102 protein-coding genes, 4 tRNA genes and 1 other RNA gene (2 of these 107 running past the window's edge) are annotated in these 113,767 nt (G+C 72.7%); 37 read left to right on the top strand and 70 right to left on the bottom strand.

The window, feature by feature from the left end; all coding sequences use genetic code 11:
* The 3 genes from K6T13_RS01385 to K6T13_RS01375 form a co-directional block, all read right to left on the bottom strand.
* On the bottom strand, positions 1–923 hold the 5' portion of the coding sequence (locus K6T13_RS01385; protein WP_222896302.1) for a YibE/F family protein. 253 nt of this gene lie to the left of the window's left edge; the window shows 923 of its 1,176 coding nt (coding positions 1–923); it begins with the start codon at positions 921–923; the stop codon falls past the left edge of the window.
* 68 nt (positions 924–991) lie between these two features.
* A tRNA-Thr gene (locus K6T13_RS01380) sits at positions 992–1,064 on the bottom strand.
* An 89-nt stretch (positions 1,065–1,153) separates the two neighbouring features.
* On the bottom strand, positions 1,154–1,333 hold the full coding sequence (locus K6T13_RS01375) for a hypothetical protein (protein ID WP_222896301.1): 180 nt from the start codon (positions 1,331–1,333) through the stop codon (positions 1,154–1,156).
* 101 nt (positions 1,334–1,434) lie between these two features.
* Between K6T13_RS01375 and K6T13_RS01370 the strand changes: the two genes are divergently transcribed.
* A complete protein-coding gene (locus tag K6T13_RS01370) occupies positions 1,435–2,361 on the top strand; it encodes a LysR family transcriptional regulator (RefSeq protein WP_222896300.1) in 927 nt (308 codons plus the stop codon).
* 47 nt (positions 2,362–2,408) lie between these two features.
* Here K6T13_RS01370 and K6T13_RS01365 read toward each other — a convergent pair whose 3' ends face one another.
* From K6T13_RS01365 to K6T13_RS01335, 7 genes are all read right to left on the bottom strand, one after another.
* Entirely contained in the window at positions 2,409–3,950 is a 1,542-nt protein-coding gene (locus K6T13_RS01365) for an alpha/beta hydrolase (RefSeq protein ID WP_222896299.1), read from the bottom strand.
* Positions 3,947–5,110: a DNA polymerase III subunit delta' gene (locus K6T13_RS01360; RefSeq protein WP_222896298.1), complete on the bottom strand. Its 1,164-nt coding sequence runs from the start codon at positions 5,108–5,110 to the stop codon at positions 3,947–3,949. The genes K6T13_RS01365 and K6T13_RS01360 overlap by 4 nt, the downstream gene beginning before the upstream one ends.
* 5 nt (positions 5,111–5,115) lie before the next feature.
* Positions 5,116–5,760 (bottom strand): dTMP kinase, encoded by a 645-nt coding sequence (gene tmk, locus K6T13_RS01355; protein WP_222896297.1) that lies wholly within the window; start codon positions 5,758–5,760, stop codon positions 5,116–5,118.
* 69 nt (positions 5,761–5,829) lie between these two features.
* Positions 5,830–8,505, bottom strand: coding sequence for a type I DNA topoisomerase (topA, locus tag K6T13_RS01350; protein WP_222896296.1), 2,676 nt, complete (start codon positions 8,503–8,505; stop codon positions 5,830–5,832).
* A 59-nt stretch (positions 8,506–8,564) separates the two neighbouring features.
* The gene (locus K6T13_RS01345; protein WP_222896295.1) at positions 8,565–10,049 is read right to left on the bottom strand and encodes a DUF7059 domain-containing protein; all 1,485 of its coding nucleotides are present in this window, start codon (positions 10,047–10,049) and stop codon (positions 8,565–8,567) included.
* Positions 10,050–10,123: 74 nt separating this feature from the next.
* Positions 10,124–12,490, bottom strand: coding sequence for a sodium-translocating pyrophosphatase (locus K6T13_RS01340; RefSeq protein ID WP_222896294.1), 2,367 nt, complete (start codon positions 12,488–12,490; stop codon positions 10,124–10,126).
* 123 nt (positions 12,491–12,613) lie between these two features.
* Entirely contained in the window at positions 12,614–12,952 is a 339-nt protein-coding gene (locus K6T13_RS01335) for an STAS domain-containing protein (protein WP_222896293.1), read from the bottom strand.
* Between the two features lie 195 nt (positions 12,953–13,147).
* Between K6T13_RS01335 and K6T13_RS01330 the strand changes: the two genes are divergently transcribed.
* A complete protein-coding gene (locus K6T13_RS01330) occupies positions 13,148–15,499 on the top strand; it encodes a DEAD/DEAH box helicase (RefSeq protein ID WP_222898090.1) in 2,352 nt (783 codons plus the stop codon).
* Here the strand turns inward: K6T13_RS01330 and K6T13_RS01325 are convergent.
* The 7 genes from K6T13_RS01325 to ssd form a co-directional block, all read right to left on the bottom strand.
* Positions 15,475–15,840, bottom strand: coding sequence for an Rv3654c family TadE-like protein (locus tag K6T13_RS01325; RefSeq protein WP_222896270.1), 366 nt, complete (start codon positions 15,838–15,840; stop codon positions 15,475–15,477). The genes K6T13_RS01330 and K6T13_RS01325 overlap by 25 nt on opposite strands.
* Positions 15,837–16,193 (bottom strand): TadE family type IV pilus minor pilin, encoded by a 357-nt coding sequence (locus tag K6T13_RS01320; RefSeq protein ID WP_222896259.1) that lies wholly within the window; start codon positions 16,191–16,193, stop codon positions 15,837–15,839. The genes K6T13_RS01325 and K6T13_RS01320 overlap by 4 nt, the downstream gene beginning before the upstream one ends.
* Positions 16,190–16,372 (bottom strand): DUF4244 domain-containing protein, encoded by a 183-nt coding sequence (locus tag K6T13_RS01315; RefSeq protein ID WP_222896246.1) that lies wholly within the window; start codon positions 16,370–16,372, stop codon positions 16,190–16,192. Before K6T13_RS01315 ends, K6T13_RS01320 begins: the two co-directional genes overlap by 4 nt.
* A gap of 158 nt (positions 16,373–16,530) precedes the next feature.
* Complete coding sequence (locus tag K6T13_RS01310) at positions 16,531–17,253, bottom strand: type II secretion system F family protein (protein WP_222896242.1); 723 nt, start codon at positions 17,251–17,253, stop codon at positions 16,531–16,533.
* Complete coding sequence (locus K6T13_RS01305; protein ID WP_222896241.1) at positions 17,250–18,005, bottom strand: type II secretion system F family protein; 756 nt, start codon at positions 18,003–18,005, stop codon at positions 17,250–17,252. The genes K6T13_RS01310 and K6T13_RS01305 overlap by 4 nt, the downstream gene beginning before the upstream one ends.
* On the bottom strand, positions 18,002–19,156 hold the full coding sequence (locus K6T13_RS01300) for a TadA family conjugal transfer-associated ATPase (RefSeq protein ID WP_222896240.1): 1,155 nt from the start codon (positions 19,154–19,156) through the stop codon (positions 18,002–18,004). The genes K6T13_RS01305 and K6T13_RS01300 overlap by 4 nt, the downstream gene beginning before the upstream one ends.
* Positions 19,153–20,196, bottom strand: a complete 1,044-nt coding sequence (ssd, locus tag K6T13_RS01295; RefSeq protein WP_222896239.1) for a septum site-determining protein Ssd — start codon at positions 20,194–20,196, stop codon at positions 19,153–19,155. Before ssd ends, K6T13_RS01300 begins: the two co-directional genes overlap by 4 nt.
* Positions 20,197–20,330: 134 nt before the next feature.
* Here ssd and K6T13_RS01290 point away from each other — a divergent pair, with 134 nt between their 5' ends.
* A complete protein-coding gene (locus K6T13_RS01290) occupies positions 20,331–21,128 on the top strand; it encodes an HAD family hydrolase (RefSeq protein ID WP_222896238.1) in 798 nt (265 codons plus the stop codon).
* 259 nt (positions 21,129–21,387) lie between these two features.
* Here the strand turns inward: K6T13_RS01290 and K6T13_RS01285 are convergent, their stop codons facing one another.
* On the bottom strand, positions 21,388–22,101 hold the full coding sequence (locus K6T13_RS01285) for a Fic family protein (protein WP_222896237.1): 714 nt from the start codon (positions 22,099–22,101) through the stop codon (positions 21,388–21,390).
* 54 nt (positions 22,102–22,155) lie between these two features.
* On the opposite strand from K6T13_RS01285, the gene K6T13_RS01280 reads away from it, so the two are divergent.
* The 5 genes from K6T13_RS01280 (at position 22,156) to K6T13_RS01260 (ending at position 27,016) form a co-directional block, all read left to right on the top strand.
* Positions 22,156–23,037 carry a class I SAM-dependent methyltransferase gene (locus K6T13_RS01280; RefSeq protein WP_222896236.1) on the top strand — a complete coding sequence of 294 codons (882 nt, stop codon included), beginning with the start codon at positions 22,156–22,158 and terminating at the stop codon, positions 23,035–23,037.
* 205 nt (positions 23,038–23,242) lie between these two features.
* The gene (locus tag K6T13_RS01275) at positions 23,243–24,361 is read left to right on the top strand and encodes a sensor histidine kinase (RefSeq protein ID WP_222896235.1); all 1,119 of its coding nucleotides are present in this window, start codon (positions 23,243–23,245) and stop codon (positions 24,359–24,361) included.
* The gene (locus tag K6T13_RS01270) at positions 24,358–25,086 is read left to right on the top strand and encodes a LytR/AlgR family response regulator transcription factor (protein WP_222896234.1); all 729 of its coding nucleotides are present in this window, start codon (positions 24,358–24,360) and stop codon (positions 25,084–25,086) included. The genes K6T13_RS01275 and K6T13_RS01270 overlap by 4 nt, the downstream gene beginning before the upstream one ends.
* Positions 25,083–25,463 (top strand): hypothetical protein, encoded by a 381-nt coding sequence (locus K6T13_RS01265; RefSeq protein ID WP_222896233.1) that lies wholly within the window; start codon positions 25,083–25,085, stop codon positions 25,461–25,463. Before K6T13_RS01270 ends, K6T13_RS01265 begins: the two co-directional genes overlap by 4 nt.
* Positions 25,460–27,016 (top strand): sodium/solute symporter, encoded by a 1,557-nt coding sequence (locus K6T13_RS01260; RefSeq protein WP_222896232.1) that lies wholly within the window; start codon positions 25,460–25,462, stop codon positions 27,014–27,016. The genes K6T13_RS01265 and K6T13_RS01260 overlap by 4 nt, the downstream gene beginning before the upstream one ends.
* Here the strand turns inward: K6T13_RS01260 and K6T13_RS01255 are convergent.
* On the bottom strand, positions 26,991–27,428 hold the full coding sequence (locus K6T13_RS01255) for a hypothetical protein (RefSeq protein ID WP_222896220.1): 438 nt from the start codon (positions 27,426–27,428) through the stop codon (positions 26,991–26,993). The genes K6T13_RS01260 and K6T13_RS01255 overlap by 26 nt on opposite strands.
* Before the next feature lie 276 nt (positions 27,429–27,704).
* Between K6T13_RS01255 and K6T13_RS01250 the strand changes: the two genes are divergently transcribed.
* The 3 genes from K6T13_RS01250 (at position 27,705) to acs (ending at position 31,781) form a co-directional block, all read left to right on the top strand.
* On the top strand, positions 27,705–27,983 hold the full coding sequence (locus K6T13_RS01250) for a DUF4212 domain-containing protein (protein ID WP_222896184.1): 279 nt from the start codon (positions 27,705–27,707) through the stop codon (positions 27,981–27,983).
* The gene (locus tag K6T13_RS01245; RefSeq protein WP_222896183.1) at positions 27,980–29,662 is read left to right on the top strand and encodes a sodium:solute symporter family protein; all 1,683 of its coding nucleotides are present in this window, start codon (positions 27,980–27,982) and stop codon (positions 29,660–29,662) included. The genes K6T13_RS01250 and K6T13_RS01245 overlap by 4 nt, the downstream gene beginning before the upstream one ends.
* Positions 29,663–29,780: 118 nt before the next feature.
* Entirely contained in the window at positions 29,781–31,781 is a 2,001-nt protein-coding gene (gene acs / locus K6T13_RS01240; protein WP_222896182.1) for an acetate--CoA ligase, read from the top strand.
* Here the strand turns inward: acs and nhaA are convergent.
* Entirely contained in the window at positions 31,778–33,235 is a 1,458-nt protein-coding gene (gene nhaA, locus K6T13_RS01235; protein WP_222896181.1) for a Na+/H+ antiporter NhaA, read from the bottom strand. The two genes, acs and nhaA, sit on opposite strands and share 4 nt — an antisense overlap.
* A 152-nt stretch (positions 33,236–33,387) precedes the next feature.
* On the opposite strand from nhaA, the gene K6T13_RS01230 reads away from it, so the two are divergent.
* On the top strand, positions 33,388–33,792 hold the full coding sequence (locus tag K6T13_RS01230; RefSeq protein WP_222896180.1) for a phage holin family protein: 405 nt from the start codon (positions 33,388–33,390) through the stop codon (positions 33,790–33,792).
* 19 nt (positions 33,793–33,811) lie between these two features.
* Here K6T13_RS01230 and K6T13_RS01225 read toward each other — a convergent pair whose 3' ends face one another.
* The 4 genes from K6T13_RS01225 to nth are packed head-to-tail and all read right to left on the bottom strand — an operon-like array spanning position 33,812 to position 37,009.
* Positions 33,812–34,987: a MarP family serine protease gene (locus K6T13_RS01225; protein ID WP_222896179.1), complete on the bottom strand. Its 1,176-nt coding sequence runs from the start codon at positions 34,985–34,987 to the stop codon at positions 33,812–33,814.
* On the bottom strand, positions 34,984–35,679 hold the full coding sequence (locus K6T13_RS01220) for an NUDIX hydrolase (protein WP_249423881.1): 696 nt from the start codon (positions 35,677–35,679) through the stop codon (positions 34,984–34,986). Before K6T13_RS01220 ends, K6T13_RS01225 begins: the two co-directional genes overlap by 4 nt.
* Complete coding sequence (locus tag K6T13_RS01215; protein ID WP_222896178.1) at positions 35,676–36,284, bottom strand: TlpA family protein disulfide reductase; 609 nt, start codon at positions 36,282–36,284, stop codon at positions 35,676–35,678. Before K6T13_RS01215 ends, K6T13_RS01220 begins: the two co-directional genes overlap by 4 nt.
* Complete coding sequence (gene nth, locus K6T13_RS01210; protein ID WP_222896177.1) at positions 36,281–37,009, bottom strand: endonuclease III; 729 nt, start codon at positions 37,007–37,009, stop codon at positions 36,281–36,283. Before nth ends, K6T13_RS01215 begins: the two co-directional genes overlap by 4 nt.
* Positions 37,010–37,135: 126 nt before the next feature.
* Here nth and K6T13_RS01205 point away from each other — a divergent pair, with 126 nt between their 5' ends.
* A complete protein-coding gene (locus K6T13_RS01205; protein WP_222896176.1) occupies positions 37,136–37,813 on the top strand; it encodes a Crp/Fnr family transcriptional regulator in 678 nt (225 codons plus the stop codon).
* Between the two features lie 69 nt (positions 37,814–37,882).
* Here K6T13_RS01205 and K6T13_RS01200 read toward each other — a convergent pair whose 3' ends face one another.
* The 5 genes from K6T13_RS01200 to sp36 all read right to left on the bottom strand — a co-directional run bounded on the left by K6T13_RS01200 (position 37,883) and on the right by sp36 (position 41,976).
* A complete protein-coding gene (locus K6T13_RS01200) occupies positions 37,883–39,571 on the bottom strand; it encodes a BCCT family transporter (RefSeq protein ID WP_222896175.1) in 1,689 nt (562 codons plus the stop codon).
* A 126-nt stretch (positions 39,572–39,697) separates the two neighbouring features.
* Positions 39,698–40,501 carry an MBL fold metallo-hydrolase gene (locus tag K6T13_RS01195; RefSeq protein ID WP_222896174.1) on the bottom strand — a complete coding sequence of 268 codons (804 nt, stop codon included), beginning with the start codon at positions 40,499–40,501 and terminating at the stop codon, positions 39,698–39,700.
* Entirely contained in the window at positions 40,498–41,343 is an 846-nt protein-coding gene (locus tag K6T13_RS01190) for an NUDIX hydrolase (protein ID WP_222896173.1), read from the bottom strand. The genes K6T13_RS01195 and K6T13_RS01190 overlap by 4 nt, the downstream gene beginning before the upstream one ends.
* Positions 41,344–41,352: 9 nt before the next feature.
* Entirely contained in the window at positions 41,353–41,817 is a 465-nt protein-coding gene (locus K6T13_RS01185; RefSeq protein WP_222896172.1) for a RidA family protein, read from the bottom strand.
* 3 nt (positions 41,818–41,820) lie between these two features.
* Positions 41,821–41,976 carry a Sp36 family protein gene (sp36, locus tag K6T13_RS01180; RefSeq protein WP_222896171.1) on the bottom strand — a complete coding sequence of 52 codons (156 nt, stop codon included), beginning with the start codon at positions 41,974–41,976 and terminating at the stop codon, positions 41,821–41,823.
* 74 nt (positions 41,977–42,050) lie between these two features.
* On the opposite strand from sp36, the gene K6T13_RS01175 reads away from it, so the two are divergent.
* A complete protein-coding gene (locus K6T13_RS01175) occupies positions 42,051–42,449 on the top strand; it encodes a low affinity iron permease family protein (protein WP_222896170.1) in 399 nt (132 codons plus the stop codon).
* A 73-nt stretch (positions 42,450–42,522) separates the two neighbouring features.
* Entirely contained in the window at positions 42,523–43,902 is a 1,380-nt protein-coding gene (locus K6T13_RS01170) for an MFS transporter (protein ID WP_249424016.1), read from the top strand.
* Here K6T13_RS01170 and K6T13_RS01165 read toward each other — a convergent pair.
* From K6T13_RS01165 to K6T13_RS01155, 3 genes are read right to left on the bottom strand one after another with little or no spacing between them, the layout of a single operon-like run.
* Positions 43,872–45,146, bottom strand: coding sequence for an MFS transporter (locus K6T13_RS01165; protein ID WP_222896168.1), 1,275 nt, complete (start codon positions 45,144–45,146; stop codon positions 43,872–43,874). The two genes, K6T13_RS01170 and K6T13_RS01165, sit on opposite strands and share 31 nt — an antisense overlap.
* A gap of 42 nt (positions 45,147–45,188) precedes the next feature.
* Positions 45,189–45,815, bottom strand: a complete 627-nt coding sequence (locus tag K6T13_RS01160; RefSeq protein WP_222896167.1) for a CoA transferase subunit B — start codon at positions 45,813–45,815, stop codon at positions 45,189–45,191.
* The gene (locus K6T13_RS01155; protein WP_222898088.1) at positions 45,815–46,615 is read right to left on the bottom strand and encodes a CoA transferase subunit A; all 801 of its coding nucleotides are present in this window, start codon (positions 46,613–46,615) and stop codon (positions 45,815–45,817) included. Before K6T13_RS01155 ends, K6T13_RS01160 begins: the two co-directional genes overlap by 1 nt.
* A gap of 117 nt (positions 46,616–46,732) precedes the next feature.
* On the opposite strand from K6T13_RS01155, the gene bagA reads away from it, so the two are divergent.
* Together bagA and bagB are read left to right on the top strand one after the other, a co-directional pair.
* Positions 46,733–47,737, top strand: coding sequence for an ATPase BagA (bagA, locus tag K6T13_RS01150; RefSeq protein ID WP_222896166.1), 1,005 nt, complete (start codon positions 46,733–46,735; stop codon positions 47,735–47,737).
* On the top strand, positions 47,734–48,909 hold the full coding sequence (gene bagB / locus K6T13_RS01145; protein WP_222896165.1) for an ArsA family ATPase: 1,176 nt from the start codon (positions 47,734–47,736) through the stop codon (positions 48,907–48,909). Before bagA ends, bagB begins: the two co-directional genes overlap by 4 nt.
* Positions 48,910–48,912: 3 nt before the next feature.
* Here the strand turns inward: bagB and K6T13_RS01140 are convergent, their stop codons facing one another.
* Positions 48,913–49,200 carry a WhiB family transcriptional regulator gene (locus K6T13_RS01140; RefSeq protein ID WP_222896164.1) on the bottom strand — a complete coding sequence of 96 codons (288 nt, stop codon included), beginning with the start codon at positions 49,198–49,200 and terminating at the stop codon, positions 48,913–48,915.
* Positions 49,201–49,388: 188 nt separating this feature from the next.
* Here K6T13_RS01140 and K6T13_RS01135 point away from each other — a divergent pair, with 188 nt between their 5' ends.
* Positions 49,389–51,794 (top strand): penicillin-binding protein, encoded by a 2,406-nt coding sequence (locus tag K6T13_RS01135; protein WP_222896163.1) that lies wholly within the window; start codon positions 49,389–49,391, stop codon positions 51,792–51,794.
* 15 nt (positions 51,795–51,809) lie between these two features.
* Here K6T13_RS01135 and K6T13_RS01130 read toward each other — a convergent pair whose 3' ends face one another.
* Positions 51,810–52,274, bottom strand: a complete 465-nt coding sequence (locus K6T13_RS01130) for a GatB/YqeY domain-containing protein (protein WP_222896162.1) — start codon at positions 52,272–52,274, stop codon at positions 51,810–51,812.
* 26 nt (positions 52,275–52,300) lie between these two features.
* On the opposite strand from K6T13_RS01130, the gene K6T13_RS01125 reads away from it, so the two are divergent.
* The gene (locus K6T13_RS01125; RefSeq protein WP_222896161.1) at positions 52,301–53,218 is read left to right on the top strand and encodes a metallophosphoesterase; all 918 of its coding nucleotides are present in this window, start codon (positions 52,301–52,303) and stop codon (positions 53,216–53,218) included.
* A 10-nt stretch (positions 53,219–53,228) separates the two neighbouring features.
* On the opposite strand, the gene K6T13_RS01120 is transcribed toward K6T13_RS01125, so the two are convergent.
* Positions 53,229–53,852 (bottom strand): maleylpyruvate isomerase family mycothiol-dependent enzyme, encoded by a 624-nt coding sequence (locus K6T13_RS01120; protein ID WP_249423880.1) that lies wholly within the window; start codon positions 53,850–53,852, stop codon positions 53,229–53,231.
* A gap of 141 nt (positions 53,853–53,993) precedes the next feature.
* On the opposite strand from K6T13_RS01120, the gene K6T13_RS01115 reads away from it, so the two are divergent.
* Together K6T13_RS01115 and K6T13_RS01110 are read left to right on the top strand one after the other, a co-directional pair.
* A tRNA-Pro gene (locus K6T13_RS01115) sits at positions 53,994–54,067 on the top strand.
* 80 nt (positions 54,068–54,147) lie between these two features.
* Positions 54,148–54,867: a hypothetical protein gene (locus K6T13_RS01110; protein WP_222896160.1), complete on the top strand. Its 720-nt coding sequence runs from the start codon at positions 54,148–54,150 to the stop codon at positions 54,865–54,867.
* Between the two features lie 18 nt (positions 54,868–54,885).
* On the opposite strand, the gene K6T13_RS01105 is transcribed toward K6T13_RS01110, so the two are convergent.
* The 7 genes from K6T13_RS01105 to ffs form a co-directional block, all read right to left on the bottom strand.
* Positions 54,886–55,923: an aspartate-semialdehyde dehydrogenase gene (locus tag K6T13_RS01105; RefSeq protein ID WP_222896159.1), complete on the bottom strand. Its 1,038-nt coding sequence runs from the start codon at positions 55,921–55,923 to the stop codon at positions 54,886–54,888.
* The gene (locus K6T13_RS01100) at positions 55,920–57,197 is read right to left on the bottom strand and encodes an aspartate kinase (RefSeq protein ID WP_222896158.1); all 1,278 of its coding nucleotides are present in this window, start codon (positions 57,195–57,197) and stop codon (positions 55,920–55,922) included. The genes K6T13_RS01105 and K6T13_RS01100 overlap by 4 nt, the downstream gene beginning before the upstream one ends.
* A 50-nt stretch (positions 57,198–57,247) precedes the next feature.
* The gene (locus K6T13_RS01095) at positions 57,248–57,841 is read right to left on the bottom strand and encodes a DUF5063 domain-containing protein (protein ID WP_222896157.1); all 594 of its coding nucleotides are present in this window, start codon (positions 57,839–57,841) and stop codon (positions 57,248–57,250) included.
* The gene (gene recR, locus K6T13_RS01090; RefSeq protein ID WP_222896156.1) at positions 57,834–58,433 is read right to left on the bottom strand and encodes a recombination mediator RecR; all 600 of its coding nucleotides are present in this window, start codon (positions 58,431–58,433) and stop codon (positions 57,834–57,836) included. Before recR ends, K6T13_RS01095 begins: the two co-directional genes overlap by 8 nt.
* A gap of 7 nt (positions 58,434–58,440) precedes the next feature.
* A complete protein-coding gene (locus K6T13_RS01085) occupies positions 58,441–58,815 on the bottom strand; it encodes a YbaB/EbfC family nucleoid-associated protein (protein WP_222896155.1) in 375 nt (124 codons plus the stop codon).
* A 45-nt stretch (positions 58,816–58,860) separates the two neighbouring features.
* Complete coding sequence (locus K6T13_RS01080) at positions 58,861–60,798, bottom strand: DNA polymerase III subunit gamma and tau (protein WP_222896154.1); 1,938 nt, start codon at positions 60,796–60,798, stop codon at positions 58,861–58,863.
* 66 nt (positions 60,799–60,864) lie between these two features.
* Positions 60,865–60,954: signal recognition particle sRNA small type (ffs, locus tag K6T13_RS01075), an RNA gene on the bottom strand.
* Between the two features lie 117 nt (positions 60,955–61,071).
* Between ffs and K6T13_RS01070 the strand changes: the two genes are divergently transcribed.
* Positions 61,072–61,160: transfer RNA gene (locus tag K6T13_RS01070), tRNA-Ser, on the top strand.
* Positions 61,161–61,226: 66 nt separating this feature from the next.
* On the opposite strand, the gene K6T13_RS01065 is transcribed toward K6T13_RS01070, so the two are convergent.
* The 7 genes from K6T13_RS01065 to K6T13_RS01035 all read right to left on the bottom strand — a co-directional run bounded on the left by K6T13_RS01065 (position 61,227) and on the right by K6T13_RS01035 (position 68,672).
* Positions 61,227–62,414 (bottom strand): acyl-CoA dehydrogenase family protein, encoded by a 1,188-nt coding sequence (locus K6T13_RS01065; protein ID WP_222896153.1) that lies wholly within the window; start codon positions 62,412–62,414, stop codon positions 61,227–61,229.
* A gap of 51 nt (positions 62,415–62,465) precedes the next feature.
* Positions 62,466–63,689 carry a S8 family serine peptidase gene (locus K6T13_RS01060; protein ID WP_222896152.1) on the bottom strand — a complete coding sequence of 408 codons (1,224 nt, stop codon included), beginning with the start codon at positions 63,687–63,689 and terminating at the stop codon, positions 62,466–62,468.
* Positions 63,683–65,071, bottom strand: coding sequence for a type VII secretion protein EccB (eccB, locus tag K6T13_RS01055; RefSeq protein ID WP_222896151.1), 1,389 nt, complete (start codon positions 65,069–65,071; stop codon positions 63,683–63,685). The genes K6T13_RS01060 and eccB overlap by 7 nt, the downstream gene beginning before the upstream one ends.
* A 3-nt stretch (positions 65,072–65,074) precedes the next feature.
* Positions 65,075–66,424, bottom strand: a complete 1,350-nt coding sequence (eccD, locus tag K6T13_RS01050) for a type VII secretion integral membrane protein EccD (RefSeq protein ID WP_222896150.1) — start codon at positions 66,422–66,424, stop codon at positions 65,075–65,077.
* A 139-nt stretch (positions 66,425–66,563) separates the two neighbouring features.
* A complete protein-coding gene (locus K6T13_RS01045; protein WP_222896149.1) occupies positions 66,564–66,860 on the bottom strand; it encodes a WXG100 family type VII secretion target in 297 nt (98 codons plus the stop codon).
* A gap of 18 nt (positions 66,861–66,878) precedes the next feature.
* Positions 66,879–67,196 (bottom strand): WXG100 family type VII secretion target, encoded by a 318-nt coding sequence (locus tag K6T13_RS01040; protein ID WP_222896148.1) that lies wholly within the window; start codon positions 67,194–67,196, stop codon positions 66,879–66,881.
* 129 nt (positions 67,197–67,325) lie between these two features.
* The gene (locus tag K6T13_RS01035; RefSeq protein WP_222896060.1) at positions 67,326–68,672 is read right to left on the bottom strand and encodes a hypothetical protein; all 1,347 of its coding nucleotides are present in this window, start codon (positions 68,670–68,672) and stop codon (positions 67,326–67,328) included.
* Positions 68,673–68,782: 110 nt separating this feature from the next.
* On the opposite strand from K6T13_RS01035, the gene eccCa reads away from it, so the two are divergent.
* The gene (gene eccCa / locus K6T13_RS01030) at positions 68,783–72,778 is read left to right on the top strand and encodes a type VII secretion protein EccCa (protein ID WP_249423879.1); all 3,996 of its coding nucleotides are present in this window, start codon (positions 68,783–68,785) and stop codon (positions 72,776–72,778) included.
* A gap of 21 nt (positions 72,779–72,799) precedes the next feature.
* Here eccCa and K6T13_RS01025 read toward each other — a convergent pair whose 3' ends face one another.
* Positions 72,800–74,341 (bottom strand): helicase HerA-like domain-containing protein, encoded by a 1,542-nt coding sequence (locus K6T13_RS01025; protein WP_222896044.1) that lies wholly within the window; start codon positions 74,339–74,341, stop codon positions 72,800–72,802.
* 33 nt (positions 74,342–74,374) lie between these two features.
* On the opposite strand from K6T13_RS01025, the gene K6T13_RS01020 reads away from it, so the two are divergent.
* Together K6T13_RS01020 and K6T13_RS01015 are read left to right on the top strand one after the other, a co-directional pair.
* Positions 74,375–74,671, top strand: a complete 297-nt coding sequence (locus K6T13_RS01020) for a type II toxin-antitoxin system VapB family antitoxin (protein WP_222896033.1) — start codon at positions 74,375–74,377, stop codon at positions 74,669–74,671.
* A 25-nt stretch (positions 74,672–74,696) separates the two neighbouring features.
* Positions 74,697–75,188, top strand: a complete 492-nt coding sequence (locus tag K6T13_RS01015; RefSeq protein WP_222896032.1) for a LytR C-terminal domain-containing protein — start codon at positions 74,697–74,699, stop codon at positions 75,186–75,188.
* Between the two features lies 1 nt (position 75,189).
* Here K6T13_RS01015 and K6T13_RS01010 read toward each other — a convergent pair whose 3' ends face one another.
* The 4 genes from K6T13_RS01010 to K6T13_RS00995 form a co-directional block, all read right to left on the bottom strand.
* Complete coding sequence (locus tag K6T13_RS01010) at positions 75,190–76,701, bottom strand: potassium/proton antiporter (protein WP_222896031.1); 1,512 nt, start codon at positions 76,699–76,701, stop codon at positions 75,190–75,192.
* Between the two features lie 93 nt (positions 76,702–76,794).
* A complete protein-coding gene (locus tag K6T13_RS01005; protein ID WP_222896030.1) occupies positions 76,795–78,087 on the bottom strand; it encodes a YncE family protein in 1,293 nt (430 codons plus the stop codon).
* Between the two features lie 73 nt (positions 78,088–78,160).
* Complete coding sequence (locus K6T13_RS01000) at positions 78,161–79,567, bottom strand: VWA domain-containing protein (RefSeq protein ID WP_222896028.1); 1,407 nt, start codon at positions 79,565–79,567, stop codon at positions 78,161–78,163.
* Positions 79,564–80,427 carry an AAA family ATPase gene (locus K6T13_RS00995; RefSeq protein WP_222896026.1) on the bottom strand — a complete coding sequence of 288 codons (864 nt, stop codon included), beginning with the start codon at positions 80,425–80,427 and terminating at the stop codon, positions 79,564–79,566. Before K6T13_RS00995 ends, K6T13_RS01000 begins: the two co-directional genes overlap by 4 nt.
* A gap of 89 nt (positions 80,428–80,516) precedes the next feature.
* Here K6T13_RS00995 and K6T13_RS00990 point away from each other — a divergent pair, with 89 nt between their 5' ends.
* Together K6T13_RS00990 and K6T13_RS00985 are read left to right on the top strand one after the other, a co-directional pair.
* The gene (locus tag K6T13_RS00990) at positions 80,517–80,936 is read left to right on the top strand and encodes a pyridoxamine 5'-phosphate oxidase family protein (RefSeq protein WP_222896024.1); all 420 of its coding nucleotides are present in this window, start codon (positions 80,517–80,519) and stop codon (positions 80,934–80,936) included.
* Positions 80,933–82,540 carry a GAF domain-containing sensor histidine kinase gene (locus tag K6T13_RS00985; protein ID WP_222896022.1) on the top strand — a complete coding sequence of 536 codons (1,608 nt, stop codon included), beginning with the start codon at positions 80,933–80,935 and terminating at the stop codon, positions 82,538–82,540. The genes K6T13_RS00990 and K6T13_RS00985 overlap by 4 nt, the downstream gene beginning before the upstream one ends.
* Positions 82,541–82,551: 11 nt before the next feature.
* On the opposite strand, the gene K6T13_RS00980 is transcribed toward K6T13_RS00985, so the two are convergent.
* Both K6T13_RS00980 and K6T13_RS00975 read right to left on the bottom strand, forming a co-directional pair.
* Positions 82,552–83,181 (bottom strand): response regulator, encoded by a 630-nt coding sequence (locus K6T13_RS00980; RefSeq protein WP_222896021.1) that lies wholly within the window; start codon positions 83,179–83,181, stop codon positions 82,552–82,554.
* Between the two features lie 7 nt (positions 83,182–83,188).
* Positions 83,189–83,956: a crotonase/enoyl-CoA hydratase family protein gene (locus K6T13_RS00975; protein ID WP_222896019.1), complete on the bottom strand. Its 768-nt coding sequence runs from the start codon at positions 83,954–83,956 to the stop codon at positions 83,189–83,191.
* A gap of 171 nt (positions 83,957–84,127) precedes the next feature.
* Here K6T13_RS00975 and K6T13_RS00970 point away from each other — a divergent pair, with 171 nt between their 5' ends.
* A complete protein-coding gene (locus K6T13_RS00970) occupies positions 84,128–85,222 on the top strand; it encodes a HupE/UreJ family protein (protein ID WP_222896017.1) in 1,095 nt (364 codons plus the stop codon).
* A 138-nt stretch (positions 85,223–85,360) separates the two neighbouring features.
* Here the strand turns inward: K6T13_RS00970 and K6T13_RS00965 are convergent.
* The 3 genes from K6T13_RS00965 to K6T13_RS00955 form a co-directional block, all read right to left on the bottom strand.
* Positions 85,361–85,450 (bottom strand) — tRNA-Ser (locus K6T13_RS00965).
* Between the two features lie 59 nt (positions 85,451–85,509).
* Positions 85,510–85,941, bottom strand: a complete 432-nt coding sequence (tadA, locus tag K6T13_RS00960; RefSeq protein WP_222898085.1) for a tRNA adenosine(34) deaminase TadA — start codon at positions 85,939–85,941, stop codon at positions 85,510–85,512.
* 31 nt (positions 85,942–85,972) lie between these two features.
* Positions 85,973–86,458, bottom strand: a complete 486-nt coding sequence (locus tag K6T13_RS00955) for a tRNA adenosine deaminase-associated protein (RefSeq protein WP_222896015.1) — start codon at positions 86,456–86,458, stop codon at positions 85,973–85,975.
* Positions 86,459–86,586: 128 nt separating this feature from the next.
* Here K6T13_RS00955 and upp point away from each other — a divergent pair, with 128 nt between their 5' ends.
* From upp to pntB, 3 genes are all read left to right on the top strand, one after another.
* On the top strand, positions 86,587–87,228 hold the full coding sequence (gene upp / locus K6T13_RS00950; RefSeq protein ID WP_222896013.1) for a uracil phosphoribosyltransferase: 642 nt from the start codon (positions 86,587–86,589) through the stop codon (positions 87,226–87,228).
* A 118-nt stretch (positions 87,229–87,346) separates the two neighbouring features.
* On the top strand, positions 87,347–88,891 hold the full coding sequence (locus tag K6T13_RS00945; RefSeq protein ID WP_222896011.1) for a Re/Si-specific NAD(P)(+) transhydrogenase subunit alpha: 1,545 nt from the start codon (positions 87,347–87,349) through the stop codon (positions 88,889–88,891).
* Positions 88,888–90,318 carry a Re/Si-specific NAD(P)(+) transhydrogenase subunit beta gene (gene pntB, locus K6T13_RS00940; protein WP_249423878.1) on the top strand — a complete coding sequence of 477 codons (1,431 nt, stop codon included), beginning with the start codon at positions 88,888–88,890 and terminating at the stop codon, positions 90,316–90,318. Before K6T13_RS00945 ends, pntB begins: the two co-directional genes overlap by 4 nt.
* Here the strand turns inward: pntB and thpR are convergent.
* From thpR to K6T13_RS00925, 3 genes are all read right to left on the bottom strand, one after another.
* Positions 90,290–90,901 (bottom strand): RNA 2',3'-cyclic phosphodiesterase, encoded by a 612-nt coding sequence (thpR, locus tag K6T13_RS00935; protein WP_222896009.1) that lies wholly within the window; start codon positions 90,899–90,901, stop codon positions 90,290–90,292. The genes pntB and thpR overlap by 29 nt on opposite strands.
* A 23-nt stretch (positions 90,902–90,924) precedes the next feature.
* Positions 90,925–91,668, bottom strand: a complete 744-nt coding sequence (locus tag K6T13_RS00930; protein WP_222896007.1) for a VIT1/CCC1 transporter family protein — start codon at positions 91,666–91,668, stop codon at positions 90,925–90,927.
* 81 nt (positions 91,669–91,749) lie between these two features.
* Positions 91,750–92,895, bottom strand: coding sequence for an acyl-CoA dehydrogenase family protein (locus K6T13_RS00925; RefSeq protein ID WP_222896005.1), 1,146 nt, complete (start codon positions 92,893–92,895; stop codon positions 91,750–91,752).
* A 106-nt stretch (positions 92,896–93,001) separates the two neighbouring features.
* Here K6T13_RS00925 and K6T13_RS00920 point away from each other — a divergent pair, with 106 nt between their 5' ends.
* The 4 genes from K6T13_RS00920 (at position 93,002) to treY (ending at position 102,114) form a co-directional block, all read left to right on the top strand.
* Positions 93,002–94,789: a sensor histidine kinase gene (locus K6T13_RS00920; protein WP_222896003.1), complete on the top strand. Its 1,788-nt coding sequence runs from the start codon at positions 93,002–93,004 to the stop codon at positions 94,787–94,789.
* Positions 94,790–94,813: 24 nt separating this feature from the next.
* Positions 94,814–95,755, top strand: coding sequence for a M15 family metallopeptidase (locus tag K6T13_RS00915; protein ID WP_249423877.1), 942 nt, complete (start codon positions 94,814–94,816; stop codon positions 95,753–95,755).
* A gap of 43 nt (positions 95,756–95,798) precedes the next feature.
* On the top strand, positions 95,799–97,964 hold the full coding sequence (glgX, locus tag K6T13_RS00910) for a glycogen debranching protein GlgX (protein ID WP_222896002.1): 2,166 nt from the start codon (positions 95,799–95,801) through the stop codon (positions 97,962–97,964).
* Between the two features lie 85 nt (positions 97,965–98,049).
* Positions 98,050–102,114 (top strand): malto-oligosyltrehalose synthase, encoded by a 4,065-nt coding sequence (gene treY / locus K6T13_RS17365; RefSeq protein ID WP_249423876.1) that lies wholly within the window; start codon positions 98,050–98,052, stop codon positions 102,112–102,114.
* Positions 102,115–102,249: 135 nt separating this feature from the next.
* Here the strand turns inward: treY and K6T13_RS00895 are convergent, their stop codons facing one another.
* On the bottom strand, positions 102,250–104,439 hold the full coding sequence (locus tag K6T13_RS00895; protein WP_222896001.1) for an MMPL family transporter: 2,190 nt from the start codon (positions 104,437–104,439) through the stop codon (positions 102,250–102,252).
* 105 nt (positions 104,440–104,544) lie between these two features.
* Between K6T13_RS00895 and K6T13_RS00890 the strand changes: the two genes are divergently transcribed.
* On the top strand, positions 104,545–105,300 hold the full coding sequence (locus K6T13_RS00890; protein ID WP_222896000.1) for a TetR/AcrR family transcriptional regulator: 756 nt from the start codon (positions 104,545–104,547) through the stop codon (positions 105,298–105,300).
* On the opposite strand, the gene K6T13_RS00885 is transcribed toward K6T13_RS00890, so the two are convergent.
* Together K6T13_RS00885 and K6T13_RS00880 are read right to left on the bottom strand one after the other, a co-directional pair.
* Positions 105,268–105,975 carry an NAD-dependent deacylase gene (locus tag K6T13_RS00885; protein ID WP_222895999.1) on the bottom strand — a complete coding sequence of 236 codons (708 nt, stop codon included), beginning with the start codon at positions 105,973–105,975 and terminating at the stop codon, positions 105,268–105,270. The genes K6T13_RS00890 and K6T13_RS00885 overlap by 33 nt on opposite strands.
* A gap of 4 nt (positions 105,976–105,979) precedes the next feature.
* Positions 105,980–106,921 (bottom strand): 1,4-dihydroxy-2-naphthoyl-CoA synthase, encoded by a 942-nt coding sequence (locus K6T13_RS00880; protein WP_222895998.1) that lies wholly within the window; start codon positions 106,919–106,921, stop codon positions 105,980–105,982.
* A 215-nt stretch (positions 106,922–107,136) separates the two neighbouring features.
* On the opposite strand from K6T13_RS00880, the gene K6T13_RS00875 reads away from it, so the two are divergent.
* Positions 107,137–107,583: a nitroreductase family deazaflavin-dependent oxidoreductase gene (locus K6T13_RS00875; protein WP_222895997.1), complete on the top strand. Its 447-nt coding sequence runs from the start codon at positions 107,137–107,139 to the stop codon at positions 107,581–107,583.
* 12 nt (positions 107,584–107,595) lie between these two features.
* Here the strand turns inward: K6T13_RS00875 and K6T13_RS00870 are convergent, their stop codons facing one another.
* The 5 genes from K6T13_RS00870 to K6T13_RS00850 all read right to left on the bottom strand — a co-directional run.
* Positions 107,596–108,882, bottom strand: coding sequence for a hypothetical protein (locus tag K6T13_RS00870; protein ID WP_222895995.1), 1,287 nt, complete (start codon positions 108,880–108,882; stop codon positions 107,596–107,598).
* Between the two features lie 136 nt (positions 108,883–109,018).
* Positions 109,019–110,311, bottom strand: a complete 1,293-nt coding sequence (locus tag K6T13_RS00865) for a hypothetical protein (RefSeq protein ID WP_222895993.1) — start codon at positions 110,309–110,311, stop codon at positions 109,019–109,021.
* A gap of 143 nt (positions 110,312–110,454) precedes the next feature.
* Entirely contained in the window at positions 110,455–111,054 is a 600-nt protein-coding gene (locus K6T13_RS00860; RefSeq protein WP_222895991.1) for an ACT domain-containing protein, read from the bottom strand.
* A 29-nt stretch (positions 111,055–111,083) separates the two neighbouring features.
* A complete protein-coding gene (recD, locus tag K6T13_RS00855; RefSeq protein ID WP_222895989.1) occupies positions 111,084–112,826 on the bottom strand; it encodes an exodeoxyribonuclease V subunit alpha in 1,743 nt (580 codons plus the stop codon).
* Positions 112,823–113,767, bottom strand: partial view of a UvrD-helicase domain-containing protein gene (locus K6T13_RS00850; RefSeq protein ID WP_222895987.1) — the end only. It continues 2,361 nt past the right edge of the window; the window shows 945 of its 3,306 coding nt (coding positions 2,362–3,306); the start codon falls outside the window, past its right edge — the gene reads right to left on this strand; it ends in the stop codon at positions 112,823–112,825. The genes recD and K6T13_RS00850 overlap by 4 nt, the downstream gene beginning before the upstream one ends.

Below are 113,767 nucleotides of genomic sequence, written 5' to 3'. Positions count from 1 at the left end.
GACCGTCCGATCCGCATGGCACGGGCGAAGACGGACCGTCGGGTGGCGGACGGCTCGGCGTCGGCGAGCTCCCACACGGCGGCCGCCTGGGTCACGGTGACGTCGTCGAGCACGCCGAGCGCGCCGATGACCAGGCCGGCGAGCAGCAGGCCGCTCAGGTCGATGCCCGAGGCGACGGCCGCGATGTACTGGCTACCCTCGTCGCCGAGGCCGGTGAAGTCGCCGAGGCGGGTGAACACGCTGCCGACGACGCCGATCAGCACCAGGGCGAGCAGCGTCCCCACCATCGCCACACTCGTCCGCGTCGTCACCCCGTGGGACAGGTAGAGCGTGACCACCATGATGGTCGCGGCGGTGACGATGGCGATGGGCAGCGGGGGACCGCCGCCCACGATCGCCGGCAACGTGAAGGTCGTGAGCACCAGCAACGAGAAGCCCAGGCTGACCAGGGACGCGACGCCACGCCACCGCGACAACAGGACGACCGCCACCACGAAGAGACCCGACAACCACAGCAGAGGCTGCCGCCGGTCGAAGTCCTGGAACGAGTAGCGCTCGCCGGGTGGCGCCTGCCCGACGTAGCTGAGAATCAGGTCGTCCCCGACCTCGACCTCGGGCGCTCCCGGGCCGAAGGGCACGAACGCGTCGACCTCGCTCCCGGCGCCCTCGCCGGCGGACACCGCGACCCGCGCCCGGCAGCCGGCCTGGCCGCGGCCGCACTCCTCGACCGAGACCACCGACCCCCGCGCGCTCGCCGACCCCAGGTCGTCCGCCCTGGTGGGCGGCGCCTCCGATGGCCAGAGCAACACCAGGCCGGCCACCGTCGCCACGACGAGCGGAGCGATCACCGCCGCCAGCACGACCTGCACGTGCCGAGGTGTCCCGCTGGGGTCGGCCGGGGCGTGGCGGTGTTCGTGGCTCACGGGCCGCACGATGCCAGAGCCACCATGGGCTCCGCGGGAAGGACCCAGGAGGGCCAGGACGTGGTCGGAGCCGCCTGTCGGAATCGAACCGACGACCTATTCATTACGAGTGAATCGCTCTACCGACTGAGCTAAGGCGGCGCGCTGCCCGGGACCAGCCCGGGCAACCCGGGTGAGTATACGGACGGCGCGCGTAGGCGGCGAAAACGGCGGGCCGCCGCCGCCCGGCCTCAGGCCGCGTGAGGGGTGAGGGCTCCGCGGGCAGCCCGGCCGGTCACCAGGCGCTGCTCGGCGCCGCACCAGCAGCGGAAGTCGACGACGATGCCGTGCTCGCTGTTGACGATGCCCCGGACCTGGGTCGGGAAGATCAGCTGGCGGCGGTCACACTCGGTGCAGTGGTGGGCGAACACGGTTCCTCCTCGGGTTGTCTCGACTGCTCTCATCACCATGGTGACCCACTCCGAGACATAGAGGTAGCCTGTCTTTCCAGCAGGATCCCTAGGAGACACCTATGTTCTCGCTGCACCAGCTGCGCTGCTTCCTCGCCGCCTACGAGCACGGGTCGCTCACCGCCGCGGCCACCGAGCTGGGCTACGCCCAGCCCTCGGTGTCCGAGCAGATCCGGCTGCTGGAGAAGGCCTGCGGTGCGCCGCTGTTCCGGCGAGTGGGTCGGGGAGTGGTGCCCACCACGGTCGCCGACGAGCTGCGCCCCCACGCCGAGCGGACCCTCGCGGCGGCCGACGACGCCCGGCGGGCCGTGCAGAGCGTCAGCCGGCTCGAGACCGGGACCATCCGGTTCGGCATGTTCGGCACGGCCCGCCTCTACGCCGGTGCCGGACTGGTCGCCGACGTGCTGCGGCACCACCCCGGCGTACGGGTCGAGCTGATCGGCCAGAACTCCAACGAGGTGCAGGACGACCTGCGCCGAGGACGACTCGAGGCCGCGATGATCGCGGTCCCGCTGGTGTCCAGCGAGGGGATGTCGGTCACCCCGGTCGCCCGGGACGAGCTGGTCTACGTGAGCACCGACCCGGCGAGGCTCGCGAGCCCGGTGACCGCCGAGCGGCTCTCGCGAGCGTCCCTCGTCATGCCGGAGACGACGTGGCGAGCCGAGGACTCGACCCGGATGATCCTGCGCCAGATGCTGCACGGCACGGGCCGCAACCCGCAGACCAGGATCGAGGTCGAGGACGTCGAGACCGCGGTCGAGCTCGTCGGCATGGGCCTCGCGGACTCCGTGATCCCGCGGGGGGCGGCCGAGCAGCTGCTGCCCCGGCTGGCCCCGGGGGCAGGGCTCGCGCCGCTCAGGCCGCGGCAGTTCGACACCTTCGCCGTGGTCCACCGCTCGGGGGCCACGCTGTCCCCGGCCGCCACCTTGATGATCGAGCTGGCGACCAAGCGGATCCAGTCGATCGCCGAGCCGGTGCGTCCGCGGTGACGGCTCGGCGGGTCGTGAACCAGCACGAGTGACGGCTCGGCGGTGGGTCAGCAGGTGGTGCCGGGTTCGGGGACCGTGCCCTCGACGAGGTAGGCCTCCACGGCGTCGTCGATGCAGTCGTTGTTGCCGCTGTTGTAGGCGGTGTGGCCGTCGCCCTCGCGGGTGAGCAGCACGCCGCTGTCGAGCTGGGCGGCCAGCGCCTCGGCCCACGCGTAGGGCGTGGCGGGGTCGCGGGTGGTGCCGATCACCAGGATCGGCGCGGCACCACTGCCGTCGATCTCGAGGTCGGGCTCGGTCGACTCGGCCACCTGACCCCGGCAGCCGGCCAGCGACCACGCGAAGAAGTCGCCGAACGTCGGGGAGGCCTCCCGGAAGTCGTCGAGCTGGGCACGGACCTCGGCCGGCGGCACCGCGGTCGGGTCGTCGAGGCAGTTGATCGCCAGGAACGCCTCGCGGCTGTTGTCGGAGTAGCCCGAGGGCGTGCGCGAGGCATAGAGGTCGGCGAGGGCGAGCAGGGCCGTGCCGTCGCCGTCCCCGGCCGCCCGCAGCGCCTGGCTGAGGAGGAACCACAGGTTGCGGTCGTAGAGCGGGAGCGCGATGCCGTAGACCGCGTGGCCCACCGTCAGCTCGCGGCCGGACGCGGTCGGCAGCGGCGACCGGTCGACCTCGGCGAGCAGCCCGGCGACCAGGTCGAGCCCCTCGTCGACCGAATCGCCGAGGTAGCAGCCGTCCACGTTGTCGACGCAGTCGCTGATGTAGGCCTCGAGGGCCTGCTGGAAGCCACGGGCCTGCCCGAGGTTGGCCTCACGCGTCGTGAGCGAGACGTCGACGGCGGCGTCGAGCACCAGGCGGCCGACCCGGTCGGGGAAGAGCTCGGCGTACGTCGCCCCGAGCGCGGTGCCGTAGGAGGCCCCCAGGTAGTCGAGGTGCGCCTGGCCGAGGGCGGCCCGCAGCACGTCGAGGTCGCGCGCCGTCTCGACGGTGGACACGTGGGCGGCGAGCTCGGCGTCGCTCTCGACGCACCCGCGACCGAACCGGTCCAGCCAGCGGGTGTAGGCGCGCACCTCGGCCGGTCCGTCGGGGCTCGGGTCGAGGGCCAGGAACTGGTCGAGCTCGGCGTCGGAGAGGCAGTCGACCGGGGCGCTCTCGCCCGTGCCGCGAGGGTCGAAGCCGACGATGTCGTAGGCGCGACGCAGGGGTGCGCCGAAGAGCCGCCCGGCCTGCGCGACGTAGTCGGTGCCGGGCGCGCCGGGACCGCCCGGGTTGAACACCAGGGCGCCGCGCGCCTGCCCGAGCGCGCGCGACCGCAGCAACGCCAGCTCGATGGTGCGACCGCCCGGACGGTCGTAGTCGAGCGGGACGGTGAGTCGCGCGCAGTCCTTGTCGCCGCACGGCGTCCAGGTCAGCTGCTGCCCGTAGAAGCGGGCGAGGTCGGGATCGGGGGCGTCACCGGCGCCGGGCTCGCGCGGAGCCGCCGACCACGGCTCACGCGGTGGGGGGTCCTCCCCGCCCAGCGCCCCCGCGACCAGCCAGCCGCCGACGCCCACCACGAGCAGCACCGCGAGAGCGGCGGCGAGCAACCGCCTCACCGACGCGCACCCTCGGGGAGCTTCAGCGCCACCATCATCGACTCGAGCGCCAGCGCGACCGGCACGTTGAACTCCAGCATCTGCTCGCGGGCCTCGAAGATCCACCCGATCCGGCGCAGGTTGAGCTCGGCCGAGGACTCCTCCGCCATCCCGGACACCTGGTCGCGCAGCTCCTCGTTGACCAGCTCCCCGGGCGCCCCCGCAGCCAGCGCGATCGCGTCGCGGTAGACCGAGACCAGGTCCATGAGGCTGCGGTCGACGACGTCGAGGTGGCGCCGCTTCGCGCGCGTGCGCTGGCTCTTCTCCAGTGCGGCCAGCGCGGGGGCGTACTCGCGCGGACGCCTGCCGCGCTCCACCACCCCGAACCCCTCGGCCAGGTCCTGCCGCTCACGGCTGTCGAGCTCGGAGGTGATGGCGTCGGCCTCGGTCTTGGTCGTCTCGGCCAGCTCGGTGGCCGCGGCGAGGCAGGCGCCGAGCGAGGTGAGCCGGGCAGGGATCGCGACCACCCGGTTGCGGCGCTCCCGGGTCTCGGGGTCACGGGCGAGGGCGCGGGCACGACCGATGTGCCCCTGGCTGGCGCGAGCGGCGTACGCCGCCAGCGACTCCTCGACGCCGTCGACCCGCACCAGGAAGCCGGCGACCTCCCGCGCCACCGGGGTGGTGAGGGAGACCAGGCGCGTCCGCGAGCGGATGGTGGGCAGGACGTCCTCGACGGTGGGGGCACACAGCATCCACACGGTGCGGTCGGTGGGCTCCTCGATGGCCTTGAGCAGGGCGTTGCAGGCCTGCTCGGTGAGCCGGTCGGCGTCCTCGACGACGAGGATCTGCCACCGCCGCCCGACCGGGGCCAGTGCGGAGCGCCGGACCAGCTCGCGCACCTCGTCGACGCCGATGGAGAGCTTCTCGGTGCGGACCATGGTGACGTCGGCGTGGGAGCCCTTGAGCACGGTGCGGCACTCGTGGCACGCGCCGCACCCCCCCTGCTCGCACTGCAGTGCGGCAGCGAAGGCGACCGCGGCGTTGGACCGGCCGGACCCGGGCGGCCCGGTGAAGAGCCAGGCGTGGGACATGCCCTTCCCGGCCACGGCGTGCCGCAGCGCCTCGACGACGCGGTGCTGGCCCACGAGGTCGTCCCAGACGGTGGGGGCGGGCTGCTGCACGGCCGTCACCGGGTGGCCTGCCCCAGCAGCGGCTGGACGCGCTGGCGGACGGCGGCCGCGATCTCGTCGACGGGGGCCCGCGCGTCGAGCACGAGGTAGTGGTCGGGGTCGGCCGCCGCGAACGCGAGGAACGCCTGGCGCGCCCGCTCGTGGAACTCCACGGACTCGGCCTCGATGCGGTCGCGGCCCTCGAAGCGGCCCAGCCCGTCTGCCGGGGCGACGTCGAGCACCACCGTCAGGTGGGGGCGGAGGTCGGCCGTGGCCCAGCGCTGCAGGCGGGCCACCTCGGCCTGGTCGAGCACGCGGCCGGCGCCCTGGTAGGCGATCGAGGAGTCGACGTAGCGGTCGGTGATCACGACCTCGCCCCGGTCGAGCGCAGGGCGCACCAGGGTGTCGACGTGCTCGGCCTTGTCGGCGGCGTAGAGCAGTGCCTCCGTGCGGGGCGAGAGCGCGCCGGTGGCCGGGTCGAGGACGATGCCACGCAGCTGCTTGCCCACCGGGGTGTCGCCGGGCTCGAACGTCAGCCGCACGGCGTAGCCCAGCTCGGTGAGCCACCCGGCGAGCGCCTCGGACTGCGTGGACTTGCCCGCACCCTCGCCGCCCTCGAAGCAGACGAAGACCCCGGTCGTCGTGAAGGTCCCGTCGGTCACGGGTTCACCCTACGGGCGAGGGCCCACAGCCGACCGGGACCCCGACGCACCCGGCAGCCCACACGCGAACTACTTCTTCGCCGTCTTCTTCGTGGTCTTCTTCGCGGTCTTCTTGGCTGCCTTCTTCGCGGTCTTCTTCGCGCCCTTCTTGGCCGACTTCTTGGCCGGACCCTTGGCGCGACGCTCGGCCAGCAGCTCGGCGGCGCGCTCGATGGTGATCGACTCGACGGAGTCACCCTGGCGCAGGGTGGCGTTGTACTCACCGTCGGTGACGTACTCGCCGAACCTGCCGGACTTCACCACCACCGGCTGGCCGGAGACGGGGTCGTCGCCGAGCTCCTTCAGCGGCGCCGCGGCGGCCGCCCGCCCCCGCTGCTTGGGCTGGGCGTAGATCGCCAGCGCCTCCTCGAGCGTGATGGTGAGCAGCTTCTCCTCGGCGTCGAGGGACCGCGAGTCGGACCCCTTCTTGAGGTAGGGCCCGTAGCGACCGTTCTGGGCGGTGATCTCCTCTCCCGACTCGGGGTCGGTGCCGACCACGCGTGGCAACGACAGCAGCGTCACGGCGTCCTCGAGGGTCACCGTGTCGAGGCTCATGGACGCGAAGAGCGAGCCGGTCCGCGGCTTCGCTGACTTCGGGGCGTCCTCGGGCAGCAGCTCGGTCACGTAGGGGCCGTAGCGCCCGTTCTTGGCCACCACCGCCAAGCCGGTCTCCGGGTGCTCGCCGAGCTGGATCTCCTCGCCCGCCGGGTTCGCGAACAGCTCGCGGGCCTTGGCCGAGGTCAGCTCGTCGGGCGGCAGGTCGTCGGGCACGTTGGCCCGCTTGCCGGCGTACGGGCCCTCGTCGGTGCCCTCGAGGTAGGGGCCGTAGCGGCCGACCCGGAGGTTGACGCCGTCGCCCGCCTCGCCGATGGGGAACGTCGCGAGCTCGCGGGCGTCGATCTCGCCGAGCTCGTCGACCAGCGTCTTGAGGCCCGTGATGTCGCCGGACCCGAAGTAGAACTCCGCGAGCTCGGTGTTGCGGTCACGGCGGCCGCCGGCGATGTCGTCGAGCACGTCCTCCATGAGGGCGGTGAACTCGTAGTCGATCTGGCGTGGGAAGTGCTCGACCAACAGCCGGGTCACCGAGAACGCCAGCCAGGCCGGCACCAGGGCGGTGCCCTTCTTGTAGACGTAGCCGCGGTTGAGGATGGTCCCGATGATCGAGGCGTACGTCGAGGGTCGGCCGATCTTGCGGTCCTCGAGCTCCTTGATCAGGGTCGCCTCGGTGTAGCGGGCCGGCGGCTTGGTCTCGTGGCCCTCGGGGCTGACCGAGGCCGCCGTCACCGGCTCGCCCTCGGTGAGCGCAGGCAGCCGGGTCTCGGCGTCGTCGCGCGAGGCACCGGCGTCGGTGCCCTCGACGTAGGCCTTGAGGAAGCCGTGGAAGGTGATGGTGCGCCCGCTGGCGGTGAAGACCGCGTCGCGACCGTCGGCGGCGCGACCACCCAGCCGGATCGTGACCGAGCTGCCCTTGGCGTCCTTCATCTGGGAGGCGACCGTCCGCATCCAGATCAGCTCGTAGAGCCGGAACTGCTCACCGGTCAGCCCGGTCTCCGCGGGAGTCCGGAACGTGTCGCCAGCGGGCCGGATCGCCTCGTGCGCCTCCTGGGCGTTCTTGACGGTGCTCGCGTAGACGCGGGGCTGCTCGGGCAGGTACTCCTCGCCGTAGAGCTCGCGCACCTGCGAGCGGGCGGCCCCGACCGCCGCGTCCGACAGCGTGGTCGAGTCGGTCCGCATGTAGGTGATGAAGCCGTTCTCGTAGAGCCGCTGGGCCACCGACATCGTCACCGAGGCACCCATGCCCAGCTTGCGCGAGGCCTCCTGCTGCAACGTGGTCGTGCGGAACGGCGCGTAGGGCTTGCGGGTGTAGGGCTTGGACTCCACCGACCGGACGTCGTAGGTCGTGTCGACCAGCCCGGTCGCGAGCGCCTCGGCGTCGGCGCGGGTCAGGTGGAGCCGGTCCTGCTTGGTCAGCTGCGCGTCGGTTCCGAAGTCGGAGCCACGCGCCACGCGCACCTCGTCGACCGAGTGCAGCCGCGCCGGGAACATCCGCGGCTCGTAGGCACCGCCGGCGTCGAAGGTGGCCTCCAGGTCCCAGTAGGACGCGACCCGGAAGGCCATCCGCTCCTTCTCGCGGTCGACGACCAGGCGCGTCGCGACCGACTGGACCCGGCCCGCGGAGAGCCCGGACATGACCTTCTTCCAGAGCACGGGGCTTACCTCGTAGCCGTAGAGCCGGTCGAGGATGCGGCGCGCCTCCTGGGCCTCGACGAGGTCCATGTCGAGCTCACGGGGGTTCTCCGCAGCGGCCTGGATCGCGGCCTTGGTGATCTCGTGGAACACCATCCGCTTGACCGGGATGTCCTTCGGCTTCAGCTCGTCGAGCAGGTGCCAGGCGATCGCCTCACCCTCGCGGTCCTCGTCCGTGGCGAGGTAGAGCTCGTCGGCCTCCTTCAGCAGCTTCTTGAGCTTGCTGATGTGGGCCTTCTTGTCGCGCGGAACCACGTAGTAGGGCTCGAAGCCGTGGTCGACGTCGACGGCGAGCCGGCCCCAGGGCTGGTCCTTGATCTTCGCGGGGGTGTCGGCCGCACTGGTCGGGAGGTCGCGGATGTGGCCGATGGAGGACTCGACGACGTAGCCCTTGCCGAGGTACCCGCCGATGGTGCGGGCCTTGGCGGGGGACTCGACGATGACGAGCTTGTGTGCCACCTGGCTGACTCTCCTGGCTTGGTCGTTCGGGGTGACCCACGAGCGGGGCCACGGGCCGATCACGGTAGCGCGCTGTCCCCCGTCAGGCTCAGGAAGCCCTCGGCCACCAGGTCTCGGACGAGGGGAAGGTACTCCGTCCGCAGCTCGGTTGGCGACCTCCCGAGCAGGGACGCGAGGGCGTCGAGCAGCTGCGCGGTGCTCAGGTCGCCGTCGGCCGCGCCCACGAAGCCGGCGACGACGGTGTCGACCGTGCGGGCGCGGCGGAGCCCCCGCTGCTGACGCAGCACGATCGTCTCGGGGTCGGCCGCTCCGGGTGCCCCGTCGGTCTCCTGACGCACGTCGGGGGCGGCCGTCGGGTGGGTGGCGAGCAGGGCCTCGTCGGAGAGACCGGCCAGCCGCGCAGCGGCCTCCCCCCAGGCCGCGACCGCCGGTGCGATCGGCTGCTCGACGGCGTACGGCCAGTCGAGGAGCTGCTGCCCACCCGGCGCCGCCCGGACGCAGATCCACCCGAAGCCCAGCGCCTCGATCTGCTGCTCCTCGAACCAGTCGAGCCACGCGTCGTACCGGGTGCGGTAGGCGACGCTGCCGTGCAGGCCCGCGTCCTTGAGCCACAGCTCCACGTACGCCGTGGGGTCGAGGACCTCGCGCTGCACCACCAGCGCCGTGTGGTCGGCGGGCAGCCAGTCGGCCAGCCGCTCCTCCCACGGCCGTCCCTCCACCACCGCCCAGTTGGCCAGCACCTGCAGCCACCCGCCGGGCGCGAGGTGCTCCGGGGCGCCCCGGACGATCTGCTCGACCACCTGGTCCCCGGGGAGACCGCTGTCGCGGTAGACCAGCAGCTCGCCGGTACCGGGTCCGATGACGAACGGCGGGTTGGTGGCGATCAGGTCGAAGCGCTCACCGGCGAGCGGGTCGAGCAGCGACCCGGCCCGCACGTCGACGTTCGCGACGCCGTTGAGCCCGCAGTTGAGGCGGGTGATGGCCAGGGCGCGCTCGTTGACGTCGGTGGCGATGACCTGGTCGCTGTGCGTCGCGAGGTGCAGCGCCTGGACGCCACAACCGGTGCCCAGGTCGAGCGAGCGGCCCACGGGCCGGCGGACGGTGAGCTGGGCCAGCGAGGTGGACGCCGGGCTGATGCCGAGCACGTGGTCGGGGCCGACCTGGGCGTCGCTGCCGTCGAGGCCGGGGGTGAGGTCGCTGACGACCCAGAGGTCGTGCTCGTCGTCGGCGTACGGTCGGCAGTCGACGAGGGCCCGGACCTCGCCGCCCCCCTCCTCGAGCATGCCCACCGCCACGAGCGGGTCCACCAGCCCGGGCAGCGCCCTGTCTGCGGCGTCACGGTCGACGCCCGCCTGGAGCAGGAAGAGGCGGACCAGCCCCTCCAGCGGGGAGTCGCCCGCCGTCCGGCGCAGCGCGGGGGTGGTCTCGTTGCGGGCCAGCGCCTCGTGGGCGGTCGCGCCGAGCTGGGCGACCACGGCGTCGAAGCCGTAGCCGGCGCCCGCGAGTGCCTCACGCAGGCGCGCGGTCAGGTCCGGCGACAGCATCCCGCCATCCAACCATCCGGGAAGGCGACGACGCCCCGCCCGAGGGTCCCGGGCGGGGCGTCGCGCTGACGGCGTTACTGCTGCTGGCTCGGCTCGAACCGCTGGGTCGGAGCCGGGTCACCCTCGGACTCCGGCGCCGGCGGCGTGTGCGGCTGGGCCGGCACGCCCGGGTCGTCGTCGCCGATCACGGTGGACCGCCGCTTCGACACGACCACCGCGCCGACGATCACCGCCACGGCGATGAGGGCGATGACGATCCGCAGCGGGTCGTTCTGGTCCTCACCGACCGACATCGACACGATGGCTCCGGCGATCAGCAGGGAGACCAGGTTCATCACCTTGAGCAGCGGGTTGATGGCCGGCCCCGCGGTGTCCTTGAACGGGTCGCCCACCGTGTCGCCGATGACGGTCGCCGCGTGCGCCTCCGAGCCCTTGCCGCCGTGGAAGCCGTCCTCGACGAGCTTCTTGGCGTTGTCCCAGGCACCACCGGCGTTGGCGAGGAAGACCGCCATCAGGGTGCCGGCACCGATCGCACCGGCGAGGAAGCCGGCGAGCGCCGTCACACCGAGGCCGAAGCCGACCGCGACCGGAGCCATGACCGCCAGGAGGCCCGGCGTCACCAGCTCGCGCAGCGAGTCCTTGGTGACGATGTCGACCACCCGGCCGTACTCCGGACGACCGGTGCCCTCCATGATCCCGGGGATGTCGCGGAACTGGCGCCGCACCTCGAAGACGACCGCGCCGGCGGCCCGGCCGACCGCGTTGATCGCCAGGCCGGAGAAGAGGAACACCACGGCGGCACCGAGCAGGACGCCGACGAGCACCGACGGGTCGAAGACGAAGAACCGCTCGAAGCTGAACTCGCCCCGCTCCGCGTTGGCCTCCGCGAGCGCCTCGGCGACCGAGGTCGCGTAGGAGCCAAAGAGCGCGGTCGCCGCCAGCACGGCGGTCGCGATCGCGATGCCCTTGGTGATGGCCTTGGTCGTGTTGCCGACCGCGTCGAGCTCGGTGAGGATCTGCGCGCCCTCCGGGCTGACGTCACCGGACATCTCGGCGATGCCCTGAGCGTTGTCGGAGACCGGGCCGAAGGTGTCCATGGCCACGATCACGCCGACCGTGGTCAGCAGGCCGCAGCCGGCCAGGGCGACGGCGAACAGCGAGACCGTCAGCGACGCACCACCGAGCAGGAACGCACCGAACACGGCGGCGCCGATCACCAGGGTGGTGTAGACGGCCGACTCGAAGCCGACCGCGAGGCCGGAGAGGATCACGGTGGCCGGTCCGGTCAGCGAGGTCCGGCCGACGTCCTTGACCGGCTTGAACTCGGTGCCGGTGAAGTAGCCGGTCAGGAACAGGATGCCGGCGGCCATCACGATGCCGATGACGACGGCGGCGGACGCGATCAGGCGCGGGTCCCCCTCGAAGCCGGCACCCCCCTCGAGGTTGGCGAAGTCCGCGAAGCTGCCCGGCAGGAAGGCGAAGGCGGCGATCACGCACGCGACGGCGCCGACGGCCGAGGAGATGTAGAAGGCCCGGTTGATCGTGGTCAGGCCGTTCTCGCCCGCCCTGGGCCGCGTGATGTAGACGCCGAGCACCGCGGTGAGCGCGCCGATGGTCGGCACGATCAGCGGGAACACCAGCCCCTTGTCGCCGAAGGCCTGCGAGCCGAGGATCAGCGCGGCCACCAGCGTGACGGCGTAGGACTCGAAGAGGTCGGCGGCCATGCCGGCGCAGTCGCCGACGTTGTCACCGACGTTGTCGGCGATGGTCGCGGCGTTGCGCGGGTCGTCCTCGGGGATGTTGTGCTCGACCTTGCCGACCAGGTCGGCGCCCACGTCGGCGGCCTTGGTGAAGATGCCGCCGCCGACCCTCATGAACATCGCGAGGAGCGCGGCGCCGAAGCCGAAGCCCTCCAGCACGATGGGGGCGCCGTCCTTGAAGAGCATCACGACGACGCTGGCGCCCAGCAGGCCCAGGCCGACGGTGGCCATGCCGACGAAGGCGCCGGTACGGAAGCCGACGGTCATCGCGGGGTCACGACCCTCGGTCTCGGCGGCGGCGGCGACGCGCAGGTTGGCGCGCACCGCCAGGCTCATGCCGAGGTACCCGATGGCGGCCGAGAAGCCGGCGCCCACCAGGAAGAAGACGGATCGCCCGATCCGCACGCCCGCATCGTCCGCAGGGAGTGCGAGGAGGACGAAGAACGCGACCGCGGCGAAGATCCCGAGAGTCCGGAACTGTCGCTGCAAGTAGGCGTTGGCGCCCTCCTGCACCGCGTGGGCGATGTTCTGCATGTTCTGGGTGCCTTCACCGGCGGAAAGCACTTCCTGGCGGAACATGTACGCCATCCCGAGCGCGCCGAGCGAGATCAGGAAGACGACGAGGACCAGCACGAAGTTGCCGCCGGAGACATCAACGACAGCGGGCAGGACCCCGGTCATGTGATTCCTCCTGGGAGTGAGTCAAGTCTCACGAACGTCGCGGAGTCTACGCACGCCTCCGGGGCGCGACGCACCTGGGTGTGAGGGGAACCACATCGCAGCGGCCCGGCGGGGCCGCAGCCGTCAGCCGGCGGTGAGCGCCTCGTCGGGCGTCTCGTGGATCACGAAGACCTTGGCCAGGCCGGTGATCCGGAAGATCTTGAGCAGCCGGTCCTGGTTGCACACCAGCTCCAGGGAGCCGTCGTGGGCGCGGACCTTCTTGAGGCCGCCGACCAGGACGCCCAGACCGGTGGAGTCGAGGAACTCGACCGCCTGCATGTCGACCACCAGCTCGTAGGAGCCGGCCGAGACCAGCTCGGTGATCTTGTCGCGCAGCTTCGGCGCCGTGTAGACGTCGATCTCCCCACCGACGGCGACAATGGTCTTCCCATCCGCCTCGCGCGTCGTCAGTGTCAGGTCCACGTGTTCTCCCCAGAGCCTGCGCCGAGACCGGTTGCCGGCCTCGTGACAGGTAAGTCCTCGCTCCGTCGTCCGGGTCTATCAAAGCACGCCCGGCTCTGGCATGGGGCAGAAGCGTCGACCGAGTTGTGGAGACCGGCCGCGGGACCCCCTCGGCAGGGCGGGACCGTCAGCCCCGTTTGCCAGACTGCCCGGGTGATGACGGCCGGCGACCACGGGCAGCGCGAGCTCCCCGAGCTGCTCGACCGGCTCACCGTCGGCGAGGCTCGCGCCGACCGGCTGACCCACGTCGAGGAGCTGCCACCCCGGCCCGCGCGACACGCCGCCTGGCCGGCGTGGGTGCCCACCGAGGTGCAGGCGGCGTACGCCGCCCGTGGGGTGCTCGCCCCGTGGCAGCACCAGGTGGCCGCGGCGGAAGCGGCGTGGGGCGGCGCCCACGTGGTGCTGTCGACCGGCACCGCCTCGGGCAAGTCCCTCGCCTTCCAGGTGCCCGCCCTCTCGGCCGTCCTCACGGCCCGGGGTGGCCGGGGCGAGCGCGGCGCGGCCGCCCTCTACCTCGCCCCCACCAAGGCGCTGGCCCACGACCAGTGGGCGGGCCTCGACGCCCTCGGCCTCGACGTGCGTCTCTCGACCCATGACGGCGACAGCACCCGCGAGCAGCGCGACTGGACGCGCGACCACGGCGAGTACGTGCTCACCAACCCCGACATGCTCCACCGCTCGCTGCTGCCCGCCCACGAGCGGTGGTCACGGTTGCTGGCGACGTTGCGCTACGTGGTCGTCGACGAGGCCCACCACTACCGCGGCGTCTTCGGTGCCCACGTCGCCCAGGTGCTGCGCCGGCTCCGCCGCGTCTGCCACCGCTACGGCTCCGACCCGGTCTTCGTGCTCGCCTCGGCGACGATGTCCGACCCTGCCGCGGCGGCGGCCCGGCTGACCGGAGTGCCCGTGACCGCGGTGACCGACGACGCCTCGCCGCGGGGCCACGTGGCGCTGGCGCTGTGGGAGCCGCCGCTGACCTCCTTCCTCGGCGAGAACGGCGCGCCGGTGCGGCGGTCGGCCACGTCGGAGACCGCCGACCTGCTCGCCGACCTGGTGGTCGACGGCGTACGGACGCTGGCCTTCGCCCGCTCGCGGCGGGGGGTCGAGCAGCTGGCCCGCACCACCAGTGACCTGCTGGCCGAGGTGGACCCGTCACTGCGCGAGACGGTCGCGGCCTACCGCGGCGGCTACCTGCCCGAGGAGAGGCGTGAGCTGGAGCAGCAGCTGAGGGCGGGCGACCTCACGGGCCTGGCGGCCACCAACGCGCTCGAGCTCGGGATTGACGTCTCCGGCCTGGACGCGGTCCTCATGGTGGGCTTCCCCGGCACCCGGGCCGCCCTGTGGCAGCAGCTGGGACGGGCCGGCCGCGGGGCGGGCGACGCGCTGGGCGTCCTCGTCGCCCGCGACGACCCCCTCGACACCTACCTCGTGCACCACCCCGAGGCGCTGGTCGGGCAGCCGGTGGAGGCCAACGTCTTCGACCCCGACAACCCCCACGTGCTCGGGCCCCACCTGTGCGCGGCCGCGCAGGAGCTGCCCCTCACCGAGGCCGACCTGCCGGTCTTCGGGCCCACGACCGAGGACCTGCTCGGCCAGCTGACCGCGGCCGGTCTGCTGCGGCGCCGCCCCCGCGGCTGGTACTGGACCGACCAGCGCCGGGCCGCCGACCTCGTCGACATCCGCTCGGGCGGCGGTACGCCGGTGCAGCTGATGGAGGCGGGCACCGGTCGGGTCGTCGGCACGGTCGACGCGGCGCGGGCCCACGGCACGGCTCACGCCGGTGCGGTCTACCTCCATCGCGGCGAGACCTGGCTGGTCCACGAGCTCGACCTCGACGAGCACGTCGCGGTCCTCGAGCGCACCGACCCGGGATGGTCCACGTCGGCGCGCGAGACGACGTCCATCTCCATCCTGCGGGAACGCGAGCACGTCCTGTGGGGGCCGGTGCGGCTCAGCCTCGGTGACGTCGAGGTCACCCACCAGGTCGTGTCCTACCTCCGGCGCCGCCACCCCTCCGGGGAGGTGATGGGTGAGGAACCGCTGGACCTGCCCGAGCGCACCCTGCACACCGTGGCGGTGTGGTGGTCGGTCCCCGACGACCTCCTGGCCGACGCGGGGCTGGCGGCGCGCGACCTGCCGGGTGCGGCCCATGCCGCCGAGCACTGCTCCATCGGTCTGCTCCCGCTCGTGGCGACGTGCGACCGCTGGGACATCGGCGGCGTCTCCACGGCCCGCCATGCCGACACCGGGCAGCTGACCGTGTTCGTCCACGACGGCCATCCGGGTGGGGCCGGCTTCGCCGAGCGCGGCTACCGGGCTGCCGCGGCGTGGCTGCGCGCCACCCGTGACACCATCGCCGACTGCGAGTGCCCGGAGGGCTGCCCGTCGTGCGTCCAGTCGCCCAAGTGCGGCAACCAGAACCACCCGCTCGACAAGGCCGGCGCCCTCGACCTCCTCGACCTGGTGCTGGCCCACGCGCCGCGTCAGGGCGTCGGGCCCGACGGCTGACCGGAACCGGGACCGGCCCGCGCTGACGCGCCCAGGTCGTGGGGCTGCCCGAGCCACCGGGGGCCGGCCACCGCCACCTGGACCACCACGTCGGGGCCGGCCAGCCGGCAGGCGGTCATCCTGGCGCCGTTGGCGTCCGCCAGCCGTTCGGCGGTGGCGCACGCGTCTCCACCGCGCTGGCCGGCCGCCGCGCCGCCGAGCGCCGCCAGGTCTGCCGCCGCCTGGGCGGTGCGGTGGGCCCGCACCATGGCGCCGGCCACCCCCAGGGCGGCGGTGACCAGGAGCAGCAGCGACAGGCAGGCCACCACGAGCAGGCTGGCGGAGCCCCGCTCCCGGGTCACCGCCCAGCCTCGGTGGCGGCGACGGCGTCCGCGGCCAGGACCACCGCGGGGAGCCGACCGAGCAGCCCACCGGGAGGGGACACCGGTCGACGCACGGTGACCGTGACCTCACCACCGCCGCGGACCACACTCACGGCGCTTCCCGGGCCGGACACCCGTTCGGCGCGGGCGAACGCCACGGCCTCGGGATCACCCCGTGCCAGAGCGCGGGCCGCCTCTCGGGCACCGTCGACCACGCGGACCTGGCCCGCGGCGAGCGCCAGCAGCCACACCAGCGCCACCGTCACGCCCAGCAGCAGCGGCAGCCCGAGAGCCAGCTCAGCGGTGACCGCTCCCCGGTCGCGGCGGTTCACCCGATACCGAGCAGCGACATGACGTGGTCGAAGAGCGAGCGCAGCATCTGGTCACCCAGACCGCCCGTGAGCAGCTTGTAGAGAAGCCCGGCCAGACCGGCGCCCGCGGCCGTGCCGACGGCGTACTCGGCCGTCGTGATCCCGCGGTCGGCCCGGCTGCGGTGGGGGTGGTGGGTCATCGTGATCTCCTCGTCCCGGCCACGCCTTGTGGCCGTCGACCTCACCCTCGTCAACCGACCACCCGTGCCGCGAGGGTGGCGGCGCCGGCGGTGGAGAGCCCGGACCGGCCGCTGCCTGTGGGCGTCTCGCGGCCCCGGTGGCTCGCCGGGCGGGTGGCTCACCAGGTCATCCCCGTCACCAGACTGACCACGAGCGGCACGATCCCCAGGAGCAGGAAGGCCGGCAGCAGGCACACGCCCAGGGGCAGCGCGGCCTTGACGCCGACCGCCCGAGCACGGTCCTCGACCTCGGCCCGGGCCGTCGCCGCCAGGTCGTCGGCGAGCCGCTCGACGGCACGCGCGACCGGAGCTCCCGACCGGTGGGCCCGGGCCAGCGCGCGGCCCAGCGGCGCGAGGGCGGGGTCGCCGGCCAGGTCGCGCCACACGCGTTCGGGGTCGACGCCGACCGTGATGCGGTCGCAGGCGACACCGAGCCGCGCCGCGGCGGTTCCGGGCAGGGCAGCACCCACCTGGCGGATCGCGGGGACGATGGCCGCACCCCCGCGCAGCGCGACGCCGAGCAGCAGCACCACCACGGGCAGGTCGCGGCGCACCGCCTCGCGCTCCCGCCGGGAAGCGGCAGGCTCAGCCGACCCCACCAGGTGGCGGACCACCACGGCGGCGAGCACCGCCCCGCCCAGACCTGTCCACCCGGAGACCAACGTCCAGACCCCCGCGCCCGCGAGCACCGGCCACACGTGGCGGCCCCGATGCAGCCAGTCACCGCTCGCGGTGTCACGTCGGTCCGGACGGGTGGCGAGCGGAGCCTGTGGCTGCGGGCGTGGCGGCAGCGCCCACCAGATCGCCAGGGCGGTCGCGGTGCCCGCGACCAGCGCGGTCACCCGGTCACCCCGTCGGCGATCCGCTCGATCCACCACAGACCCGTCGCGCCCAGGCCCAGCCCCGCGAGCAGGCACAGGACCCCCGGCGTCGTGCCGAGCAGGAAGCCCCACGGCGACCGGGCGCCACCGGCTCCGAGCAGGAGGACCAGCAGCGGCAACCCGGCCATGAGGCGGGCAGTCGCCCGTGCCGAGGCCAGCTCTCCCGCCACCACCCGGCGGGTGGCGCGATCGGCCCGCAGGGACGCCGCCACCCGGGTCAGCGCGTCGGCCAGCCCTGCGCCGGTCCGGTGCGACACCGCCCACGCCGCCGCGACCAGGCGCAGCTCGGCCGCGCCGGGACGGGACGCCACCTCTCGCAGCGCGGTGGGTACGTCGCCACCCAGCGCGACGGCCCGCGCCACGGGGCCGAGTGCCGGCCAGGCAGCGGCGGCGGCCGTCAGCGAGCGCGAGGGGGGTTGACCGGCAGCGACGTCGGCGGCGAGCAGCTCGCAGGCCTCGAGGACCCGGTCGGCCGTCACCGCCGCCTCACGGCGCCGAGCACGTGTCCGCACCAGGGAACGGCCGGCCCACGCCACCACCACCACCGCCAGAACCGCGGGACCGACCACGACGACACCTGCGCCGGCCACCACGCACGCCAGTGCCCCGAGCCAGGCCGGAGCGGGATCGCGCGCGCTGGCCCCGGCGCGGGGCCGCGGCCGCCAGCACAGCCAGGCCGCAGCCGCGGCGGCGAGGGCCGCGACGACACTCATCCCGTCAGCCGGTGGTCGAGGAGCTCGCCACCCTCGCGCACCCGGTGACCACCGTCGTCGTCGAACTCGACGGCCGGGACCAGCCCGACCACCCCGTCGGGCCCCCGGCGGGGGACGGCGACCTCCCGCAGCACCCGTCGTCCGTCCCGGGCCCGCGCGAGGTGGACGACGACGTCGAGGGCAGAGGCGATCTGGCTGTGGGTGGCGGCCCGCTCCCAGCCACTGGCCAGGGCGAGCGCCTCGATCCGGGCGGGGACGTCCCCGGCGGAGTTGGCGTGGATGGTGCCGCAGCCGCCCTCGTGGCCGGTGTTGAGGGCGGCGAGGAGCTCGGTGACCGACCCGTCCCGGACCTCGCCCACCACCAGCCGGTCGGGACGCATCCGCAGCGCCTGGCGGACCAGCGTCCGCACCGACACCTCGCCGGCCCCCTCGAGGTTGGCCGGCCGCGCCTCGAGCCCGACCACGTGGGGGTGGTCGGGCCGCAGCTCGCTGGCGTCCTCGACGAGCACCAGCCGCTCGGCAGGGTCGACGAGGGACAGGACGCTCGCCAGCAGGGTGGTCTTCCCGGCCCCGGTGCCGCCCGAGACCAGGAAGGCGAGCCGGGCCTCGACGACGGAGGCGAGCAGCCGGGCTCCGACCTCGGTGAGGGTGCCCGCGGCGAGCAGGTCGGACAGGGTCAGGGCACGGGCGGACGGCACCCGGAGCGAGACGACCGTGCCGGGTCTCGCGACCGGGCTGAGCACGGCGTGCAGGCGGGTGCCGTCGACGAGCCGCACGTCGACGAAGGGTGTGGCGTCGTCGAGCCGGCGGCCGCCCGCCGCGGCGAGACGCTGGGCCAGCCGGCGCACGGCCTCGTCGTCGGGGAAGCTCACCCCCACCTTCTCGAGGCCCCCGCCCCGGTCGACGTAGACCGCACCCGGACCGTTGACCAGGACGTCCGTGACGCCGGGCTGCCGCAACAGCGGTTCGAGCGGCCCTGCCCCGATCACCTCGCGCACCAGCGCCTCGTGGACCGCGAGCACGGTGGCGTCGCCCACGGGACCCCCCAGGGAGCGCAGCGCCTCGGCCACCCGGTGGGGGGTCAGCGTCCCCGCTTCGTGGGCGAGCCGGTCGCGGACCAGGTCGAGCAGCTCCGCGGGCGCACCGCTCACGCTGCCGACCGGGTCGCGACGGAACCCAGCACCTCGCGGGCCGTCCGCGCGAGAGGGCTGCGCCGGGTCCGCACCGGTCCGAGCCCCAGGTCGATCGACTCGGCCAGGCCACGCTGGTCCCCCATCGCCGCCACCACCGGGGTGTCGACCACCCGGGCGACGTCGGCTGCGTCGAGCCCGGGCCCGCGCAGCACGAGTCGCGCAGCGCCGGCGTCGGGGAGACCGGCGACCACCCGGGCCGCCGAAGCCAGGCCGCCGACCGAGGCACGCGTCACGACGAGGACCTCGTCGCACCGGGCGATGGCTTCGTCGAGCAGGCCGTCGTGCCGGCGTGGCAGGTCGACGACCACCGTCTCGTGGCCGCGCTGGGCCGCGGAGAGCACCTCGCGGACCGCGAACGGCTGCAGGGTTCCCGGCGCCCCGGCGTACCAGGTCAGGACGCCGAGCCCGTCGCGGCGCGGCAGGCTCTCGCGGAGGGCGGTGGCACCGAGCCGGCCGGTCGTCTGGCACAGCTCGTCCCAGCGCACCCCGGACCGGTCCTCCATGCCCAGGACCCGGTCCATGCCGGGACCGAGGGGATCGGCGTCGACGACCACGGCCGGCCCTGCGGCGGCCGCCACCTGGCCCAGCGCGGCCGCGAAGACCGTGGCCCCCGCACCGCCCGAGCCGCCGACCACCCCGAGGGTGCGGGCGCGTCGCGGCCGCTGGTCGCCGAGGTCGGTGAGCTGCTCGACGACCCACTCGCCGGACTGCGGCAGCTCGGCGACGTTCTCGGCACCGAGCGTCAGGGCCGTCCGCATCGCCGGCGCCGGGAAGGTGCCCCAGGACACGACGTGGACGCCGTCGCGCCGCAGCGGGCGCAGCTCGGCGAGCTCCTCGGCGAGGTCGGCGCCGACCAGGACGAGCGGTGCGGCCGCCCACCCGGCGAGCCCGGTGGCGGCGTCGGCGGCGACGCTCGGGCTGACCCCGGCGGCGGCACCGAGACGCAGCAGCTCGTCGAGCAGGGTCTGGTCGCAGGTCACGATGAGCGGTGCGGTCATGACGGGAGCGTGCCCCGGCCCGGGACGCCCTCAACCACGCGGCGTTCGTCCCTGTGGACAGTGAACGCCGACGCGGCGCTGTGAACCTCGCGTGGTCCGTCCGCCGGCCACCGTGGGCCACCTACGATGGAGCGGTGACCCGCCCGACCGCGGCCTTCTTCGACCTGGACAAGACGATCATCGCCAAGTCGAGCACGCTCGCCTTCAGCAAGCCGTTCCAGGCCGGTGGCCTGATCTCGAGGCGAGCGGTGCTGCGCTCGGCCTACGCCCAGTTCGTCTACCTCGTCGGCGGGGCAGACCACGACCAGATGGAGAAGATGCGGGCGTTCATGTCGCAGCTGTGTGCGGGCTGGGACGTCGCGACGGTGCGCGAGATCGTGGCCGACACCCTCCACAACGTGGTCGACCCACTCGTCTACGACGAGGCGGTCGGGTTGATCGAGGAGCACCGGCTGGCGGGCCGCGACATCATCATCGTCTCGACGTCCGGGACCGAGGTGGTGGGTCCCATCGGGGAGATGCTCGGTGCCGACCGGATCATCGCGACGCGGATGGAGATCGCGGAGGGGCGCTACACCGGGGAGATCGAGTACTACGCCTACGCCGAGGAGAAGGCGCGGGCCATCCAGGAGCTCGCCGACGTCCTCGGCTACGACCTCGCGGAGAGCTACGCCTACAGCGACTCGATCACGGACCTGCCGATGCTGGAGGCCGTCGGCCACCCGCACGCGGTCAACCCCGACAAGGACCTGCGTCGTGTCGCCACGGGCAACGAGTGGCCGGTGCTGGTCTTCGACCGGCCGGTCACGCTGCGCTCACGGGTGCCGCTGCCACCCGCCGGGACCACCCTCGCGGCGCTGGCGGTGGGCGGTGCGGTGGCCGTCGGCGGGCTGCTCTGGAGCCAGGCCCGCAAGCGGCGCCCGGCGGGCTGAGCGGAGGGCGGAGGACGCCGCGATGTCAAGTCTTGAGTTGTCGCGGTCGCAGGCGTAGGAAGGGATCAGGACAACTCCACAGACCCGCACGTGAGCCAGGTACCCACGCGGCGATCCACCCTTCCTACAGGGCGCCTGTCGGCCGGGAAATGCCCGGGGCAGCAAATCGAGATGCACGCCTGGTAGCCGAGGTCTCACGTGTCAGCGGCGGCACCCGAGTCATCTCGAGTCGGGTGCCGCTCGCATGTCCGCGACCGGCTCAGTCCCGGAGCGGGCTGGCCTCCGCCGCGGCGGCGTAGGCCTCGGCGGCGTACAGGAGCCACCGGTGGACAGCCGCCTGGCCTCCCTCGCGCAGCACCCGGGCACTTCCCTCGTACGCCGGCCGCAGGGCGAGGTGGCCCGCCTCCGGGACCACGAGCGACTTCTCGTCGACCCCCCGCGCCACCAGCACCAGCCGTTCGGCCGCCCGGGCCACCAGCCCGTTGTGGGAGGCGAAGGGCTCCGCCGAGACCAGCTCGCCGTGGATCACCGCAGCCACCAGCAACGCCGGTGCGTCCGCGGTCACCATCGTCGCCACGGTGCGCAGCAGCTCCGAGGCCGCTGCGTCTCGGGGCCGTCCCAACCGGTCCTGGGGCACGGCCCCCGCGGCGACCACGGTGTGCATGCGGGCCAGCGCCTGCAGCGGTGAGCGCTGCAGCACGGGCGCCAGTGAGAGCAGCTGGGTGGAGAGCCGCACAGCCGCCGCGGCGACCTCATCCGCCTCCCCCTCGCGCACCTCGTCCAGCGAGGAGGCCGAGCCCTCGAGCACGGCGCTGGCGTGGGCGCCGCGCAGCAGCGACTCCGCCGTCGCTGCGGGGTCCGTGCGGCGCAGGCCCCGGTCGCGGAGCACGGCGTCGATGCCGTCACGCGCCGAGGCGAGGGCGGAGGGGACCCCCTCCAGGGCGTGGAGGCGGGTCAGCAGCTCGTGGGTCATGGCGCGCTCAGGTTAGTCGCGGCCGCGCGGCGGCCAGCCGGTAGCCTGCCGGGGATGGACGACGACGTACGGCAGCGCCTCGCCAGCTCCTTCGGACCGGTGGCCGAGGCCTACGACCGCGGCCGCCCGTCGTTCCCCACGGAGGCCGCTTCGTGGCTGGTCGGCAGGGAGGCTGCCACCGTCCTCGAGCTCGGCGCCGGCACGGGAAAGCTCACCCGACAGCTGGTCGCCCTGGGCCACGACGTCCACGCCTCCGAGCCCGACGCGGAGATGCTCGGGGTGCTGCGGCGACGGCTGCCCGACATCCCGACCAGCGAGTCGGGAGCCGAGGAGATCCCGCTGCCCGACCGGTCGGTCGACGTGGTGGTGGCGGCGCAGGCCTTCCACTGGTTCGACCACGAGCGTGCCCTGCCCGAGATCGCCCGTGTGCTGCGACCCGGTGGCGCCCTCGCCCTCGCGTGGAACCTGCGCGACGAGCGGATCCCGTGGGTGCGCAAGCTGGGCCGGCTCCTCGCCAACGCCGACCTGCACCACCGCGTCCAGGACGCCACCGCGGCGCTGGTCCGGTCCGAGCTGTTCGGCTTCGTCGACGAGCACACCTTCACGTTCTGGCAGGACGTCAACCGCGAGTCGATCGTCGACCTCGCCGCCTCCCGCAGCTATGTCGCCACCCTCGACGACGACGCCCGCGAGGCCAAGCTCGCCGAGGTCCTCGACCTCTACGACGACTACGGCCGGGGCATGGACGGGATGCGCCTCCCCTACACCTGCGAGTGCTTCCGCGCCGTGGTCGTCGAGCGCCCCGGCCAGGAGGACGACACCGCCGACGAGGGCGACGACCATCCGCCGACGGACCCTCCCACCGACCCGCCTGCGGGGCCCAGCGGACCCAGCGACGGGACCGACACCGACATGCTCCTCATCGACTTCCGCTGACCGCCCGCCCCGCCGGGCTACGGTGCGAGCGTACGGCGACACGTCGCGGAGGGGGTGGCCGTGCGTCCCGTGTGGGGGTTCCCGGCGACCTACCTCGTCCTCGTGGTGCTCGCGCCCAGCCGCCGGTCGAGCGCATCCCCCGACCGCGCCGGAGCAGCGTGATGACCGACGTCGCACGGGTCGACCTTCCGCGTACCCTGCGCCCATGACGCGCGGCTGGGCCCGCCTCCGCCGACGCGGCCGACTCGGGACCGAGGCCGACCGCGCGACCTACCGCGCGCTCCACACGGCCTCGCTCGCCTCCCCCGCACTCCGCGAGGGGCTGACGGCCGGCAGCGCCGAGCGCAGCATCCGCCACCTCCGCACGCTCCTCGGTACGCCGGCGGCTGCGCTGACCGACACCGCGGTGGTGCTGGCGTGGGACGGCATCGGGCAGCACCACCAGGAGCACGTGACCGCCCTGGTCCACCGGGCGGTGGAGAACGGCGAGGTGACCGTGGGACACCTCGGGTCCTGTGCCGACCCCGGGTGCCCGATGCGCCACGCGGTGGTGGGGCCGCTGGTGGTCGAGGACGTGATCGTGGGGACCCTGGCCGTCGCGACCTCGGCCCAGAGCGGAGCGCTGGTCCGCGCGACCGACGAGGTGGCGCGCTGGGTGAGCGGCCAGCTGGAGCTCGCCCAGCTCGACGTGTCGCGCACGAGGCTCATGGAAGCGGAGGTGCGGGCGCTGCGCGCGCAGATCAGCCCGCACTTCATCTACAACTCCCTGAGCGCCATCGCGAGCTTCGTGCGCACCGATCCCGACCGGGCGCGGATGCTGCTGCTCGAGTTCGCGGACTTCACCCGCTACTCCTTCCGCAGCCACGGCGAGTTCACCACCCTGGCCGAGGAGCTGCGTTCCATCGAGCGCTACCTGCTGCTCGAGCAGGCCCGCTTCGGCGACCGGCTCGAGGTGACGCTGCGCATCGCCCCGGAGGTGCTGCCGGTCGCCGTGCCGTTCCTGTGCGTCCAGCCGCTGGTGGAGAACGCCGTGCGCCACGGCCTGAAGGGCCAGGAGGCCGGTCACCTGCGGATCGTGGCCCGCGACCTGGACCGCGAGTGCGTCATCGAGGTGGAGGACGACGGCGTGGGCGAGGACCCCGAGCGCGTGCGCCGCGCGCTCGCCGGTGACGCCGACCTCGACAGCGTCGGGCTGGGCAACGTCGACGCCCGGCTGCGCAACGCCTTCAGCGACGACTACGGCCTCGTGGTCGAGACCGCCCCCGGCGCCGGGACCAAGGTCACGGTGCGGGTGCCCAAGTTCGCCCCGGGGGTGCATCCGTGACCGTGAGCCCCCGGCTGACCGCCCTCGTCATCGACGACGAGCGGCCCGCCCTCGACGAGCTGATCTTCCTGCTGGGGCAGGACCCCCGTGTCGGCGAGATCCTGGCGGAGGACTCCGCGGCCGACGCGCTCCGCACCCTGCACGAGCGCGAGGTCGACGTCGTCTTCCTCGACATCCAGATGCCGGGCCTCTCCGGCCTCGACCTGGCACAGGTGCTGGCGCGCTTCCGCAACCCGCCCCCGGTGGTGTTCGTGACCGCCCACGAGGAGCACGCGGTCGAGGCCTTCGACCTCCAGGCGGTCGACTACGTGCTCAAGCCGGTCCGCGAGGAGCGGCTCGCGGAGGCCGTGCGCCGCGTCATCGAGGCGACCTCGCGGAGCATGCCGGGGGGCGACGAGCAGATCCCGGTCGAGCGTGCCGGCGTGACCCGGTTCGTGGCGCGCTCGGAGATCCGGTACGTCGAGGCGCAGGGCGACTACGCCCGGCTGCACACCGCCACCGACTCCCACCTGCTGCGTACCCCGCTGACGGCGCTGGAGGAGGAGTGGGCGGACGCAGGCTTCGTCCGGGTCCACCGTTCGCTGCTGGTCGCCCTCCCCCACGTCGACGAGGTGCGGTTCGACGGCAGTCGCTGCTCGGTGGTCATCGGTGGCGCCGTGCTCCAGGTCAGTCGGCGCCACACGCCCCACCTGCGCGAGGTCCTCAGCCGACGGAGCCGGTCGTGAGCGAGCGGCCGCCGGCGCGGGTCCGGGTCACGGGGCCGACGCGGCGCCCCACGTCGCGGGTTCCCGCACCGCGACGCGACCACATCGACGCCGAGACCCGGCTGGGCGAGATCTACCTCAGCTCGTTGGTGCGCGAGCAGCTGCGGCTCGCCGCCCTCTCCCTGCTCGCGCTGGGCCTGGTCGCGGCGCTGCCGGTGCTGTTCTGGCTGGCTCCCGGGCTCGGGGAGGTCCGCTGGTTCGGGGTCCCGCTGCCCTGGTGGGTGCTGGGGTTCGCCGTCTACCCCTTCCTGGTGCTGATCGGCTGGTCCTACGTCCGGGCCGCCGAGCGCAACGAGGACGACTTCGTCGACCTGGTCGAGACGACGGAGCCGCGGTGAACGAGGCGCTCCCCGGGGTCGTCGCCGTCGTCGTCGTCACCGTGGCGACGCTCGCGATCGGCACCTGGGGACTGCGGTTCTCCCGCACCACGAGCGACTTCATGGTCGCCTCGCGCACCGTCCGCCCACGCCTGAACGCCTCCGCCATCGGCGGCGAGTACCTCTCGGCGGCCTCCTTCCTCGGCATCGCCGGACTCGTGCTGGTCCGCGGCACCGAGATGATGTGGTACCCCGTCGGCTGGACCGCGGGCTACCTCGTGCTGCTGGTGCTCGTGGCCGCGCCGCTGCGTCGCTCCGGCGCCTACACGCTCTCGGACTTCGCCGAGGCTCGGCTGCAGTCGCGCCGGGTGCGCGCACTGTGCTCGGTCATCGTGGTGCTGATCGGCTGGCTCTACCTGCTGCCCCAGTTCCAGGGGGCCGGGATCACCCTGCAGGCCACCATCGGCGCACCGCGCTGGTTCGGCGAGGTGGTGGTCCCGGCGGTCGTGCTGGTCAACGTGCTCGCCGGCGGCATGCGCAGCATCACCTTCGTGCAGGCCTTCCAGTACTGGCTCAAGCTGACCGCCCTGCTGCTGCCGCTCCTGGCGCTGCTCATCGTCTGGCTGGGCGACGGCGCCCCCCACCCGGTCGACGCCACGGGAGCCGGCCCGGACCCCACGGCCTGGGCGCTGCCCCTGGCCGGCGGCGACGGCCAGGGCCTCTACCTCACGTGCTCGCTGATCGTCGCGACGTTCCTCGGCACCATGGGGCTGCCCCACGTGGTCGTCCGCTTCTACACCAACCCCGACGGCCGTGCCGCCCGACGCACGACCCTCGTGGTGCTGACGTTGCTCGGCCTCTTCTACCTGCTGCCCCCGGCGTACGGCGCGCTGGGACGGGTGTACGCCGATGCCCTGGTCCGCGAGGGACGCAGCGACGTGCTGGTGCTCGAGCTGCCCCGGATCATGATCCCCGGTCTGGCGGGGGACCTGTTGACGGCACTGGTGACCGCCGGCGCGTTCGCGGCCTTCCTTTCCACCTCCTCAGGACTGGCGATCGCGGTGGCCGGTGTCCTGGGCCAGGACGTGACCGGCCGCCCGGTCGGCGCTCGCCGGCTCAGCGGGGTGGCGGCCTTCCGTGCCGGCTGTGTGATCGCGATCGCCGTGCCGTGCCTCCTGGCGCTGCTCGTCCCCGGGGTGGGGGTGGCGCGGGCAGTGGGCCTGGCGTTCGCGGTCGCGGCCTCGACGTTCTGCCCGCTGCTGGTCCTCGGGATCTGGTGGCGCGGCCTCACCACGGCGGGCGCGATCGCCGGGCTGCTGGTCGGGGCCGGAGGGTCGGGAGCCGCGGTGCTGTGGAACCTCTCGACCCCACCGGGCGACCGGTGGGGGTCCGTGCTGCTGCAGCAGCCGGCGGCGTGGAGCGTGCCGGCCGCGTTCGTCACGATGTGGCTGGTCTCGGTGGCCACCCGGGCCCGCGTCCCGGTCGACGTGCACCGGTTCATGGTGCGGCTCCACACCCCCGAGCAGGTCCCGCTCGAGCGGGGTCAGCTCAGCGACTCACCGGCTGGTGGGTGACCATCTTCCGGACGGCCACCGCGGCGACGACGCCGCCGCCGAACACGAGCACCAGCCCGGGGCCGGGCATCCAGCCAGCGGTCCCGACGAGGCCGAGCACGTGCACGACCTGCCACACCGGCAGCGCCACAGCGACCAGGGCGAGCAGCGAGCCCTGGGCGATCGCGAGCCTCCGGGAGGGCACGAGGGCACCGGCGAGGCCCAGCATCGCGGCGTAGAACGTCCAGAGCCCGGCACCGCGCACCCCCGAGACCGTCCCCACCGCGGTGTCCAGCCACGGCATGAAGGAGCCCAGCGCCACCATGGCGACGCCCCCCAGGAGCTGGCGGCGACCCGGCCGCGGCTGCCGGCCCGTGGCGCGCGAGGTCGGGGCCGTCCCCGGGCGCGTCCCCGGTCCGCTGCGGTCTGCCATGCGGCGATGCTACGCAGCGGTGACGGCCGCGTCGCCCCCCGGCGCGGGGCCGACGCCGGCCGGCGTACGACGAACGGTGTCATCGGCACGACGAACGGTCGACCGGACGCTGAGGACGCATGTGCAGCGCCGGAGCGGCCCGCCGGGTCGCCGCCTGTCGCCCCGTGGGTGCCACTCGGCGCACAGGGTGACGGAGGTCACGTCGAAGCCTTGACCCGGCCCGTCGTGGTTGCTGTCCTCGGCGCAGGACCAGCCCGGACGACCAGGAGGACTGTCATGGATCAGAAGGCGCGCCAGGAGTACTGGCGCCGGAACCTGCGGCTCATGGCCGCACTGCTCGCGATCTGGGCGCTGGTCTCCTTCGGCGCCGGGATCCTGTTCGTCGAGGCGCTCAACAACATCAGCTTCCTCGGCTTCCCGCTGGGCTTCTGGTTCGCCCAGCAGGGCTCGATCATCACCTTCGTCATCCTCATCGCCGTCTACGTGTGGCGGATGGACGCGCTCGACAAGGAGTTCGGCATCGACGAGTACGAGCAGGAGGTCCACCACTCATGAGCCAGATCCAGACCTGGACCCTCGTCTTCGTCGTCCTCTCCTTCAGCCTCTACATCTACATCGCCTACGCCAGCCGGGTGAAGGACACCTCCGGCTTCTACATCGCCGGCGGCGGCATCCCGGCCCCGGCCAACGGCGCCGCGATCGCTGCCGACTGGATGAGTGCCGCGTCGTTCATCTCCCTGGCCGGCATCGTGGGGCTGTCCTTCAACGGCTACGGCGGCAGCGTCTTCCTGATGGGCTGGACCGGCGGGTACGTGCTGCTCGCGCTGCTGCTGGCGCCTTACCTGCGCAAGTTCGGCAAGTACACGATCCCCGACTTCGTGGGCGACCGGTACTCCGAGTCGGCGCGACTGATCGCGGTGATCAGCGCGATCGTCGTCTCCTTCGTCTACGTCGCCGGGCAGATGGCCGGCGTCGGCGTGGTGTTCCAGCGGTTCCTGGGCGTCGACACCACCCTGGGCGTCATCATCGGCATGGCGATCGTCTTCTTCTACGCCGTGCTGGGCGGCATGAAGGGCATCACCTGGACCCAGGTTGCGCAGTACTCCGTGCTGATCGTGGCCTACCTGATCCCGGCGTTCGCGGTCTCGGCGAAGGTGACGGGCGTCGCGATGCCGCAGATCGGGTTCGGTCAGATCCTCGACGAGCTGAACGCCCTGCAGGCCGACCTCGGCCTCTCGGAGTACACCTCGGCGTTCGCCGACATCAACATGCTCAACATGGTGCTGATCACGGCCTCGCTGATGTTCGGCACCGCGGGCCTGCCGCACGTCATCGTGCGCTTCTACACCGCCAAGAGCGTGCGTGCAGCGCGCTTCTCGGCCCTGTGGGCGCTGTTCTTCATCGCGCTGCTCTACACGACCGCACCGTCGGTCGCGGCGTTCAGCAAGCTGCAGATCATCAAGGACCTCGACGGGACGGCGCTCAGCGCGGTGCCCCGCTGGTTCAACACCTGGGCCGACGTCGGCCTGATCACGCAGGCCGACGGGAGCCCGATCTCCGACCTCGCCGCCGACGCGACGCTGCGCTACACCGACGTCGCGATCAACAACGACATCATCGTGCTGGCCTCCCCCGAGATCGGCGGCCTGCCCGCACCGATCGTCGGGCTCGTCGCGGCCGGCGGCCTGGCGGCAGCACTCTCGACGGCGTCGGGTCTGCTGCTGGTGATCTCCTCGTCGGTGGCCAACGACGTCTACTACAAGAAGATCAACCCGCAGGCCACCGAGGCCCGGCAGCTGATGGTGGGCCGGATCGCGATGGCCGGCGCCATCGTGGTCGCGGGCTACCTCGGCATCAACCCTCCGGGATTCGTCGCCCAGGTGGTCGCCCTGGCCTTCGGGCTGGCGTGTGCCAGCTTCTTCCCGGTGCTGGTGCTCGGCATCTTCTGGAAGAACTGCACCGCGGCCGGAGCCACCGCGGGCATGGCGGTCGGCCTGATCACGACGATGGCCTACATGCTCTGGACGATCGACATCTACGGGAACTCCGACGGCATCTTCGGGATCGCCGAGACCGGGTTCGGTGCGATCGGCATGCTGATCAACTTCGCCGTGACCATCGTGGTCTCCCAGTTCTCGACGAAGCCGTCCGAGGTGATGCAGGAGCTGGTGGAGGAGATCCGTTACCCCGGGCGGACCCAGCTGGTGGCCAAGCACGCCGAGGGCGAGCTGTAGGACCGACCACCACACCGGTGGTGTCGGCGGCGGGGTTCGGGGGGCCTCGCCGCCGACGGCGTTCCGGCCTAGTGTGGCCGGTGGCGCGACCCGTGCTCGACGACCCAGGAGAGAGTGAATGAACGACAGCTCAGCCGCCCTGTCCAACCTGATGCACGAGGAGCGCCGCTTCGAGCCGCCCGCCGAGCTGGCCGACGCCGCCAACGTCACCGAGGAGGCCTACGAGCGGGCCGACGCCGACCCCGAGGGCTTCTGGGCCGAGCAGGCCGAGCGCCTCGACTGGGGCCAGAAGTGGGAGCGTGTCCTGGACTGGGACGACCCCCCGTTCGCCAAGTGGTTCGTCGGCGGCACGCTCAACGCCGCGGTCAACTGCGTCGACCGCCACGTCGACGCCGGCCACGGCGACCGGGTGGCCATCCACTGGGTCGGTGAGCCCGAGGACGACACCCGCGACCTCACCTACGCCCAGCTCCGCGACGAGGTGTGCCGTGCGGCCAACGCCCTCACCGAGCTCGGCGTCCGCAAGGGGGACCGCGTCGCGATCTACATGCCGATGCTCCCCGAGACCGCCATCGCGATGCTGGCGTGTGCGCGGCTCGGCGCCCCCCACACCGTGGTGTTCGGCGGCTTCTCCGCCGATGCGCTCGCGAGCCGGGTGGTCGACTGCGGTGCCTCGGTCGTCATCACCGCCGACGGCGGCTACCGCCGTGGCGCTCCGTCGGCACTGAAGCCGGCCGTCGACGAGGCCGTTGCCAAGGCCGCCGACCAGGGCCAGCAGGTCGAGACGGTGCTGGTCGTGCGTCGCACCGGTCAGGACGTCGACTGGAACGAGGACCGCGACGTCTGGTGGCACGAGGCGGTGGACCAGCAGGACAGCGGGCACGAGGCAGAGCTCCACGACGCCGAGCACCCGCTCTACGTCATGTACACCTCCGGGACCACCGGCAAGCCGAAGGGCATCCTCCACACGACGGGGGGCTACCTGGTCGGCACGTCGTGGACCCACTGGGCGGTCTTCGACCTCAAGCCCGAGACCGACGTCTACTGGTGCACCGCCGACGTCGGCTGGGTGACCGGTCACTCCTACCTCGTCTACGGACCGCTCGCCAACGGCGCGACGCAGGTGATGTACGAGGGCACACCGGACTCACCCCACAAGGGCCGCTGGTGGGAGATCGTCGAGAAGTACGGCGTCACGATCTTCTACACCGCACCGACGGCCATCCGGACCTTCATGAAGTGGGGTGACGACGTCCCCGCGAAGTTCGACCTGTCCTCGATCCGCGTGCTCGGGTCCGTGGGCGAACCGATCAACCCCGAGGCCTACATCTGGTACCGCGAGACGATCGGCGCGGGCAAGGTCCCGGTGGTCGACACCTGGTGGCAGACGGAGACCGGCCAGATCATGATCTCGCCGCTGCCTGGAGTGACCCACGGCAAGCCGGGCTCGGCGATGAAGGCCCTCCCCGGCGTCGCCGCCGACGTCGTCGACGACCACGGCGAGTCGGTGCCCAACGGCTCCGGCGGCTACCTCGTGCTGCAGCGGCCGTGGCCGGCCATGCTGCGGACGCTGTGGGGCGACGACGAGCGTTTCAAGGAGACCTACTGGTCCCGCTACGCCGACAAGGGCTTCTACTTCGCCGGCGACGGCGCCAAGAAGGACGAGGACGGGGACATCTGGCTGCTCGGCCGGGTCGACGACGTCATGAACGTGTCGGGCCACCGGCTCTCGACCACCGAGATCGAGTCGGCGCTGGTCTCCCACGCCAAGGTCGCCGAGGCGGCCGTGGTCGGTGCTGCCGACGACACGACCGGTCAGGCGGTCTGCGCCTTCGTGATCCTGCGCGAGTCGGCGACCGACGACGAGGGCGCAGCCCCCGACGACCTCATCAAGGAGCTGCGCGACCACGTGGCCAAGGAGATCGGGGCGATCGCCAAGCCGCGCCAGATCATGATCGTCCCGGAGCTGCCCAAGACCCGCTCCGGCAAGATCATGCGGCGGCTGCTCAAGGACGTGGCCGAGCACCGCGAGGTCGGCGACGTCACGACGCTCGCCGACTCGACGGTCATGGACCTGATCAAGAAGAAGGAGGACGCGGGCTCCTCCGACGAGGACTAGCTCTCGTGGGTCCGCGGGGCGGGGGCGATGACCTCCGACCCCTCGGCCCTGCCCGGCTCGGCGTGCGGCTCGTCCGCGTGCTCCTCGTCGGGGAGCTCCTCGTCAGGAACCTCGCCCCCGGACATCAGCAGCACCACGCCGAGCACGGCGGCCAGCAGCGACCCGCCGAGGATGCCCACCTTCGCCTCGCCGGTGAGCAGCTCGTTGCCGGGGAAGGACAGCTGGGCGATGAACAGGCTGACGGTGAAGCCGATGCCCGCCACCGCACCGAGCCCGGCGACCATCCGCCAGGTGGTGTGCTGCGGCAGCCGACCGAGCCCGAACCTGACCGCGAGGAAGGCGGCCAGGAGGATGCCCACCGGCTTGCCGATCACCAGACCCGCGGAGACTCCCAGGGCCACGGCCGACTCGAGGGCCTCGCCCAGCACCCCGCCGCCCAGGGCGACGCCGGCGTTGGCGAGGGCGAAGAGCGGCAGCACGACGTAGGACGACACCGGGTGCAACCGCGTCTGGAGCCGCTCGACGACGGAGACCGACTCGTCGAGGAGGAAGCGCATCCGGTGGACCTCGTCGGCGTCGAGGTGGCGGTCGGCCAGCGCCCGCTGGGCGTAGCCGCGGGCCACGTCCTCGTCGAGCAGGGCCACGGCCGGGGTGAGCAGGCCGATGGCCACGCCGGCGAGCGTGGCGTGCACCCCGGACTCGAGGGTCGCGAGCCACACCATCAGCCCCAGGATCGTGTAGGCCCAGATCGCCCAGATCCGCAGCAGCCGCATCACGACCATCACGCCGAGCAGCCCCACGGCGACCGCGAGCCAGGTCAGGTTGAGGTCCTCGGTGTAGAAGGCGGCGATGACGATGATCGCGCCGATGTCGTCCACGATCGCCAGCGTCAGCAGGAACAACCGCGCGGCCGAGGGGATGCGCCGGCCGAGCAGCCCGAGGACGCCGACGGCGAAGGCGATGTCGGTCGCCATGGGGATCCCCCAGCCCGACACCCCGTCGCCGCCGCCGACGATGACGAAGTAGATGGCAGCCGGCACCACCATGCCACCGATGGCGGCCACGATCGGCAGCGCGGCGGTGCGCGGGTCGCGCAGGTCTCCGTGGACCATCTCGTACTTGATCTCGAGCCCGACGACGAAGAAGAAGATCACCATCAGGGCGTCGTTGACCCAGTGCTGCAGCGACTCGTCGAGGGTCAGCACCCCGAGGTCGAGCTTGATGTGGGCGTGCCAGAAGGCGTCGTAGCTCTCGGCGAGCGGCGAGTTGGCCCACACCAGCGCGATCAGCGCTGCGGCCAGCAGCAGCACCGACCCCGCGGTCTCGATCCGCAGGAACTCCCGCACCGGCCGCGCGACGTAGCGCGCCAGTGGCCGGTCGCTCTCGGTGTAGACGGGTCCCAGTCGCCAGATCTCGCTGGACCGGGGGCCCTCGTCATTGCGGGAGTCGGTCATGGGCGCCCTTTCGGCGTCGTCGAACGTGCTCACTCCTCCGCCGGTGGCAAGCACCCCGGCGGGCCGACCAGACTTCCCGGCTCACCGAGCGCCATCCTAGCGGGACGGTAGGGTCGGACCCGAGAGCAGTCGAGCACGGAGGATCCACACCCATGGCGCCCGAACCGGTCAGCGAGACCGACCCGACCATCGGTCGGCTGGTCGCTGATGCCAGTCGCGACATCTCCGGCCTGATCTCGAAGGAGATCGAGCTCGCGAAGTCCGAGCTCAAGGTCAGCGTCAAGGCAGGCGGCATCGGCGTCGGCCTCTTCGCCGGTGCCGCGTTCCTCGGCGTGCTCGCCGTCATCATGCTGTCGGTGGCCATCGCCTACCTGATCCACTGGAACGGCAGCGGCCTGTCCCTCCACTGGGCCTTCCTCATCGTGACGGGCTTCTACGTGCTGCTCGCCGGGGTCCTGGTGATGGTGGGCGTGCGCAAGGTCAAGCAGGTCCGCGGTCCGGAGAAGGCCATCGAGCAGGGGCGCGAGATCCCGAAGGCCCTCAAGGGACAGGCGTAGTCGAGCCCGCCTGAGCCGGTCAGCCGGCGCAGTCGCCGGTCGAGACCTCGTTGCTGCGGGACACCCCGGCAGCGGCGTTCCTGGCGACCTGCTCGGCCGTGAGGGCGTAGCCGGTGTCCTTGTCCTGGACCGAGGCAGCGAAGACGACCCCGACGACGTCGCCGGCCGAGGAGACGATGGGCCCGCCGGAGTTGCCGGGCCGGACCAGCCCGCGCAGCGAGTAGACCTCGCGGACCACGCTTCCGTCCCCGTAGATGTCGGGGGACCGGAGCCGCTGCTCGGCCCGGATCCGGCCCGCCTGCACGTCGTAGGGCCCGTCCTGGGGGTAGCCGAGGATCGCCACCCCGTCACCGGACGCGGCCCTGTCGTCGAAGGCCAGGGTGGGGGTGCCGGCGGTGTCCACCGCGAGCACCGCGGCGTCGGTGTCGGGGTCGTAGTGGACCACCTCGCCGCTGATGGTGTCGCCCCCGATCTCCACCTCGGGGTCCCGGACGCCCGCGACGACGTGGGCGTTGGTCATCACCCGCCCGTCGGCGTAGACGAAGCCGGTCCCCTCGACCCCGCGGCCACAGCGGTTGGTGCCGGTGATCTTGACGACGGAGGCGGCAGCGTCCTCGACGTCGGGGTCGCTCAGCAGCCGCTTGGGCCCGGGCCCGACCGGGACGATCCGTTCCGGCGCGAAGGGCTCGAGGTAGCGCGGGAAGAAGCTGCGCCCGACCACGTCGTTGAAGGCACTGAGGGCGTCGCTGGCACGCGCGGGCAGGACCCGGTCGACCTTGGCCAGCACCGTCGAGCTGCTCACCTGCCGCGAGATCCCGGGCAGGGCGGCACCGGAGACCGCCACGCCGAGGGCCCAGGCGATGATCAGCACCGCGGCGGCGCTCAGCGCGGCCCCGCCCACGGCGTCGAGCGCCCGCACCGGTTGCCACGTGATGCGGTCGCGGATCCGGGCGCCGGTGAACTGCATCACCGCCTGGCCGAGGGAGGCGCAGAGGATGACGATGAACAGCGCACCGAGCGAGACCAGCAGCGAGGGGTCGGCATCGCCCAGGGCGAAGGGCGCGAGCCAGACACCGAACAACCCACCCAGCAGCAGGCCGGCGGTCGCGAAGGCGCCCGTGATGAAGCCCTGCCAGTACCCGGACAGGGCGTAGGCCAGCACGAGCACGACCAGCAGCCAGTCGAGGAAGTTCACGGTCGGTCTCCGTCCCGGGAAGGGGGCGCCGCGTCGGTGCGGGTGGGTCCACCTTGCAGCATGTGGGTCGGCAGCTCACGCATCGGCGGGTCCGTCACCTCCTCGGCCATGCCGACGTAGTCGAGCAGCCGGGCGATGATCCCGGCGGTGAACCCCCACAGCACGAGGTCGCGTCGCTCGCCGATGAGGTAGCCGGGCCCGACCCAGCCCGAGGGGTGGCGGACCTGGACCCGGTGGTCGGGGCCGACGAGGTCGCGGATGGGTACCCGGTAGACGGCGTGCACCTCGTCGGGGTCGACCACGCCGACCGGGCTCTCGACCTCCCACCAGGCGAGCAGCGGCGTCACGGCGAAGTTGCTCGGCGGCAGCCACAGCTCGGGCAGCTCGGCGAAGACGTCGACGCCGTCCGGGTCGAGCCCGGTCTCCTCCCACGCCTCCCGGAGGGCGGCCTCGCGGGCGGTCTCACCCGGGTCGATGCTGCCGCCGGGGAACGCGATCTGGCCGGGATGGCTGCGCATGTGGTGGGCACGCTCGATCAGCAGCAGGTCGGGTCCGTGGTCGGCCTCCCCGAAGAGCATCAGCACCGCGCCGCGCCGGGGGTCGGAGTCCTCGGGGGGCAGGAACGCGGTCAGGTCGTGCACCGAGATGGAGCCGGCACCCTCCTCGATCGGCCGCAACCACTCGGGCCTCACAGCGCGATCCCGAGATGTTCGTCGACGAGGTCCAGCAGCTGCCGCTCCGACCGGAGCGCGATGAACTGGCGGTGGACGACCGTGCCGTCGGCGTCGACCAGGGCGAGGAACGGCATGCCCCGCAAGGGCGGGAAGGGGTCGGCGCCGTCGAGGGTGCTCTGGGGGTCGGCCAGCAGGGGGTAGGTCACGCCGGTCTCCAGGACGAGCTCCATCGCCGCGACGGCCTGCACGTCCTGGTAGTCGATGCCGAGGACCGACACCCGGTCGCCGTGCTGCTCGTGGAACCGTTGCAGGATCGGCATCTCCTCGCGGCACGGCTGGCACGTCGACTGCCAGAGGTTGACCACCATCGGTCCGCGCAGCCGGCTCAGGTCCACGGCCGGACCACCCCCCAGGCACGGCAACGTCACGGCCGGGAGCCCACCCTCGACCGGGTCGGCGTCGCCCGGCTCGCAGTCGGCCACGCCCGCCTCGGCCTTCAGCTCGCGCAGCTGGGGGGTGTCGACGGCGATCCGTGCCTCTCCGGGCGGTGGGGTCTGCGGCTCGGCGGAGCAGCCAGTCAGGACCAGCACGGCCACGGCCAGCGCCGCGGGAAGTCGGCTCATGCGGGGCCCTCGGTCCGGACCAGGGCCAGCGCCGCGGCAGGGTCGACCGGCCCCGCGCCGTAGGACGGGCACCAGCGGGCGACCGGGCACGCGCCGCACGCCGGCTTCTTGGCGTGGCAGCGACGCCGCCCGTGCCAGATCAGGTGGTGGCTCAGCATCGTCCAGTCACGCCGGGGGAACAGCGCGCCGACCGCGTGCTCGACCTTGACCGGGTCGGTCTCCTCGGTCCAGCCCAGCCGGCGTACGAGACGTCCGAAGTGGGTGTCGACGGTGATGCCGGGGACGTCGAAGGCGTTGCCGAGAACGACGTTGGCGGTCTTGCGACCCACCCCGGGCAGCGTCACCAGGTCGGTGAGGCGTGGCGGCACCTGTCCGTCGAAGCGCTCGACCAGGTCGGCCGAGAGCTTGAGCAGCGTCTCGGTCTTCTGCCGGAAGAAGCCGAGCGGCCCGACGATCTGCTCGAGGTGGTCGCGGGGTGCGGCCGCCATCGCCGCGGGGGTCGGGTAGGCGCCGAACAGCACCGGCCGCACGGCGTTGACCCGCCGGTCGGTCGTCTGGGCGCTGAGCACCGTGACCACCAGGAGCTGGAAGGGGTCGTCGAAGTCGAGCTCGCACCGCGCGTCGGGGTAGGTTGCGGCGAGGACGCGATCGATCTTGCGGGCGCGCCTGACCAGCGAGGTCCGGCCGGCCGGGTTCGCGGCCGGATCCGGGGTCTGGGTCGCCATGGCGGCAAGCCTATGCGTGGTCACCCACGCCTGCAGGCCCGGTCGAGTGGCGCTGTGACCTGCGCCACTGGATAGGATCGGCCCGACCCGAGGTCGACCGGCCCGGACAACCGATGGGGAGGACCCGTGGACAACGACGTACTCCGTCAGGCCCCGCTGTTCAGCGCCCTCGACGACGAGGCCGCCACCGCGCTGCGTACGTCGATGACCGAGAGCCGGCTGCGGCGCGGTGAGGTGCTCTTCCACGAGGGCGACTCCGGCGACAAGCTCTACATCGTCCTCGACGGCAAGGTGAAGCTCGGTCGCACCTCCAGCGACGGCCGCGAGAACCTGCTGGCCGTCCTGGGTCCGGGGCAGATGTTCGGCGAGCTCTCGCTCTTCGACCCCGGCCCACGCTCCGCCACCGTGACCGCCGTGACGGACGTGGCGTTCGCCTCCCTGTCCCACGACGACCTGCTGCGCTGGCTCGAGGGCCGCCCGGTGGTCGCCCGCGGTCTGCTCTCCCAGATCGCCAGCCGGCTGCGCAAGGCCAACGACGTCAACGCCGACCTGGTCTTCTCCGACGTACCGGGTCGTGTCGCCAAGGCCCTGCTCGACCTGGCCGACCGCTTCGGTCGCACGGCCGACGACGGCGTCCACGTCCACCACGACCTCACGCAGGAGGAGCTCGCGCAGCTCGTCGGGGCCTCCCGGGAGACCGTCAACAAGGCGCTGGCCGACTTCGCCTCGCGCGGCTGGCTGCGCCTCGAGCCTCGTTCCGTCGTGCTGATGGACGTCGAGCGGCTCACGCGCCGGGCCCGCTGAGGGCCACCTCACCGCCGACAGCACGACGCCGCCGACCCCTCGGGGCCGGCGGCGTCGTCGTCGTGGGCGTCAGGGGCTCCCGACGGGCTCCTTGCTGGAGCCACCCGCGGTGGTGCCCGGGTCGCCGTGGCCGTTCGACTCAAGCTCGGCGGCGACCTCGCGGGCCATCCAGAGCCGGCGACGGCGCTGGCGCTCGCGGCTCTCGGCCGTCAGCGCCTTCGCGGTGGCCACCACCATCAGCACCATGATGATGCTGAACGGGGCGGCGACCAGGATCGCCATCGTCTGCAGGGCGGCCAGGCCGCCTGCGAGCAGCAGCACGATCGCCACCAGGCCCTCGATGGAAGCCCAGAACGTGCGGCTCCACACCGGCGGGTCCAGGTCGCCGCCCTCGGCCAGCATCGTCACCACGAACGATCCCGAGTCGGAGCTGGTGACGAAGAAGATGACGATGAGCACGATGGCGATGACGGCGAGCAGCCCGGTGGCCGGGAAGCCGTCGAGCAGCTCGAAGAGGGCGGTGTTGGTGCTGACCCCCTCCTCGGCGTCGATCAGCCCGCCGTTGCCGAACAGCTCGCGGTGGATCGCGGCGCCACCGAGCACCGAGAACCACAGGAACGTCACCAGGGTCGGGACCAGCATCACGCCGAGCACGAACTCGCGCACCGTCCGCCCGCGCGAGATGCGGGCGATGAAGATGCCGACGAACGGCGCCCAGCTCATCCACCAGCCCCAGTAGTACGTGGTCCAGCCGGACAGCCAGGCGCTCCCGTCGGACCCCTCGAAGGGCTTGACGTCGAAGGACAGCCGCAGGAAGTTCTGCAGGTAGGACCCGATCTGGGTCACGAACTCGCTCAGCAGGAACACCGTCGGGCCCAGCACCAGCACGAACGCCATCAGGCCCAGGGCCATCACCATGTTGATGTTGGAGAGCAGCCGGATGCCCTTGTCGATGCCGCTGACCACCGAGGCGAGCGCCACGGCCGTGATGGCGACGATGAGGATCACCAGCAGCGCGTTGCCGGCTTCCTCGACGACCCCGAGGAACGAGAGGCCCGCGCCGATCTGGGTGACACCCAGACCCAGCGAGGTGGCGACGCCGAAGAGGGTGCCGACGATCGCGACGATGTCGATGACGTCGCCCCAGAACCCGAGGACCCGCTTGCCGAAGAGCGGCTCGAGGGCGTAGCGCAGCGAGATCGGGCGTCCCTTGCGGTGCACGGCGTAGGCGACCGCGAGGCCCACGACGACGTAGATCGCCCAGGCGTGCAGGCCCCAGTGCAGGAACGTGGTGTCGAGCGCGACCCGGCCGGCGTCCGCGGAGTCCGTCGCGGCCTCGGCGCCGGGCGGCGGGGCGTTGTAGTGGTTGAGCGGCTCCGCGACGCCCCAGAACACCAGGCCGATGCCCATGCCCGCCGCGAACAGCATGGCGAACCAGGACTTGAGCCCGAACTCGGGGTCCTCGTCGTCCTTGCCCAGCACGATCTCACCGGTCGACGACAGCGCGATCCAGAGCGAGAAGGCGACGAAGCCGGTGACGATGAGGACGTACCACCAGCCGAGGTCCTGCACGACCGTGGTGTTGGCGCTCACCAGCATCTCCTCGAGCCCCTTCGGGAAGATGGCCGCCACCAGCACGAAGGCGACCATCAGTCCCGCCGCGGGGACGAAGACCCGTGGTGACCGCATCCGCCCCAGCAGGCCTGACGACGCCTCCCCGGGTGGTCGTGCCGACCTGCTTTCTCGGACCTCGGACATGATGCTTCCTCCGCTCCGTGAGTGACTGTCTTTCGACAGTAGGGCAGTCCGGAGCGGAGCGCATGTCCGGGCTGAGCCGGCAGGCGCTGGGGGCGCGCCACCTGTTACCTGACCGTGACCGGGCTGTTACCGCTCGCCCCCGCGCAGGTGGTCGAGCTGTGCCCGCACCGAGAGCTCGGCGGCACCCCAGAGGACCGGGTCGACGTCGGCGTACACGATCTCCACGACCTGGCGGGGCAGGGCCGCGGCATCGGCGATCCCGCCCGCCCGGAGCTGCGCGACCGCGGCCTCGACCTGGGCGAGACGCTCCTGGCGGTGGCTGATGTAGTGGTCGAGCACCGCGAGCGCGTCGTCGACGACGGGACCGTGGCCCGGCCAGATCGTGCCGAGGTCGTGGGTCTCGGCGAGGGCGTAGAGCCGGTCGAGCGAGTCGAGGTAGGCACCGAGCTGCCCGTCGGGGTGGGCCACCACCGTGGTACCCCGTCCGAGGACGGTGTCACCGGTGAGCACGGTGCCCTCGGCCGGGAGCACGAACGACAGCGAGTCGGCAGTGTGGCCGGGAGTGGCGACGACGTGGACCTCGAGCCCGTCCACGGCGACCACGTCACCCTCTTCGAGCCCCTCCGACCCGAGCCGGTGCGCCGGGTCGAGGGCGCGGACGCCGCACCCGACCGAGCGTGCGAACTCGGCGGCGGCCTCGGAGTGGTCGAGGTGGTGGTGGGTCAGGAGCACCACCGCGACGTCGCCGGCCGCCTCGCGGACGGCGTCGAGGTGCCCGGGGTCGGCGGGTCCCGGGTCGACCACCACCGAGCGCGAGGCCCCCGGCTCGCGGAGCACCCAGGTGTTGGTGCCGTCCAGCGTCATCGGCGAGGCGTTGGGCGCGAGGACGCAGCGCCCGCGAGCGCCGACGCTGCCACCGGACCAGCTCATCGACCGCTGACCAGCGACTCGTAGCGGGGCGGGATGGAGAGCACGAAGCCGTCCGCGTCGGGGACCACCTCGGGGGTGAACATGTCGACGTCGCGCCCTGCCGACGCGGCCAGGACGGCATCGGCGTCCGCGTGCTGACCGACCTCGAGGCAGGTGAGGTACGTCGGCGGCAGCATCAAGATGTCGCCCGCATCGGCGGCCGCGACCGCGGAGAGCGCGGGCCGCCAGGCGACGGCGTCGGACTCCCGCGACACGTCGCGCGTCACCTGTCCCTCCGGGAGTCGGGCCACGAAGAACCACGTGCGGTAGCGCTTCGGCTCGAAGACCGGTGTCAGCCAGCCGGCCCAGGTGCCGAGGAGGTCGCTGCGGAGCACCAGTCCGCGCCGGTCCAGGAAGTCGGTGAGAGACAGCTCGCGCGCCTCGAGGGCGGCGCGGTCGTCCTCCCAGTCGGCCCCGGTCGTGTCGGCCACCACGGCGTCGCGATCGCCCGCGAGCAGGACCCCGGACTCCTCGAAGGTCTCACGGACCGCAGCACACACGAGCGCGCGGGCCATCGGCTCCTCGACGGCGAGCCGCGCGGCCCACTCGGCTGGCGACGGGCCGGCCCAGGCGACGGCGTGGTCGAAGTCGCGCGGGTCCACGCCTCCGCCGGGGAAGACGCACATGCCGCCGGCGAAGGCCATGGAGGTCTGGCGGCGGAGCAGGTAGACCTCCGGCCCCGTCGCCGGGTCAGTACCGTCGCGCAGCAGCACCACGGTCGCCGCGTCCCGGGGCTCGGCCGGGGTGGCCGACCCGTCGGCGTACGCCCTGGCCTGCTCGACCAGGTGCGGCGGCAGCGGCATCCGTTCCACTCAGTCCCGGACCTCGACGACGAGCTCGACCTCGACCGGGGCGTCGAGCGGGAGCACGGGGACCCCCACGGCCGACCGGGCGTGGACGCCGGCCTCGCCGAAGACCTCACCCAGCAGCTCGGAGACGCCGTTGGCGACCTGCGGCTGTCCGGTGAAGTCGGGCGTCGACGCCACGAAGCACACGACCTTGACGACGCGCTCCACCGCAGCGAGATCACCCACCTGCGCCTTGACCGCGGCGATGGCGTTGAGCCCGCACTGCTGGGCGCACTCGACGGCCTCCTCCGGGCTGACGTCGCCACCGACCTTGCCGGTCATCATCAGCTCCCCCTGCCGCATCGGCAGCTGGCCGGAGGTGTAGACGTGGTTGCCGGACCGTACGGCCGGGACGTAGGCGGCCACGGGCGCGGCCACCTCGGGCACGCTGAGCCCGAGCTCGGCCAGCTTCTCCTCGGGATGGGCCATGGCTCAGCCCTCCGTGGGGCGCTTGAGGAAGGCGATGAGCCCGCCCTGCGCGTTGCTCGTGATGGTCACCAGCTCCCAGCCGTCCTGGCCGAAGTTGTTGAGCATCAGTGCCTCGTTGTGGAGCGGAATCGGCGCCACCTGGTACTCCCACTTGGTCATGGTGGGGACCCTAGCCCGGAGGCGACGCGCGGCGGCACCCCGGCTCGTGCACCCCCCTCGGGCAGACTTCCGACATGAGTGATCGCACTGACGCCGCGCAGAGCCGTGAGGGTCGCTCGCGGCGCGGTCGTTTCGAGTCCTTCGTCGAGGCCGTCAACGGGCAGGTCAGCCGGGCACCGTTCTTCGTCTTCATCCTCGCGCTGCTGACCGTGTGGGTCCTCAGCTTCCCCTTGTGGCCGAGCATCACGAAGTGGGAGCTCGCGCTCCACACCGGGACGGCCCTGCTGTCACTCCTGCTGCTGGTGCTGCTGGAGAACGCCGGGCGGCGCGCCAACGAGGCTCAGCAGGAGAAGCTCAACGTGATCGCGGAGGCCCTGTCGGACCTCATGGAGTCGCGGGCCCGCGACGACGACGACCTCCACGAGTCGGTGCAGCGCCTCCGCGAGGCGGTCGGGCTGGAGGAGCGCCACTGACGGTGCACTGACCGACCGCCCGTCCCGACTTGAGCTCAAGCACCGTTGAGGTCCTAGCGTTCGCGAGGTGACCATGACCGATCCAGCGCCGGCGCGCGGCATCCGCAGCGGCATCCTCGCCCCGGCGTACCTCTCGACGACCGTCGCCATCTTCGCCCTGATCGCCTTCAACGCCTTCGAGACGATGGCCGTCACCACGGTGATGCCGACCATCAGCCGGGAGCTCGACGGCGCGTCCCTCTACGCCCTGGCCTTCGCCGCTCCCCTGGCGAGCGGGGTGGTGGGCATGGTCGCGGCGGGCACGTGGAGCGACCGGCACGGACCGGCCGGGTCGCTGGTGACCTCGCTGCTGCTCTTCACCGCCGGCGTGCTGGCGGCGGGCCTGGCGCCGTCGATGGGTGTGCTGGTCGCGGGCCGGGTGGTGCAGGGGCTCGGGACGGGGGCCCTCATCGTCAGCCTCTACGTCGTGGTGGGTGCGGTCTTCCCGCCGCGGCTGCAGCCCTCGGTGTTCGCCACCTTCGCGGCCGCGTGGGTCCTGCCCTCCCTGTTCGGACCGCCCGTCGCGGCCTTCGTGGCCGCCGCGTTCGGGTGGCGCTGGGTGTTCCTGGGCATCGTCGGCCTGGTCGCGCTCGCGGCACTGATGCTCGCCCCCGTGGTCCCGTCGCTGCGGCGTACGCCGGACCACGACCGGGCCACGCCGCGATCCCGCCTCGGCTGGGCCTCCCTCGCGGCGGTCGCCGTCCTCGCCGTGGAGCTGCTGGGCTCACGGGACGCCGCCGTCCTCGCGGCCGCGGCCGGGCTGGTGGTCGTGCTCGCGGTGCGGCCGCTGGTCCCCGGCGGGACGCTGCGCGTCGCTCGCGGCCTCCCGTCGGTGATCGGCACCCGGGGCGCCATGAGCGCGGCGTTCTTCTGCGGACAGGCCTACATCGTCCTGGTGCTGCAGGAGAGGTGGGGCCTCAGCGCGGCCCAGGCCGGGCTCGCGCTGACCGTCGTGGGCGTCGTGTGGGCGACCATGAGCCAGGTGCAGGCCCGGGTCGTGGACCAGGTCAGCCACGAGCGCGCGATGCTCATCGGCAGCTCGACACTGCTGGCGGCGGCCCTCTCGCTGTGGCTGGTCGTGCGGCTCGATGGCTCCGCACTGCTGGCCGGGGCCGCCTTCGTCCTGGCCGGGGCAGGGATGGGGTTCGGTTTCACCCGGACCGGCCCGGCGATGCTCGGCCACTCGACCGAGTCCGACCGTGGCTTCAACTCCTCGGCGCTGTCGATCGCGGACTCGCTGGGAGCCGCCCTGGCGCTGGCCTGCTGCGGGATCGGTTTCGCGTGGGCGGAGAGCACCGGGCGGGACCCGTTCCTCGCCGTCTTCGGGATCGCGGTGGTGGCGGCGCTGGCGGCGGTCGTGGCGGCCAGCCGGACGCCGACCGGTCAGGCCGTGACGGAGCGGGTCACCCGGTAGCGCACGAAGCCGGGCACGGCCAGGGCGGCGACGATCGTCCCGACCACGACCAGCACGCCGCCCCCGGCGGCCGCCACAGCAGCACCGGTCACCGCCGCGGCCGCGCCGTGGGTCACGTCCGCGACCCGCGGGCCGCCGGCGACCACGACGATGAAGATGCCCTGGAGCCGGCCGCGGACGGCGTCGGTGGCGGCCGACTGCAGCATCGCCGTACGGAAGGCGGCCGAGGCCATGTCGGCGGCGCCACCGAGGGCGAGCATCAGCACCGCGACGACCAGCAGCGGTGTCGGGGCAAGGGGGGCGAGCATGGCGGCGACGCCGAAGCCGACCACGGCGAAGCCCCAGACCAGGATGCACACGATCACCGCGAGGCCGTGCCGCTCGACGCGTGACACCCAGCCGGAGAAGACACCGCCGACCACCGCCCCGGCGGGGATGGCGGCGAAGAGCAGCGCGAAGGCGAGGCCACCCTCCGACGGGCCGCCGAAGCTGAGGTCCGCCAGCTCGGGGAAGAGCGCCCGCGGCATCCCGAAGACCATCGCGATGAGGTCGACGACGAACGACATCATCAGCACCGGCTGCCCGCGCAGGTAGCGGAAGCCGTCGACCACGGCGCGCAGCCCGGGTGCGGTGATCGCCCCCTCGATCGGCAGCCGGGGCAGCCGCACGACGGCCCCCAGGGTCGCGAGCAGGGTGATGGTGTCGGCCAGGTAGAGCCAGGAGAACCCGATGACCGGGATCAGCGCACCGCCCACGAGCGGGCCCGCGATGCCACCGGCCATGAAGACGGTCATGTTGAGCGAGTTGGCGGCCGGCAGCAGGTGGTCGGGCAGCAGCCGGGGCAGCACGGCGGACCGGGTGGGCTGGTTGACCGCGAAGAAGGCCTGCTGCACCGAGAAGAGCCCCAGGAGCAGCCAGACGTTGTCGAGCCCCAGCGCCGCCTGCAGCCAGAACCCGGCGCTCGTCACGATGAGGCCCACGGTGGTGACCACGAGCATCGTGCGGCGGTCGAAGGCATCGGCCAGCGCGCCACCCCAGAGCCCGAAGACGACGAGCGGCACGAGCCCGAACACACCGGTGAGGCCGACGTACGCCGAGGACCCGGTGATCGAGTAGATCTGGGCCGGGACGGCGACCACCGTCAGCTGGGCGCCGATGACGGTGATGATGTTGGCGACCCAGAGCCGCCGGAAGTGGTCGTTGCGGAGCGGGCGCGTGTCGGCGAACAGCCCCTCGATCCTCACCGGAGGAGGCTAGGTCATGGCCCGGGTGCCCGGGCCATGACGTCAGACGAGCTCGGGCTCGGTCTTCTCCCGCACCTCGTCCTCGGTGACGCCGGGAGCGCACTCGACGAGCTTCAGCCCTTCGGGGGTGACGTCGATGACGGCGAGGTCGGTGATGATCCGCTGCACCACCCGCTTGCCGGTGTAGGGCAGCGAGCACTCGTCCAGGATCTTCAGCGAGCCGTCCTTGGCGACGTGCTCCATCAGCACGATGACCCGCTTGGCGCCGTGGACGAGGTCCATGGCGCCGCCCATGCCCTTGACCATCTTGCCGGGGATCATCCAGTTGGCGATGTCGCCGTCCTTGGAGACCTGCATCGCGCCGAGGATCGCCGCGTCGATCTTGCCGCCGCGGATCATCCCGAAGGAGGTGGCGGAGTCGAAGAAGGAGGCGCCCTTGCGCAGGGTCACGGTCTCCTTGCCGGCGTTGATGAGGTCGGGGTCCTCCTCACCCTCGAGCGGGTAGGCGCCGACCCCGAGGATGCCGTTCTCGGACTGGAGCACCAGCTCGACGTCGTCGGCCACGTAGTTGGGCACCAGCGTCGGCAGACCGATGCCGAGGTTGACGTAGGAACCGTCGGTGAGCTCGGAGGCCGCGCGTGCGGCCATCTCCTCGCGGGACCAGGGCATCAGACGTCTCCCTCCTTCTCGACCTTCTGCGCATCGTCGCCCCCGCGGGGCCGCACCGTGCGCTTCTCGATCCGCTTGTCGGCCGCCTGCTCGGGGGTGAGCGCGACGACGCGCTGCACGAACACCCCGGGGGTGTGCACCTGGGCCGGGTCGAGCTCACCGGGCTCGACGAGCTCCTCGACCTCGGCGATGGTGAGCCGACCGCACATCGCGGCGAGCGGGTTGAAGTTCTGGGCCGACTCCCGGTAGACGAGGTTGCCGTGCCGGTCGCCCTTCCAGGCGCGCACCAGGCCGAAGTCGGCGACGATCGCCTCCTCCAGGACGTACTCGCGGTCCCCGAACATCCGGGTCTCCTTGGCCGGGGAGGAGACGACGACGTTGCCCTCGGTGTCGTACTTCCAGGGCAGGCCACCCTCGGCCACCTGGGTGCCGCCACCGGTGGCGGTGAAGAACGCCGGGATGCCGGAGCCGCCGGCACGCATCCGCTCGGCGAGGGTTCCCTGCGGGGTCAGCTCGACCTCGAGCTCACCGTGGAGGTACTGCCGGGCGAACTCCTTGTTCTCGCCGACGTACGACGACACCATCCGCCGCAGCCGCTTGGCCATCAGCAGCCGGCCCAGCCCCCACTCGTCGACACCGCAGTTGTTGGAGACCGCCTCGAGGTCTGTCGCCCCCGACTCCAGGATCGCGTCGATCAGCACCGACGGGATGCCGCACAGCCCGAAACCGCCGACCGCCAGGGTCGCTCCGTCGTTGATGTCGGCCACCGCTTCGGCTGCCGACGAGACCACCTTGTCCACGTGGGTCACCTCCCGGACGGATCCTGCCACGTCCTCCGACCGCCCTCCACGTGCCCCGGCCACACCCCGTCGCCGGCGAGGCGTGTCCCGCAGACACCTCCTGACTAGGCTCGCGCCATGGCAGGCGATTCCCCCGCGTCACCCGTGCGCCTGCACGTGGTGACCGGGAAGGGCGGCACCGGCAAGACCACCGTCGCGGCGGCGCTGGCCCTCGCGCTGGCCAGCGCCGGCAAGGACGTGCTCCTCTGCGAGGTCGAGGGCCGGCAGGGCATCGCCCGGCTCTTCGACGTGGACCCGCTCCCCTACGAGGAGCGCAAGATCGCGACGGGTCTCGGGGACGACGGGGTGCCCGGCACGGTCCACGCGCTCCACATCGATCCCGAGTCGGCCCTGCTCGAGTACCTCGCCATGTACTACCGGCTCGGCCGGGCCGGCCGCGCCCTCGACCGGTTCGGGGTCGTGGAGTTCGCGACCACGCTCGCGCCCGGTGTCCGGGACGTGCTGCTCACGGGGAAGGTGTTCGAGGCGACCAAGATGCGCCGGAAGGGCAAGTCGACCCGGGCCTACGACGCCGTGGTGCTCGACGCGCCGCCGACCGGTCGCATCGCCCGGTTCCTCGGGGTCAACAGCGAGCTGGCGGGCCTGGCCAAGGTCGGCCCCATCCGGTCCCAGGCCGACAACGTGATGGCGCTCTTCCGGTCCCCCCGCACCGCGATCCACCTGGTGACGGTGCTGGAGGAGATGCCGGTCCAGGAGACGGCCGACGGCATCGACGAGCTGCGTGAGGCCGGCCTCCCGGTGGGGTCGGTGGTGGTCAACATGGTGCGCCCCCAGGACCTCGGCCCCCGGGACCTGGCGGCGGCTCGCGAGGGCACCGTCGACGCGGCCGCGGTCGCGGCCGACCTCAAGTCCGTCGGCATCGAGGCCGACGACGAGCTGGTCGCGGGGCTGCTGGGCGAGGCGCGGGACCATGCGGAGCGCCGTGCGCTCGAGGACTCCCAGCGCGCCGTCGTGGCCGGGCTCGGGGTGCCGGTCGCAGAGCTGCCGCGACTGTCCGGTGGCGCCGACCTGGGCGGCCTCTACGAGCTCGCCGAGGCCCTCAAGGAACAGGGGATGGCATGAGTCGCACGACCTCACGTCCCCGCGTCGGGCCCCTCGCCGGGCACGCCGGCCGGGCGCCGGTGCTCTCGGTCGACGAGCTGCTCGACGACCAGGGCACGCGGATCATCGTCTGCTGCGGCTCCGGCGGTGTGGGGAAGACCACGACGTCCGCGGCACTGGCCCTCCGCGCCGCCGAGCGGGGCCGGCGCGTGGTGGTCCTGACCATCGACCCGGCCCGACGACTGGCCCAGTCGATGGGCATCGAGGAGCTGGACAATACCCCCCGGCCGGTCGCGGGCGTCGAGGGCGGCGGGTCGCTCGACGCCATGATGCTCGACATGAAGCGCACCTTCGACGAGGTGGTGGAGAGCCAGGCCACGCCGGAGAAGGCGCAGCAGATCCTCGGCAACCCGTTCTACGTCGCCCTCTCCAGCTCCTTCGCGGGCACCCAGGAGTACATGGCGATGGAGAAGCTCGGCCAGATCCGCCGGCAGGCCCAGCAGGACGGCAGCTACGACCTCATCGTGGTGGACACCCCGCCGTCGCGCTCGGCCCTCGACTTCCTCGACGCCCCCGAGCGGCTCTCGCGCTTCCTCGACGGGCGATTCATCAAGCTGCTGCTCGCGCCCGCCAAGGGGCCGGCCAAGCTGATGACGGCGGGGGTGGGGCTGGTCACCAACGCGTTGACGCGGGTCATCGGGGCTCAGGTGCTGCGCGACATGCAGACCTTCGTGGCGGCCTTCGACACGCTCTTCGGCGGGTTCCGCCAGCGCGCGCAGCAGACTTTCACGTTGCTCCAGGACGACGAGACCGCCTTCCTCGTCGTGGCGGCACCGGAGCCCGACGCGCTCCGCGAGGCGGCGTACTTCGTCGAACGGCTCAGCGAGGACCGCATGCCGCTGTCGGGGCTGGTCGTCAACCGGGCCGGCCCGTCCACCCGCGACGACCTCTCGGCCGACGAGGCGATGGCCGCGGCTGCTCGGCTGGAGTCGCGCAACGGCAGCGGGCTGACCTCCGGGCTGCTGCGGCTGCACGCCGACCGGGTACGGCTCGTCGAGCGGGAGCGACAGCTCCGCTCGCGGTTCGCCGCGGCCCACCCGGACGTGCCGACCGCCGTGGTGCCGGCCCTCGCCGGCGACGTCCACGACCTCACCGGCCTGCGCCGGATCGGCGAGCTGCTGGCGAGCGGCTAGCGGTCAGACGGCGGCGGAGCCGGCGGTCTGCGCGTTGCGGGCGCTCTCGAGCACGGCCCGCCAGGAGGCGTTCGGCCGACGGCGGAGCAGGGCCCGGCGCTCACGCTCGGTCATGCCTCCCCACACGCCCCACTCGATCTGGTTGTCGAGGGCCTCGGCGAGGCACTCGGTGCGCACGGGGCAGCCCTTGCACACCAGCTTGGCCTTGTTCTGCTCGGCACCTCGCACGAAGAGTGCGTCCGGTTGAGCCTGTCGGCACGCCGCCGACGGCGCCCAGTCTTCAATCCACATGACGTCCCCACATCCGTCCCGGGATCGGGAGTCCCCATGACATCCCGAGTCGATCCCGCCAGAGAAAGGTACGTAAACGGCGTGCCGTGCCGACAGGCTCGTTGGACCCAAGTTGAGTAGCCCGAAGTGACTAGTTCCGATGGCTCAGGAAATGGCCGGGCGTAGGACGCCCGGTTATCGTGGAGCGCATGTCCGTACCTCCCTGGGAGCGGCTGTCGCCGCGCCGCGTCCTGTCCCACCTGGGCGTGATGGCGGCCGTTGCTGCCGTCATGGGTGTCGTCGTGGCCGGCCTCGCGATCCCCTTCGCCGGCCTCGTGGGCATCGCCGCGCGCGACGTGGCGCGCAACATGGACAGCCTCCCGACGGAGCTGACGGTCGAGCCGCTCGCCCAGAAGACCCGCATCGTCGACGGCGAGGGCAACCTGGTCGCCTCCCTCTACGACGAGAACCGCGTCAACGTCTCGCTCAACCAGATCTCGCGGACCATGGTGAAGGCCATCGTGGCCATCGAGGACTACCGGTTCTACGAGCACGGGGCCCTCGACCTCAAGGGGACGCTCCGCGCGTTCGTGACCAACCAGGCCCAGGGCGGGGTCGTCCAGGGTGGCTCCTCGATCACCCAGCAGATGGTCAAGCTGACGCTCGTCAGCCAGGCCGACAACCGGGCGGAGCGCGCGGCGGCCACCGACGACACGGTGGCCCGCAAGATCCGCGAGCTCCGCTACGCCATCGCCTTCGAGGAGCAGTACTCCAAGGACTGGATCCTCGAGCGCTACCTCAACCTGGCCTACTTCGGTGACGGCGCCTACGGCATCCAGTCCGCCGCCCGTCACTACTTCGACAAGAACGCCAAGGAGCTGAACCTCCGGGAGTCGGCGCTGCTGGCGGGCATCGTCAAGAACCCCACCGGGCTCGACCCGACCAACTCCCCCGACGCGGCCCTCGAGCGTCGCAACGTCGTGATCGACCGGATGGCCCAGCTCAACGTCATCCCGGAGAAGAAGGCCGAGAAGACCAAGCAGCAGGGGCTGGGCCTCGACGTCCAGCCCAGCGACAACGGCTGCGTCAACTCGCGGGCCCCGTTCTTCTGCGACTACGTCATCAACTACCTGATGGCCGACTCCTCGCTCGGCAAGTCCAAGGAGGACCGCAAGCAGCTGCTCCGCACCGGCGGCCTCACGATCCGCACCACGATCGACCTGCGCTTCCAGCAGGCGGCCGACAAGGCCGTCGCCGACGCGGTCTACCCGACCGACTTCGCCATCGGGGCGCTGGCGATGGTCGAGCCGGGGTCCGGCGAGGTGCGGGCGCTGGCCCAGTCCCGCCCCATGGGACGCGACAAGTCGGCCGGCCAGACGTTCCTCAACTACGTCGTGCCGCAGGAGTACGGCGACTCCAACGGGTTCCAGCCCGGCTCGACGTTCAAGGCGTTCGTGCTCGCGCAGGCGCTCAAGCAGGGCGTGCCGCCGAGCTACTCCCTCAACGTCCCGGCGCAGGAGAACATCCCGATGAGCCGCTACCGCACGTGCGGTGGCCAGTTCGCCAGCACCGACGTGTGGGACCCGCGCAACTACGACGGCAAGGGCGGCACCTTCGACCTCTACCGCGGCACGCAGCTGTCGGTGAACACCTTCTTCGCCAACCTCGAGCTGCTCACCGGCCTGTGCGAGCCCTACCGGCTGGCCAAGCAGATGGGCGTGGTGCTGCGCAACCCCGAGACCGAGCGGGTCCCGTCGTTCACCCTCGGTGTCGCCGACGTCAGCCCGCTGGAGATGGCCGAGGCCTACGCGACGTTCGCCGCGCGCGGCAAGCACTGCGACTCCCAGCCGGTGCGCGCGATCGAGGACGCCCGCGGCAACATGCTCAAGGAGTACCAGCCGAGCTGCACCCAGGTGCTCGACAACGCCGTCGCCGACACCGTCAACGACATCCTGGCCGGGGTGCTCGCCCCGGGTGGCTTCGGCCAGAACATCACCATCAACCAGGACGACGCCGGCAAGACGGGCACGACCCAGGACGGCAAGGCGGTCTGGTTCGTGGGCTACACCCCCAACCTGTCCACGTCGGCGATGATCGCGGGTGCCAACCGCCAGGGCCAGCCGATCCCGCTCGCGGGGCAGACCGTCGGCGGGTCCTACGTGGCCACGGCGTCGGGCTCCGGCTTCGCCGGACCGATGTGGGGACAGGCGATGCGGGTCATCCAGCAGTACCTCGATGACGAGAGCTTCGTGAACCCCAACACCTCAGCGCTGCTGGGGCAGTCCAACACCGTCCCCTCGGTCGGCGGCATGTCGGTCGAGGCCGCGCGACAGATGCTCGAGAACGCCGGCTTCACGGCGATCGTCGGGCCCGAGGCCAACTCCGGCTACCCCGCAGGGACGGTCGCCTTCACCGACCCGGGGAGCGGCGAGTCCTACTACGACGGCGCCCCGGTCACCCTCTACATCTCCAACGGCTACCAGCCGCCCCCGCCCAGCAACAACGGTGGCGGCAACAACAACGGCGGCGGCAACAACGGCGGCGGCGGCGGGAACAACGGCAACGGCAACGGGAACGGCGGCGGCCGGCCCGGTGGCGGCGGCGACCGCGACTAGCGCGACCCGGTCGTCTCAGGACCCGCCGAGCTGGCGGCGTACCTCTGCGGCGACGACGGCGCCGTCGGCACGACCCTTGGTCTGGGCGGTGACGACGCCCATCACCTTGCCCATGCCGCGCATGCCGTCGGCGGCCGCCCCGGTCTGCTCGATGGCGTCGCGGACCAGGCCGGCGATCTCGTCCTCGCCGAGCTGCTCGGGCAGGTAGTCCGCGATCACCGCGGCCTCCGCACGCTCCTTCTCGGCCATCTCCGCGCGGCCGCCCTCGTCGAAGGCCTGGGCCGCCTCCCGACGCTTCTTGGCCTCGGTCGACAGCACCCCGATCACGTCGTCGTCGCTGAGCTGGCGGGCCTCCTTGCCCGAGACCTCGGCGTTGGTGATGGCCGTGAGGACCATGCGCAGGGTCGACGACCGCACCTCGTCCCGGGACTTCATGGCGGTGGTCAGGTCCTGCCGGAGCCGGTCCTTGAGAGCACTCATGCGCGTCATTGTGACAGCCTTGCCCCATGCCCTCCGTCCTCGCACCCCTGCTGCTGTCGGCGGTGGCGAGCGGCGCCGCCGTCACCGGGTACGCCGTCGCCGAGACCCGGTGGTTCACGCTGCGCGAGGTCACGGTGCCGTTGCTGCCCCCCGGCCACCGGCCGCTGCGCGTGCTCCACCTCAGCGACCTCCACCTGACGCCCCGACAGCGCCGGAAGCAGGAGTGGCTGACGGGTCTCGCGGACCTGGAGCCCGACCTGGTCGTGGACACCGGTGACAACATCGCGCACCCGGAGGCGGTCCCGGCACTGCTGGACGCCCTGGGTCCGCTGGTCGAGGTGCCGGGGGTGTTCGTGTTCGGCTCCAACGACTACTTCTCGCCGACCCTGCGCAACCCGGTCCGCTACCTGCTCCCCGACGACGGGGAGCGCCACACCGACAGCGCGCCGCTCCCCTACGACGAGCTGCGTGCCGCCCTCAGCGGGTCCGGCTGGCTCGACCTGACCAACCGGCACGGTCGCCTCACCGTGGGCGACACGTCGTTCGCCTTTGCGGGGGTCGACGACCCCCACCTCGACTACGACCGGCTCGACGAGGTCGCCGGACCGGCCCCGGACGACGCGGACGTCCGGGTCGCGGTCGCCCACGCGCCGTACCTGCGCGTCCTCGACCAGTTCGCCCGGGACGGGTACGACGCGGTCTTCGCCGGTCACACCCACGGCGGGCAGGTCCGGGTGCCCGGAGTGGGTGCGCTGACGACCAACTGCGACCTCGAGCCGGCCCGGGCCCGGGGCCTCTCCCGCCACCCGGCCGACTCCGTCGACGGAGACCCCGGGTCGCTGTGGCTGCACGTGTCAGCCGGCCTCGGCACCTCGCCCTACGCTCAGATCAGGGTGGCGTGCCGGCCGGAGGCCACGCTGCTCACGCTGACGCCCCGGGGCTGAGCGACCGGGGTCAGGCGCTCGCCACCAGCGGGAGGCCGGGTCCACGGAGGTCGTCCAGAGCCGCCCTGCGACCACAGGCCGCGAGGAGGAGCGACAGCAGCGGACCCTGCACCTCGGGACCGGTCCCGACGGCGAGCCCGGTGTCGTCGGCCACGAACCGCACCCGGGCCACCAGCTCCTTGGCACCGCCGAAGGCCGCGGTGACCCCCGCCTGGTGACGCAGGGCGCGCGACACCGCCACCTCCGGGTAGTCGCGCACGAGCCCCAGCGGCCGTCGGATGTCCTCGCCGTGCACCACCTCCTCGACCAGGCGGCTGTCCAGGGGCGCCGGCGGCGTCGTGGTCCGGGTCGCGACCCGTCGGAGCCGCGCCAGCGTCTCCTCCGGCGTCCGACCGCGTGCCCGGCGTACGCCGCGCGCGTTCTGCGCGTCGAAGTCGAAGCGCGACCGCACCAGCCCGGCCACGAACCCGATGCGCGTGGTGCGGGCGGTGTCGACCAGGTGCGCGACCACGTCGTGCACCGTCCAGCCGTCGCACAGCGACGCGTGCTCCCAGGCCTCGGCGGGCAGGCCCGCCAGGTCCTGGACCAGTGCCGCCCGCTCGGCGTGCACCATCGACCAGACGTCACTCGTCACGGTGTCCTCCTCCTCGTCGCTGCCGTGCAGACCGGCGTGGTCGGCGGTTCTCACCGGTTCCCCGGCCGATTTCAACGGCCCGCGAGGGCTCGGGTAGGGTGACCGTGCTTGCGCGCCGGAGGGTCACTCCGGGGATGCAATCGGGCTGTGGCGCAGCTTGGTAGCGCGCCTCGTTCGGGACGAGGAGGCCGCAGGTTCAAATCCTGTCAGCCCGACTGACGTGAGTCGTCGACCGGCGCACGGTCCACCGTTTCGGTGGCCGTGCGCCGACGGCATTTCTGGCACACTGCGGCGCATGGCGGACAAGGAGACCGGCGGCGACGACGGCCCGTCCCTGGAGTTGCCGTCCTTCGGACTGCGGCGCAAGCGCCGGGCGTCGGAGCCGGTGGATCCCTCCCCGGAGGCACCCGAGCCGGATCGGGTCGCCGAGGAGGAGCCGGCTGCTGAGCCGACGCCGGACACCGCGCCGGTGGCCGAGGCGGTCCCGCCGCCCGCGGCCGCCCCGACTCCCCGGTCCGAACCGGCACCCCAGCCGGCGCGCGTGACGCAGACCGCGACCGAGCAGGTCGTCACGGCCGAGGACGCGGCACCGCGTCGGCGTACGCCGGTGCTGCCGGCCATCGGCGGACTGCCCGCCGCAGCCGTCACTGGGCTGGTCATCGGCATCCTGACCGTCGCTGCCACCTGGGCCTCGCTGCGTCTCTGCGAGGTCGTCCAGGGCACGTCCTCGTGCGGCGACCCGGGCTTCTTCCTGCTGCTGGCCATCGCGATCGTGATGGTCGTGCTGGGTCAGTGGCTGCTCTCCGCCTTCGGCCTCGAGGAGGCGGCAGGGAGCACGAGCTTCCTCGGGGTCGGCCTGATCGCGGTGATCGCCCTGGTGTTCCTGGTCGAGCTGCTCTTCGCGTGGTGGATGGCGCTGGTCATCCCCGTCGTGGGGGCCGGGGCCTACACGCTCTCGCACTGGGTGACCACGAACTTCGTGGACGCCGACCCGGGCGACGACATGCACCGCTGAGGCGCCGGGCAGGGTTGCTCAGAGCGAGCGGGCCACCAGCTCGGCGATCTGCACCGTGTTGAGGGCGGCCCCCTTGCGCAGGTTGTCGTTGCTGATGAACATCGCCAACCCCCGGTCCCCCTCGACGCCGGGGTCCTGCCGCAACCGGCCGACGTATGACGGGTCCTTGCCGGCGGCGAGGAGCGGCGTGGGCACCTCGACGAGCTCGACGCCCGGCGCGCCGGCCAGCAGCTCCCGCGCCCTCTCCGGGGTCATGGCGCGCTCGAACTCGGCGTTGACGGCCAGGGAGTGCCCGGTGAAGACCGGGACCCGCACGCAGATGCCCGACACCTTGAGCTCGGGGATGTCGAGGATCTTGCGCGACTCGTTGCGCAGCTTCTGCTCCTCGTCGGTCTCACCGAGCCCGTCGTCGACGATCGAGCCGGCCAGGGGCAGCACGTTGTAGGCGATCGGGGCGACGTACTTGTCCGGGTCGGGGAAGGTCACCGCGTCACCGTCGTAGGCGAGCTCACGCGCCTTGTCCCCGGCGGCCTCGACGCCGCGGGCCAGCTCCTCGACACCGGCGACGCCCGAGCCGGAGACGGCCTGGTAGGAGGAGACGACGAGGCGCCGCAGCACGGCCGCGTCGTGGAGCGGCTTCAGCACCGGCATCGCGGCCATCGTCGTGCAGTTGGGGTTGGCGATGATGCCCCTGCGGGCCTCCGTCACGGCCCCGGGGTTGACCTCGGAGACGACCAGCGGCACGTCGGGGTCCATCCGGAACGCCGAGGAGTTGTCGACCACGGTCGCGCCGGCCTCGGCGAACCGTGGCGCCAGGGCGCGCGACGTCGACGCACCGGCGGAGAACAGCGCCAGGTCGAGCCCGCTCGGGTCGGCCGCCTCGGCGTCCTCGACCGTGACCTCGCGACCTGCGAAGGGCAGCGTCGTCCCGGCCGACCGGCTGGAGGCGAAGAACCGGATCTCGTCGACGGGGAACTGCCGCGCCTCCAGGATCTGCCGCATGGCGACGCCGACCTGGCCGGTGGCGCCGACGATGCCGAGCCGGACGCCGGTCACCGGCCGGTCCCGCCGTAGACGACCGCCTCGATCTCGTCGGCGTCGAGGTCGAAGGCGGTGTGGGTCGCCTGCACGGCCGCATCGACCTGGGACTGGTCGACGATCACCGAGATCCTGATCTCCGAGGTGGAGATCATCTCGATGTTGACGCCGGCGCTGGCGAGGGCGGCGAAGAAGGTGGCGGTGATGCCGGGGTGGGAGCGCATGCCCGCACCGACCAACGACACCTTGCCGATCTGGTCGTCGAAGAGCAGCTTGTCGTAGCCGACCTCGGTCTGGATCCTGGCCAGTGCGCCCATCGCGGTCTGGCCGTCGGCCCGGGGCAGGGTGAAGGAGATGTCGGTGAGCCCAGTCGCGGCCGCGGACACGTTCTGGACCACCATGTCGATGTTGATCTCCGCCGAGGCGAGCGCCTCGAAGATCCGGGCCGCCTCGCCGACCTTGTCGGGGACCCCGACCACGGTGATCTTGGCCTCGCTCCGGTCGTGGGCCACTCCGGCGATGATCGCCTGTTCCATCTCTTCTCCTCGGTCGACGCTGGCGTCGGGGATGATCCAGGTCCCCTCCTTCTGCGAGAAGGACGAGCGGACGTGGACGGGCATGTCGTAGCGGCGGGCGTACTCGACGCACCGCAGGTGGAGGATCTTGGCCCCGGAGGCGGCCAGCTCGAGCATCTCCTCGGTGGAGACGCGGTCGAGCTTGCGGGCGGAGGGGACGATGCGGGGGTCGGCCGTGAAGACGCCGTCGACGTCGGAGTAGATCTCGCACACGTCGGCCCCGAGTGCGGCGGCGAGCGCGACCGCCGTGGTGTCGGAGGCTCCCCGGCCCAACGTGGTGATGTCCTTGGTGTCCTGGGAGACGCCCTGGAACCCGGCCACGATGGCGATCGCGTCGTCGCGGATCGCGTTCTCGATGCGGCCCGGGGTGATGTCGATGATCTTCGCCTTGCCGTGGGCGGAGTCGGTGATCACGCCCGCCTGCGAACCGGTGAACGACTGCGCCTTGTGGCCGAGCTGGGCGATCGCCATCGCGACCAGCGCCATCGAGATCCGCTCCCCGGCGGTCAGCAGCATGTCGAGCTCGCGTGGCGGCGGCAGCGGGCTGACCTGCTCGGCGAGGTCGCGCAGCTCGTCGGTGGTGTCGCCCATGGCGGAGACCACGACGACCACGTCGTGCCCGGCCCGCTTGGTGTTGACGATGCGTTGGGCGACGCGCTTGATGCCGGTCGCGTCGGCGACCGACGATCCGCCGTACTTCTGCACGACAATGCCCACCGGGCGTCTCCTGATCTGCTGGGGAACGGCCGGACCGATTCTACTGGCGGTCAGACCTCGGGCTCGTCGACGTCCAGCACCGCCTCAGCAGCCTCGATCTGCTCCTTCTCGGCCTCGATGTCGATGTCGAGCCGGTCGTGGGAGACCACGGACAGGAGCGCGTTGAGCGCGGCACCCGCCAGGTTGCCCCACGAGTTGACGTAGGAGAACTGCCACCACCACAGCGCCTCGGTGATGTTGCCGCTGCGGTAGTGGCGCAGGCCGTTCTCGAGGTCGGTGGCGATCGAGGTCAGGTCGTCGGAGAGCTGGCTCTCGACCACCTCCGGCACGTAGGGGTCGAACACGAAGCTGTAGGTGTCGACGTCACCGAGCATGCCGGCCAGGCGGAGTCGCATGTCGTCGATGTCGGCCTCGGGTCCGACGTCGGGCTGGTACTCCGAGCGCGGCAGGATGTCCTGCTGGGCGCCCAGGCGGGCCCCCGCGAGGAGGATCTGGGAGATCTCCAGCAGCAGCAGCGAGATGGCCCGGCCGCCGTCGTTCTCGGAGGCGATCGCCCGCAGCGCCAGCAGGAACGACTCGACCTGGTCGGCGATCTGCTGGGCGAACCCGACGTCGGCTGTCGGCGCAGCGCCTGTCTCAGTCATCGGCTGACCGCCTCCCTGCGAACGCTCGTCCCAGGGTGACCTCGTCGGCGTACTCGAGGTCCCCTCCTACGGGCAGTCCACTCGCCAGGCGCGTCACGCGCAACCCCACGTCCCGCAGCAGCCGCGTGAGGTAGGTCGCGGTCGCCTCCCCCTCGAGGTTGGGGTCGGTGGCCAGGATCACCTCGGTGACCGTGCCGTCTGCGAGCCGCTGGAGCAGCTCCTTGATGCGCAGCTGGTCGGGACCGATGCCGTCGATGGGCGAGATCGCCCCGCCGAGAACGTGGTAGCGACCACGGAACTCGCGGGTCCGCTCGATGGCGACGACGTCCTTGTACTCCTCGACCACGCAGAGCAGCGTGCCGTCGCGGCGCGGGTCGCTGCAGATCCGGCACTGCTCGGCCTCGGAGACGTTGAAGCAGGTGTTGCAGAAGCGGACCTTCGCCTTGACCTCCACCAGCACATCGGCGAGGCGGCGTACGTCGGCGGGCTCGGCCTGCAGCAGGTGGAACGCGATCCGCTGGGCGCTCTTCGGCCCGACCCCGGGCAGCCGGCCGAGCTCGTCGATGAGGTCCTGGACGATGCCCTCGTACATCGAGCCCCTACTGCCCCAGGCCGGGCAGCCCGCCGCCGGGCAGGCCACCGCCGCCGGCGAGCGGCCCCAGCACCTCGGAGGCCATCGAGTCGGCCTGGGCCTTCGCGTCGCGGTAGGCGGCGACGATCATGTCGCCGAGGTCGGACAGGTCGTCGGCGTCGGAGCCGTCGAAGCCGCCGGCCTTGATCTGGACGCCGACGAGCTCGCCGACGCCGTTGACCTTGACGGTCACGGCGCCGCCGGCGACGGTGCCCTCGACCTCGGTCTCGGCCAGCTGCGCCTGCGCGCTCTCGAGCTGCTCCTGCATCTGCTGGGCCTGCTGGAGCAGGGCGTTCATGTCGAAGCCACCGCCCCCGAGGGCGTCGAAGGGGTTCTGGGTCATCGTGGGGTCACCTCTGTCGAAGTCGGTCGTGTGGACGGGGCGGGGTCAGGAATGACGGATCTCCTCGATCACCTCGGCGCCGAGCTCGCGCTGGAGCAGCTCGGCTCCGGCGAGGCCGCTGCTGTCCGCCTCGGGGTCGTCGGGATGGACGGCCTGGTCGGCCTCGGCCGACGGGCGGCCGTCGTCGGCATCGGGGGGCCCGGCCGGGCGGGTCTCGCGGATCGCCTCGCGGGCCGCGGCGCTGGAGTCGGCCGCCGGCCGCGGCGGGGGCGGGGCGTCCTCGCCCGCCGGGGGTGACGCGGGCGCCGAGGACTCGGCGACCGGTTGGCCACCCGCTCCCGGGTCGACGATGGCCTCGACCGTCCAGTCGACACCGGCCACGTCGATGGCCGCCTGCCGGAGGATCTCGTCGCAGCCGCCGTTGACGAAGGAGTCACGCGCGCCGACGTTGGAGAAGCCGAGCGTGAGCACGTTGCCGTCGACGGCGACGACCTGGGAGTTCTGGGTGAGGTGCATCCACGCCACCCGGCGCCGCAGCTTGGTGGCCTCGACCACGTCGGGCCACAGCCGGCGTACCTCGACGAGGCTGAGCCCGCCGGACGTGGCGGCGGCCGGCACGGCCGGCTCCTCACTGACGGGCGCGGGAGGCACCACCGGCTCCGGGTCGGGCGCCGGCGGTGGGGGCGGCGGGGGCGCCGCCTCCGCGACGGGCTCGGGCGGCGGCGTGGGCTCCTCGTCCACGGGCTGCACGGGGTGCTGGGCCGCCTCGGGTGCGGGGTCCTCCCGGACCGGTGCCGGGCTGGGTGCGCCGCCCGCGATCGCGGCCCGCTTCTCGAGCCGGTCGACCCGGGCCAGCACGCCGGCCTCGGAGGAGTCGGCGCCGGGCAGCAGCACGCGGGCGCAGATCAGCTCGAGCAGCAGCCGTGGCGCCGTGGCCCCGCGCATCTCGGTGAGCCCGGTGGCGACGAGGTCGGCGGCGCGGCTCAGCTCGGCCGGGCCGAACCGGGCGGCCTGGGCCACCAGCCGGTCGGCCTGGTCCTCGGAGACGTCGATCAGCCCGCTGGCCGGGGCGTCGGGGACGGCGGCGACGATGACCAGGTCGCGCAGCCGGCGGAGCAGGTCCTCGGTGAACCGGCGGGGGTCCTGACCGGTCTCGATCACCCGGTCGACCACACCGAACACCGCGGCGCCGTCACCGGCGGCGAACGCGTCGACGACGTCGTCGAGGAGCGAGGTGGGCGTGTAGCCGAGGAGGCCGGTCGCCAGGTCGTGGGTGATCCCCTCCGGACCCGCCCCGCCCAGCAGCTGGTCGAGCACCGAGAGCGAGTCGCGCGCCGACCCGGCACCCGCCCGGACGATCAGCGGCAGCGCCGCCGGCTCGACGCTGACGCCCTCCTGCTCGCAGATCTCGGAGAGGTAGGCCGCGAGCGACCGTGGCGGGATCAGCCGGAAGGGGTAGTGGTGGGTGCGGGAGCGGATGGTCGGGATGACCTTCTCCGGCTCGGTCGTCGCGAAGATGAAGCGCAGGTGCGGCGGGGGCTCCTCGACCAGCTTGAGCAGGGCGTTGAAGCCCTGCGTGGTCACCATGTGGGCCTCGTCGATGATGTAGACCTTGTAGGCGCTCCGGACGGGGGCGAAGAACGCCTTCTCCCGCAGCTCGCGCGCGTCGTCGACACCACCGTGGGAGGCGGCGTCGATCTCGATGACGTCGATCGAGCCGGGGCCTCCCCGGGCCAGGTCGCGGCAGCTCTCGCACTCGCCGCAGGGATCCGGCGTCGGCGCCTGGGCGCAGTTGAGGGCGCGGGCGAGGATCCGGGCCGAGGTGGTCTTGCCGCAGCCGCGCGGACCCGAGAACAGGTAGGCGTGGTTGACGCGGTTGTTGGCCAGCGCGGCACGCAGCGGAGTCGTCACGTGGTCCTGACCGATGACGTCGGCGAACGTCTCGGGCCGATAGCGGCGGTAGAGGGCGAGTGGTGACTCCACGTGTGAACCCTAACCACCCGGTGTGACAGCGGGTAGCGGTCCTCCCGCAGACATCCTCCGGGCATGAAAGGCCCCCCGCGTACCCGGCAGAGCTCGCTTGCCCTTGCTGCCTTCCGGCCCTGGGGGATTCGGCAAGGTGCCGCCACGCGGGGGGTTGACCCGAGTCTAGGTGAGGGCGTCCGCACCACCAACCCGGGCCGGGTCCTGCTGCACGGCAGGGGTGGGTCACGCCTGATTTCGGCAACGCCCGCGGTGCCCGGTAACCTCCTCCGCGGAGGATTCGCCTAGTGGCCTATGGCGCTCGCTTGGAAAGCGGGTTGGGTTAACAGCCCTCAGGGGTTCGAATCCCCTATCCTCCGCCAGCACACTCGGCCCGGACCGCGTCAGCGGTTCGGGCCGATGTCGTTGTCGGGGACGGCACGGCGACGTCAGCGGAAGGCGGACTCGCCGGTGATCGCCTGGCCGAGGACGAGCGTGTGCATCTCGACGGTGCCCTCGTAGGTCAGCACCGACTCGAGGTTGGCGGCGTGCCGGATCACGGGGTACTCCAGCGAGATCCCGTTGGCGCCGAGCACGGTCCGCGCGGTCCGGCAGATCTCCAGCGCCTTGCGGACGTTGTTGAGCTTGCCGAGGCTCACCTGCTCCGGCCGCAGGGTCCCGGCCTCCTTTCGCCGGGCCAGGTGCAGGGCGAGCATGACGCCGAGGGTGTACTCGACCGCCATGTCGGCCAGCTTCTGCTGGGTGAGCTGGAAGCCGCCGATCGGCCGGCCGAACTGGGTGCGCTCGCGGGCGTAGGAGACTGCGGCGGCGTACGAGGCCCGGGCGGCGCCCATCGCCCCCCACGTGATCCCGAAGCGAGCCTCGTTGAGGCACGACAACGGCCCCTTGAGCCCCACCACCTCGGGCAGGACGGCGGTCGCCGGCAGCCGGACGCCGTCGAGGACGAGCTCGCTGGTGGTCGAGGCGCGCAGCGACAGCTTGTGCTCGATGTCGTGAGCCGAGAACCCCGGCGTCCTGGTCGGCACCACGAAGCCGCGGATCCACTCGTCGGTCTGCGCCCACACGACCGCGACGTCGGCGAGCGAGCCGTTGGTGATCCAGAGCTTGCGCCCGTCGAGCACCCAGTCGTCACCGTCGCGGCGGGCGCGGGTCCGCATGCTGCCCGGGTCCGACCCGGCATCGGGCTCGGTGAGTCCGAAGCAACCGACCGCCTCCCCCGCCGCCATCCGGGGCAGCCACTCCTGCTTCTGCTCCTCGGAGCCGAAGCGCCAGATCGGGTACATCGCGAGCGACCCCTGCACCGACACCAGCGACCTCACGCCGGAGTCGGCTGCCTCGAGCTCCAGGCATGCCAGCCCGTACGCCGTCGCGCTCATGCCGGCGCAGCCGTAGCCGGTCAGGTGCATCCCCAGCAGCCCGTGCGACCCGAGCTCCTTGGTCAGCCCGCGGGCATCCGGGATCTCGGCATCGTCGAACCAGGTCGCCACGTGCGGCAGCACCCGGTCCTCGCAGAACCGGCGCACCGTGTCGCGCACGGCCCGCTCCTCCACCGACAGCAGGTCGTCGATCCCCGCGGGGTCGATCGGGTCGAACGGAGGCAGTGCGGTGCTCGTCATGGGTTCCTCGTCTCCCGGCCGGGGCTCAGCGACAGGATGCCACCGCGAGCCTCAGGAGCGCCGCCGGGCCAGCAGCGGCCGCAGCACCAGGGCGACGACCAGGAGGCCACCCCCCAGCAGCCCCCACCAGCGAGCGTCGGCGAGCACCCCGGCGACGGGGTCGACCGGGTCGGTCGGAGCCTCCGCACGTCCCGCGCCGCTGTCGGCGTGCACCAAGCCGTCGCCGTCGTCGTCGCCACCGGACCGTCGGGTCAACGCCTCCACGGGTTGCAGCACGCCGGCACCGGTGGCACGCGTCTGTGCCTCCGGGCTGCCGTCGGCCGTCCGGATCAGACGGGCCTGGATCTGGGCGGCGTCCAGGTCGGGGTGGGCCGACCGGGCCAGCGCGACCACGCCCGCCGCGAGGCCGGCGGCCCACGACGTCGCCACGCCCTCGACGTAGCAGGCCCGGCCGTTGCGGGCCACCGACACCGCCTGGTGGGTCGGGACGGCGACGTCGATGTCACTGTTGAGCAGCACCGAGGTGCTGGCGTCGTCGGTGAACCCGGTGCCGGTCGCACCCACCGCCAGCACCTCCTCGTCGTACGCCGCCGGGTAGACGGTGCCGCGGGCGTCCTCGCCGGGCGGGGCGGGCTCGCCCGTTCCGTCGACGCGGTTGCCACCGGCGCCGACCACCACCACATCCGCAGCCACCAGCCGGCGTACGGCGCGCTTCAGGCCGGGGGCGTCGCCGCCCAGGTCGAAGGCCATCACCGCTACGCCGACCTCGAGGTCTGCCGCGTTCCTCGCCAGCCAGCGCAGCGCACTCACCACCTCACCGGAGGGGATGCCACCGGTGTCGCTGTCGTCCGGGGCCGTGTAGACCCGGAGATCGACGATCCGCGCCCCCGGCGCCACCCCGATCGGCTTGCCGTCCTCCCGCGGACGGCCGGCGACCAGACCCGCCACCGTGGTGCCGTGGGCGCTGTCGTGGTCGCCGCTGGCCCAGCTCCGCGGCGCCACGACGTCCATCCGCTCACGGGCCGCCGGGGCGACCCCGGAGTCGATGACGGCCACGCCGACGCCCTCGCCGGGCGTGATCCCCCGCTGCTCCAGCAGCTCCGTGGCGCGGGGTACGCCGAGCAGCTGGAGCGGGCGGCTCGGCAGGTCGGACTCAGCTGAGACGACGTCGGCGCCGACCGCGTCGCACGCCGACCCGGGGTCGGCCGCCGCGGGGGCCGCGAGCGGCACGAGCAGACCGGTCGCGAGCAGCAGGGCCGCGCCCGAGCTCAGCACCCGGTCGCCTCCACCTGCGGCTCGCAGAGTGCCGCGTTGGCGGAGAGCTCCACGCCGGGGCGGAAGAGCTCGATCCACGGGTCGGGGACGACGCGGACGGGGTAGTCGGCGTAGCCCAGCAGCTCAGCGTCGGACACGCTGCCGAGCGGGTAGGCGAACCCCTTGGCGTCGACCACGAACGGCTGCCCGCTGTCGGTGTCGTCCCAGCCGCCTGCCAGGACGTAGGCGCCGTGCCCGTCGTCGACGGACACCGACAGGCCGTCGCTGCCCGACGCCGCGGCACCGTCGGCGGGGTCCTCGACGACCTCCACCCGGGGCGTGCTGCCCGCATCGGTGACCAGCCGCAGGCAGGCTTCCCCGAACACCTGCGCCAGCGTGGTCGTCGGCCAGGCGGCCTCGCGGTAGGTCGGCCGACCAGCGGTCGGCGGTGGTGCGCTGTCGAGCTCGACCACCTGGGTCCGCTCGGCGCGGCCCTGCTCGTAGACGCGGCGGGCGAACTCGTCGAGCACCTCCAACCCGTCCTGGGTCGCGAGGAAGGCGGTGCCGTCCGGAGCGGTGACGATCGCACCCACCGGCACCGGCCGTCCGGCCTCGGCGATGTCGAGAGGCGGGGCGCTGACGTCGAGTCCGAAGGCGTCGCGGTCGAGGCGACCACCCGTGGGCAGCAGGTCGAGCCACTCCTGGCTGACCCGCTTGGCGTCGAAGTCCTCCAGGCCGAGGGCACGGAGCAGGTTCTCGGCGCGGCGGTCGCGCGGGACCTCGTAGCTGTGGGCCCGCGCGAGGCCGTCGTCGTCGGGGCGTCCGAGCGCGACCACGTAGCGGCGGTTCTCGACCCTGACCAGCATGCCGGCGTCGGGTGGGCTGGTCGTCGCGGTGTCCTGCCCGGACACGCTCAGCCGCAGCTGGCGGCCGTCGGCGCATCCGGTCCAGCCGCTCGGGATGAGCCGCCCGACGTCGGGCACGTCAGAGGGAGCCCCGAAGATCCCGACGTCGGAGCCGATCGTCTCGTCGTCGATGTAGGAGTCGGGGATGACCTGGGGCTCCTGGTCGCTGCCGAGGATCAGCTTGGCGGAGGTGATGTTGAGGACCGGGTGGAGCACGGGGTCGCTGCTCGACCGGGTGATGACGTAGACCGCCGCCTCCTCCTTGGAGACGACCAGCCCCGGCTGCTCGGCCCACGCGGGGTCGACGTTGGTGGTGAAGATGCCGGCGATCGCGGCTCCCGCCATGAGGAGCACGCCGAGGGCGAGGCCGCCGACGACGGAGCGACCCGGCCGCGCCGGCTCGACCTCGCGGCCGCCGGGCGCCCCCGAGACGAAGGCGGTGACGAGGCGGCGCCGGCTGAAGGCATAGGCCTCGACCAGGTCCTTCTTGGTGGCCACCCCTCAGCTCCTGATCGCCGAGAAGACACCCGTGGCCAGCACCAGCAGCGGCGGCAGCGAGACCAGGGCGACCGTCTCGGCCACGTCGCCCAGCCGGCCACGGCGCACGGACGGGGTGCCGGGCAGCAGGGTCGCCACGAGCAGCACCGCGCCGACCGCGGCCAGCGCCACGGCAGCGGTCGGTCGCCAGCCGGGGTGGAGCCACAGCACGGCCGTCGCGATCGTGGCGAGCCCGAGCACCCCGGAGACGAGGCCGACCAGCACCTCCGACCCGACGCGGTACTGGCGGGTCCGCAGCATCACCACGCCGCAGCACATCAGCGCGGTGAGCGTGCCCCAGAGCCCCAGCCCCACCGCGAGCGGTGCCACGAGCACCAGCAGCAGCCCGACCGTGCCGGTCACGGCGACCAGGATCTCGTGGGCCACGCGGGCGTCGGTTCCCACCGCCGCGGCCTCGACGTCGTGGGGATCGGCGGTGATGTCGGCGACGGTGTAGAGCTGGTCGACGCGTGTGCCGGTCGCGCCGAGGGCCAGCCAGGGGAAGACGCTGCCGGCCACGACCACGAGGACGAGCACCGTGGTGAGCACGACGCCGGCGTCGAAGGCGGCCACCTGCATCACCAGGCCGGTGGCCACGAAGATCGAGCCCACCACGACCGGCGGGATGGCGAGCGGGCGCCCGGCGCCGAGGCCGACCAGTGCCACCAGCCCCGCGAGCAGGGCCCCGGCGCCGGCGTACGCCATGGGCGCCCCGGCCGGGCCGTCACCGCCGGCGAGCAGCAGGCCCGCGACCGCGGCGTAGCCGCTGCCCATCCAGGCGACCGCGACCGCGGCCTCGGGCTCGTCCTGCGCGCGGGAGAGCACGACGGCGCCGGCGAGGAGACCCAGGGCGACCAGGGCCGCCGCCGTCGCCGCCACCGCGCCGGTCTGGATCAGCAGGGCGACCGCACCGAGGGCCAGCAGCAACGCCGCCGCCCCCAGGGCGGTACGCCGGCCGGCAGCCGGCTGCCAGGGCCGGAGGTCACGCTCGACGACGTCGGTCATCGCCTCGACGACGTCGTCGTAGACCCGGGGTGGCTCGTCGTCGACGCCGGCGGCGACCGCGAGCACGACGCCGTCCTCGACGCCCTGCATGGTCAGGCTGGCGTCGGGGGCGAGCTCACGGCCCTCCGGCGTCACCAGGCGGTAGCCGCCGTAGACGGTGGGGCCGTCGAGCAGGCCCACGCTGCGCGCGAGCTCGGGCAGCAGCTCGGCCACGGGCACGGCCGCGGGCACCACCAGGTCGACGCGTCGGGTGCCGGAGGTGACGGTCACCTTCACCAGACCGGAGGCACCGGCGGGCGCCTGGCTCATGCGATCAACTCCGAGTGGTCGACCCGACGGGACGACCGCATCGTAGGCGAGCGGGCGGGGCAGGGCGCGCGAGGTCGGGTGAAATCCGACGGACCGGCCGGTGGCGCTGGGGCCACCAGCCGGTCCGGCCGGGGGGGTGTCAGATCTCGAAGCTCGCGGCACCGCGCTGGTCGGCGGCGCGGTACTCGGCGTTGGACTGGTGGACGGTGCGGCTGGTGTCGTCGAGGAGGTTGCGCATCTCCTCGATCGCCCAGTCCCACTTCGCCTTCGCCGCGACGTAGGCGCCCTGCGCCTGGCCGCTCCAGTCGCTGCGCAGCGGTGCCAGCTCGCCCTCGAGGCGGTTCATGCGGTCGTCGATCTCCTTGACCGCGTTGTAGAGGTCCTGGGCGGCCTGGTCGAGGCCGGCGTGGTTGACGCGCAGTCCGTCGATGTTCATGAGTGTCTCCCTGGGGGGTCAGCCGCCGAGGCGGTTGAGGTTGCGGCTGTAGTTGGTGGCCTGGGCGTCATCGGTGCCCATCGCGTCCTTCTCGGTGCCGACGAGGGCGCCCTCGAACTCGTTGAGCGCGCTCACGATCACCTTCTGCTTCTCCGTCCACGCCCGGTGGAGGGTGAAGAAGGCCTGGCCCCCGGCGCCCGCCCACTTGCCCTGCAGGGCGGCGATCTGGCCCTCGAGCTTGCCGCTGAGGCGGTCGAAGTCCTGCTTGGCCTCGGCCACCAGCCCGGCCGCCTTGGTGAGCGTGCCCTCGCCCATTCCCATCTCGTTGCTCGACATGTCGCCTCTTCCTCGTCGTCGGGCGGCCCGTCTGCCGCACGGACGTGTCGCTGTCGCCTCGATCCGTCTGCCCCACGGTTCCCCCGTCCGGGCACTCGGGCTCCTACCCGCGCCGCGGAGCGCTAAACCTCAGGGCGCCAGTTCCCACAGGGTCCGGAAGAGCCCCGAGGAGACGACCACGCTGCCCAGCGCGGCAGCAGCCGCGAAGCCCTCGGCGACCTCTGCCCGGCGTGACCACCACACCGACCGCCAGCCCCGACCGGTGGCGACGGCGACCACCACGAGCAGCACCCCGAGGGCGAGCGTGGTCGCCAGGACGGCCACGAGGAGCCCGCCGTCCGTCGCGGGGAGGAGGTCCCACGCCAGCGCCGACCAGCACCCGAGGCCCCCGACACGCAGGAGCGCCCGCGCGCCCCCGTGGCGGTGACTGCGGGCTGTCAGCAGCAGGGCGGCGCCGGCGAAGAACACGAGGGACCGGGCCCCGACCCGGTCGAAGAGCGGAGTGGCGACCTGGAGCGTCTGGTGGGCCGCGAGCGCCGCCACGACGGCGATCGCCACCGCGGTGGCGACCAGGGTGCGGCCGGCCCGGGCCGCGACGGCGGCGACCTCCGCAGGGCGCACCACGACCCGGCCGCGCCGTCCCCCCGGCCGCTCCCGCGCGGACCACGCCGTGACCGCGAGCCGCTCGAGGTCGATGAGGTGGTGGTCGGGGACGTCGACCACCAGCAGCGGCACGAACCGTGCGGCGAGGACGGCGGCCACGAGCAGCACCGACCACACCACCGCCGGACCCAGCCCCAGGACCGCGGCGAGCAGGGCCACGCCAAAGACCGTTCCACCGGCCACCACCCACACCCGCAGCCCCTCGTCGGGTCCCGCGGACAACGCCCGGCCCACCGCCGCGGTCGCGGCCGCGGCGACGCCGGCGATGCCGACCACGAGGGGGAGGCGCTCGGTGACCGGGTCCCACACCACGGCGTACGCCGCAGCGGCCGCGAACGCGGGTGCGGCGAGCACCCGGTGGTCGGCCAGCCGGCCCACCGGCAGCACCGAGACCGTGGCCGAGGCGGCGAGGAGCACGACGGCGGTGCTGCGGGCTCCCGGGCTCTCGGTGTGGGCCGCGAGCCAGCCGGTGAGCGCGGCCAGGGCGGCCGCCCCCCAGAAGCCGGCGGCAGCGAGGCGGCCGGGCACCCGGGCGGCCGGGCGTCCTCCCGCGCGGGCAGGGGGCGGGACGGTCGGCGCGGCCGCGGCGGCGGCGACCAGGACGGCACCCGTGGCCACGCCCGCCTGCCGCATCGTCTGGTCGGCACGCATCTCCGCGCCGCGAGCCGTGTAGAGCACCGGGACGGTCGCGAGCGAGGTCTGCTCGGCGTACTCCCGGGCGACGTCGGCGGCGTCCGCGCCGGGTGGCACCACGAGGTCGAGCACGCCGGCAGGGCCGTGGATGCTCACCGCGATGGTGTCCGAGCCCGCCATCTTCCGTCCCCTCGTGCTGCGTGTGCGGCGAGCGTAGTCGCTGGCCTCCGTCGGCCCGGCCCGCTCACCTATGATCAGCCGCGCGCAGCAGCAGAACGGATGGGAGTCCGGTGAGCACGACGCTTCGGGGCACGCGGCTCGAGGAGCCCGAGATGCCGTCGGGACGGATCGTCCTGCAACCGCCGCCCGAGATCGAGCCGCACGAGGGCGCCAGCGGCGTCCTCATGAACGCCATCCCGATGCTGGGCAGCTTGGGCTCGATCGTGCTCGTGGCCTCGATGGCCGGCCAGGCGGGTGGCGCCAACGCCGGTCGCAGCTACATCGCCGCCGGCATGTTCCTCTTCGCCACCCTCGGCTTCATCGTGGTGCAGATCGACCGGCAGCGGAAGCAGCGCGCCCAGCAGGTCACGGGGTCGCGCACCGAGTACCTGCGCTACCTCGGCAACGTCCGCGAGGTGGCGCGCGAGGCCGCCGACCAGCAACGCCGGGCGTTGCTCTGGCACCACCCCGAGCCGAGCGCCCTGCCGGCTCTCGCCGAGGAACGGTCCCGTGTCTGGGAGCACGGCACCGGTGACGACAACTTCCTGCACGTCCGCTACGGCACCTGCACCCAGCCGCTCTCCACCGAGCTGGTGCCCCCGGAGAGCGCGCCCGTCGACCAGGTCGACCCCGCGGCGGCGTCGGCGCTCCACCGGCTGCTCGTGGTGCACCGGCTCCAGCCGGACCTCCCGGCGAGCATCGACCTGCGGGCCTTCGACCGCGTCGAGCTCTGCGGCGGCGAGGAGCAGGTGCGGTCGCTGGCGCGGGCGATGATCTGCTCGGCGACGGCCTTCCACGCACCCGAGCACCTGCTGGTGGCGGTCCTGGCTCGCGAGGACCACCTGGTGCACTGGGACTGGCTGAAGTGGCTGCCGCACGCCCAGAGCCCCCGCGAGCGCGACGCCGTCGGACCCCAGCGGATCGTCACCACCTCGCTCGACGAGCTCGCCTCCCTGCTGCCGCCCGACCTCGCCGACCGCTCCCGCTTCGGGGCGTCCGAGCCGCCGGCGACCCCGCACATCCTGCTGGTCACCGACGGGGCCACGCTGCCGCCCGGCAACCACGTCGTACCCCCCGACGGCCTGCACGGCGTCACGGTGCTCGACCTCCCCGTGCGGTGGGACGAGCTGGAGGACCACAGCCGGCTGCGGCTGGAGCTCACCGGCGAGGAGCCGGTGCGCGGACGACAGCCGCTGCTCGCCGTGCGGGTGCGGGAGGAGCCGGTCCGGGCGACGGGCGACCAGTGCGACCTCGCCACCGCCGAGGCGTTCGCACGCCGGCTCACGCCACTCCACACCGTCGCCTCGCGCCAGACCGAGCCGAGCGGGGAGATCACCGGGCCCTCGGACTTCACCGACCTGCTCGGGCTGGGCGACGTCCATGCCCTCGAGCCCGCGGCGGGCTGGCGCCCGCGTCCGGCCCGCGACCGGCTGCGGGTGCCGATCGGGGTCGGCGAGGGCGGCGCCCCGGTCCACCTCGACCTCAAGGAGAGCGCCCAGCAGGGCATGGGGCCGCACGGCCTCGTCATCGGCGCCACGGGCTCGGGCAAGTCGGAGTTCCTCCGCACGCTCGTGCTCGGGCTCGCGATGACCCACTCCCCCGAGCAGCTCAACATGGTGCTGGTCGACTTCAAGGGGGGCGCGACCTTCGCCGGCATGGCGCGGATGCCCCACGTCTCGGCGGTCATCACCAACCTGGCCCAGGAGCTCACCCTGGTCGACCGCATGCAGGACGCGTTGTCGGGGGAGATGGTGCGCCGCCAGGAGCTGCTGCGGGAGGCCGGCAACGTCGCCTCGGTCCGCGACTACGAGCGGGCCCGCAGCGCGGGCGAGGACCTCCCACCCCTGCCGTCGCTGTTCATCGTGGTCGACGAGTTCAGCGAGATGCTCTCGGCCAAGCCGGAGTTCATCGACCTGTTCGTCGCCATCGGGCGCCTGGGCCGTTCCCTCGGGCTCCACCTGCTGCTGGCCTCGCAGCGGCTCGAGGAGGGGCGGCTGCGTGGCCTGGAGTCCCACCTGTCCTACCGGATCGGGTTGCGGACGTTCAGCGCCGGCGAGTCCCGGGCCGTGCTCGGCGTTCCCGACGCCTACGAGCTGCCGTCCGTCCCGGGCCTGGGCTACCTCAAGCCCGATCCCACCTCGATGCTCCGGTTCAAGGCGGCCTACGTCTCCGGCCCGCCGAGCGGACAGCCACGCGTACGCCGCGACCAGGGCGGCCACCTGCAGGGGATCCTCCCGTTCACGGTCGCGAAGGTGGTCGACCCGACCGCGTCGACCGCTCCCGCTCCCGAGCCCGCGCCTGCGCCGGCGCCGGCCGAGCAGGACTCGCTGCTCGACGTCGCCGTGGCCAGGATGGCCGGTCACGGGCCGTCCGCCCACCAGGTGTGGCTGCCGCCGCTCGACGTCCCCGACACCCTCGACGACCTCATGGCCGACCTCGCCGTCGAGCCGGAGCTCGGCCTGGTGTCGCGGCAGTGGCGGGCGCTCGGCGGCCTCGTCGTCCCGATCGGCACCGTCGACCGGCCGCGCGAGCAGCGCCGCGACACGCTGTCGGTCGACCTCGGCGGAGCCGCTGGCCACGTCGCCGTCGTCGGTGGCCCACGCAGCGGGAAGAGCACCCTGCTGCGGACCATCGTCACCAGCCTGGCGCTGACCACCACCCCGCAGGAGTCGCAGTTCTTCGTGCTCGACTTCGGTGGCGGCACCTTCGCCCCGCTCGCGCGGTTGCCGCACGTGTCGGGAGTCGGCACCCGGGCCGAGCCCGACGTGGTGCGCCGGGTCCTGGCCGAGGTGCACGGGATCGTCGACCGGCGCGAGGCGTACTTCCGGGCGCAGGGCATCGACTCGATCGAGACCTACCGGAGCAGGCGGTCCCGGGGACAGGCCGACGACGGGTACGGCGACGTCTTCCTCGTCGTCGACGGCTGGTCGACGCTGCGGGCCGACTTCGACGAGATCGAGCTCGAGATCCAGCAGCTGTCGGCCCGCGGTCTGACCTTCGGCGTCCACATCGTGGCGGCGGCGTCGCGCTGGGCCGACTTCCGCTCCGCGATGCGCGACGTCTTCGGGACCAGGCTCGAGCTCCGACTCGGCGACGCCCTCGACTCCGAGATCGACCGCAAGGTCGCCCAGCTCGTGCCGACGGGTCGCCCGGGTCGCGGCCTGGTGCCCGGCAAGCAGCACTTCCTCGGCGCCCTCCCCCGCATCGACGGCCAGCCGGTGGCCGAGACCGTCGGTGACGGTGTGGACGACCTCGTCGCCCGCGTCACGGCCGCCTGGTCGGGTCCGGAGGGCCCCAAGCTGCGGCTGCTGCCCGAGCGGATCGGCCTCGACGCGGTGCGCGACCAGGCCGCGTCGCGGGGGCTGGCGGAGCAGCTGCTGCTGCTCGGCGTCGATGAAAAGGAGCTGGCCCCGGTCGCCCTCGACGCCGACAGCGAGCCCCACCTGCTGGTGCTCGGCGACGGCCGCTCCGGCAAGAGCTCGGTGCTGCGGGCCTATCTCCGGGAGGTCATGCGCACCCGCACCCCCCAGCAGGCCCAGCTCGTGGTGGTCGACTACCGTCGGGCGCTGCTGGGTGAGGTGCCGGAGGAGTACCTCCTCAACTACCTCACCTCGGGCGCCCAGGCCGGTCCGGTGCTCCGCGACCTGGCCGACTACCTGCAGAACCGGATCCCCGGCGAGGCCGTCACCCCGGAGCAGCTGCGCAACCGGACGTGGTGGCAGGGAGCGGAGGTCTTCGTCGTCGTCGACGACTACGACCTCGTCGCCACCCAGCAGAGCTCGCCGGTCGCGGCCCTGCAGCCGCTGATGGCCCAGGCTCGTGACGTCGGCCTCCACGTCGCGGTGGCGCGCCGCTCCGGGGGCGCGTCCCGGGCGATGTACGAGCCGGTGCTGCAGTCGATGCGCGACCTCGCGATGCCCGGCCTCCTGCTGTCCGGCAGCCCGGACGAGGGGCCGCTGATCGGCAACCTCAAGCCGACCCCCTCACCGCCCGGGCGGGGGCGGCTGGTCACCCGCGACCGCGGCGTCGAGACGCTGCAGACCGCCTGGACCGACGTGGCGCTCTGACGCTGCCCAGCGCCGACTCGGTCAGCGGCGACCCGCGCCGAACACCCCCCGGGCGATCTCGCGGGCGGCGGTACGCATGAAGTCCTTGAAGACGGGCGAGGAGACCACGTCCTGCACGAGGTCACGCTCGTCCCACCGCTGGGGCGCGGGAGCCTCCGGGCCCTTCGACGTGGTCGCCGGCGGCTGCTCCGCCTCCGCCTTGCGCGCGCCCTCCTCGAGCCGCGCCGCGAGCCGTTCGCGTGCGGAGTCGCGGTCGACCGCCTCGGCGTAGCGCGCGTGGCGCGGGCTGGCCTCGACGATCGCCTGCATGGCGGCCGGGTCGGCCGGCCCCATGAGCGACTCGGGCGCGCGCAACATCGTCCAGGCCACCGGTGTCGGAGCGCCGCGTTCGTCCATCACGGTCACGACCGCCTCACCGATCCCGAGGGAGGTGAGCACGGCACCGAGGTCGTCGTAGGCGCTGGTGGGATAGGTCGCGACGGTCGCCCGCAGCGCCTTCGCGTCGTTGGGGGTGTGGGCCCGCAGCTGGTGCTGGACCCGCGACCCCAGCTGCGCGAGCACCTCGTCGGGGACGTCGGTGGGTTGCTGGGTCACGAAGAACACACCGACGCCCTTGGACCGGATCAGGCGCACCGTCTGGGCCACCTGGTCGAGGAACGCCTCGGAGGCGTCGTCGAAGAGCAGGTGTGCCTCGTCGAAGAAGAAGACGAGCTTGGGCCGATCGGTGTCGCCGACCTCCGGGAGGTCGTTGAAGAGGTCGGCGAGGAGCCACATGAGGAAGGTCGAGAACACGGCGGGGCGGTCCTGCAGCTCGGGCAGCTCGACCAGGCTGATGAGGCCACGTCCCTCGACGGTCTGGAGCAGCTCCTCGGAGGCGAACTCCGGCTCGCCGAAGAACGCGGCGGCGCCCTGGTTCTCGAAGGCGACGAGCTCGCGCAGGATCACACCAGCGGTGGCCGACGACAGCCCGCCGAGCTCCTTCAGCTCGGCCTTGCCCTCCTCGCTCACGAGGTGGTGCACCACGGCGCGGAGGTCGGCGAGGTCGAGCAGCGGCAGGCCGTGGGTGTCGGCGTAGTGGAAGATCAGGCCCAGGCTCGACTCCTGGGTCTGGTTGAGTCCCAGGACCTTGCTCAGCAGCACGGGGCCGAAGGCACTCATGGTGACCCGCAGCGGGATCCCGGTGCCCTGGCCGCCGAGCGCGTAGAACTCGACCGGGAAGGCGGTGGCGGTCCACTCCTGGCCGACCGAGGACGCCCGCTCCTGGATCCGGGGCCCGTCCTCACCGGCGACGGCGAGGCCGGAGAGGTCCCCCTTCACGTCGGCCGCGAAGACGGGTACGCCGTGGGCGCTGAGCTGCTCGGCGAGCAGCTGCAGGGTCTTGGTCTTGCCGGTACCGGTGGCGCCGGCGACGAGACCGTGGCGGTTGAGCATCGCGAGGGGGATGCGGACCCGGGTGCCGGTGATGGTCGAGGCGTCGGCCATCAGACCCCCGAGCTCCAGCGACGGCCCGGTGAACTCGTAGCCGGGTGCGACCGCAGCCTCGATGGGGTGCTGCTCGCTCATGGTCGGAACCTACCCCGTCGTTAGACTCCCCCCGTGATCTTCAAGCGCGTGGGCCTGGGGCGGCCCTACCCCGACCACGGGCTGACGTCCCAGGCCTGGGCCGCCCTGCCGCCGCGCCAGATCCGACTCGACGAGCTGGTGACGACCAAGGACACGCTGCGCCTCGACGCGCTCCTCGACGAGGACTCCACCTTCTACGGCGACCTCTTCGCCCACGTGGTCGAGTGGCAGGGCGAGTACTACCTCGAGGACGGCCTCCACCGGGCGCTCCGCGCAGCGCTCCAGCAGCGCAACGTCCTCCACGCCCGGGTCCACTCGGTGGCGGGCTGACGTGGACGCCCGCCTGAAGTCACTCGTGACGCTCCTCGTCCTCGGCGGGCTGCTGGTGCTGGCGACGGTGTGGGGCTGGTCCGCCCTCACCGAGCCCTTCCCGGAGAAGGCGGACCCGCCGATCTGTGTCGACCGCGACTTCGAGCAGGGCGACACGGTGGCCCGCCGCGACGTGACGGTGAGTGTCTGGAACGCCAGCAACCGCAACGGGCTGGCGGGGTTGACGATGGACCTCCTCACCGACGTGGGGTTCTCGCGCGGCCAGGAGGGCAACGCCCCGGACGGCGCCGAGGTGAAGCGGGTGCAGGTGTGGACCGGGCTGCCGAAGAAGCACCCCGCCGTCCGGCTGGTGGCTCGCAAGCTCGGCAAGAAGGTGAAGGTCGTCGACCGGACCCCCGACGTCGCCGGCGTGCTGGTGGTCGTCGGCAACGCCTTCGACGACCTGGCCAAGGGCGGCCCCCGGAAGGTCCAGGCGGATGAGTCCGTGGTCATCTGCGGCCCGCCGGCGGTGAGCTGACTCAGCCGCCGCGTCCCTCGGGCGGCTGCAACCACTGCGCCAGCCGGCCGCCGGAGGAGACCTTGCGGAGCCGCGCCTCGGTCTCCTCCCGCAGCTTGCGGGGCGTGACCACCAGCAGGTCGTCGCCGTGGCGCAGCACCGTCCGGCGCTCGGGCACCAGCGTCTCCCCCGAGCGGATGATCATCGACACCGAGGCGCCGACCGGCAGCCGGAGCTCGCCGACCTCGACGCCGTGGAGCCGGGAGACCGGGCTGATGGTGACCTGGAGCAGGTCGGCCGCGATGCGGTCCAGCGGCGCCGCCTCCAGGTCGAGCCCGCGCGGCTCGGAGCGGCGCGCGACCCGGAGCCAGCGGGCCACCGTGGGCAGCGTGGGGCCCGTCAGGACGGTGTAGACCACGACCATGACGAAGACCAGGTCGAACAGCCGCCCCGACCCGTCCACGTCCTCCGAGAGCGGGATGGTCGTCAGCACGATCGGCACCGCGCCACGGAGGCCGGCCCACGACAGGAACGACAGCTCCCGCCAGGAGAGCCCGGAGCCCAACGCGCTCGCCAGGACCGACAGCGGCCTCGCGACGAAGGTCAGCACGAGCCCGGCGGCGAGGGCGAGCCCGACGGTCTGCAGCGAGATCCGGCCCGGCGAGAGCAGCAGCCCCAGCATCACGAAGAGCCCGATCTGCGCCAGCCAGGCGACGCCCTCTGCGAAGGACCGCGTCGCGACCCGGTGGGGCAGCTCGCTGTTGCCGAGCACCAGCGCGGCGACGTAGACCGCGGCGAACCCCGAGCCGTGCACGGCGTTCGAGACGCCGTAGGCGAGGAAGGCGAAGCTCATCACGGCCAGCGGGTAGAGACCGCTGGAGGGGAGCGCAGCACGGCGCATGACCCAGGCGCCTCCGAAGCCGAGCACCAGCCCCGCGACCGCGCCGACCGCCAGTTCCCACACGACGATCCCCGCCGCCCCGAGCGCGCCGTGGTCGGCCAGTCCCCCGGTGGAGATGAGGGTCACCAGCACCACCGTGGGGGCGTCGTTGAGACCCGACTCGGACTCGAGCGAGCCGACGAGGCGCCGGGGCAGCGGGACCACGCGGAGCACCGAGAACACCGCCGCCGCGTCGGTCGGGGACGTGACGGCGCCGAGGAGCACCGCCAGCTCCCACGGCAGCCCGAGGAGGTAGTGGCCGGCGACCGCCACCACGACGATGGACGTGGCGACCCCGACGGTGGCGAGCAGGACGCCGAGCCGGAAGCTCGGTCTCACCTCGCGCCAGCTGGTGGTGAGACCGCCCTCGGCCAGGATGACCGCCAGCGCGGCGAAGCCCAGCGCGTGGGCGAGCTGGGCGTCCTCGAACTGGATGCCGAGCCCGTCCTCGCCGAGGGCCACCCCCATCAGGAGGTAGAGCAGCAGGCTGGGCATGCCCACCCGGAAGGAGACCCGCACGGCGAGGATCGCCAGCAGGGTGACGGCGCTGCCCACGAGCACGAAGGTGTCGAGCTCGTGGACGTCGAAGGTCACTCGTCACCTCGGGCGGACGCGGCGGGCGGCTGCGCCGCAGTGTATCGGTGCGCGCGCGTGCCCGTCCGCGCGCGACGTCACCCGGGACGGTGCCTAGGGAACCGACTGCACGTCGTCGGGCGGGGTGTAGTCGGGCAGCCCGGCAACCAGCGACCGCGCGACGAAGCCGTTGCGGACCCGCTGCGGGTGGTCGCCCACCGGGACGGTCCGGTCGATGCGTCCGGTGCGGTAGGAGATGCGGGAGACCTCGTCGGTGCCGCTCCAGGAGATGTAGCAGAACCGGCCGTCACGGCTCGGCGTCACCCAGTAGGGCTTGCCGTCCTCCTTGCGCAGCAGCGGGCCACGCCGCCGCGTGCGGGCGTCCACCACGGTCGCGTAGTCGGACATGGTCCCCGCGACGCAGATGTCGGTGCCGGCCGGGTTCAAGGCGATGCCGTGGTGCGCGGAGTCGAGGAGGTACTGCTCGCGCGGGGTGTCCTTCACCAGGTTGGGCAGCCTGGTGAAGCGCTGCACCCGGCCGCTGCGCAGGCCCATGGAGACGAAGCCGTGGTAGAAGCTCACCTGGAAGTGCACGCGCCGCTCGTCCGGCGACAGCGTCATCGGTCGTACTGCCGTGCTCATGTTCTCGCGGCCCAGCCGGTCGAACTTCTTCCGCAGGTCGTAGCGGCGGAGCACCTCGAACTGGCCCTCGGAGTCCGGGCGCCGGGCGTCGACGAGCTGGAAGACCCGCTCCCCCTTGGTCGGGTCGGCCTCACCCTGGTCGAGCGGGGTGTAGACGGTGCCGATGCTGGCGTGGAGCACCTTGCGGCCGCCGTCGACGAAGACGCTCTCGTGGGGTGAGCCACCGGAGGGGAAGGACCCGATCTCCTTGCCGTCACGGACCCGGAGCACGTGCACGAGGTTGGCGGTCGAGGCGCTGACGACGACCCGCTTGCCGTTCGGCGAGATCGCCATGTGGTCGGAGCGGTGGCCAGCGACGGGGAAGCGCCATGCGATCTCGCCGGTGTCGAGCCGGATGGCCACGACGTCGGCGTACGACGGGCGCGAGACGATCAGCAGCTTCCCGTCAGCCGAGGAGTACATGTCGTCGACGTACTGGTTGTTGCCCTCGCCGATCGCCTCGCGGATGGCGAGGAAGTAGGCCAGCCGTTCGGGGTTGAGGGCGATCTCCTGCATCCGCTGCTCGCGGTCCGGGATGATGTTGATCCGGCCGAGCTGCCGGAAGGAGCCCGGGGCGAGGACGGTGGCGGTGCCGTCCCAGTTGTTGCCGACGAAGACGGCGTTCCGGACGTCGCCGGACGGCTGCTGGCCGTCCGACGCACCGGCGGGCGGGATCCCGACCAGCATCAGCACAGCCACGACAACCACCGTGAGCCTGGCTCTCACGAACTCCTCCTCGTGCCGGGGTCGAGGTCCCAACGAGGTGCGGCGCGGAGAGGTTATGGAGCCGCCCGACTGCTCAGACGAGGTCGTGGACGAACTCGCCCAGCTGGGCGAGGTTGCGGCACTCGACCATCGGGACGATCGCCGCGTAGCGGCTGGCCGCCGAGTCGCCGGTGTCCCAGTGGCGCGGGTGCTCGGGGTTGAGCCACCAGGCGTGGCGAGCCGCACCCACCAGCGCGCGGAGCCGTTCCTCGGCGAGGTCGCTGTAGTTGGAGCGTGCGTCGCCCAGGACCAGGAGGGACGTCTTCGGCCCGACGGCGTCGCCGTGGCGCTCCGCGAAGGCGGTGAGCGCCCGCCCGTAGCTCGTCCGGCCCCACAGCGCCGCGTGGGCGGTGCTCGCGGCCAGGTCGGCCATCGTGTCGACAGGGTCGGCCCCCGGCCGGAAGTGGTGGGTCACCTCGTGCACGTCGTCGACGAACGTGAAGGCCCGGACCTTGGTGAACTGCTCCCGCAGCGCGAAGACCAGCAGGAGCGTGAACTGCGCGAAGCTGGCCACCGAGCCGCTGACGTCGCACAGCACCACCAGCTCGGTGCGGCGTGGCCGCCGTGGGCGGTGGTGGGTCACGAGCGGCACGCCGCCCGTCGAGAGCGACGCGCGGACCGTGCGCCGGACGTCCAGCGGCCCCCGCCGGCGCGCGTGCCGCTCCTGGGTCAGCCGGGTCGCGAGCCGCCGGGCGAGCGGGTAGATCTCGCGACGCATCTCCTCGAGGTCCGCACGCCGTGCGGCGGTGAAGTCGAGGCGGTCGATGGTGGGCCGCACCGCCACGTCGGCGACGTGGCCGGGTCCCTTCTCCTCCGCGATCCTGCGCCGCGCGTCGTCCTCGGCGAGCCGGGTGAACTCGCCGACCCGGCGCCCGGCGGCCCGGCGTGCCTCCGGCGCGGTGCGGCCGGTGCCGAGGAGGGCGGCGACGATCCGGTCGGTGAGCTCGGTGGGGTCCACCCGCCGCAGGGCCGTGTACGCAGACCAGCTGCTGAGCCCGGGGGCCCGGCCGGGCAACGCCCCGAAGCGGTCGACTGCCTCCACCGCGAGGTCGGCCAGCGCCGCCTGGTCGCCGGCGGAGAGTGCCGCCTCGAGCCGCTCGCGGAGGTCACGGAGCGCGCGGCCGTCGTCGCGCACGACCGGGCCCCCGTCCGCGTCGTCGTCCCCGGCCTCGTCGTCCCCGGCCTCGTCGTCACCCTGCGGTGACGCGCCCCGACCGACCAGACGCGGGAAGTAGAGGTCGAACAGCGCGTCGAAGGTCGGGCGCTGCGACTGCCGCTTCACCAGCGTCGCGGCGTACCCGGCCCGCACGGTGGCGCGGTCGTGCCACGGCAGCACCGACAGCGCGGCGACGGCGTCGAGGTCCTCGGCCAGGGACACCGGCAACCCTGCTCCCCGGAGGGCCTCCAGGAAGTCGATGTGGCGGGCGACCAGGGTGCTCATGGGGCGAGGCCCAGCTCCTTGACCGCGCGCTCCTGGTCCGAGGAGTGCTTGAGGACGGCACCCAGGGTGCTCGCGATCGCCACCTCGTCGAGGGTGCCGATCTGCAGGGCGACCAGGGTGCGGGCCCAGTCGACCGACTCCGCGATCGAGGGCGCCTTCTTGAGGTCGAGGTCGCGCAGCCGCCCGATCACGTCGACGAGCCGGCCCGCGACCCGGCGCTCGATGTCGGGCACCTGCTGGGTGACGATCTCGAGCTCGCGGTCGGCGTCCGGGTAGTCGAGGTGGAGGTAGAGGCAGCGCCGCTTGAGCGCCTCGGACAGCTCGCGGCTGGCGTTGGAGGTGAGGACGACGTAGGGCCGGCGAATGGCGGCGACGGTGCCGAGCTCGGGGATGGTGACCTGGAAGTCCGAGAGCACCTCGAGCAGCAGCCCCTCGACCTCGACGTCGGTCTTGTCGACCTCGTCCACCAGCAGCACGGTCGGCTGCTCGCGGCGGATCGCGGTCAGCAGCGGCCGCGTCAGCAGGAACTCCTCGGTGAACACGTCGTCGTGGGTCTCCGCCCACGTCCGGTCGGCGCCGCTCGCCTGGATCCGCAGCAGCTGCTTCTTGTAGTTCCACTCGTAGAGCGCCCGCGCCTCGTCGAGGCCCTCGTAGCACTGCAGCCGCACCAGCTCGGCGCCCGTCGCGCGCGAGACCGCCTTGGCCAGCTCGGTCTTGCCGACACCCGCCGGGCCCTCGACGAGCAGCGGCTTCTCCAGCGCGTCCGCGAGGTAGGCCGTGGTCGCCGTCCCGGGGTCGGCGAGGTAGCCCACGTGGCGGAGCCGGTCGGCGGTGGCGGCAGGGTCGTCGAACCAGGTCACTCGGCCATCCTCACACGGGACCTTCGCCCCATCCGGTGCCCAGGGCGTGCGGCCGAGACTCGACGCATCGAGACCGACCGGAGGCCGCCATGAAGCTACCCATCGAGCTCACCTACGAGGAGTGCGCCGAGCTGCTGGACACCCAGCCGGTGGGCCGGGTGGCGCTGTGCACCCCGGACGGTCCCCGGGTCTTCCCCGTCAACTACGTCGTCGTCGACGGCGCCGTGGTCTTCCGGACCACGCCCTACAGCATCCTCGGCATCCACTCCTGGACCACGAAGCTCGCCTTCGAGGTCGACCACGTCGACGGCGAGCACGAGTCGGGCTGGAGCGTCGTGGCCACCGGGCGCGGGGCGCTGGTCGAGGACGCCGACGAGCTCTCCCGGATCCGGCACCTCTGGGACCCGCGGCCGTGGGCGGGCGGGCAACGCTGGCTCTACGTGTCCCTGCACTGCGACGAGCTCACCGGACGACGCATCGCGCCGCGCGCTGCCACAATGACAGGGTGAGCCCGGATCCCGGTGCCGGCCGCGAGCCTGTCCTCGCCGACGGTGGACGGGCGCTCCTCGACGCCGTCGTCGCGATCGGCTCGGACCTCGACCTCCACGCCACGCTGGACCGCATCGTCCGCTCGGCCTGCACCCTGACGGGCGCGACGTACGGCGCCCTCGGTGTGCTCTCCGACGAGCACGACCACCTCGGCGACTTCATCACCCACGGGATCCCCGAGGACCAGCGGGCGCGGATCGGCGACCTGCCGCGGGGCCGCGGAATCCTCGGGTTGCTGATCGACCACCCCGACCCGCTGCGCCTCGACGACCTGACCGCCCACGCCTCCTCGGTGGGCTTCCCGGACAACCATCCCCCCATGCGCACCTTCCTCGGGGTCCCGGTGCGGATCCGGGGGACGGTCTTCGGCAACCTCTACCTGACCGAGAAGGAGGGCGGCGAACCGTTCACGGGCCACGACGAGAGGTTGGTGCAGGCGCTGGCCAATGCGGCCGGCTTCGTCATCGAGAACGCCCGCAGCTACAGCTCCAGCGAGCTGCAGCGGCGTTGGCTGGCCGCCACCGCGGGGCTCGCGGAGGTGCTGGAGCCACCGCTGGACCGGGGCGAGGCCCTGTTGCAGGTGGCGATCGCCGCCCGCAACGCCCTCGGCAAGGACGCCGTGGTCGGGGTGTCCGCACTGACCGGCGAGGGCACCGTCGACGTGCTCGCGATGGACGGTCGAGGCCATGAGGACCTGGCCGCCGTGCTCGAGGACCTCGGCGACCTGGTGAGCCGCGCCGTCACCGACGGCGAGGTCAGCACCGAGGTCGACGCCGACGAGCGGCGTGCGCTCATCGCCCCGCTCCCCACGCACCTGACGCCGAGGACGGCGCTGGTGGCGGTGCAGTCCGCCGCAGCGCCCCTGCAGGACTGGTCGGTGCCGGAGACCCGTGAGCTGATGGCGGCCTTCGCCACCCAGGCGGCGCTCTCCCTCGACCGGCTGCAGGCGGTCCACGACCAGGAGGAGCTGGCGCTCGTGAGCGACCGCGACCGGATCGCCCGCGACCTCCACGACGTGGTGATCCAGCGGCTCTTCGCCACCGGCCTGCAGCTGCAGGGGGTCCGCGCCCGCGCCCGCTCGCGGGTCGTCGAGGAGCGGATCGACCAGGCGGTGGCGGAGCTGGACGAGACCATCCGGGACATCCGCGCCTCGATCTTCGAGCTGCGCCAGTCCGACCAGGGCCACAGCGTGCGCCGGCAGCTGGCCGACCTGGCGGAGCGCTACACCGAGCCGCTCGGCTTCGCGCCGGTCCTGCGGACCCACGGGCCGGTCGACACGGCCGTCGACGACGCGCTGGCTGAGCCGCTGCTCGCCGTGCTCACCGAGGCGCTGAGCAACACCGCCCGGCACGCCCACGCCTCCAGGGTGCGGGTCGACGTCACCATCGCCGACGGGCAGGTCTCGCTCACCGTCGCCGACGACGGGCTCGGTCTCCCGGCCGGCCGCGACGAGAGCGGCCTGGCCAACCTCCGGCGGCGGGCGGCCGACCTGGGGGGCGCGTGCGAGGTGTCCTCACCCCCGGGAGGCGGCACGCTGCTGCGCTGGCGGGTGCCCCTGTCCTGACGCTCCGGGCGTCAACGCAGCAGCCGGGACGCGAGGACGGCGGCCTGCGTACGCCGCTCGAGACCCAGCTTGGCGAGGATGCTGGAGACGTAGTTCTTGACCGTCTTCTCGGCCAGGAAGAGCCGTTCGCCGATCTGGCGGTTGGTGAGTCCCTCCGCGATCAGGCCGAGGATCTCGCGCTCTCGCTCGGTCAGCTCCGCCAGCTCGTCGGGCAGCTGCTCACCGCTGCGCACGCGGTCGAGGACGCGCGCGGTCAGGCTGGGGTCGATGAGGGACTGGCCGGCGGCGACCCGGCGGATCGTGTCGACGAGGTCGTGCCCGCCGATCTCCTTGAGGACGTAGCCGGAGGCACCGGCGAGGATCGCCGCGAAGAGCGCCTCGTCGTCGTCGTAGGACGTGAGGACGAGCGCGCGGATGTCCGGGTCGACCGAGCGCACCTGGCGACAGACGTCGATGCCGCTGCCGTCGGGCAGCCTGCCGTCGAGGATGGCGACGTCGGGTCGCAGCGCGGGGATCCGGGACGCCGCCTCGGCGGCCAGCCCGGACTGACCGACGACCTCGATGTCGCCGGCGTCCTCGAGCAGCTGGCGCAGGCCACGGCGGACGACCTCGTGGTCGTCGAGCAGGAAGACCCGGATCATGCACCCATCATGCGTCGGGCTCACGGTCCGGCGCACCACCGCGGCCGGCACCGCCGACGAACCGCGAGACACCGCGATCCGCGGATCCCGCCTTCAGGGCCTCCAGCCCCAGCCGGAACTCCTCGGCCATCGCCTCCTCGACGTCCAGCCCGTCACCGGCGATCAGGGCCATGCGGTCGCTGCGCATCGCCTGCTGGGGGAGGTCGGCGAGGACGAAGGCCACCGAGAGTGCCTCCTCGAGCACCTCTCCGGGCTCCACCAGCCAGTTGACCAGGCCCATCCGCTCCGCCTCGGCGGCGCTCACCTCGCGGCCGGTGAGGATGAGGTCCATGGCGCGGCCGTACCCGACCAGGCGCGGCAGCCGACTGGTGGCGCCGTCGATCAGCGGCACTCCCCAGCGTCGGTTGAAGAAGCCGAAGCTGGCGTCGCGGGAGGCGACGCGCAGGTCGCACCAGAGCGCCATCTCGAGGCCACCTGCGACGCAGAAGCCCTCGATGGCGGCGATGACCGGCTTGGAGAGCTGCATCCGGGTCGGTCCCATCGGACCGTTCCCGTCGGGCTCGAGCCGTTGGTCCATGGCCTTGAGGTCGGCGCCGGAGCTGAACACCCCGCCCTCGCCGTAGAGGACGGCGGCGCTCTGCGTGTCGTCCTTGTCGAACTCCTCGAACGCGTCGGCCAGCGAGCCGGCGGTGCGCCAGTCGACCGCGTTGCGCACGGCGGGGCGGTCGATGCTGACGATGGTGACGGGGCCATCCCGTTCGACCCTGACGGTCATGGCTGCTCCTCCGGGGGGTGGTGGCAGAGACCAGTGTCCCCCTGTGGGGGACCCGAGGTGATCATCATCGCGGACCATCTGCATGGCGCAAGTGGGCTAGGGCGCCCACTGGGGTCGGCGGCGATCCCGGCCGCAGCCGCCGCGCGGGCCCCTCACCGCCGTTCACCTAGCATGAGGCGGCCCGACCCGACCGACCCCACCGAGGTGACGATGCCGCTCCACCGGACCCGAACGGCGGTCCTGCTGGTCGTCGTCGCGGCGGGTGTCCTCGCCCCTGCCGCTCCCGCGGCGGCCCACGGCATCGGCGGCGACGCCGCCCACCGCAGCGTCCTCGGGTTCGTGCCGCTCGGCTTCGAGCACATGGTGCTCGGCTGGGACCACCTGCTCTTCGTCGCGGGCGTGCTGGTCATCGCCCGGGACGGGTGGCGCGCCGCCGAGCTCATCACCGTGTTCGTGCTCGGCCACAGCACGACGCTGGTGCTGGCGACCCTGGCGGGCTGGCGGGTGGACCCCGGTGCCGTCGACGTGGTGATCGGCCTCTCCGTCGTCCTCGTCGGGTTGCTCGGCATGTTCGCGACGACGATCCGGTGGGGGCTGTTCGCCGCCGTCGTCGGTGGCTTCGGCCTCGTCCACGGGCTGGGGCTCTCGACGCGGCTGCAGGACCTCGGGCTGCCCGAGGAGGGCGTGCTGTGGCGGGTGCTCGCCTTCAACGCCGGCATCGAGCTCGGCCAGCTCACGGCCATCCTCGCGATGGCGGTCCTGGGTCTGCTCGTCGACACCCTCGTCGACGCCTCCGGGACGTCGCTGCGCAGGCTCGCGTCGGTGGGCGTGTTCGCCGGCGGCGCGGCCGCCACGGCGATCGTGGCCTTCCAGACCTTCTCCACGCCGGCCGACGACGTCGACCTCGTCGCCGGTGAGTCCGACCGGTGCACCGTGGAGCCGCGTACGACGCCCCTGCCCGCCGCGGGCGGTCACGTCCAGCAGTCCTTCTTCGGTCCGGCCGAGGAGGCCCCGCTCGGCGACTTCGGCCACTCGGTCGGCGACGGCTACATCGCGGTGCTCTACCCCGCCGACCTCCCCGCCGCGGACGTCGAGGAGCTGCGCACCTGGGTGGAGGGGGAGGCCGGCGTCGGTGTGCTGGCCGGGGCCCACCCCGACGGCACCGAGCAGGTGCAGGCCCTCACGGCCCGCGACCAGCTCTCCTGCGACGGGCTCGACGTGGCGGCGCTGGAGGAGTTCCGGACCGCCTGGTTCGCGTCGCGCTGAGCGCGTCGCGCGTCCGGGCCCTGGCTCGACGTCTGCTGTCAGCCGGTGACACCGGAGTCCGAGCGAGGGCCGAAACGACCAAGACCCGAACCCACGACCGTGGGTTCGGGTCTCGCGGATGTCCTGTGACATCACCTGTGGCGGTGGCGGAGGGATTTGAACCCTCGGTGGGCTTGCACCCACAAACGCTTTCGAGGCGTTCTCCTTAGGCCGCTCGGACACGCCACCGCCGGGAAGGCTACCGGAGACGCCGGGGCCGCCCGAAATCGGACGGAGTCATCACGGGGTCACCGGTGGCCGCGGAAGAACTCCTCCAGCAGGGCGGCCGAGTCAGCCGCCAGGACACCCGAGACGACCTCGGGCCGGTGGTTGAGGCGGCGGTCACGCACGACGTCCCACAGCGACCCCACCGCACCCGCCTTCTCGTCGTAGGCACCGAAGACCACGCGGTCGACGCGAGCGAGGACCGCAGCGCCGGCGCACATGGTGCAGGGCTCGAGGGTGACCACGAGGGTGCAGCCGTCCAGCCGCCACTCGCCTCGCTCGCGGGCGGCCTCCCGGAGTGCCACCACCTCGGCGTGCGCGGTGGGGTCGGCGTCGGCCTCGCGTCGGTTGCGCCCCGCGCCCAGCACGGTGCCGGACGCGTCGACCACCACCGCGCCCACAGGGACGTCGCCGGTGGCCAGTGCGGCGCGTGCCTGGTCGAGCGCCGCGCGCATCCCGGCGTCGTGGGGCGACGTCACCGGCGGCTCAGGCGGAGGCGAGCCCGACGGTCTCGTCGAACAGCGGGCCGAACCCCAGCCGTCGCGCGACGTCGGAGAGCATCTCGTCGGGATAGAGGTCGAAGTCGTCCAGCAGCACGGCGAGGTCCATGGCCTGCATGCCCAGGTCGCCGAAGATGTCGAGGTCACCGGCCGGCACCTGCTCGTCGTCCTCCTCGGGCGGCGGCAATCCCAGGAAGTCGACGGCCGAGGCAGCCAGCTCCCACTCGTCGGCGGCGGTGACGTCGGAGAGCAGCACCCGGGTGAGCGATCCCGCGACCCGCACGACCACGAAGAAGTCCTCGTCGATGGCCACGAGGCCGACGGCCCCGCCGTCGCCCGGGAACCGACGCAGCGCGTGGGCGAGCGTCTCGACGTCGGCGAGCAGGTCGTGGGCGAGCTCCTCGACCTGCCAGACACCTTCCTCCCGATACGCGGCCACGGCGAAGTCCACACCGTCCAGCTGGTCGGCCATGGCCTCGTCCTCCCTTCGCCGGCCCCACGGATCGGGTCGTCTCCAGAGTGGCAGAGGCCCGGGCCCCGGTCCAGAGGGTTCCTGCCCGACCTGCCGGCACCAGCCCAGCGGCGACTAGGGTTCGGCGCATGCGCACCCACGTCGTGGACCACCCGCTGGTCACCCACAAGCTCACCTACCTCCGCGACGAGACCACCGACTCCCCCACCTTCCGCCGTCTCGCCGACGAGCTGGTCACGCTGCTCGCCTACGAGGCCACCCGGGAGATCCGGGTGTCGCCGAAGGAGATCAACACCCCGGTGGCCCCGACCACCGGGGTGAAGCTGGCCCGCCCGAAGCCGCTGGTGGTCCCGATCCTCCGCGCCGGCCTCGGCATGCTCGACGGCCTCATGCGACTGCTGCCGACCGCCGAGGTCGGTTTCCTCGGGATGATCCGCAACGAGGAGACCCTCGAGGCCTCGACGTACGCCGAGCGGCTGCCCGACGACCTGTCCGGCCGCCAGTGCTACGTGCTCGACCCGATGCTCGCCACCGGCGGCACGCTGGCGGCGGCGATCCGGTTCCTGGTGGACCGTGGCGCCGACGACATCACCGCGATCTGCCTGCTCGCCGCGCCCGAGGGATGCGACCGGCTCGAGCAGGAGCTCTCCGACATCGACATCCCGATCACCGTGGTGACCGCGGCCATGGACGAGAAGCTCAACGACAAGGGATACATCGTGCCGGGGCTCGGCGATGCCGGCGACCGGCTCTACGGCGTCGCCGACTGACCCACGCCCCCAGCCCTCCTCGCGACGGTGCGTGACCCACGACGCGGCCGACAGGGCACTGGAGCGCGGGCGCGCTTGTATGTTGAGCCCGCACGGCCAGACCCCTGAGGAGGAACGCGTGAGGATCGGCATCCCCTGCGAGTCCGCGGCCGGCGAGCGGTTGGTCGCCGCCACGGCGGCGACCGCCACCCAGCTCCGCAAGCTCGGCTACGACGTCGTGGTCGAGTCGGGGGCCGGGGTGGCGGCCGACCAGCCCGACGAGATGTTCGTCCGCGCCGAGGTGGCGGTGGGGGGCGCCGAGGAGGTCTGGGGCAGCGACGTCGTCGTCAAGGTGAACCCGCCCACCGAGAAGGAGATCGGTCGGCTGCGTCGCGGCGCGACGGTGGTCTCGATGATGGCGCCGGCCCGGAGCCCCGAGCTGGTCGACCGGCTCGCCGCGGCCGGGGTGACCGCCCTGGCGATGGACGCGGTCCCCCGGATCTCGCGGGCCCAGTCGATGGACGTGCTGTCCTCGATGGCCAACGTGGCCGGCTACCGCGCCGTGATCGAGGCGGCCCACGAGTTCGGCCGCCAGTTCACCGGGCAGGTCACCGCGGCGGGCAAGGTCCCGCCCGCCCGGGTGTTCGTGGTGGGTGCGGGGGTCGCGGGGCTGGCGGCGGTCGGGGCCGCCGGTGCCATGGGGGCGATCGTCCGGGCCTTCGACGTCCGGCCCGAGGTGGCCGAGCAGGTCGAGTCGATGGGGGCGGAGTTCGTCACCGTCGAGATGGAGAGCGAGGTCAGCTCCGACGGCTACGCCAAGGAGATGACGGCCGAGCAGCAGGCTGCCACCGCCGCGATGTACGACGAGGAGGCCCGTGCGGCCGACATCGTCATCACCACCGCCCTGATCCCCGGCCGCCCCGCGCCACGCCTGGTCACCGCCGAGACGGTCGCGGGCATGCGGACCGGCTCGGTCGTCGTCGACATGGCGGCGCCCAACGGCGGCAACGTCGAGGGCACGGTCCCGGGTGAGCGCGTGGTCACCGACAACGGCGTCACGATCCTCGGCTACACCGACCTCGCGAGCCGGCTCGCCGCGCAGACCAGCCAGCTCTACGGCACCAACGTCGTCAACCTGATGAAGCTGCTGACACCGGCCAAGGACGGCGAGCTGGTGCTCGACCTCGACGACGTGGTCCAGCGCGGCATGACGGTCGTCCGCGACGGCGAGACGATGTGGCCGCCGCCGCCGGTCCAGGTCTCCGCGGCCCCGGCGCCCACCGGGCCCGCGGCGCCCGCCGAGCCCACGAAGCCGAAGCCACCCCCCGACCCGCGGCGACGGCTCTACGCCGCCGGGCTCGTCGCGCTCCTCTTCGCCCTGGTCGCGACCTACTCGCCCCCGTCGTTCCTCGGCCACTTCACGGTCTTCGTGCTGGCGGTCTTCGTGGGCTACTACGTGATCTCCAACGTCAGCCACTCGCTGCACACGCCGCTGATGAGCGAGACCAACGCGATCTCCGGGATCATCCTGGTCGGCGCGGTGCTGCAGGTCGGCAACGACAACCCGGTGGTGACCGTGATCAGCCTGGTGGCGGTGCTCGTGGCCTCGATCAACATCTTCGGCGGTTTCCTGGTGACCCTCCGGATGCTGCGGATGTTCCGGAAGGAGCAGGTCGCCCGATGACCGACACCATGATCGGCGGCCTGGTGCAGGGCGCCTACCTGATCGCGGCGGTGCTCTTCATCGCCGCCCTCGCCGGGCTCTCCCGTCACGAGACCGCCAAGAGCGGCAACATCGCCGGGATGATCGGCATGGTCATCGCGCTCACGGCCACGATCGTGCTCGCGGTGCGCGGCTCGGAGCGACCCGGGACGGTCACCCTGCTGCTGATCCTCGGCACCATGGCGGTGGGTGCCGTGATCGGGGTGTGGCGGGCCCGCACCGTGGAGATGACCGGGATGCCCGAGCTGGTCGCGATCCTGCACAGCTTCGTGGGGATCGCGGCCGTGCTGGTGGGCTACAACTCCTTCCTCGAGCCGGGTGCGGCCGGCGAGGCGTCCGAGACCGTGCACGCGGTCGAGGTGTTCCTCGGCGTCTTCATCGGGGCCATCACCTTCACGGGCTCCGTCGTGGCCTTCCTCAAGCTCAGCGCCCGGATGGGGTCGGCGCCGCTGATGCTGCCCGGCCGTCACCTGCTCAACCTCGGGATCCTCATCGCCTCCGCCGTGCTGCTGGGCTGGTTCCTCCTCGACCACACCGACACCGCGCTGCTGCCGCTGCTGGTGATGACCGCCCTGGCGCTGCTGCTCGGCTTCCACCTCGTGGCGGCGATCGGCGGGGGCGACATGCCGGTCGTCGTGTCGATGCTCAACTCCTACAGCGGCTGGGCCGCCGCCGCGGCCGGGTTCATGCTCAGCAACGACCTGCTGATCATCACGGGCTCGCTGGTCGGCTCCTCCGGTGCGATCCTCAGCTACATCATGTGCCGGGCCATGAACCGCTCCTTCGTCAGCGTGATCGCCGGCGGCTTCGGGTCCGACGGTGCCGTGTCCGGTGAGCACCGCGACTACGGCGACCACCGCGAGATCCACGCCGACCACGTCGCGGAGCTCCTCGAGGACGCGTCCTCGGTGGTCATCACTCCCGGCTACGGCATGGCCACCGCCCAGGCGCAGTACGCCGTCGCCGACCTGACCGCGAAGCTCCGCGCCCGCGGGGTCGACGTCCGCTTCGGCATCCACCCCGTCGCCGGTCGTCTGCCGGGCCACATGAACGTGCTCCTGGCCGAGGCGAAGGTCCCCTACGACATCGTCCTCGAGATGGACGAGATCAACAGCGACCTGGCCACCACCGACGTGGTGCTCGTCATCGGCGCCAACGACACCGTCAACCCCGCGGCGGTCGAGGAGCCGGGCTCCCCCATCTCCGGGATGCCGGTGCTGGAGGTGTGGAACGCCCGCGACGTCATCGTCTTCAAGCGCTCGATGGCCACCGGTTACGCCGGCGTGCAGAACCCGCTGTTCTTCCGCGACAACACCCAGATGCTCTTCGGCGACGCCAAGGAGCGGGTCGAGGACATCGTCAAGTCGCTGTCGGTCGTCGCGCACTGAGGTCAGGGGGCCCGGCGGACCGACCCAGGGGGAAGGTCTCGACCCGCTCGTAGCGGGGCCGGTTGCGGGGACCCTCGCCGAGGTGGGAGGCGACGAGGGCGTACTGCCCGGTCGTCCATGCGGGTCCGCGGTAGCCGTCGAGCAGCTGCACCCAGCGGGTGACGTCCTGCGGTCGCTTCAGGCGGGCGAGGGTCAGGTGCGGGCGGAAGCGCTGTCCGCCGACCTCGATCCCCGCCTTGGCCGCGGCGGCCCGGGCGCCGGTCGCCATCCGGGACACCTCGGTCCGTCCGGCGGCGTCGAGCTCCAGGCCGGCCCACAGCACCCGGGCCCGCGCGGCGTCGGGGAACGCGCCACCCCCGGCGACCGCGGTCGTCACCGGCGTACGCCGGGCGGCAGCCCTGCGCAGCCGCTCCACCAGCTCGTCGAGCCGGCGGTCGGGCACCGAGGCCAGGAAGGCGAGGGTGACGTGGAGCTGCTCGGCCAGGGTCCAGCGAAAGGGTGCCGCGTCCCGGCGCACGGCCAGGAACTCGTCGAGGTGCTCGACGGCCTCCTCGGGCGGGACGAGCGCCACGAACATCCGCATGCCGCTCACCGTAGGCGGCGCGGTCAGATGATGCTGGCGCCGAGCAGCGTGCCGATCAGGTAGGTCACCGTCATCGCGAAGACCCCACCGGCGACGTTGCGGACCACGGCCGGTCGCGCGGCGCCGAAGCCGAGGCGCGCGCTGGTCCACCCGGTCGCGGCCAGGGCCAGGGCCACGGCCCCGCCCGTCGCCCAGATCCTCACGTCGGGCGGTGTGAGCGTGATCGTGAGCAGCGGGATCAGGGCGCCGATGACGAACGCCAACATGGACGCCCCGGCGGCGTGCCAGGGGTTGGTGAGGTCGTCGGGATCGATACCGAGCTCCGCCTCGGCGTGCGCGGCCAGGGCGTCGTGCTCGGTCAGCTCCCGCGCCACCGCGAGGGCCAGCTCCTCGCTCAGTCCCTTGCCCACGTAGAGGTGGGCGAGCTCGGCGAGCTCCTCCTCGGGCTCCTCGAGCAGCTCGCGGCGCTCCTTCTGCAGCAGCGCCTGCTCCGAGTCGCTCTGCGTCGAGACCGAGACGTACTCCCCTGCACCCATGCTCAACGCACCGGCGGTCAGCCCCGCCAGACCGGCGAGGGCGATGACCGAGGAGTCACTGGTGGCGCCGGCGACCCCCATCACGAGCCCGGCGACACTGACGATGCCGTCGTTGGCCCCGAGCACGCCCGCGCGCAACCAGTTGAGGCGGTTGTTGAAGCCGGTGCCCTCGTGGGGCTCGTCGGGGTGGGGCCCGAGGTCGATCCCGGCGTCGGAGGCGTCGGTGCTCATGTCTCCATCGTCCGTGGCGGCTCGGGTCGCCGCAACGAAGGACAGGCTGGGCTGAGCGGTCAGCGCGCCGTCACCGCGTCGTCACAGGCCGAGGTCGCGGGCGATGAGCATCTTCATGATCTCGTTGCTGCCCGCCCAGATCTTGGTGACGCGGGCGTCGCGCCAGGCCCGGGCGACGCGGTACTCGTTCATGTAGCCGTAGCCGCCGTAGACCTGGACACAGTGGTCGAGCACGTCGTTCTGGACCTGGGAGCTCCACCACTTCGCCTTCGCGGCGTCGACCGCCGTGAGCTCGCCGCGCGTGTGGGCCATGACGCACTGGTCGACGTAGGCCTGCGTCACCTCGACCCGCGTGACGAGGTCGGCGAGGAGGAACTGCGTGTTCTGGAAGGCCCCGATGGGCTGCCCGAACGCCTTCCGCTCCTTGGCGTAGTCGACGGTCTCCTCGAGGATCTGCGCCGCGTGGGCCAGGTTGGTCACGGCTGAGCCGAGCCGCTCCTGGGGCAGGAACTGCATCATCGAGATGAAGCCGGTGTCGAGCTCGCCGATCAGGTCGTCGTTGCTGACCCGGACGTCCTCGAAGGCCAGCTCCGCGGTGTCGGACTCGTCCTGGCCGACCTTGTCGAGCACCCGACCGACGGAGAACCCCTCTGCGGAGGTGTCGACCCCGAACAACGAGATGCCCTTCGCCTTCTTCTCCGGCGAGGTCCGCGCCGCCACCACGACCAGGTCGGCGGAACCGCCGTTGGTGATGAAGGTCTTGGAGCCGTTGAGGATCCAGTCGTCACCGTCGCGCACGGCTGTGGTCTTGAGGGCCGCGAGGTCCGAGCCGCCGGACGGCTCGGTCATGCCGATGGCGGTCACGAGCTCGCCGGTGCAGAACGACGGCAGCCACCGCGCCTTCTGGGCGTCGTCGGTGAGGTGGACCAGGTAGGGGGCCACGATGTCGGCGTGGATCCCGACGCAGCTCGGGAGCGTCATGTTGACCTTGGCGAGCTCCTCGGTGAGCACCGCGTTGAAGCGGTAGTCCCCGGCTTCCATCCCGCCGTACTGCTCGGGGACCTCGAGCCCGAGCAGGCCCTGCTTGCCGGCTCCCAGCCAGAACTCGCGCGGGAGGCCGTGGTTGGCGGCGTGCTCGTCGAGGTGGGGGACCACCTCGCGGTCGAGGAACTCCTTGACCGAGCTGCGGAAGGCCTCGTGGTCCTCGTCGTAGATGGTGCGCTCCATGGCCGCCATGTTACTCACTGGTCAGTTGCCACCAATTGCCTCGATCCGGCCGCGCGGGCCCACCCGGCCTGTCAGGCTGGGACCACCCCCTGCAGGAGCCACGCCCATGTCCGACACCTCACCTCCACCGGAGGACCAGGCGCGCCCACGCCAGGACACCTGGGGCGAGCCCGAGGCCCGCCAGGCGCTGCGCCGGATCGCCGACGACGTCCGCGAGCGCGCCGGCTTCAAGGTGTGCGCCATCGAGGTCCTGCGGGGCGACAACATGCTCGAGTTCGTGGCGATCGCCGGCAGCCCCGAGGGGGAGAAGGAGCTGCTCGGCAGCGCCTCCCCCCTCAACGTCATGGGGGTCGCCTTCTCCCTGGGCGCCGAGTACGGCGCGTTCACGTTCGTGGCCGAGGAGTGGTTCACCAAGGACGCCGCCGAGCGGATGTCGGCGTACGGCTGGGTGCCCGACATCTCCGAGACCGGCGAGCCCGACCAGTGGCGCCCGATGGACATGCTGGTCGCGCGGATCGTCAGCGAGCGCGGGGAGCTGCGCGCGCTGCTCTACCTCGACGAGCCCGTGTCGGGCCGACGTCTCCCGCCCGCCCGGCTGCACGCGCTCGCCGAGACCATGGAGCTCCCGCTGCGCGCCGTGCTCACCACCATCGAGCGCGAGGAGCTGAGCCAGCAGGTCCGGCTGGCGAGCACCGCCCGGGAGGTGATCCGGGCGGCCTCGAGCCGGCTGGACTACCGGGAGCTGCTGGCCCAGACACGGGAGCACCTCGCCGAGGGCTTCCGGGCCGACGACATCGCGGTGCTGGTCGACGGCGACCCGCCCCCGGCCCTCTCCGACGACTCCGCGGTCCAGCTGCCCGACGACCTGCTCGACGCCGTCCTCGCAGCCAGCCGCCGCGCCTGGGCGGCGCAGACCGTCGTGATCGTGGAGCCGGGCCAGGTCTGGGGCGACGAACGCCTCGACGAGGAGCACCGTGACCGCCTCACCCACCACCTGGCCGAACGGGGCGCGGGGGCGCTCGTGGTGGTGCCGCTGGGCGCCGGACCCGAGCCGCTCGGCGTGCTCCTGCTGGCGCGGCGCGTCGACGGCCTGCGCTGGACCGATGCCGAGAGCTCCGCGGCCCTCGACGTCGGCCACGACCTCGGCCGGGCGGTCCTCAACACCCGGGCACGTGGCCGGGAGCTCGAGCTCATGGAGGAGCTCAAGCGGCTCGACGAGTACCGCTCCCAGCTGATCTCGACGGTCTCGCACGAGCTTCAGAACCCGCTCGGGGTGATCCTCGGCCACGTCGAGCTGCTCGAGTCGCTCGCGGGGCTGCCCGCGGACGCGCACCCCTCGCTGCGTGCCCTCGCCCGCAGCGCCGAGCGGCTGTCGGCCGTGGTCGACGACCTGCTGCTGCTCAGCCGCATGGAGACCCCGGACCACCCGCTCGCCGGCGCCCGCATCGACCTCGCGGCCGTCCTGGGCGAGGTCACCGAGGACCTCGCCCTCGCCGCCGACCAGTACGGCGTGGCCGTCGCCGCGCCGCGGGTGGTCGGCGACGCGACCGTCGCCGGCAGCCGGGCCGAGCTGACGCGGCTGCTGGCCAACCTGCTGTCCAACGCCGTCAAGTACTCCCGCCCGGGCGGTCGGGTCCACCTCGGGGTGCGGCGCGAGGAGGACGAGGTGGTGCTGGAGGTCCGCGACGAGGGCATCGGCATCTCCGAGCGCGACCAGGCCGAGCTGTTCACGGAGTTCTTCCGCTCGACGAACCCCGAGGCCGTCTCCCGACCCGGAACCGGCCTCGGGCTCGCGATCGTCCGGCGCATCGTGGACCGTCACAGCGGGCGGATCGAGGTCAGCTCGCGACTCGGGGAGGGCACCACGGTCGTGGTCACGCTGCCGACCCCGTGACGGCGGAGCGTACGGTCGGGGGCCGTGAGGCCCCGTACCCTGCTCGTCGCCGCGACCCTGGTCGTGGCGACCCTGGCGGGCTGCGGCGCCACCGACACCCCCGGCGAGGTCCGGCCGGGAGCGCCGTCGCCGACGGCCGGCACGGAGACCCCCTCGCCCTCACGCGCGGAGGAAGGCCCGCCGGACCGGGTGCGCCGCGACGGCAGCCCCGGGCCGGCGAGCGCCGACGGCACGCTGAGCCGCGCGGCGTACGGTCGCGGCAGCCAGCCGCCCCCGTGGCTCTTCGAGCGGGTGCTGCCGATGACCGCCGACGGCTTCGGCGAGGTCCGGCCGACCCCGCGGGCGCTCCGACGACGCGCCTTCACCCTGCCCGACCAGGTGCCGATGCTGCCCGGCCGTGGGTATGCCTCACGGATCGTCTCACCGGCACCCGCCGCGGTGATCCGCCGCTCGACGTGGGAGCCACGCTGCCCGGTGGCGGCGGACGAGCTGGCGTGGCTCCGGCTCACCTTCCTCGGCTTCGACGACCGCCGCCACACCGGCGAGCTGCTCGTGCACGCCTCGGCGGTCCGTGACATCGACCGGGTGTTCCGGCGGCTGTGGGAGGCGAGGTTCCCCCTGGAGCAGGTGGTCATCGTCCGCAGCCACGACCCGGACGGGCCGCGGACCGGTGACGGCAACGGGACGGGCGCTTTCGTCTGCCGACCGACGACGGGTGGCACGACCTTCTCCCAGCACGCGTACGGTCTGGCGGTGGACGTCAACGCGTTCCAGAACCCCTACCGGAAGGGAGAGGTCGTGCTGCCCGAGCTCGCGTCGGCGTACCTCGACCGATCCCGGGTACGGCCGGGCATGATCACCGCAGACGGCCCGGTGGTCGCCGCCTTCCGCCAGATCGGCTGGCAGTGGGGTGGAGAATGGCGGGGGCTGCTGGACTTCCAGCACTTCAGCGCCAACGGCCGATGACCGCCCACTAGGGTTTGATCGATCCATACACAGGAGGTCCTCGGTGGAGGTCTGGCCCGGAAGTCCCTACCCGCTCGGCGCGACGTACGACGGTCGCGGCACCAACTTCGCGCTCTTCAGCGAGGTGGCCGAGCGCGTGGAGCTCTGCCTGTTCGACGCCGACGGCACCGAGACCCGGGTCGAGCTGACCGAGGTCGACGCCTACGTCTGGCACTGCTACCTGCCGCAGGCCCAGCCGGGCCAGCGCTACGGCTACCGCGTGCACGGGCCCTACGACCCCTCGCGCGGGCAGCGCTGCAACCCCAACAAGCTGCTGCTCGACCCCTACGCCAAGGCGACGGCCGGCGACATCGACTGGGACGAGTCGCTCTTCGGCTACCACTTCGGTGACCCCGACAGCCGTAACGACGAGGACTCGGCGTCCCACATGACGCTCGGCGTGGTCATCAACCCCTACTTCGACTGGGAGGGGGACCGCCACCCGCGCACGCCGTACAACGAGTCGTTCATCTACGAGGCGCACGTCAAGGGCCTCACCCAGCTCCACCCCGACATCCCGGAGGAGCACCGCGGCACCTACGCCGGGCTGGCCCACCCCGCGGTGATCGGCCACCTGCAGAAGCTGCACGTGACCGCGATCGAGCTGATGCCCGTGCACCAGTTCATCCAGGACAGCACCCTGCTGGAGAAGGGGCTGCGCAACTACTGGGGCTACAACACGCTGTCGTTCTTCGCCCCCCACTCCTCCTACGCCGCCTCGGGCGAGGGCCACCAGGTCCAGGAGTTCAAGGCGATGGTCAAGGCCATGCACGCCGCCGGCATCGAGGTGATCCTCGACGTCGTCTACAACCACACCGCGGAGGGCAACCACCTCGGGCCGACCCTGAGCTTCAAGGGCATCGACAACGCCGCCTACTACCGGCTCGTCGAGGACGACCAGCGCTACTACATGGACTACACCGGCACCGGCAACAGCCTCAACGTGCGCCACCCCCACTCGGTGCAGCTGATCATGGACTCGCTCCGCTACTGGGTGACCGAGATGCACGTCGACGGCTTCCGGTTCGACCTCGCCGCCACCCTGGCCCGTGAGTTCTACGACGTCGACAAGCTGGCGACGTTCTTCGAGCTCGTGCAGCAGGACCCGGTCGTCAGCCAGGTCAAGCTCATCGCCGAGCCGTGGGACATCGGCCCCGGCGGTTACCAGGTCGGCGGCTTCCCGCCGCTGTGGACCGAGTGGAACGGCGCCTACCGCGACACCGTCCGCGACTTCTGGCGCGGTGAGCCCAGCGTCGGCGACTTCGCCTCCCGGCTCGCCGGGTCCGCGGACTTCTACGAGCACAGCGGCCGACGACCCTTCGCCTCGATCAACTTCGTCACGGCCCACGACGGCTTCACCCTGCGCGACCTGGTCTCCTACAACGAGAAGCACAACGAGGCCAACGGGGAGGACGGCAACGACGGCGAGAGCCACAACCGGTCCTGGAACCACGGCGTCGAGGGACCGACCGACGACCCGGCGGTGCTGGAGCTGCGCGCCCGCGCGCAGCGCAACTTCATCACCACCCTGCTGCTGAGCCAGGGCGTGCCGATGCTGCTCCACGGTGACGAGCTCGGCCGGACCCAGCAGGGCAACAACAACACCTACGCCCAGGACTCCGAGCTGTCCTGGGTGCACTGGGACCACCTCGACAAGCCGCTCATCGAGTTCACCGCCGCCGTCGCGAAGCTGCGGCAGGACCATCCCACCTTCCGGCGGCGGCGCTTCTTCACCGGCGACACCGTGCGCACCGGCGACGGGGAGCGGCTCAACGACATCGTGTGGCTCGGTCTCGACGCCAGCCCGATGGAGGGCGAGGACTGGCACACCGGCAACCGCAGCGCGATCGGGATGTACCTCAACGGCGACGGCATCCGCGGCACCGACGCGACGGGCCACCACATCACCGACGACCACTTCATGCTGTGGTTCAACGCCGGACCCGAGCCGGTGCAGGCGACCCTCCCGCCGGAGGAGTACGCCGCCCGCTGGGACGTGGTCATCGACACCGGCGGCACCGTCTCGAAGCGGCGTCACCTGCTCCCCGGCCGCAAGGTGAAGCTGCACGGCCGCAGCGTGCTGGTGCTGCGTGAGCACACCGCGCCCCACGTCGAGCCCGACCACTCGGCTGCCGCCTCGGTGAAGGCACAGGCCACCAACGGCGACTGACGGCTCGCCGCCCGGCGGGTCCGGCCACGGGCTGGTCGATGGACTCACCCGTTCGGGGCTTCGGGCGGGTGCGAGGATGGCGCGCGTGCGGATCCCGGCGAGTACCTACCGACTCCAGATCACCGAGGAGTTCGACCTCCTCGCCGCGGCGCGCACCCTCGCCTACCTGCACGACCTCGGCGTCGACTGGGTCTACCTCTCCCCCGTGCTCGCCTCGGAGTCCGGCAGCGACCACGGCTACGACGTGGCCGACCACTCCGCGATCGACCCCTCCCGGGGGCGCGGTGCTGGCCTGGCCGCTCTCTCCGCCGAGGCTCGCCGGCTCGGGATGGGCGTGCTGGTCGACATCGTCCCCAACCACGTCGGCATCGCCCGCCCGTGGGAGAACGCGTGGTGGTGGCACGTGCTCACCCACGGCCAGGACTCGCCCTACGCCGACGCCTTCGACATCGACTGGGAGGCCGGCGACGGTCGGATCCTGGTCCCGGTCGTCGGCGACGACGACCTCGGCGAGGACGGCCGGATCCGCAACCTGCAGGTGCTGGGAGGCGAGCTCCACTACCACGACCAGCGCTTCCCCCTCGCCCCCGACAGCGCCGACCCGGGCCCCGAGCAGGACCCCGACGCGGTGCACGCCCGGCAGCACTACGAGCTCGTCCACTGGCGCCGCGGCGACGCCGAGCTGAACTACCGGCGCTTCTTCACCATCACGACCCTGGCAGCCGTGCGCGTCGAGGACCCCGAGTGGTTCCGGCGTACGCACGAGGAAGTGGCGCGCTGGTTCGCCGACGACCTCGTCGACGGGCTGCGCATCGACCACCCCGACGGGCTGCGCGACCCCGGCAGGTACCTCGACGACCTCGCCGAGCTGACCGGTGGTGCCTACGTCCTGGTGGAGAAGATCCTGGAGCCCGGCGAGGAGCTGCCGCGGTCGTGGGCCACAGCCGGCACCACCGGCTACGACGCGCTCGCGCTCGTGGACCGGGTCCTCACGGACCCTGCGGGCGAGCAGCCGCTGGGCGGCCTCGAGGACCGGCTGCGGGGTGGGCCGGTCGACTGGCACGCCATGACGCACCGCACCCGGCGCGAGGTCGCCGACACCGACCTGCTGGCCGAGACCCGGCGGATCGCGCGGGCGCTCCGACGCCACCTGCCCGACGCCGAGCTGGACGCCGACAAGGTCGAGGACGCGGTCGCCGAGCTCCTCGCCAGCTTCCCGGTCTACCGCAGCTACCTGCCCGAGGGTCGCGAGCACCTCGAGGCGGCGTTCGCCACCGCGCGCGAGCACCGCCCCGACCTGGACGAGGTCTTCGACGCGGTGGCCCCGGTGCTGGGCGACGGAGCCGCCGAGGCCACCCAGCGGCTCCAGCAGACCAGCGGCATGGTGATGGCCAAGGGCGTCGAGGACTGCGCCTTCTACCGCTGGTCACGCCTCACGTCCCTGACCGAGGTGGGCGGCGACCCCTCCCTCTTCGCGGTCCCGCCCGCGGAGTTCCACGCGGCGATGGCCCGGCGGCAGGCGGAGTGGCCCCACGCGATGACGGCGGCCACCACCCACGACACGAAGCGCGGTGAGGACGTCCGGGCGAGGATCGGTGTCCTGTCCGAGGTGTCCGACCTCTGGGAGCGCAGCCTCGACCAGCTGCTCGCGCTCGCACCCCTCCCCGACCCGGGGTTCGGGAACCTGCTGTGGCAGGCCGTGGTCGGCGCGTGGTCCGACGACCCGGACCTGCGCGCGCGCCTCCACGCCTACGCCGAGAAGGCGATGCGCGAGGCGGGCGACCGCACCACCTGGACCGAGGTGGACGCCGACTACGAGGCCGCGGTGCACGCCGCGGTGGACGCCGCCTTCGACGACGACCGCGTGGCAGCCGTCCTCGCGGAGGTGCTCGACGTGGTGACCGGTCCGGGCCGGGACACCGCGCTGGCCGCGAAGCTCGTCGGCCTCACCATGCCCGGCGTCCCCGACGTCTACCAGGGCACCGAGCTGTGGGACGACAGCCTGGTCGATCCCGACAACCGGCGCGCGGTCGACTTCGCGGCCCGGCAGGAAGCCCTCGGCGGCGACCACCCCAAGCTGCGGGTGACGTCGACGGCGCTGCGGCTGCGGCGCGACCGGCCCGAGCTGTTCGCGACGTACGAGCCGCTGGTGGCCGCTGGCCCCGCCGCCGACCACGTCCTGGCCTTCGACCGCGGCGGCGCGGTGACGGTGGCGACCCGGTTGCCGCACGGGCTGCGCGAGCGAGGGTGGGACGGGACGGCGCTGCCCCTGCCTGCCGGCCGCTGGCGCGACGAGCTGACGGGGCGGGTGGTCGAGAGCACCGGTGAGGTCGCCGTCGGCGAGCTGCTGTCCGAGCTGCCCGTGTCCCTGCTCGTCGCCCTCCCCGAGCCGACCCGCGAACGCGGCCGGTTCGACGTGTGGGCACCCCGCGCGCAGCGGCTGCGGCTCTCGGTCGGCGAGGACGTCGTCGACATGGTGCGGGGTCCCGGCGACTGGTGGCGACCGGCCGGACCGGTGCCCGACGGGGAGGTCGACTACGGCTACCTCGTGGACGACGGCGAGACCCCCGTGCCCGACCCGCGGTCGCGGCGTCAGCCCGACGGCGTCCACGGGCGGTCGCGGACGTTCGACCCCGCGGCGTACGAGTGGGGCGACGAGGACTGGGCCGGCCGCCCGCTGGCGGGCTCGACCATCTACGAGCTGCACGTGGGGACCTTCACCCCGGAGGGCACGCTCGACGCGGCGATCGGCAAGCTCGGGCACCTGCAGGACCTCGGCGTCGACTTCGTCGAGCTGCTGCCGGTCAACGCGTTCAACGGCGAGCACGGCTGGGGCTACGACGGCGTGCTGTGGTCGGCCGTCCACGAGACCTACGGCGGCCCGGAGGCCTACCAGCGGTTCGTCGACAGCTGCCACGCGCTCGGCATCGGCGTCATCCAGGACGTGGTGCACAACCACCTCGGCCCGTCCGGCAACTACCTGCCCCAGCTCGGTCCCTACCTCGTCGCCGGCGACACCCCGTGGGGCGACCAGGTCAACCTCGACCAGGACGGCAGCCACGAGGTACGCCGGCTCGTGCTCGACTCGGTGCGGGGCTGGTTCACCGACTTCCACGTCGACGGGCTGCGGCTCGACGCCGTCCACGCGCTGGTCGACGGCTCGCCGACCCACCTGCTCGAGGAGCTCGCGGTCGAGACGGCGGCCACGGCCGCCCACCTGCGCAAGCCGCTGTTCCTCGTCGCCGAGTCCGACCTCAACGACCCCCGGATGATCGCGCCGCGTGAGGCGGGCGGTCGTGGGGTGGACGCCCAGTGGAGCGACGACTTCCACCACGCCCTCCACGTGGCGCTGACCGGGGAGACCGACGGCTACTACGCCGACTTCGCACCACTCGCCTCGCTGGCCAAGGTGTGCGAGCGCGGCTTCTTCCACGACGGGACGTGGTCGTCGTTCCGGGGCCGGGACCACGGCGCCCCGATCGACACCGACACGGTGGCTGCCTGGCGACTGGTGGTGTGCAACCAGAACCACGACCAGGTCGGCAACCGCGCGCGTGGCGACCGGCTGGCCGAGCAGCTCGACGAGCACCAGCTCGGCACCGCGGCGCTGGTGACCCTGTGTGCCCCGTTCACACCGATGCTCTTCCAGGGAGAGGAGTGGGCGGCGTCAGCGCCGTTCGCCTTCTTCACCTCCCACCCCGAGCCGGAGCTCGGCAAGGCGGTGTCGGAGGGGCGGCTCGCGGAGTTCGAGCGGATGGCGTGGGACCCGGCCAGCGTCCCCGACCCCCAGGACCCCGAGACCTTCCGCCGTTCGAAGCTCGACTGGTCGGAGGCCACGACGGGCCGGCACGCCCGCCTCCTCGACCGCTACCGCCGCCTGGTCGCCCTCCGGCGGGCCGAGCCGGCACTCACGGACCCCTCCTTCGGTAGCACCCGCTGCACCGCGGACGAGTCGACGCGGCTGTTCACGATGCAGCGGGGCGACCTCGTCGTGGTGGTGAACTTCGGCGACCGGCCGGTCACCGTGCCGCTCGACGGGACGGCGGAGCTGCTCTTCGCCACCGGCGACGACGTGGCGCCGCCCGACGACGTGCTGGCGCTGCCCGCGCACGCCGGGGTCCTGCTCCGCGGGGCGGTCAGCGACCGCTGAGCACAGGCCGCTGATTCGGTAACGCAACGGTGGTGCTGCTCCCGGGAGGTTGCAACGTCCCGGGAGCGGCATCGGGTTTGCGTTACCCGCACACCGCAGGCCGCGCCATCCGCGCCATCCGGCCCCCGGGGGCGGTCAGCGACCGCTGAGCACCCGCTCCTGCGGCGCCGGGGTCGCGGTCTCCTCCTCGCGGAAGCCGTGGCGCTCCCACCAGCGGCGCAGCGGGCCGGGAGCCCACCAGTTCCACGCCCCGAGCAGCTTCATCGTGGCGGGGACGAGCAGCGCCCGGACGACCGTGGCGTCGATGAGGAGGGCCACCAGCATGCCGATGCCGATCATCTTCATGAACAGCACCCCGCTGAGTCCGAAGGCACCGATGACGACGCCGAGCAGCAGGGCGGCCGAGGTGATGATCCGCCCGGTCTTCTGCACCCCGGTGGCCACCGCGATCTCGTTGCGGCGGCCCGGGTCCGGCTCGGCCGCCCCGAGGTCCCACTGCTCACGGACGCGGGACAGCAGGAAGACCTCGTAGTCCATCGACAGCCCGAACAGGATGGCGGCCATGAGGATCGGGTTGGTCATGTCGAGGAAGCCCTGCGAGGTGAAGTCGAGCAGCCCCTCGAGGTTGCCGTCGCTGAAGATCCACGTGACGACGCCGAACGCGGCGGCGATCGACAGCACGTTCATGAGGACCGCCTTCACCGGCAGCACCAGGGAGCCGAAGGCCAGGAAGAGCAGCACCAGCATCACCGCGACGACCACGACGGCCATCCAGGGCAGGTGGTCGGCCAGCGACGTCTCCAGGTCGACCGTGTCGGCGGTCAGCCCGCCCACCAGCGCCCGGCCGCTCCCCGGCTCGACCTCCCGCAGGTCCCGCACCAGCTGCTGGGACGCCTCGGTCTGGCTGCCGCCCTCCCAGCTCACGCGCAGCACGGCGGCGTCTCCCTCGGCTGCCACCGGCGAGACCGCGGCGACGCCAGGGACGTCGGCCAGGTCGCGTGAGTACGCCGCCAGCCCGGCCGGGTCGGCGCCCTCGACCACCACGGTGGCGGTGGAGGTCTCGGCACCGAACTCCTCGGCCAGCGTCTCGGCCGCGATGTAGGACTCGGAGTCCGGCGGCAGGATGCGGTGGTCGACCGAGCCCCACTTCACACCCAGGAACGGCGAGGCGAGCACGAGCAGCCCGACGGTCACCACGACCAGGACGGCGACCGGACGGCGCATCACGCCACGGGCCAGCCGCGCCCAGGCGCCGTGGTCGCTGTCGACCACCACGGGGCGGTGCCGGCGCCACGGGAGCCGGCCCCCATCGATGCGCCGCCCCAGCAGCCGCAGCACCGCCGGCAGCACGGTGAGGGCGGCCAGCATCGCGACGGTCACGGCTGCCATGCCGCCGTACCCCATGGACCGCAGGAAGCCCTGCGGGAAGACCAGCAGCGAGGACATCGCGGCGGCGACGGTCAACCCGGAGAAGAGCACGGTCCGGCCGGCGGTGGTCATGGTGCGGCGGATCGCCGTGGCCGGGGCGTCGCGGTCGTCGGGTGGGAGCAGCGCCAGCTCCTCCCGGAACCGGCTGACCACGAACAGGGCGTAGTCGATGGCCAGGCCCATGCCGAGCAGGGTGATCACGTTGACCGAGAAGATCGAGACCTCGGTGAACTCCGTCAGCAGCCGCACGACGGCGAGCGCGCCGACGACCGCGAGACCGCCGACGAGGACCGGCATCGAGGCTGCGACCACGCTGCCGAAGATGAGGAGGGCCAGCAGCGCCACGATCGGCAACGAGATCAGCTCGGCCCGTTCGAGGTCCTCCGCGGTGCGCTCGTTGACGTCGTCGTAGATGGCGTAGCTGCCCGCGAGCTGGGTCTCCAGGCCCTCGGCCTCGAGGACCGGTCGCAGCTCGTCGTAGTTGTCGAGGTAGTCGTCCTGCGACTCCCCGGCCAGGGAGATCAGGACCTGGGTGGCGCGCCGGTCCTCGCTGACGAGCGTGGGCTCGCGGGTGTCGTACCAGGTGACCACCTGGGTGACCGTGTCGGCCGGGATGCCCGCCAGGGCGTCCTGCACCGAGCGTCGGAACGCCGGGTCGGTGACCTCCAGCTCCTCGGAGAGGTAGACGGCGACCACGTCGACCTCGCGGTTGCCCACCTCCTCGCGCTCGAGCTCGAGGGCGGCGTAGGCCTCGGAGTCGGGGTCGTCGAAGCCTCCCTGGGAGAGCGAGTCGAAGACACTGGCGCCGTAGACCCCGGCCGCGACCGCGAGCGCGATCCCGGAGAGCAGCACGACGAGTGCGTGGTGGGCGACGACGTTTCCCCAGCGCCGGAGCATGACGTTTCCTCGTATCCTCGGTGAACATGTGTCAGAATGGTGAACGGCGTTAACAGTAAACACCGTTAACCAACGGTGTCAACGGTCGCTCTCGGAGGAGGACGCGTGGTCCAGACAGTCAGCCGGCGGGAGCGCCAGCGGGAGGCGACCTACGACGAGATCGTGCGGGTCTCGCGCGCCCTGCTGGCCGAGGGACTGGAGCTGTCGCTGCGTGCGGTCGCCGGCCGGATGGGGATGACGGCCCCCGCCCTCTACCGCTACGTCGCCAGCTACCAGGAGCTCGTCGACCTGGTGGCCTTCGAGATCGACAAGGCCGCGACCGAGGAGTTCCGGGCGGCGGCGGAGACCCAGCCCGCGGACGACGCGCTCGCCCGGTTGATCTGCGCGTCGGTGGCCTTCCGCCGCTGGGCGCTGCGGGACCGGGCGGAGTTCTCCCTGGTCTTCGCCAACCCGGTCGCCGACACCGCCTGCGTGCGCCGCGACGAGCTGCTCACGTCCGCGACGTCCGGCGTCTACCTCAACGGGCTGCTGGTGGCGGTCTGGCACCAGCTCCGCTACGACCACCCCGAGCTCGACGAGCTCGACCCGGTGGTGGTGGAGGTGCTCAGGGACCCGGTGCTCCCGATCGACCTGACAGAGGTGCCCGACGAGCACCGGGGCCTGCTCTGGGTCTTCATGCAGGGGTGGGCCACGCTCTACGGCACCGTCACGCTCGAGGTCTTCGGCCACCTCGACCCGCGGATCATCGAGAGCGGTGCGCTCTTCGCCGAGATGCTGGCCGGCTGGCTGCCGCGGCTCGGCAGTGACGACGCCGACGGTCGCTACCGGTCACTCCTGCTCGCGGAGATCGCCCGCGAGTAGCTCCTCCACCCACGCAGGGACCAGCCGGGTCGCCGGCCCACGGCGGTGCTCGGCGAAGTCGGAGCTGGCCTCGCTCGCGTCGAGGTTGAGCTCGAGGGTGCGGGTACCTCGCCCGGACGCGTAGTGGACGAAGGCAGCGGCCGGGTAGACCACCCCCGACGTACCGATCGCGACGAACAGGTCGCACTCCCACAGCGCGCGCTCGATCCGCTCCATCTCGCGGGGCACCTCGCCGAACCACACGACGTCGGGTCGCAGCGCCGCCTCGCCGCACCCCGGGCAGGGTGGCCGGTCGCCCAGCGGGTCGGTCCACGCGTGCCGCGCGTCGCAGGCGGTGCACCACGCCGACCGCAGCCGGCCGTGCATGTGCACGACCCGACGCGACCCGGCCCGCTCGTGGAGGTCGTCGACGTTCTGGGTCACGAGCAGCAAGCGGTCACCGAGCCGTTCCTCCAGCTGGGCCAGGGCGCGGTGGGCAGCGTTCGGCTCCACCCGGGCCAGGGCAGCCCGGCGTTGGTCGTAGAAACGGTGCACGAGGTCCGGGTCGGCGGCGAAGGACTCCGGCGTCGCGACCACCATCGGGTCGTGCCCCTCCCAGAGCCCGTCGGCGTCGCGGAAGGTGGGCAGCCCGCTCTCCGCGGAGATCCCGGCTCCGGTGAGGACGACGACCTTCACGCGGTCAGTAGTACCAGGGGTAGGGCGACCAGTCGGGTTCCCGCTTCTCGAGGAACTGGTCGCGGCCCTCCTGCGCCTCGTCGGTCATGTAGGCCAGTCGCGTGGCCTCGCCGGCGAACAGCTGCTGCCCGACCAGGCCGTCGTCGATGAGGTTGAAGGAGTACTTCAGCATCCGCTGGGCCGTCGGGCTCTTGCCGTTGATGATCCGTCCCCACTCCAGCCCGGTCGCCTCGAGCTCGTCGTGCGGGACCGCGCGGTTGACGGTGCCCATGCGCACGCCGTCCTCAGCGGAGTACTCCTCGGCGAGGAAGAAGATCTCGCGGGCGAACTTCTGGCCCACCTGGCGGGCGAGGTACGCCGAGCCGAAGCCGCCGTCGAAGGAGCCGACGTCGGCGTCGGTCTGCTTGAAGCGTCCGTGCTCGGTGCTGGCGAGCGTGAGGTCGGCGACGACGTGCAGGCTGTGGCCACCACCGGCCGCCCAGCCGTTGACCAGGCACACGACCACCTTCGGCATGAACCGGATCAGCCGCTGGCACTCGAGGATGTGGAGCCGGGCCAGCCTCGCCTTGTCGACGGGCTCCGGGTCCGCGCCGCCTCCGGGGGTCGGACCAGTCGAGACCTCGTACTGGTAGCCCGCGCGGCCCCGGATCCGCTGGTCGCCACCCGTGCAGAAGGCCCGCTTGCCGTGCTTGGCGCTCGGCCCGTTGCCGGTCAGCAGCACGCAGCCGACGTCGGCGGAGGTGCGGGCGTGCTCGAGGACCCGCAGCAGCTCGTCGACCGTGTGGGGCCGGAACGCGTTGAGCACGTCGGGTCGGTCGAAGGCGATGCGCACCGTGCCGTGCTCCCGCGCCCGGTGGTAGGTGAGGTCGGTCAGGTCCTCGAAGCCCGGCACGTGCTCCCACGCCGTCGGGTCGAAGGTCTCCGAGACGCCGTCGATCGCACTCATGGCACCGCACGCTATCCGGCGGGGAGGTCCGGTGGTTTCGTGGCTCAGGCCCTGCATGCCTTCGCACCTCGACCTCCGGACCGGCGCCGTCTCGACGCCACCCCAGTGCTGCCGGCCTTCGAACCTCGACCTCCGGACCGGCGCCGTCTCGACGCCACCCCCGGCTCGATCTCTGGCGGCAGGAATCGGACGAGCGGTCCGCGCGTTCAGCCGGCATGGCACTGACGGGAGAGTACGAGCCGAGCACGCAGCAGTGGGTCCGTGAGCAGGTGGCGGAGTTCGAGGCCTCGGGCGGCCAGCGCGCCAACACCCTCGCCCGCACCGGGGACCCCATCGTCGTCATCACCTCACGAGGGGCCCGGTCCGGCAAGCTGCGCAAGAACCCGGTGATGCGGGTCGAGCACGAGGGTCGCTACCTGGCGGTCGCCTCCAAGGGCGGTGCCGCCGAGGACCCCGAGTGGGCCCACAACTTCCGCGCCCACCCGGAGGTCGAGCTCCAGGACCTCGCCGACCGGGCGACGTACGCCGTCCGGGAGCTCGAGCCGGGCCCGGAGCGCGACGAGTGGTGGCGGCGTGCCGTCGAGACCTGGGCGACGTACGGCGAGTACCAGCGCAGCACCGACCGGCTGATCCCGCTGTTCCTGCTGGAGCGGCGGGACTGACCCACCTCGGTCTCAGGGAAGCGGCGCGAACGCGAGGCCGCGGTGCTGCTCCCCGCCGAAGCGGACGCTGTCACTGCCGACCCACAGTCCGCGTGGCGTGGCGACCAGTGCCCGACCACCGATGGCGGCTCGCTTGGGCGGGTCCCAGGCCAGGGCGTCGCCCGTGGTCGGGTGGATCGCACCGATCCCCAGGCGTCGGGCGGCCCCGCCGCCATCCATGCTCGCCCAGCCGAACGGGTTGTCTAGCCACTGGAAGTGACCCTGCACGTAGACCGCCGCGCCCGTCACCGAGACGCTCCACAGGCTGTCGCCGCCGGTGTAGTTGATCCACTGCGGTTGGCTGTCGTCGTTCATGTCGAATCGCGCGGCGCCGTCGCACACGGTCTCGAACCGGTCCCCGCTGCGTGGGATCTGGCCGGTGGAGACCACCACGAAGTAGTCGCCGGTCGGCGCGAAGTCGATCCCCTGCAGGTAGGCGATGCGCCGTGGGTGGGTCGAGCTGCACGGGCTCGCGAACCTGTTGTAGTACCAGTTGTGCAGCGTGGCCTGCGCGCCTGAGATGTCGGCCATGAAGAAGCGGCTGCGGGCCTGGCCGTCGACCTGGCGGAAGTTGCCCGTCGCCACCAGCCGCGTGCCGGCCGGGTTGATCGACATCCCGATGACCGAGATCCGACCCCAGGCGTTGGGCAGGGCGTCGGTGATGTCGAGCCCGAAGTGACCGGTGTTGGCGCCGGTGACCGGGTTGAGGGCCAGCAGCCGCTGCCGGAAGCTGCCGCCGGCGTACAGCCGGCCGTTGGCCGCGGCGAGCACGTTGACGCGCCCGCGGATGGCAGAGGTGAAGCCCGGGTCGATCTGGCCCGTCGTGGCGTTGACCCGCACGATGCTGCGCTTGTTGGTGCCGCCGATGTTGCGGAACTGGCCCGCGATGTAGACCCAGTTTCCGATGGCGGTCATCGCCCACACCCGGCGGTCGGCGTCGAGGTCCCAGCTGCGCATGGCGCCGGTGTCCTCGTCGAAGGCGAACACGTTGGTCCGCTGGTAGTTCTGCCCGCCCTGCGTGACCCGCGTGAAGCGACCACCGGCGAACACCGTGCCGCCGGCCACCGTGATCGCATCGACGATCGGCTTGGCCTGTCCGTCGACGCGCACCAGTGCCGGCGTCCAGTTCGCCGGGTTCTCGCTCACGACGGTCGGGTGCGGTGTGTCGGCGGTGGCGGTGCCGACCGCGGTGACCGCCAGTGTCGCCGCGGCGACCAGTGCCGTCGCGCGTCGTCCGTGCCGCGTCAGTCTGCGCTTCATCGTGATGCTCCCCGGTTCGCTCTGGATTGCTGGCGATCGGGCCCCCTGCTGGCCTGTCTAACCCAGGGCCATGGCCAGTGAAAGCCGAGCTCGCGGATATGCCCTGTTTGGATGACCGTCGCGGGAGGGGGGTGGCTCAGGGCAGGGGCACGAACGCGATGCCGCGGTGCGGCTCACCCGCGAAGTGGGTGCTGTCGCTCCCCACCCACAGCCCGTCGGGCGTGGCGACGAGGGCCTGCGACCCGATCTGCGCCTTCTTGGCGGGATCCCAGTCCAGGGCGAGCCCGGAGCCCGGGTCGATCGCGCCGATGCCCAGGCGCCGGACGGCGTCGCCCCGAGGCATGCTCGCCCAGCCGTCGGGGTTGTCCAGCCACTGGAAGTGACCCTGCACGTAGACCGCGGCGCCGGTGACCGACACGCCCCAGACACTGTCGCCGCCGGTGTAGTTGATCCACTGCGGCTGGGTGTCGTCGTCCATGTCGAACCGCCCGGCCCCGTCACACACGGTCTCGTGCTTGTCGCCGGAGAGCGGGATCTGGCCGGTCGCCACCACGACGAAGTAGTCGTCGGTCGGCGCGAAGTCGATCCCCTGCAGGTAGGCGATGCGCCGCGGGTGCGTCGAGCTGCACGAGCTCGCGAAGCGTGGGTAGTACCAGTCGTCGAGGACGGCGTCGGTGCCCGAGATGTCGGCCATGAAGAACCGGCTCCGCGCCTGACCGTCGACCTGGCGGAAGTTGCCGGTGGCGACCAGCTTGGTGCCGGCCGTGTTCACCGACATGCCGATGATCGAGACCGATCCCCAGGCGCCCGGGATCGGGTCGGCGATCGTGAGGTCGAACGCGCCGGTGTCGGCGCCGGTGACCGGGTCGAGGGCCACCAGCCGCTTCGAGAAGCTGCCGCCGACGTAGAGCAACCCGTTCGGCGCCGCCTCCAGCGCGTTCACGCGCCCCTTGACGGCGGAGGTGAAGCCGGGGTCGATCTCGCCGGTCGTCGCGTCGACCCGGACCACGCTCCGCTTGCTGGTGCCGCCGATGGCGGTGAACTGACCACCGATGTAGACCCAGTTGCCGATGGTGGCCATCGCCCACACGCGGTTGTTGGCGTCCAGGTTCGCCGGCGAGACAGCACCGGTGTCGGCGTCGAACATCACCACGTTGGTGCGGTCGTAGGTGTCGGTGCCGTGGGAGACACGGGTGAAGCGACCCCCCGCGAAGACCGTGTCGCCGGAGACCGCGATCGCGTCCACGATCGGCTTCGCGGTGCCGGGGACAGCGACCAGCTCGGGGGTGTGGTTGACGGGATTCTCGATGACCACGGTGGGGTGCGGGATGTCCGCAGCGGCGACGGGTGCCACGACGACGGCGACCGTCGCGGCCAGGCCGGCGACCGCCAGCCGTCGGACCCTGGAGGCGCCACCGATCTCTGTCATCTCTCACACCTCGCCCGCACATGAGCCGTCCCACCGACCCCCCGTGTGCGGCCGGATGCTGTGCTCGACGTGTCTAACCCAGCCGGGGGATCACGACGCCGACCGGAGACGAACATCCCCTCTTTCGATGACGGCCGGGTCCGTCAGCCGGCGATGGTGCTCGCGACGTTGGCGAGGTGCTGGAACCGGGCGAGCTCGGAGGCCAGGAAGTCCGGTCCGCCGCGACGTCCGATCACGAGGATCTGGTCGGGTCCGAGGGGGCAGACCGCCACCAGGTCGTCGTCGGTGCCGGTGGCCATCGCGGGCCCGGTGACGTCGAGCCAGGCCACCGTGTCGGGGGCCGCCTCGGTGGCACGGGCGATGCCGTCGACGCGGTGCACCCGCGCCCCCCAGTCGGAGCGGAAGACGATCGGCAGCAGGTCCACCAGCCGGTCGTGGGCGACTGCCGGGTTGCTGGTGAGGTCCTCGATCGCCTCCAGGTCGAGGAACACGTTGCCGCCGGCGGCGTACCGGCTGATCCAGAGGACCGACACGTCCGGCAGGCCGGTGCACGCGGAGACGATGGCGTCGGGCATGGCGCCGTCGACCATCTCGAGGAACACGTCGTCGACGGCGGTGCCGTCGGGCCGTTTCTCGACGATCTCGATCGCCTCGATGTCGCCGCCCGCCTCGCCGATCGCGGCCGCGACGCGACCCAGGGAGCCCGGGACGTCGGGGAGCGAGAGGCGCAGCAGGAACGGCACGTCCTGACCCTAGTCCCGCCGCGTTGCGGTCAGGTTTCGTCGTCCAACCGCTGGCGCAGGCCGGTGGCGCGTTGTGCCCGTGTCGCGACGGCAGCCCGGACGGCGGCCTCCGACCCCACGACCCGGAGCCGGTCGCGGGCGCGGGTGACGGCGGTGTAGAAGAGCTCGCGGGTCAGCAGCCGCGAGCCCTCCTCGGGCAGGAGCACCACCACCTCGTCGGCCTGGCTCCCCTGGCTCTTGTGGATGGTGAGCGCATGCATGGTGTCGACGGCATCGAGTCGCCCCGGCGCCAGCTCGGTGGTGCCACCCGCACCGTCGATCCAGGCCCGCAGCCGACCGTCGGTGGCGACGGCCACGCCCGTCTCGCCGTTGTAGACCTGCAGCGCGTAGTCGTTGGCCGTGACCAGCAGCGGCCTGCCGACGTACCAGGGCGACCAGATCGCTTGGCCGGTCTCCTCCGCCAGCCACTGCTCGACGAGCCGGTTCCAGTGGCGTACGCCGCGGGGGCCCTCCCGGTGGGCGCAGAGCAGCCGGAACTCCTCGAGCAGGCCGGTCGACCCGGTGACGTCACCGGCTGCGGCCCGCTCCCGGATGCGCAGCGCATGGGCGACCAGCCCCGGACGCAGCTCCTGCTCGGGGTCGTCGGTCTCCACGAACCGGACCTGGTCGGAGTCGACGCGCAGCGCCGCGAGCACACCGTCGGCGTCACCGGACCCGGCGTCGCGGAGCGCCTCGGCCACGTGCTGGATGTCGACCGCGGAGCGGTAGTTGGTGACGAGCTCGCGGACGGCCGCTCCGGGCAGGGTGCGGAGGCCCTCGACGAGGTCGGAGAGCACCGCTCCCGCGCCCACGGACGTCAGCTGCCGCGGGTCGCCGACGAGGACCAGCCGGGTGTCGGGACGAACCGCCTCGAGGAGGCGCGCCATCAGCGTGAGGTCGACCATCGAGCACTCGTCGACGACCACGACGTCGTACTTGAGCCGGTTGCCGCGGTCGTGGCGGAACCGCGTGGTGTTGTCACGCCGCCAGCCGAGCAGGCGGTGGAGCGTCATCGCTGCCGGGCTGCCGACCCGGTCGCGGACCGCGTCGGGCATCTCCTCGGCGACGGCCTCCGCGAGCCGGGCCGCGGCCTTGCCGGTGGGGGCGGTGAGCGCCACTGCCGGCGGCCGGTCGGACTGGAGCGCCAGCAGCGCCAGGAGCCGCGCCACCGTGGTGGTCTTGCCCGTCCCGGGGCCCCCGGTGACCACGGTGGTCCAGTGACGGACCGCGGCGACGGCCGCGGCCTCCTGGGCCTCGCTGAGGTGGTCGTCGCGCACGGCGGACAACCCGTCGGCCAGACGCTGCTCGTCGACCACGGGCGGGACCTGACGGCTCCGGGCGAGGACGTCGTCGGCGACCTGCCGCTCGAGCCGGTGGTAGCGGTCGAGGTAGACCAGGCCGTGCTCCTGCTGCAGCACCCCGCTCTCGAGCAGCGCCGAGGCCGCCACGCGATCGGCCCACGGTGTGGGCGCGGGCCACGCGAGGTCGGGAGCGATCGCGCGTACGGCGTCGAGGTCGACCCCCACCGAGCCGTGGCGGACCGCCCGCACCGCGAGCGCCACGGCCAACCTGACCTCGGCATCGTCGTCACCTGCGAGCTCACCGGTGCGCTCGGCGACGTGGACGTCGGCGGCCGAGAGCACGCCGGCCCGGTTGAAGTCGCCCAGCAGGCCGGCGGCTCCCTGGACCAGGCGGCGGTCGGCAGCGTCGGTGGGCTCGAAGAGCTCGGTCACGTCACCACCACCCGACCGTCGAGCAGGTCGGACAGCTCGACCACCAGCGCCACCGGCGGCCGCCACGCGAAGACGCCACAGGGCTCGCCGTCGACCAGGGGGGTGGCCTCCCCGCACATGCCGCGCAGGTAGAGGTAGAGCACGCCGCCGAGGTGGCGCTCGGGGTCGTAGCCCGGTTGGCGCCAGCGCAGGAACCGGTGGAGCACCGCGGCGTAGAGCAGCGCCTGCAGGGGGTAGTCGGAGTGCCCCATCGCCTCGTCGAGCATCGCCGGCGCGTAGGCGGCCGCCGTGAGGGGCTCCTCACGCGGGCCCAGCCAGTTGGTCTTGTAGTCGACCACGAGGTAGCGGGGGTCGCTGGCCGGCCCGGTGCGGAGGACGACGTCGACCGAGCCGGTGAGGTATCCGCGGAGGTCCTGGTCACCGACCTCCGGTCGGTCGAGGGCGTCGGCGAAGCGGCGCACCGGGTCCTCAGGTGTGAGGTGGCGGCGCAGCAGGGGTGCGAGGTCGCCGAGGGTCACCGCACCCGTGGTGGCGAGGTCGCCGCCGGCCAGCGGCAGCTCGAAGTCCATCTCGGGGAGCCGGTCGCGCAGGGCGATCGAGCGGAGGGTCGCGCCACCGGCCAGGCTTCCGAGCGGGGTCGTGACCACGGCCTCCAGGGCGTCGACGAGCACGTCGCGGTCGACATCCTGGGGCCACCGCACCAGCTGGTCGTCGAGGTGGCGCCGCAGCTCGGCAGCGAGGTCGGGCACCTCGGGGTCGGCGTGCTCGAGGACGCCGTGGACGAGGGAGCCGAAGTCGGCCCCCACCGGGAGGTCCGCCATGGGCGAGGGCACGGCGGCGGCCGAGACCACGTCGTCGGGCAGGAGCAGCGGCCGCAGCGCGCCCTCGTCGTCCCGCGGCTCGACCTCGGGCTCGCTGTCGACGGTGGCGGTGGCCGACTC

Source organism: Nocardioides coralli, assembly GCF_019880385.1.
GTDB lineage: Bacteria > Actinomycetota > Actinomycetes > Propionibacteriales > Nocardioidaceae > Nocardioides > Nocardioides coralli.
Note: the sequence above shows the minus strand (reverse complement) of the source record. Positions and strands in the feature narration are given on the sequence as shown.

Excerpts from the sequence above, each read along its gene's own strand:
- K6T13_RS01370 (WP_222896300.1), top strand. The coding sequence starts at position 1,435 with ATGTTCTCGCTGCACCAGCTGCGCTGCTTCCTCGCCGCCTACGAGCAC.
- K6T13_RS01345 (WP_222896295.1), bottom strand. The coding sequence starts at position 10,049 with ATGCTGTCGCCGGACCTGACCGCGCGCCTGCGTGAGGCACTCGCGGGC.
- K6T13_RS01340 (WP_222896294.1), bottom strand. The coding sequence starts at position 12,490 with ATGACCGGGGTCCTGCCCGCTGTCGTTGATGTCTCCGGCGGCAACTTC.
- K6T13_RS01330 (WP_222898090.1), top strand. The coding sequence starts at position 13,148 with ATGACGGCCGGCGACCACGGGCAGCGCGAGCTCCCCGAGCTGCTCGAC.
- K6T13_RS01315 (WP_222896246.1), bottom strand. The coding sequence starts at position 16,372 with ATGACCCACCACCCCCACCGCAGCCGGGCCGACCGCGGGATCACGACG.
- K6T13_RS01305 (WP_222896241.1), bottom strand. The coding sequence starts at position 18,005 with ATGAGTGTCGTCGCGGCCCTCGCCGCCGCGGCTGCGGCCTGGCTGTGC.
- ssd (WP_222896239.1), bottom strand. The coding sequence starts at position 20,196 with ATGACCGCACCGCTCATCGTGACCTGCGACCAGACCCTGCTCGACGAG.
- K6T13_RS01285 (WP_222896237.1), bottom strand. The coding sequence starts at position 22,101 with ATGACCCACGAGCTGCTGACCCGCCTCCACGCCCTGGAGGGGGTCCCC.
- K6T13_RS01280 (WP_222896236.1), top strand. The coding sequence starts at position 22,156 with ATGGACGACGACGTACGGCAGCGCCTCGCCAGCTCCTTCGGACCGGTG.
- K6T13_RS01275 (WP_222896235.1), top strand. The coding sequence starts at position 23,243 with ATGACGCGCGGCTGGGCCCGCCTCCGCCGACGCGGCCGACTCGGGACC.
- K6T13_RS01255 (WP_222896220.1), bottom strand. The coding sequence starts at position 27,428 with ATGGCAGACCGCAGCGGACCGGGGACGCGCCCGGGGACGGCCCCGACC.
- K6T13_RS01250 (WP_222896184.1), top strand. The coding sequence starts at position 27,705 with ATGGATCAGAAGGCGCGCCAGGAGTACTGGCGCCGGAACCTGCGGCTC.
- K6T13_RS01245 (WP_222896183.1), top strand. The coding sequence starts at position 27,980 with ATGAGCCAGATCCAGACCTGGACCCTCGTCTTCGTCGTCCTCTCCTTC.
- acs (WP_222896182.1), top strand. The coding sequence starts at position 29,781 with ATGAACGACAGCTCAGCCGCCCTGTCCAACCTGATGCACGAGGAGCGC.
- nhaA (WP_222896181.1), bottom strand. The coding sequence starts at position 33,235 with ATGACCGACTCCCGCAATGACGAGGGCCCCCGGTCCAGCGAGATCTGG.
- K6T13_RS01230 (WP_222896180.1), top strand. The coding sequence starts at position 33,388 with ATGGCGCCCGAACCGGTCAGCGAGACCGACCCGACCATCGGTCGGCTG.
- K6T13_RS01215 (WP_222896178.1), bottom strand. The coding sequence starts at position 36,284 with ATGAGCCGACTTCCCGCGGCGCTGGCCGTGGCCGTGCTGGTCCTGACT.
- nth (WP_222896177.1), bottom strand. The coding sequence starts at position 37,009 with ATGGCGACCCAGACCCCGGATCCGGCCGCGAACCCGGCCGGCCGGACC.
- K6T13_RS01200 (WP_222896175.1), bottom strand. The coding sequence starts at position 39,571 with ATGTCCGAGGTCCGAGAAAGCAGGTCGGCACGACCACCCGGGGAGGCG.
- K6T13_RS01195 (WP_222896174.1), bottom strand. The coding sequence starts at position 40,501 with ATGAGCTGGTCCGGTGGCAGCGTCGGCGCTCGCGGGCGCTGCGTCCTC.
- K6T13_RS01190 (WP_222896173.1), bottom strand. The coding sequence starts at position 41,343 with ATGCCGCTGCCGCCGCACCTGGTCGAGCAGGCCAGGGCGTACGCCGAC.
- K6T13_RS01185 (WP_222896172.1), bottom strand. The coding sequence starts at position 41,817 with ATGGCCCATCCCGAGGAGAAGCTGGCCGAGCTCGGGCTCAGCGTGCCC.
- sp36 (WP_222896171.1), bottom strand. The coding sequence starts at position 41,976 with ATGACCAAGTGGGAGTACCAGGTGGCGCCGATTCCGCTCCACAACGAG.
- K6T13_RS01175 (WP_222896170.1), top strand. The coding sequence starts at position 42,051 with ATGAGTGATCGCACTGACGCCGCGCAGAGCCGTGAGGGTCGCTCGCGG.
- K6T13_RS01170 (WP_249424016.1), top strand. The coding sequence starts at position 42,523 with ATGACCGATCCAGCGCCGGCGCGCGGCATCCGCAGCGGCATCCTCGCC.
- K6T13_RS01160 (WP_222896167.1), bottom strand. The coding sequence starts at position 45,815 with ATGCCCTGGTCCCGCGAGGAGATGGCCGCACGCGCGGCCTCCGAGCTC.
- bagA (WP_222896166.1), top strand. The coding sequence starts at position 46,733 with ATGGCAGGCGATTCCCCCGCGTCACCCGTGCGCCTGCACGTGGTGACC.
- bagB (WP_222896165.1), top strand. The coding sequence starts at position 47,734 with ATGAGTCGCACGACCTCACGTCCCCGCGTCGGGCCCCTCGCCGGGCAC.
- K6T13_RS01140 (WP_222896164.1), bottom strand. The coding sequence starts at position 49,200 with ATGTGGATTGAAGACTGGGCGCCGTCGGCGGCGTGCCGACAGGCTCAA.
- K6T13_RS01135 (WP_222896163.1), top strand. The coding sequence starts at position 49,389 with ATGTCCGTACCTCCCTGGGAGCGGCTGTCGCCGCGCCGCGTCCTGTCC.
- K6T13_RS01130 (WP_222896162.1), bottom strand. The coding sequence starts at position 52,274 with ATGAGTGCTCTCAAGGACCGGCTCCGGCAGGACCTGACCACCGCCATG.
- K6T13_RS01125 (WP_222896161.1), top strand. The coding sequence starts at position 52,301 with ATGCCCTCCGTCCTCGCACCCCTGCTGCTGTCGGCGGTGGCGAGCGGC.
- K6T13_RS01110 (WP_222896160.1), top strand. The coding sequence starts at position 54,148 with ATGGCGGACAAGGAGACCGGCGGCGACGACGGCCCGTCCCTGGAGTTG.
- K6T13_RS01095 (WP_222896157.1), bottom strand. The coding sequence starts at position 57,841 with ATGACTGAGACAGGCGCTGCGCCGACAGCCGACGTCGGGTTCGCCCAG.
- recR (WP_222896156.1), bottom strand. The coding sequence starts at position 58,433 with ATGTACGAGGGCATCGTCCAGGACCTCATCGACGAGCTCGGCCGGCTG.
- K6T13_RS01085 (WP_222896155.1), bottom strand. The coding sequence starts at position 58,815 with ATGACCCAGAACCCCTTCGACGCCCTCGGGGGCGGTGGCTTCGACATG.
- K6T13_RS01065 (WP_222896153.1), bottom strand. The coding sequence starts at position 62,414 with ATGACGAGCACCGCACTGCCTCCGTTCGACCCGATCGACCCCGCGGGG.
- eccD (WP_222896150.1), bottom strand. The coding sequence starts at position 66,424 with ATGAGCCAGGCGCCCGCCGGTGCCTCCGGTCTGGTGAAGGTGACCGTC.
- K6T13_RS01045 (WP_222896149.1), bottom strand. The coding sequence starts at position 66,860 with ATGAACATCGACGGACTGCGCGTCAACCACGCCGGCCTCGACCAGGCC.
- K6T13_RS01040 (WP_222896148.1), bottom strand. The coding sequence starts at position 67,196 with ATGTCGAGCAACGAGATGGGAATGGGCGAGGGCACGCTCACCAAGGCG.
- K6T13_RS01035 (WP_222896060.1), bottom strand. The coding sequence starts at position 68,672 with ATGGCGGGCTCGGACACCATCGCGGTGAGCATCCACGGCCCTGCCGGC.
- K6T13_RS01025 (WP_222896044.1), bottom strand. The coding sequence starts at position 74,341 with ATGAGCGAGCAGCACCCCATCGAGGCTGCGGTCGCACCCGGCTACGAG.
- K6T13_RS01000 (WP_222896028.1), bottom strand. The coding sequence starts at position 79,567 with ATGAGCACCCTGGTCGCCCGCCACATCGACTTCCTGGAGGCCCTCCGG.
- K6T13_RS00990 (WP_222896024.1), top strand. The coding sequence starts at position 80,517 with ATGAAGCTACCCATCGAGCTCACCTACGAGGAGTGCGCCGAGCTGCTG.
- K6T13_RS00980 (WP_222896021.1), bottom strand. The coding sequence starts at position 83,181 with ATGATCCGGGTCTTCCTGCTCGACGACCACGAGGTCGTCCGCCGTGGC.
- K6T13_RS00975 (WP_222896019.1), bottom strand. The coding sequence starts at position 83,956 with ATGACCGTCAGGGTCGAACGGGATGGCCCCGTCACCATCGTCAGCATC.
- K6T13_RS00970 (WP_222896017.1), top strand. The coding sequence starts at position 84,128 with ATGAGGCGGCCCGACCCGACCGACCCCACCGAGGTGACGATGCCGCTC.
- tadA (WP_222898085.1), bottom strand. The coding sequence starts at position 85,941 with ATGCGCGCGGCGCTCGACCAGGCACGCGCCGCACTGGCCACCGGCGAC.
- K6T13_RS00955 (WP_222896015.1), bottom strand. The coding sequence starts at position 86,458 with ATGGCCGACCAGCTGGACGGTGTGGACTTCGCCGTGGCCGCGTATCGG.
- upp (WP_222896013.1), top strand. The coding sequence starts at position 86,587 with ATGCGCACCCACGTCGTGGACCACCCGCTGGTCACCCACAAGCTCACC.
- pntB (WP_249423878.1), top strand. The coding sequence starts at position 88,888 with ATGACCGACACCATGATCGGCGGCCTGGTGCAGGGCGCCTACCTGATC.
- thpR (WP_222896009.1), bottom strand. The coding sequence starts at position 90,901 with ATGCGGATGTTCGTGGCGCTCGTCCCGCCCGAGGAGGCCGTCGAGCAC.
- K6T13_RS00930 (WP_222896007.1), bottom strand. The coding sequence starts at position 91,668 with ATGAGCACCGACGCCTCCGACGCCGGGATCGACCTCGGGCCCCACCCC.
- K6T13_RS00925 (WP_222896005.1), bottom strand. The coding sequence starts at position 92,895 with ATGGAGCGCACCATCTACGACGAGGACCACGAGGCCTTCCGCAGCTCG.
- K6T13_RS00920 (WP_222896003.1), top strand. The coding sequence starts at position 93,002 with ATGTCCGACACCTCACCTCCACCGGAGGACCAGGCGCGCCCACGCCAG.
- K6T13_RS00895 (WP_222896001.1), bottom strand. The coding sequence starts at position 104,439 with ATGCTCCGGCGCTGGGGAAACGTCGTCGCCCACCACGCACTCGTCGTG.
- K6T13_RS00880 (WP_222895998.1), bottom strand. The coding sequence starts at position 106,921 with ATGAGTGCGATCGACGGCGTCTCGGAGACCTTCGACCCGACGGCGTGG.
- K6T13_RS00875 (WP_222895997.1), top strand. The coding sequence starts at position 107,137 with ATGGCACTGACGGGAGAGTACGAGCCGAGCACGCAGCAGTGGGTCCGT.
- K6T13_RS00870 (WP_222895995.1), bottom strand. The coding sequence starts at position 108,882 with ATGAAGCGCAGACTGACGCGGCACGGACGACGCGCGACGGCACTGGTC.
- K6T13_RS00865 (WP_222895993.1), bottom strand. The coding sequence starts at position 110,311 with ATGACAGAGATCGGTGGCGCCTCCAGGGTCCGACGGCTGGCGGTCGCC.